Origin of the sequence: Campylobacter iguaniorum (genome assembly GCF_000736415.1) — a bacterium.
GTDB classification, from domain to species: domain Bacteria; phylum Campylobacterota; class Campylobacteria; order Campylobacterales; family Campylobacteraceae; genus Campylobacter; species Campylobacter iguaniorum.
On sequence record NZ_CP009043.1, the window covers coordinates 1,035,299 to 1,149,488 of the forward strand.

The window sequence follows — 114,190 nt, forward strand, 5'->3', positions numbered from 1 at the left end:
AAGAAAGAAGGTGTGAGTGGTAATGTAGGGATTGAGTGGAGGTTGTAATAACTGACAATCATTTAATATTTATAGATTTAGAAGATGATTTATCTTCTAAATTTGATTGCTGAAGTATTTGTGGTAATCTCTCAAATTCACGCAGTGAATTTGCATTAAATAGACAGGCGTTAGCCCCAACTGGGAAAGGGGTTGGGGGTTTAAGGGATAGGGGAAAACTGTTTGGATGCAAATTTAGAGTTTTCCCCTGTCCCTTAAGAGAAAAAGATTAAATTTATTTGTAAAAAAGTTGCTACACTTGCGTACAGGTTAATAAATCCACTATGTAAATTTGAGAGATTGATTCACTTCGTTCGCAATGACAAATAAGTTAAATTTAATTTATCAAACTTTAATCAAAAATCTTATTTATCCTAAAATAATGATCTATCGCGCCGTTTCCTTGCCCTATTTTTATATCGGTTTTTAGGGCGTTTGAGACAAACTCTTTAGCTCTAGCCACCGCTGTTTTTATATCAAGATTTGCCCCTAAACCACAAGCTATAGCGCTTGATAGCGTGCATCCTGTGCCGTGAGTGTTTTTTGTCTCGATTCTTGGCGCTTCAAAGGTGCTAAACTCGCCGTTAGAGTACAAAATATCCACTGCGTTTGTCTCTAAATGACCGCCTTTTACAAGGACTGCACCCTTGCAAATTTGAGCCAAATTTAGAGCGGCTTTTTTCATATCTTCCACGCTTTTTATACTCATATTTGCAAGAACCTCAGCTTCTGGCAAATTTGGCGTGATGATGTCTGCTAGGCTAAAAAGCTCACTAACCACGCATTTTATGGCTTCATCGCTTATGAGTTTGCCGCCACTTGTAGCTACCATGACTGGATCTACGACGATATTTTTTGCATTAAATTTCTTCAGATTTATGCCTATTTGCCCGACTATAGCTTCATTTGAGACCATTCCGATTTTTACTGCATCAGGGATAATATCGCTAAAACAAGCCTCAATCTGAGCTGCCACGAAGCCAGCCTCCACGTCGCGCACTCCATAAACGCCCATTGTGTTTTGAGCTGTAAGTGCAGTGATGACGCTCATCGCGTACATTTTGTGAGCTGTGATAGTCTTGATATCGGCTTGAATTCCAGCCCCGCCACTACAATCAGACCCAGCGATAGTCAAAATCTTTTGCATATTTATCCTTAAATTTTTGATTATTATATCAAATTAGAGTTAAACTATCCTATTTTTATTTTATTAGTTTATTGTATATTATAATGGTTTATTTTAGTTAAATATACTTATAAGATATATAAGTCTTTATGCCCTTTTTATCATAAATTTATATGATATTTTATAAAACCATATAAAACTACTTGCATTATTAAAAACTTTTTTGTATAATACGCCAATTTATATTTAAAAAGGAGATAATATGAGAAAAATACTTGTTGGTGCATTAGTGGCTTCTAGCCTTATAAGTGCGGCACTTGCTGAAGTTATAAAAGTCGGAGCTACACCAGTTCCTCACGCTGAGATTTTGGAGTTTGTCAAACCAGAGCTTAAAAAAGCTGGATATGACCTAGAAATCAAGGTATTTAACGACTATGTTATACCAAATTTAGCCGTTGAAGATGGCGATCTTGATGCAAACTACTTTCAACATATACCATATTTGAATGAGTTTAATGCAAACAAAGGAACTCATCTTATAAAAACTGTCGGCGTTCATCTTGAGCCAATGGGCGTTTATAGTAAAAAAATCAAATCACTAAACGAGCTAAAAGATGGTGCAACTGTAAGCATACCAAACGACCCTACAAACGAAAGCCGCGCGCTTGATGTTTTAGTAAGTGCAAAACTTATCGAAGTCGATCAAAATGCCAAACTTCGCACTCCACTTGACATCACTAAAAACCCTAAAAATCTTAAATTTAAAGAGCTTGAGGCTGCAACACTTCCAAGAACTTTAGATGATGTAGAAATAGCAGTTATCAACACAAACTTCGCAATGAATGCGAATCTAAATCCAGTTAAAGACGCTCTTGTGCTTGAGAGCAAAGACAGCCCTTATGTAAATATCTTGGTTGTCAAAAAAGGTAATGAAGACAAAGCTAGTATAAAAGCTCTTGACAAAGCTCTAAACGCTGAAGGCGTGAAAAAATTCATCGCTGAAAAATACAAAGGCGCAATCGTTCCTGCGTTTTAATCAGTTAAATTTGGGTGAAACTCACCCAAATTTGCTTATAATCTAAATTTGCAATCCAAATTTACTCTCACTAAATTTACTCACCAAGATATCTTTTTAGATCTGCATTCGCATCGCCACTTATAAGACCAATTCCAAATTTATCCACTAAGAAATTTAATATATCTTCATTAACAAACTCAGGCAAAGTCGGCCCGATATGGACGTTTTTCACACCAAGATATAAAAGCGCAAGTAAGATTATGATAGCCTTTTGCTCCATCCACATAAGCACTATTGAAAGTGGCAGATCATTGATCGCTATGCCAGTAGCCTCGCTTAAAGCCATAGCGATTTTGACCCCGCCATTGCTGTCATTGCACTGACCAAGATCAAGATAACGTGGAATATTTGTGCCATCAATAAACCCAAAATCAACATCATTAAATCTAAATTTACCACAACTTGAAGTCAAAATCACGCAATCTTTTGGCAAAGATAGGGCAAGCTCTCTGTAATAATTCCTACTATTTCCAGGAGCGTCACACCCAGCTATCACGAAAAATCTTCTTATCTTGCCACTTTTTATAGCTTCTAAAATCTCACCAGCCATAGGTAAAACCGCCTTATAATGATGTCCTGTGACTATCGTCTCATCACTATCAAACCCACTCACATCAGGCAAGCTCAAAGCCTTAGCAATGAGTGGGCTAAAATCATCGCCGTTTATATGTGTCACGCCCTGCGTCCCAGCGATATCATAGCCAAAAAGTCTATCGCCGTACTCGCAGTTTTTGCGAAGTGGCACGATGCAGTTTGTACTCATCAAAATCGCACCCTTAAACTCATTAAATAGCTTAGTTTGGTCAAACCACGCCTTGCCGATATTGCCTTTTAGGTGGCTAAATTTATTTAGCTCTGGATAGGCATGAGCTGGAAGCATCTCTGAGTGAGTGTAGATGTTTATCCCTTTGCCATCAGTTTGCTCAAGCAGAGCTTTTAAGGCGTGGAGATTATGACCACTTACCAAAATCGCCTTGCCACTTGCTTTGTTTTGGCTTACTCTTACTGGACTTGGGATACCAAATTTGCTCGTATGGGCGTTGCTTAGGATATCCATGACTTCCACGCCACCCTTGCCTACTTCAAGAAGCTGAGCTATATGCTCATCAAAGTTAAAGTTCATATTTGTCAGCGTAAAATACAGCGTCTTAGAGATGATATCATCGACGCTTTTTGTATCAGCTCCAAGCTCGCTAGCGTGGTGACGATAAGCGCTCATGCCCTTTAGCCCAAAAATCATCATATCTTGAAGCCTTGCAAGAGTACTATCTTTACCGCAAGTTCCCATACTTTGCCCTTTGCTACCACAACCTCCTGGTGCGCTCATTTGGCACTGATGACAAAACATTTCTAATTCTTCTTTACTCATTTTTATCCTTTTATATAAAATCATTTTGCCATTGTAGGGAAGTTTTGAGTAAAATTTATTGATATTAATCAAGATTATAGTATATAATTTAACTATTTATAAAATAAATAATATCTATTTAATATATTTTAAAATACGCCTATTTTTAGCATTTTATAAAAAATAATATACTATTTATATGAATATACTTGACATTATATATATTTTCTGCTAAAATCCCAACATCAATTTAAATATATGAAAGGCTTCACATGCAAAAAGAGACTTTAGCAACACACTTTGGTTACAACTCAAAAGAGGGATTTGGCTCTATGGCAGTTCCTATTTATCAGACAACGGCTTATGATTTTGGTAGTTGCGAAACTGCAGCAAATAGATTTGCACTAAAAGAACTTGGTCAAATTTACTCACGCCTTACGAATCCGACTTTAGACGTTTTTGAAGCAAGAGTTGCAGCTCTTGAAGCAGGACGTGCAGCCATAAGCACATCTAGCGGTCAAGCAGCTACATTTTTTGCAATAGCAAATTTAGCCGAAGCTGGCGATAATATCATCATTTCAAATAAAATTTATGGTGGTTCGACAACGCTTTTAACTCACACTATAAAAAGATTTGGCATAGAAGCAAGAGTTTTTGACTCAGATACAGCTGAGGATTTGGAGAGCTTGATAGATGCAAACACAAAAGCTATATTTTTTGAAACACTGTCAAACCCACAAATCGCCATACCCAATTTAGAAAAAATAGTAGAAGTAGCAAACAAATATAACATCGTGACTGTAGCAGACAACACTGTAGCTACTCCAGTTTTGTTTAACCCACTTCTAAAAGGCGTAGATATAGTAACTCACAGCGCGAGCAAATACATGAGCGGTCAAGGACTTAGCATCGCTGGAGTGGTAGTGAGCTCAGAGGGCTTAAACGACAAGCTTGTTGGCAACGACAGATATGAGCATTTCAACACTCCAGATGAGAGCTATCACGGCTTAGTTTATGCTGACATTGCGAGCGTATTTGATATCTTCACACTAAGAATCAGACTCACTCTTTTAAGAGACATTGGAGCTACATTGTCGCCATTTAATGCTTGGCAACTTATCCAAGGACTAGAAACTCTAAGCATAAGAGTTAAAGAGCATTCTAAAAATGCGCTAGAAGTTGCTAAATTCTTAGAAAATCATCCAAAAGTAAAAAGCGTGAACTATCCAGGGCTTGAAAGCTCACCACTTAATCAATATGTAAAAGCAAATTTCACTGGCGGTCTTGCTAGTGGTCTTTTGAGCTTTGATGTGGGCGATAAAGAGACTGCGGCAAGTATTTTAAACAAAGTAAAAATATTTAGCGTGGTTGTAAATATAGGCGATAGCAAATCTATCATCACTCATCCAGCTAGCACAACTCATCAACAACTAAGCGATGAAGAGCTAAAAGCTACTGGTATTGGTGGAGGACTTATCAGACTAAGCATAGGACTTGAAAACGCAAAAGATCTGATAAGCGATCTTGAAGAGGCGATGAAATGAGTTTATTAAGCACAAAAGGAGCATATGGGCTGATGTCCATATGCGAAATCTCAAAAGGAGATCAAAAAAACCCCGTCTCACTAAATGATATTTCAAAAAACATAGGAGTTTCAAGAAACTACCTTGAACAAGTTTTAAACACACTTAGAAATAGTGGCTTTGTAAGCAGCATAAAGGGCTTTAGAGGTGGATATTATCTTGTCAAAACACTTGATGAAATCACATTTTATGATATTTTTAACGCCTTAGAAAACGACTTTTGTCTAACATCTATAAAGATGGAAAATAGCTCATACGATATATTTTTTAAAGAGTACAACGAAAAATTAATCGAGCTATTTTCAAAACCACTTAGCAGCTTTGAAGATTATCAAAATCAAGCAAAAAAATATTTAAATTACGTTATATAAAGGATATATGATGAATATAGCAAACAATGTAACAGAGCTTATAGGTAAAACTCCGTTAGTAAAAATAAACAAATTTGGCAATGATGCAACTATACTTGCAAAGTGTGAGTTTTTAAACCCAGCTCACTCTGTAAAAGATAGAATAGCGCTAAATATGATAAACACAGCTATCAAAGAGGGCAAAATCAAAGACAATAGCGTGATAATAGAGCCAACAAGCGGAAATACAGGAGTTGGTCTAGCTATGGTTTGCGCTCATCTTGGGCTTAAAATGATACTTACTATGCCAAGCTCAATGAGTGTAGAGAGACAAAAACTGCTAAAAGCATTTGGTGCCAAACTTGTTTTAACTGACCCAAAATACGGAATGCAAGGCGCGGTAGATGAGGCAAATAGACTAGCAAATGAGACGCCAAATAGCTTTATCCCAAGCCAGTTTGACAATCCAGCAAACCCTGAAGCTCACAAAATCTCAACAGCGCTTGAAATACTAGAGGCTACTGATGGCAAAGTCGATATATTTGTAGCTGGATTTGGTACTGGTGGGACAGTGAGTGGAATCGGCGAAATCCTAAAAGCCAAAAATCCAAATGTCAAAATAATAGCAGTAGAACCTGCAAGCTCGCCACTTCTTAGCAAAGGTGAAGCTGGTCCACACGCCATACAAGGCATAGGGGCAAATTTCGTGCCAAAAAACTTAAACAAAAATATCATTGATGAGTTTTTTACTATAGTAAACGAAGATGCAACTAGAAGCGCAAAAGAATTAGCACAAAAAGAGGGACTTTTAGTAGGAATATCAAGTGGAGCAAATGTCTATGCAGCTTCACAAATCGCTCAAAGACCAGAGAACAAAGGCAAAACAATAGTAACTATACTTTGCGATACTGGCGAGAGATATTTATCTACTGGAATCTATGAATAAGTTTCTATAATCACTGCTGCGATGGCAAATCCGCCATCGTGAGTGATGCTTAGGCTTGAGCTTTTTATCCTAAATTTATCCACAATTTCTTTGCTAAATTTAATCATCGGAGCGCCTTTTTGGCTCTTGTAAATTTCAGCGTCCAAAAATCCAAACTCAGCAGATATCCCACACCCCAAAGCCTTGCTTATAGCCTCTTTTGCAGCCCAAAATCCAGCTAAACTAGCATCACTTTTAGCTAGATTTATCTCTTCTTCACAAAGAAATTTAGAAAGAAATTTATCCCCAAATTTAGCCTTCGTGGATGAAATTCTATCTATTTTTACTATATCGATTCCTATCATTGCACGATAAAATCAGTAAAATATACGTTTTTGATGTAGCCATCTCTTAGGGTTTCATTTATCTTTGTGACAACTTCATCTTTGAGCCTTTCTTTGCCTTTTATGGTGCTTACATCTTCGTAAGTTTTTGATGAAAGGGTTCTGATGATGATATCTCTAATCAGAGGCTTTTTCTTGTCTATTTCAGGAGTCAAAGTCTCTTCGCTAAGCTCTAAATTTAAAGTAGTCTTGAGAAATCTACTCCCGCTTTCGCTAAGTAAATTTACCAAAAATGGCTCCATAGGATACATTGGACCTACGTTAAAAAAGTCATTTGAGCGTTGTTTTGGGCTTGGAGCTGGCTGTCCTGCTGGGGCTGCAGTCGTAGCCGTAGGAGTCGCTGCTTGCTCATCAGAGCTCAGCATCAAAAACGCAACCAAACCACCTATAAATAACAAAAATACAAGTATAGCTATTATAGCTATTAAAAGGACGTTTCCGCCTTTTTTCTTCTCTTCTTTTACTTCTTCTGCCATAAATTTCCTTTTATAATAATCTATAATATGCCAAATTTGGATACTAATTTTAGTAAAATCGGCAAAAAATCAAATTTATTTCACTCTGTTTTTTAATTCGCCTATGCCTTGTATGTAGCAGACTATCTCATCGCCACTTTTTAGGTATTTTGGTGGAGTAAATCCCATACCAACACCACTTGGCGTCCCTAAAGATATGATTGTTCCAGCTTTTAGTGTCATTCCCTTGCTTAAATCGCTGATGATATAACTTGGATTAAAGATTAGCTTTGATGTGTTTGAGTTTTGCCTAAGTTCACCATTTATGTATGATTTGATATCTAGGCTTGAAGTATCTAGCTCATCATTTGTCACGATCCAAGGCCCCATTGGAGTGCTATTATCTAGGCTTTTACCATAATACCACTGTTTGTAGCGGTTTTGGATATCACGTGAGCTTATATCATTTATGATTGTCCAGCCAAATATATACTCATTTGCATCTTGTTCTGATACGTTTTTGGCATCTTTTTTGATGATAAGAGCTAGTTCGCACTCATAGTCTAGCGTGTCAGTTATATCGCTATGGGATGGTATTTCATCCCCATTTGCCACAGCTTCGTTTACTCTTTTGCCAAAATATACTGGATACTCTCTTTTGCCATCAAACTCGATTTTTTTAAATTTATACGACTCAATGGCATGCTCCATGTAATTAATCCCAAGACAGATTATATCTTGAGCAGGAAATGGCACTGGAGCTCTTTTTGTGATACTTTCATAGGATAAGCCACCGCTTTTAAGGCTCAAAGCTTTGATTTTAGCTAGCTCTTCATCGCCCATGCAAACCACTTCAAGCATCGATTTGGCTGGCACTTCGATGATACTACCATCAGCTCCTATCACTCCAACTTTATCAACGCCGCCCAAACTATAAGTTAGCAGTTTCAAGCTAGTTCCTTATCTTTTAATGTTTTAAGCAGCCTTTTGTAGCCTTTTTTTATCTCTTTTTTTGTGATATTTAATGGCGGCAAGAATCTTAAAGTATCTTTGCCAGATTTCAAGATAAGCACCCTATTTTCCATAGCTTTTGTAAATATTTTGCCTAAATTTTCTGGATTTTTCAGCACTAAGCCTTGCATAAGTCCAAGCCCTACTCTTTTGACAAATAAATTTGGAAATCTCTCAACCAAGCTATCAAGCATAGCCTCAAATTCGCTTATAGTTTCGTCTAATTTGCCGTCTACTTTTAGCTTTTCAAGCTCATCTAAAACACAAATTCCAGCAGTCGTAGCTAGGAAATTTCCACCAAAAGTACTTCCATGATCGCCAAATTTAAATATATCTTCTTTACTAGCACAAGCACCCATCGCAACGCCACCGCCAAGACCTTTGGCAAAGGTTATGATGTCTGGACTCACACCATAAATCTGGCTAGTGACAAACTCTCCAGTCCTATAAACTCCACATTGAACCTCATCGGTGATAAAGAGAATTTTCTTCTCTTTTAACACTTTAGCAAGTTTTTGAATATCAGCCTTATCAAGAGGATTTATGCCACCCTCACCTTGGACAAGCTCCACCATTACAGCTGCTGTTTTGTCGCTTAGATTTGCGATGATTTCATCAATACTACCAAAGAACTTAAACGCTTCAGGATATGGAGCGAAGTCGTTTGGATGAAATTTTTCTTGTCCTGTAAGCTTCAAAGTAGCGATTGTCCTGCCGTGAAATGAGTTTGCTAAAGAGAAAATCTCGTATTTTTTTTCTTTAAAAGAATTGCCATATTTTCTAGCTAGTTTTATAGCGCACTCATTTGCTTCAGCTCCAGAATTTGCGAAAAAAACATAATACGGCTCTCTTAAGAGCTCACACATTTTATCGCTTAATTTCTCTTGCGGTTTGATTTGGTATATATTTGAAGTATGCAAAAGAGTATGGGCTTGTTTTGATATAGTTTTTGCAAGTTTTTTGTGTGAATGACCTAAAGAACACACCCCTATCCCGCTTCCAAAATCTATATAATCTTTATCATCAAAGTCCCATAAAACAGCGCCTTTGCCCTTTTTAAATCCTAAATTTACCCTAGCATAATTTTGCATTAACATAACAACTACTCCTTATAGTGAATTTGTGGCAATCCCCAGTTTTTATAATACGCCACAAGTCGAAAAATGATCCCAAAAACGAATAATAACATTACCCAGTATATATTTGTAAATCCTGCCAAATCCATAAAATAATAAATAAAGCCCATCGCCATACTAATAGTTCCATAAAGCCCAGTTTTCAAAAACCAAGGAACTTCGTTTAAAAGCACATCTCTTAAAATACCACCGCCAACGCCGTTAAAAAACGCCACTAAAATCACTCCAAAGATGTTTAGCCCATACTCAATGCTGACGATAGCGCCAACTATAGAAAAGCTGATAACATCGACAGCGTCAGTCATAATGAAGATAAATTTTTTCTCCAAACCATGCCTTTTTTCGTGGTGCAGTTTGAATAAAATCGCAATCACCATCACGCACAAAACTATAAGCACAGGCATAAAATGCGTAAATGAATAAGCTGGACGACCCACGATCACATCTCTCATAAGCCCACCGCCAAGCGCAGTCAAAAATGCTGCCAAAAACACGCCCAGCCAGTCACAACCCCTCTTGATACCAAACAAAAATCCACTAAGTGCCGCTGATGCAATGCCTACGTATTCAGCTATCAAAAATGCTTCCATTTGCCTACTTTTGGTAATTTTTGCTGTATTTTACAATGAAACATATAAGATTAATATAAAAAAATTTATTTAAAGACCTAAATTTACTTGTTAAATTTTACGCTAAATTCGGTCTTATTGCTATCACTTTGACAAGAAATATCAAATCCAAGCTCATCACAGTATCTTTTCACAAGACTAAGCCCGATACCAAAACCACCGTTTTGCGTATCAAAACGTCTGAATTTATCGTAAATTTTGCTAAGATTTTCTTTTTTTATAGTTTCGCCATAGTTTGTTATCTGGAAGTTTTTTGCATTTAAACTTATATCTATAGTTTTGTCTTTAAAGCTGTATTTTACGGCATTTGAGATGAGATTATCTATGATTTTTTTGAGTTTTATTTGGTCTGAGTTTAGTTTTATATCTTCTAAATTTAGATTAAATTTGATATTTTTGTTTGTGGCACTCATTTCAAATATCTTCACACTTTCTAAAACAACATCTTTTACATTTATATTTTTAAGCTGATTTGGTTCGCTTTTAAGATTTAGCGCCAAATCGTTGTATAAATTTGACAAAGTTTTTGATGCAATTTTTATATTTTCTAGGTATTTTTGTGGATTTTTTTCAAACATTTCTACGCTCATCAGTATCACGCTTAGAGGCGTATTTATCTCATGAGTTGTGTCTGTGATGAAGTTATTTAGTGTTTTGATCTGTCTTAAAAGTGGCAAATACGATAATTTCACGATGAAATAGGCAATGACTGAAATAAAAAGCAAAACGAACAAACTTATGATAGTTATCTTTATTTTAAGCTCGTTTAGTTGCTCCATTGGATTTTGTGTCCTGATATCCAAAATCAAATTTATAGCCCTTCTTCTAGTGTGAATATCGCTGCTATAATACATAAAATTTTCATCAGAATAAAAGCGATCGTTAAATTTAGGCTTATCAAAGCTCTTAACTATAAACTCTTTAGCCCTTAAATCAAACAAATTTATCTCATATTCGCTTTGCAAATTTAATATTTCGTTTGTGCCACCATTTACTTTTAGCATAAACTCAATCTCATTTGCAAACGACCTCATATCTTTTGCAGTTTTTTTGAAAATATCTTCTTTTGCGTTATGATAATATAATGCCGCAAAAAACACCAAAAACATAGTACTCGTGATAGTGTAAAGTAAAAATATAGGTAGTATATATTTTTTATGAGACATATTCGTATCCAAGCTTTGAGTGACTTATGATCTTTTCATTTCCGATTATTTTTCTTAGATTTCTTATATAGACCCTAAGGCTTAGCTCACTTGGCATTTCGCCCATATCCCAAATTTGCGAATAAATATCATCTCTGGTTAGAATAGTGTTTTTGTTTTTCAAAAAAAGCGCTAAAAGCTCACTCTCTTTTTTAGCCAGTGGCACCATTTTATCACCCTTTAAAAGGCGTTTTTGAAGTATGTCAAATTTGAGTTCATTATTTATGGTTATAAACTCATCATTTTGATTGTGGTTGAAGTTTCTTTTTAGTATGTTTTGAACTCTTAGAAGCAGTTCAGCAAGCTCGAAAGGCTTTTTTATGTAGTCATCGCAGCCGACTTTGAAGCCGCTTGTGACATCACTCATCGCGTTTAGCGACGTGGCAAATATACAAGGAGTCCCTACTCCGCTATTTCTTAGCTCATCTAAAAGCTCAAATCCATTGCCACGGGTAATCTTGACATCAAAGATGAAAAGGTCAAATTTACTCTCATAAGCTAAGCTCAAAGCCTCTTCATAATTATCAGTTGAGACAACTTCATAACCAGAGCTTTCAAGATATGAACTCATCATATCTTGAAGCATTGGCTCATCTTCTAGGACGAGAATTTTATTCATGTATTATCTATTTGGACAGTTTGGGTTCATTCCAGCTCCCATGCCACGACCCATACCAGCGCCCATATTTGAGCCACAATTCATCATTCCTTGACCCATACCAGCACCCATATTTGAGCCACAATTTCTCATGCCTTGTTTTTTCATGATACCTCTGCAAACTCTTGGATTAAAGTATTCGTCTTTGCCTAAAGTTGCCATATTTTTTCTCATTTGCATTTGGAACTCTTTCCAAAAGTCATCTGATTGAGCTGGAGTCATATTTTTTGTAACTTCAAATATTTCATTATGCATTTTAGTGCAAACATCTCTTATTTGTAATTCTTTTGCGCTAGCATCTTTTTTTGCTGCAAACATTTTATTGCTAAGCTCTATAGCTTGATTATTTGCTCCAAACGCCAAAGTGCCAAGTACTGACGCAGCTAAAACTGCTGATAAAATCTTTTTCATTTCATATCCTTTTTCTTGAAATATGTTGGAATTATAAAACAAATTTGTTTAGTCATTGTGAATTTAAAACAAACCGTTGATTTTTTCTATGAAATCAACTGGACTTACTTGTACTCCACTAACCATCACGCCAAAATGAAGATGTGGGCCACTGACCCGTCCACTATTTCCACTAAGCCCTATTATATCGCCCTTTTTGACCTTATCGCCAACCTTTACATTTAAATTACTCAAATGATAATACTGTGTGTAAATCCCACCGCCATGATCGATAACTACGCCGTTTCCTGCGTAATACCTATCTTTTGCTATCTTTACGATTCCATCATTTGCAGCTAGCACGTTTTGACCTATAGGAGCTCTAAAATCCATACCGCTATGATAGCTTTTTACTTGATTATTAAAAACCCTAGCAGTCCCAAACTCACTTGTGACAAAGCTATTCATAGGAGCCATAAATTTGCTATCAAAATACAAATTATCCCCAAAAACTCTATATATCGCATTTGCTTCATTTTTTTCTTTGGCTATGCGTTTTAAGACTGATTTTGGCGGATTTACTTTTGCATTATCGACTGTGATTTTTTCTTTTTTGTAGTTTTTTTTAGCTATATCAAACTCGAAATTTCCGCTTACACCGTTTAAAGAGTTTGTGACGGTGATACCTTTTGTATCATAATATCCTGCTGGAATAAATGCTATTTTTTGATTTTTTTGTGTTGGATGTGGTATCCACGGCAATTTTTTGTCATTTACGCTTAAATTGCCAGCGTATTGTGATTCTATGGTTATTATCTCAATCTCTCCATTTGTGATACTTGCACCAAATGAAAATGAAAAAAATAATAAAAGAAACAGTATTTTTCTCATAAACTCCCTTTATTTTTAGAAAATCATACCATTTTTAACTTTAAATTTGCATCACACATAGTACAAAGCCACAAATCTTTTCCTGCTTATTGGCGAGTATTGACTTAGATATTCGTACGCCTCTTCAGCGTCACTTCCTGTGAGATTTTTTACATTTTCAATAAGCTCAAAAAGCTCTTCATCGTCTAAGTTTTCAAACTCCACGCACTCTTCTAAAGCTTCTTGCACCATTGCTTCTACTTCTAATTCATCATATGTCAAAACTTTTTCCTTATCTATTTTTGCGAATAATATCTAAAATACCTTAAAACTCACTTGGAAAAATAAAAAATTTTGATATCTTTTATTGATGTATAGCTATTTTTATTATTTTTGTTTAAGTTAAATTTAACTACAATTCAATATTTTATTTGATAGTGCTTATTATAATCTATAATCAAATTAAAAATAAAATTAAAGAGAAAATATGAACCCAAATTTAGAGCTTTTAGCAAATCTCATCCCACATTTCTCACTCATACACAGCAGTCCTGGACGCATAAGAGTAAGAGTTTTGCCAAGTATAAAAGAGATGAAATCTCATATAAATTTAGAAAATTTTAGCGATATTGATAGCATCATATCTAAAATAAACGGCATACAAAATGTTAAATTTAACAAGCTTATAGGCTCAGTAACGATCATTTATGATAATAGTGTATTTCCAGAAGCTCTTTGGATAAATCTACTAAATGGCGTAAATTTGGAGCTAATTTCGCAAAAAATCAATCAAATAGCAAAGGATTTTGATGCAAACAGATCTTGAAAATTACTCAAAAGAGCAGATTTTTAATCTTGCTTACAACTACGAATACAAAGGCATTTTGATATATTCAAATTTTAAAAATATATCTATTTTTGATGAAATTCTAGTCATAAAACAAAATGGAGTCCAGCTTTTAAAAACAACTAGTGAACAAAAAAACTACAAACTAGAAAACCAAATTCATCAAGTCTTAAACCCGGATTTTATAGATGAAAAGCTCATTGTAGCTATTAATTACGAGCTTGAATTAATCAAATTTTATGAATCTGCTTGCAAGCTAATAAAAGATGATGAGCAAGACTTGTTTTTTAGACTTTGGGCTACATCATCAAACGAATACATTCCAGCGCTAAAATCTGCTCTAAATTCGCTTAAATTTGACACTCAAAAAGAGCAAATAAATGGCGTCTGGCTAGAAAACAGCCAAATACAAAATTTCTTAGACCAAGCCACAAAAATAGCAAATGGCGATGCCTCAAAAGAAGATATAAACGCTCTTGTAAATCATCCAAATTTCTCATTTTTTGGTGGGGTTGTGGCTGGTGGGTTAGTCGGTATGCTTATAAATGAAATCACAAAGGAAAAAAATGATGAATAATACTCCAAATAAAGGATTTAAAATGGCAATTCCATTTATCGCAGGTGTTGCTCTTGGCGGGCTGGCTATATATGCTTTTAATAACAGAAAAATTATCAAAGACAAGCTAATATGCGGCTTTCAAAAAGGTAAAGATGTGGCTGTAAAAACGCTAAATAGCCAAAACCAAGACGCAAAAACAGAGCCAAAAAAAAGAGCAACCAGAGCCAAAAAACAACCACCAAAACCAGAGACAATAACCGATGCAAAATAGACTATTTTCGGCTTCAAGACTAGCTGGGGATAACTTTTTAAGCGGTAGCCTTATAGGATTTATAGGGACTGGAGCTCTTAACTACTCTTTGGTGCAAAATGGCAAACTAGATTCAAAAACAGCGCTTAAAAAGACTATTAAATTTAGCCTTGAAAGTGGCACGGCTGCTGGTTTTGGTATCGCAGCTTCAAATAATTTAGTTATGAAAAATTATGCAGGTGCAGCTCTAAATTTAGGAGCTGGAATATGCTCAATATGGCTTATAAACTCACTTATAAAAATAAAGGAAACAAATGACAAATCCATATTTAAACAACCAACAAAATAGTAACTCAAAAGTAGATAATACCATAAATGACTTTGCAAAAGAGATACCTTTTATACCAGAAAATTTCAACACGGCTGGCTTTTTAAAAGGCGTTTTGATAGGTGCTGGGCTGACTTATGTACTAACAAACCAAAAAGCCAGCCAAGCTCTTTTTAAAGCCATAGTAAAAGCTGGAAACCTCTTACAAAGTGGCACAGAAGAGCTAAAAGAGAGATTTGAAGATGCTAAGGCTGAGATAAATGCCCAAAAATAGCTTTAAAATCGTTAGTCACACTGGCAATAGAGTAAGGCTAACATCAAATAGCTTAAAAGATTGTGATGAAAAGCTCCTTGAAGCTCTGATTTTAAAACTAGATGAAATAAGTAGTGTCCGTGTAAATAAACTAGCAAAAAGTATAATTTTTACTTATAATTATGGCTTAAACTCTATTTTAAAAACGCTAGAAACGATAAATATCAAAGAGTTAAAAGTAGCAAATAATCTTCCTAGCAAATCTGAAATTTACAAATCAGCTGTCACGCTAGCCCTAACAAGCCTGAGTAATAACAACAAATTAAACGCACTAGCAACCCTGTATAGCTCATCAAATTTGTTTAAAGAAGGTGCTTTGGAGCTACTTCATGAAGGACTTACTAGCAAAAGTTTAGAAGCTCTAGCAGTTGGTGTGAGCCTTGCAAGAGGCGATTATCCAGCGGCAAATGGCACAAATTTGCTTTTGAGCCTTGGCGAATACATAGAAGAAAGCACAGTCCATAAAAGTGACGATCTCATAAAAGAGTTAGCCAAACCAAATGTCAAAGAGGCTTGGATCGAGATCAAAAATAGCAGTGGCGAAAAAGAGTTAAAGCTAATTAATACAAAAGATATAAAAGTCGGTGACATAGTAGTAGTGGGTGCTGGACAAAGCATAGCAATAGATGGATATATCGTAGATGGAAGTGCTAGCATAAATCAAGTAAGCATGACAGGAGAAGCCCAGCCAACCAAAAAAGAGCGTGGCGATAGAGTCATGAGTGGAACTATCGTAGAAGAAGGCAGGATTAAAATTTGGGCTGAGCTTATAGGCGATGAGACCGCAACAAGTCGCATCAAAAAATATATCCAAGCTAGTCTAAATGAAAAATCAAACATCGGACTAAAAGCCACAAAATTAGCAAACAAGCTAGTCCCTGTCACTTTAGGTCTTGCAGGTCTTAGCTACGTCTTTAACCAAAACACAATGGCAATGGCTTCAGTTTTGCAAGCTGATTATTCATGTGCTTTAAAGCTAGCAACTCCAGTTGCTTTTAAAACTAGCATTAGCAAAGCCGGAAGAGATGGGATTCTTATAAAAGGCGCAAAGGCTATAGAAGCCCTAGGGGCTGCAGATACTTTTGTTTTTGACAAAACTGGCACACTAACGCACGGCAATCTAAGCGTAGCAGATATTATTAGTTTTGATAAAAATTTGAGCAGCGATGAGCTTTTAAATTTAAGTGCAAGTGCTGAAGAACACTATTTTCACCCAGTCGCAGAAGCCATAGTAAAAGCTGCTCGCCAAAGAGGATTTAAGCATATTCACCACGAAGAAGTTGAGTTTATCGTAGCTCATGGTGTAAGAACGGTTGTAAAAAACAAAGAGCTTATCATAGGAAGTCGTCACTTTTTAGAAGATGATGAAATGATTGATTTTTCGGCTCATAAAGACAGATTAAACGAGCTTGAAAACAGTGATTTGGCGCTACTATTTATAGCTTATGATAAAAAACTCATAGGAGTTATATCTCTAAAAGATGAGATTAGAACTAATGCAAAAGAGTGCCTAATAGCGCTAAAACAAAACGGTGTCAAAGAGATCATTATGCTAACAGGAGATGTAAGTAGCAAGGCAAAAGATGTAGCTCTTAGCCTTGGCATAGATAGGGTTTTTGCCAACTGTCTTCCAACAGACAAAGCCAAAATCATAGAAGATCTTAGAGCTAGTGGGAAAAATGTCGCATTCGTAGGAGATGGAATAAATGACGCTCCAAGCCTTGTAAAGGCAAATGTAGGCATAAGTATGAGCAAGGGTGCAGATATAGCAAAAGCAAGCGCTGATATAAGCCTTTTAAAAGATGATATATGTTCAGTATCTAAAGCAAAACTCATCGCAAATAAAACAATGTCAAAAATAAATGCAAATTTTAAAGCAACAGTTGGCATAAACTCAGCCATTTTACTTGGAGCGACATTTGGAAAACTCAGTCCAATCCAAACAGCCATACTCCACAACGGAACGACAATCGCACTGCTATTAAATTCGCTAAATAGTATAAAAACAAAATAGGAAATAAAAATGCAAAAACTAAGTGGCAAACTTCTAAATTTGGATTTTCAAAGAAAAACTGCTAAAATTTGTATGGCAACAAGCCTTGGCATACTTACCATAACAGCTTTTAATACCAAAAACAAAACATCAGCAAAGCTCCATACAATAGCTGGAATTGCGATGGTTGGATTTAGCTTATGGCATGCTAATCTTTATGGCACAAAGTATGCAAATTTTTTAAAAAAACAGAGTAAAACACTCACGGAGAGTTCAAAAACATGAAGATATTTTTTGCATTTTTATTAGCTATTTTTTACGTTGGTTGTGCCAAAAATATAAATATTCAAAAAGATGAAGCACCACAAGTGCCATTTCAAGATGAAAATCAAACTTATAATATAGAAATTTCATATATGAATCCAAACGAGCAAAATGAAAAAGATATTTTGCTAGCTTATGGAAGCTATTTAGATGATGCAAAAGTCGAGTTACAAGAGGATATAGCGGTAAATTTAATAGGCAAAAAAGAGCTGCAAAAGGCTAAATTTGATGCTATGGCTAGACAAATTGCAGGATATTTAAGAGATTTTAGAGGGATTAAAAACCAAGTTTTAATCGCTTATAAATTAGACGAAAAGACGCTTTTTAAAGGTAAATTTTAGTATTTTAGACAAAAATAATGACCAATTTAATCAAATTCATTTAAAGATTTATTGTAATTTTCAAGGATTTTACTAAAGTTATCGCGCAAGCTAATTGGGCTTAAAACCACCATATCAGGAAACCAGCGCCTAAGCTGCATAATCATCATCTCATCACTTGTAATCTCATAACTGATCTTGACCCAACCATTTTTGCATTTGCCAACTATTTTTTGTGAATGAAAAAACCGCTTTTGCTCGAAATATTTTGCGACATTTGGCGAAACTGCGACAACGCATTCATAAGGCTCTTTCTTATATCCGTCCATAAAAGTTTCGCTATTTCTAACAAAATTTTCAGTATAATCATCTATATAAAATTGAGCTTTTTTAATCACGACATCTTTGATGAAACATAGCCTAAGCACCTTATATCCATTATTTTCATGAGTATCACAAAGAGTTGCTAGCTGCCAATTGCCTTTAGAATATATGATTTTTATGATTTTAACATTTTTTAGCACCGTTTCATTATAGGTCAAATCGCAATATCGTCTAAATTTAATCGCTTTTTGTATTAGCCCAAATATCTTTAAATTTGGACTTTGTTCGTGTGGGCTACCTTTGATTAAAAACACACTTGCAAGCTCTTTTTTAAGTTTGTCATCAACTTTTTTATAAGTATGAGGCATAAATTTAGAAAAGCCAGGATTGATAATATGAAGCATATCTATAAGCTTTTCACTCTCATCTTGGCGCTCATTTGGTGCGACAAAGCGTTGAAAAAGTTCTTTGTTTTTACATATATATGAGCCTTGAGAAATACTAAAAATAGTATCTTCTCCAAAAAACTCACGCAAATCTTGGATATATCTTCTGATAGTTCGCTCGCTTAAACCACTTTTTATAGCGTAGTTTTTGACTAAAACCTCACGACCAGAAGTTAGCTCATCCAAAAGCTCCAAAATCTCAAAGATCTTTTTATTTTTCATCGCTTTGCCTTAAATTTAGCCTAATTCTACCACAATCCTAAAACTTTCCACCAAACTGAACCGATTATTATCCATATAGCTAAATTTATCAAAGTAATAATAAAGCCAAGCCTCCACCACTCATTTTGCGTATTATATCCAGCACCAAAAATAATAGGAGCTGGAGCACCACCATAATGAGTGACAGGCATCATTAAATTTGATGCATATGCAAAGACAAGAGCTACAAAAACACCATTTGCTCCAGCAGCTATTGCAACTGCTCCAAATGTAGCATACATCGCTGTTATATGCGCTGTCAAACTAGCAAAAAAGTAATGAGTAAATACATAAACAATAACCAAAATTCCCATTACCAAAGTCCAGTTAAATCCACTCATAGTGCCACTCATCCAGCCAGCAAACCAAGTAACAAAGCCAAGCTTAGAAAGACCTCCAGCTAATGTTATTAAAGAGCCCATCCAAATAAGAGTATCCCAAGCGCCTTTTTCGCAAATAAAATCATTCCATTCCAATACACCAAAGACAAGCATAACACAAACTGCTATCATACCAACAGTTGTTGCATTTAGCCCTGTGATGCTTCCAGTTGCCCATAAAATCAAAGCGCCTATAAAGACAAAAATCATCACGATTTCACTTCTTTTAAGCGAACCAAGCTTGGCAAGTTCGGCTTTTGCTATCTTTTTGCCCTCAGGATAATCTTTTATTTGGGGTGGATAAATTTTATAAAGTACGTAGGGTATCACAGCCAAAGAAACAAGGGCTGGGACTATCGCACCCATCGCCCAAAGTCCCCAAGAAATCTCAACGCCAAAAGTAGTTAGTGCCAAACTAGCTATAAGTGGATTTCCTGCCATTGAGGTAAGAAACATACCGTTTGTTATCGCGTTTCCTTGCCATAATGTCTGCATAAAAAACGCACCAGCTTTTTTGCGTGTATCACCTTGTTCAGAACCCAAAGCACTTGAAAGAGATTTGACAATAGGAAAAAGTATACCACCTGCTCTTGCGCCACTACTTGGCATAGCAGGAGAGATGATAGCATCACTTATAACTATAGAATATCCAAGCTTTAATGTACTATCTCCCAATAAACTTATAATCTTATAAGCTATGCGTTTGCCAAGCCCTGTTTTGATAAAACCTCTTGCAATCATAAACGCACAAACAATTAACCAAATGGTCGTACTTGCATATCCGCTTAATGCTTGGGCTGGTTTCATAACATTTGTTAAAACTGCTATTGTAACTCCAAAAAACGCAACCGCCCCAATAGGAAGCGGTTGTAATATTAACCCCAAAATAGTGGCTAGTACAATAGCAAAAAGATGCCAGGCTTGGGTAGTCACTGCATCAGGATGAGGCAAAAACCATACCAAAACACCGATTGCTACTATTATAAAGCCTTTTATAAATTTGCTTTTCATTTTAAACCTTTATAAATTTAACCCAAAATATCTTTGCTATTTGCAACCACGCGATCGACAAATTCAGCACTCAAACCGATATATTTTTCTGGTTGCATAATCTCTTCAAGATCAGCTCTTGTAAAATATTTCGCCACCTCTTCACGCTCTAGCAAATCATCAATCACAGGTTTGCCATCAGTAAAAGCTTTCATACATACTTCATAAACTATCCCATGAGCCGATAAACGACCAAGTTTTTCACCAAGATGTAGCATGACAGCTTCACTTAACATAGCACCTTTAAGCTTATTTAAATTTTCTTTCATATGCTCTGGATAGACGATTAAATTTTCCAAAATATCATTTGTGCTTTCCAGCGCGTTTGCCAAATGGATTGAAGCTTTTGGCACACAATCCCATTCTACTAATTCGCAACTCCAATCACGCTCATTTTCGCAAAACATAGCCTCAACAGCTAGTGGAGCTTGGGAACGAACTATGCGAGATTGAGCTATTACACCTTCGCAAACTTGTGGATTTCTTTTATGTGGCATAGTGGAGCTTCCTACTTTTCCCATAAAAAATGGCTCTTCAACTTCGCAAATCTCAGTTCTTTGTAAACTTAAAATTTCTCTTGCTATTTTTCCTAAAGTTCCAGCAATAATAGCCAAAACACTTACATACTCAGCTATATGATCCCTACTAGGATGCCAAGAAATCACTGGTTGATTAAGCCCAAGATCTTCCATCATAAGACGTTGCATTTCAAGACCTTTACCCTCTTGAGAGGCCAAAGTTCCAACAGCTCCACTAAGTTGCCCTACAAATAATCTTGGTTTTATCTCTTCTAATCTATCTAAACTACGGCGAATTTCTTGTGCCCACATCGCTGTTTTAAAACCAAATGTTATAGGCAAAGCGTGTATGACGTGGGTTCTGCCAGCCATAACTGTATTTTTATACTTTTGCGAAATTTCAATACACCAAGCATAGCTTTTGGTTAAAAGTTTTGTGATGAGTGCGTGAGCTTCACGAATTTGAAGTACAAGTCCATTATCCATAATATCTTGGCTTGTAGCACCCCAATGCACAAACTCACCACTATCATCATCAAAAGCTTTTTTAAAAACTTTAAGAAGAGGAACTATAGTAATCGAACTCTTATAGCCCTCGCCTATCTCATCTAAATTCAAAAGCTCAGCTTTAGCAAATTTTGTTATTTTATCTGCTCTTTCTTGGGTGATGATTCCTAATTTTGCTTGAGCTCTAGCTAGAGCTGCTTCTGTGTCCAACCATTTTTGTGTTCTATTTTCATCGCTAAAAATTTTATTCATCTCTTCACTTGCAAAAAGCACACCAAAAACTCTACTATCTATAGTACTTGAAGCCATTTTGTTCTCCTTAAATTTAATCTGTAATGGAATTTTAATCACTCTTGCGGTCAGAATTTGACCATTTTTAATTTAATTTATATTTTGCAAATTTAATAGATAATAAAATATTGCTAAAAGCAAATGAAGTGCGTCAGATTAGATATTTGAGTGATGTATAAAAATTATTTTAATTTATTTTTTTACCATGTAGAGTTGCTCAAAAACGTGAATATTTCTAAATTTGAGATTTCTGCTACCACGATAAGCGTTGTATTTTTGCTCTTTTAAGGATACTTTGCCGATTTTGGCTAAATTGAGCAAAAACTCGTCCTTGTCTATAAAGCCTTCGTTGTTAAATGAGATTAGCAAGTATTTGGAGTTTAGCTCATTTAACAGCTCAAAAAACGCTTCACTGGCCTCTTTTTTTTTGTTATAAACGCTTCTATTCCAGTCTTTTGGAATCCCGCTAACTCTGCTTATGTCGCTTGGTTTTTCGTATTTTGCGACTAAATTTAGCATAAAATAGTTTGAGCCATAAGGGTGCTGATTGTATGGTGGATCAAGGTAAGTGATATCAACTTTTTGCATATTTTTTGCAAAATCAAAAGCATCTTTTTGGCTGACTTCGTAATCGCATTTGAAATTTGAAAAAATTGGCTTTTTTAAGCTCATATCTGATTTTATACGTTTAAGAGCATTTTCGCCACTCCCGCCAAATTTGCCAATGCCACTTTTATCTTTATAAAAACCCTTAAAAACGCCACTTGTGTTTGTATGATTGCTGACTAGATAGAGAAGTGGAGCTAGAAAATATGGTTGCAAATTTGCTGGGATTTGGTCGATATTTTGTCTTATTGTGTCTATAAATTTGGCATTTCGTTTAGTGAAAAACACTCTGTCGTTTTGCGTGATACACTCTTCATTTTTGGGCGCGTAAAGCTCGGTTATAAATCCAGATTCCAGATTAGAAATCCGATTTAGTTTATCAAAATAAAAGTTGATATTTTGGGATAAATCTTCATCTAAATTTGAAAGATAACACTCATTTATAACCTTAGAATACAGCTCCAAATCATTGGCAAAAATCACGCTAGAATGGGATTTGGCAAGCCTTGAGACGACTCCAGAACCGCTAAAAAGATCCACAAAGCTGATTTTGTCTTTGCCAAGATCACTTTTAGCAGATTTGATTCCATCTTCAATGAAGTCTAATAAAGAGCGTTTATTGCCAAGATAAGTAATAAGCTGCTCTTTTAAAAACTCTGAGTTTTCACTCATAAAGTGATTTCCTTGATGTCTGCGACCTTCAAAAACGCCTTGTAAATTTGACCTATTAGGGCGATTCTATTGGCTTTGATATTTGGATTTTCGTGGTTTATCATCACACTATCAAAGAATTTATCTATCGCATCTTTTAGCCCAAATAACTCATTTAGATATTTTGAAATGTCACTTTCATCAAGGCTTAAAGCTTTAAATTTAGCATTTAGCTCTTTTTCGCTTTCATCTTCAAACAAACTCTCATCAACGCTTAAAATTTCGCTATCTTTGATAATGTTTGCTAGACGTTTGAAAGTAGAGAAGTTTTCTTTGAAACTATCAGATTTACTTATTTCATCAAGTGCCAAAATGGCTGAATTTAGGCGTTTTAAATCGCTCTCGCCGCTATTTAAACAAGCCTTGATGACTGAAGTATTTGCATCATACATAGTATAAAGTCTGTCGTATATAAAGCTCTCAAGCGCTTTTATATCAAACTCTTTGTAACTACTTTTTATAGAGTTAAGCACATTTTTGACATCGAAATTTATATCTAAATTTAGCACAATTTTTATGATTCCAGCTGCGGCTCTGCGAAGTGCGTAAGGGTCTTTGTTGCCATTTGGGATTTTGTTTATACTAAATAATCCCATCAAGTTATCAAGCTTGCAAGAGATGGCAACTATACTAGAAAACAGCGTTCTAGGGCATAAACTACCCTCGCCACTAGGCAGATACTGCTCTTTTATCGCGTCAATCACAAATGGATTTTCCTTACGGTACGCTGCGTAATATCCGCCCATTACACCTTGAAGATTTGTAAACTCATAAACCATGCCAGTAGTAAGATCGGCCTTGCTAAGCATTACAGCGCGGTCAAGCTCATGCTCATAATCCCCATCAAACTCAAATCTAAGCTCTCTATCGTAAATTTTCGCTAAGCTTCTTGCGATATCACGCTCTCTGATTTCTTTGTCATACATACTTCCAAGCTCGGTTAGGTATGTTATGGTCTTTAGCTTTTCGCTGCTAAACTCACTAGCAAGGTCATTCTCCCAAAAGAACTTAGCATCGCTTAGCCTTGCTCTTAGTACCTTTTCGTTTCCTCTAATAATCAAAGAATAATCATCGCAAATTTGGTTGCTAACTACCACAAAATGGTTGCTTAGCTCGCCAGAGGCGTCGTGAAGCGGGAAGTAGCGTTGGTTTTCTTTCATAGAAGTTATGATGACTTCGCTTGGCACTTCTAAGAACTCTTTTTCAAACTCTCCAAGCAACGCCGTAGGATACTCAGTGATCGCTACAACTTCATCAAGAAGCTCTAAATCAAGCTCGATTTTCAAGCCACTTTTGGCCTCAATTTGTTTAAACTCGCTTAAGATTTTTTCTTTTCTAAGTGCGCTTTTTAGCGTTATTCCATTTTGCTCAAGCTTAGCAAAATACTCATCAATGCTATCAAATTTAACCAAGTCATAGCCAAATTTTCTATGTGGATAAAACGCCTTCCCACTTCTCACACCATAAATCTCAAAATCCAAACTACGCTCGCCCAAAATACAAACAAGTGAGCGAATCGGACGTATAAACTCATGCTCACCATTTCCCCATCTCATGGACTTTCCAAAGTTTAGTGAATGGATAAATTTATCCACCATAACCGGAAGCAATTCATCGGTAGCTTTGCCTTTTACCACGCTTTTGTGATACAAAACCTCTTTGCCTTTTATCTCTTTGAAGCTTAGCTCATCCTCGCTTATCCCGCATTTATTTGCAAAGCTTTTTGCAGCCGCACTCCAAGAGCCATTTTGCAAGGCTACTTGCTTTGGAGCTCCTATGTTTTCCACCTCAAGATCTGGCGCAAACTCTGGAATATCACCACTTAAAACAAGACGTCTTGGAGTATAATCAAACCCAAATTCACTCTCCAGCCCAAACTCATCTAAAAGAGATTTCCATTTTGGTTTTATGTTTTTTAGTTCCTTTAAAAAAGGAATGGCAGGTAGCTCTTCGACACCTATTTCTATTAAAAATTTCATTGTTTCTCTCCGTTTTTTATTTTATCTTTCATCTCTTTTCTTTTAGCCATTATCTCATCTCTTTTCTTGTTTTTATCCATCATTTGGCGGTTGAATCCCACTACCATGACAAAGACCAAAAGCACAGTCAAAACCCACATCAAAAAAGTTATAAAATCGCCCATATCTTCCTCATTGCTACTTTTGCATTATGATAGCTTCTAAGCTCAAATGGTCTGAACTAGATGATTTTTTGGTCTTAAATGAGTCACTTTTTACCACCAAATCAGGGCTATATATTATATGATCGATTGCCCTGCCACTCACGTGTGATTTTCTATCAAATTTAGCGACCAAATCCCAAGCGTTTTTAAACGTGCTAAAATCTTTTAGTAAAAATTTATAACCAAATTCACTGTTAAAATCGCCCAAAACTACTGTGTTTTTTTGCTGAAAAATCGCTGATTTTAAAGCATCTGCAGCCGTTTTTTGCTTTTTGATACCATTTTTCTTTGCTGGGAAATGAACGCAAAAAAGCTTCATTATTTTACCATCAAATTCCACATCTATGGATAAAATCGGTCTAGTTTTGACATCTTTGACAATAAATTTTTGGCTATCTTTGATAGCGATTTTAGACAAAAATCCGAGCCCAAAAGGCGATTTTGCATCCAATGTGGCAAATTTATAGTATTCATATCCGCTTATTTTAGCCAAATCTTTTAGCACATTTTCATTTTCTATCTCTTGCAAAGCTATTATATCGGCGTCTATTTGCTTGATTAAATTTGATGTAGATTTTAGCTTTTTTTCATACTCAAATTTGCTCCAACGGCCGTTTTTAAAGTCCTTGTATTCGCTGCCATTTTCTACGGCGTCAAAGAGATTTTCAGTATTAAAACTAGCAATTTTTAGCTCGCCAGCTAAAGCAAAAATAGCAAAAAATAGTAAAACTAAAACTCGCAAACTTCGCTCCTAAAGTCAAAATTTGATATATTTTGTCTTATGGCTTCATAGGTTATTATTCCCACGCTTGTAGCTTGATTTAGGCTTCTGCCATTGTTTGTCATCGGTATAGTTATACAATTTGGCTTATTTAATCTCATTATTTCAAGCGGCAGCCCATGACCTTCTGAGCCAAAGAATATAAAATCATTTGGCTTAAATTTAGCCTCGAAATATAGCTGATTTGTCTTAGTCGTAGCAAAGAAAAATCTATCTTGAAATTTAGCATTCTCAGCCATAAACTCATCAAAACTCTCCCAAATTTTAGGATTTAGCTTCGCCCAGTAATCAAGCCCCGCGCGCCTTAAATGCTTATCATCTATCTCAAATCCAAGAGGTTTTATAAGATGAAGTGTGCAACCAGCATTGACACACATTCTGCCGATGCTTCCAGTATTTGTGTGGATCTCAGGATAAACCAAAACTATGTTAAACATCTAAAAAATCACCGTTTTGTTACCATGTACGAAAACTCGCTCATCAAAAACAAGATCAAGCGCGTTGCTAAGGACGGTTTTTTCGACGTTTCTACCAGCTTTTTGCATATCTTTCCAGCCCATTTCGTGATTTACCCTAACGACATCTTGGGTGATGATAGGCCCCTCATCAAGGTCATTTGTCACGAAGTGCGCTGTGGCTCCGATAATCTTAACTCCACGCTCATGAGCTTGTTTATAAGGATTTGCGCCGATGAAAGCTGGAAGAAATGAGTGGTGAATATTTATGATTTTTTTTGGATAATTTGCCACAAAATTTGGGCTTAAAATCCTCATATATTTTGCTAAAACCATGTAGTCAAATTTATATTTTTTAAGCTCGTTTAAAACAGCTAATTCATGCTCTTCTCTGCTTAAATTTTCAGTACTTATCAAAGTAAAAGGTATGTCAAATTTTTCTACCAAAGGCTTTAGAGTATCGTGGTTTGCTACCACGCCTAAGATATTTGCATTTAGCTCTCCACTGCTGTGTTTGATGAGTAGATCGCCCAAGCAGTGATTTTCTTTTGTCGCAAGGACTATTATATCTTTTTTGCGAATTTCTTCACAAAAAATCCCTGCATCTCGTGGCAAAAACGCACTCAAAGTGTTTTTAAACTCGCTCACATTTATATCGCCGACCATAACTGCACGCATATAAAATCTCTCATTTTCGTGATCGACAAATTCACTTGTACTGACGTAGTTTAATCCATTTTTAAAGACTATTTCGCTAACTCTTAGGATAAGACCTTTTTCATCAAAACAGTCAATTTTTAAAATATAATTCAAAATCTCTCCAAAAATTTAAAAAAATTGGCTAGATTATAGCGTTTTTTTACTAAAATATAGATTATCTGCTAGTTGTGAGTTGCTTGAAGTGACGTTATATTTGACATAATTTTTAGCGAACTAGAAAGATAATCTTTGCTTAGTTTTGTGTGCGTGAGCGAATTAAGCTTTGAGCCAGTTTCTATGAAATTTTCAATATTTAAAAGTGATTTTTCAAGGTTTTTTAGAGTGATTTTTTGCATATTAGGACAGGTCGAGATAGTTAATGCGATAATAGTTTTATCCAGATTTTGTTTTTGTAGCTCTAAAACAAGCTCATAATCAGCTCCAATAGCCCATTTTTTATCATTTGAGCCTTTTATCATCTCATAAATATCATCGCTAGAACCGACGAAATCAGCTCGTTTTGCCACGCCCTCACTGCAGTCAAAATGAACTGCTATTTTTATATCTTTAAATTTAGCTTTAACATTTCTAATATGCTCTATTTTAAACTTTTGATGTACTCCACAACAAGCGTCATATAAAAATAGTTTTGCCTTTGACAAGTCGCCTTTGCATTTTAACGATAAATCTTTGGCAAAAATAGCTATTTCTTCTGGCTTGATACCAAGCTCGTTTGCACAGTTTAACGCTAGATAAAAATTTGGATAGCAAAAAATCGGTCTATCTTGTTTTAGATAATAATCCATAATCTGCTTTGCATTTGAGCCAGTACATGGTGATCCGTCAAATTTATCACAGATTCCTTGTTGGCTTATGAGTGAGTTTATATAGACTACTGGCGCGCATTTTTTCTCAGTAAGTGAATTTATCATCAAAATGGTGTTACTTACGGTAACAAAATCAATAGAGTCAGCCATCAAACATTTAGCATTTGGATCAGGAAGTATGACTTTTTGTCCATTTTTAGCAAACATAGATATGCTTTGAGCGATAAAAGAAACACCACATAATATTATAAATTTAGCATTGCTTTTTGCACACTGCATTATGAGATCGTATGAGCTGCCTACGATGTTTGCGTACTTTCTTATCTCTTGGCTTTGATAGTAGTGGGCTGCGATTAAAATATCGTCGCCATATTTGTCTAGAATTTGGCTTATATGCGACTCTTTCACCAGACCTCCTTTTAAAATAACTATTTTTTGGTTATCAAAATAACAGATCCAAATTTATGTATATTTTAAATTATATATAAATTTTGCACAAAATAACATCAAAAATTTACTAATCATTGATAAAATTATATTTTTTTAAGGAGAACTATGTTAGCCCAGATTGTTGATTTTTTAGTAAATTTAGTGGGTGAGTGGGGATATATTGGAATATTTTTACTTATGGCATTAGAAAGCAGCTTTTTTCCTTTTCCAAGCGAAGTCGTGATGATACCAGCTGGATACTTGGTTTTCAAAGGCGATATGAATGTTTGGATTGCATTTTTAGCAGGGGTTTTTGGTAGTCTTGCTGGAGCTATTTTTAACTACTATTTGTGTTATTTTTTTGGTAGAGGTTTCATAGAAAAATATGGTAAATACGTTGGTATAACGCCAGAAAAAATGGATAAATTTGAAAAGTTTTTTATAAAATACGGTGAGATTTCGACTTTTAATTGCCGTTTGCTTCCTGGAATTCGCCAGTATATCAGTCTTCCAGCAGGTCTTGCAAAGATGAATATGTTTAGATTTTGCTTGTTTACAAGCATTGGAGCTGGGATTTGGGTGGCTATACTTATGGCTATCGGATATGTTTTAGGCGATCAAAAAGAGCTGATAAAAGAGTATCTCCACACTATCACAATAGGACTTGTAATAGCTGTAGCCATCATAAGTGTAGCCTATATTTACATTCAAAAAAGAAAAACAAACTAAGAATTTGTTTTTCTTAATTCATTTTTTATATGCGTAAGAGAGTCCAAAAGTTCGTTGAGATTTTCGTATGGGATATGGACTTTCCAGTCAGGTTCATCTTCGCCTTTTAGACTTATTCCTATACTTACGACTGGCTTTGAGCCTCTTCCATAAGGCTCGTCTAAATTTGCAACACTTATAGTGCCTTTTCTTGTATCGTGGAGTGCAAAAGTTCTATAAATTTTAACCCTACTCATCGTTTTATCCCAAATACTTTTAGCATTTTTGCTTGGAGTTTGAACCACTCTTTTAGCTTCATTACAGGATATCCAGCGTAATCTTCTTTGCCTTCAATGTCTTTTGTGACGCCACCACGACCTGCGACTTTGGCAAAATCACCTATGCTAAGATGTCCAACTGTGGCGCTTTGTCCACCCATAACTACGTTTCTTCCTAGCTTTGAGCTTCCTGCAAGCCCTACTTGAGCCACGATGATACAACCAAATCCAAGCTCACAGTTGTGACCTATTTGGACTAGATTGTCTATCTTGCTATGAGTTTTTACGATAGTTGGCTCAAACACGCCACGATCTATCGTCGTGCAAGCACCGATTTCTACGTTATCTTCAAGCTCAACCCAGCCATTGTGATAGATCTTGATATGCTCACCCATTTTAGTATGAGCGTAACCAAATCCATCACTTCCTATGACTGCATTTGCGTTTATGTGACACTCATTTCCTATCTTGCAGTCATTATATATCACGACATTTGGGTGGATTATACACTCATCACCTATGACTACATTATCTCCCACATAAGCTCCAGCCATCACAACTGTATTTTTGCCTATTTTTACGTTGCTACCTATATGTACGTTTGGCATGATAGTCGCGCTCTCATCTATCATAGACTCTGCTACTTCATAAAAAAGCGGCTTTGAAAAAGGCTTAGAAAGAATAGCAAATGCAAGGTGCGGATTTTCTACCACGATGGCTTTGCTTTTGACTAAATTTGCCATTTGCTCTGTGACAAGCACGGCTCCAGCCTTGCTATCTTCGATAAATTTAGCATTTTTTGGGCTATCGCAATAGCTTAGCTCATTTTCGTTTGCACGTCCGAGCGAATTTAGGGCTTGGATTTCGATATCTTCGCCACTAAACTCTAAATTTAAAATACCATAAATTTCACTTAATTTCATCATACTTCCATCATTACAGATCCGCTTCTTACGATTTGAATCGGATTATATTTTTTCATAACTTTTATAAAGCAATCAATCCTACTAGCATTATCGCAAGCCATAACGATAATATAATTTTCGTTTGCGTTTGCAACGCTTCCGTTGTAAGATTTTAGTATCGCATCAAGTCCGCTAAAATCTTCATTTAAAGAAATTTTGACTAAGACCATCTCTTTTTCTACGTATTCGCCGCTATCTATGACTTTGTATGTAGGGATGAGCTTATGAAGTTGTTTTACGATTTGTTCAAAAACCCTCTCATCGCCACTAGTTACGATACTTACTCTTGAAAACTCACTATCAGGCACTGGAGCAACAGTCAAAGAATCTATGTTGTATCCACGTCCAGAAAAAAGCCCTGCAATACGGCTTAGAACGCCATGCTCATTTAAAACGATAGCTGATATAACTCTTCTCATTGCTTACTCCAATATCATATTATAAATTGCAGCTCCAGCTGGAACCATAGGTAAAACGTTTTCAAATCTATCTATTTTTACCTCTATAACGCTTACCGTGTCTAGCTCAAGAGCTTTTTTAAGTGCAGCTTTAAACTCATCTTTAGTCTTAACGCTAAATCCAACTCCGCCAAAACCTTCGCAAATTTTGACAAAATTTGGTTGAATGCTTAGATCTGTGTTTGAGTATCTCTCTTCATAGAAAAATGTCTGCCATTGGCGAACCATTCCTAAGAAGTTGTTGTTTAAAATGATATTTATCACGCGTTTTTTATTTGCTACTAGAGTCATCAGCTCTTGGATATTCATAAGAAATCCACCATCCCCACTCACAGCGATGACTGGTTTATCACTAGCCCACGCAGCTCCCACTGCACTTGGCAAGCCATATCCCATTGTTCCAAGCCCACCACTTGTAAGCAGATGTCTTGGCTCATTAAATGGATAAAATTGCGCTACCCACATTTGGTGCTGACCGACATCTGTTGCGATTATGGCGTCTTCTCCAGTGATTTTGGCTATATTTTGTACTACCCATTGAGGTTTTAAGACCTCATCGCTATCTTTGTAGCCAAGTGGATGAAGTTTTTTATAGATTTCTATTTGATCTCTCCAAGGTTTGAAAATATCATCTTTTATATCTATTTTATCATTTAGCTCTATCATTACATTTTTTAGATCGCCGACTATTGGATACTCTGCATTTACGATTTTGCCAATGCTACTTGGATCGATATCTACGTGTATGACTTTTGCATTTTTGCCAAATTCGCTTAGTTTTCCAGTAACCCTATCATCAAATCTAGCTCCAAGACAGATTATGAGATCTGACTCACTTAAAGCCATATTTGCAGCGTAGCTTCCGTGCATTCCGACCATACCTAAATTTAACTCATCATCACTTCTTAAAACACCAAGTGCCATTAAAGTAAGCACGGCTGGGATTTTAGCGGTAGCGGCAAATTTTCTTATCTCATCGCTGGCATTTGAGTTTATAGCTCCACCACCAAGATATAAGATAGGTTTTTTGGATTTGCTTATAGCTTCACAGGCTTTTTTAATCTGATTTGGATGACCTTTTGTGGTTGGCTTATAAGTTTGCATTTTTATCTCATCAGGATAGACAAAATCCCCAATAGCAGCCGTTACGTCTTTTGGCACGTCCACATGCACAGGGCCTGGACGACCACTTCTTGCTATATAAAAAGCCTCTTTTAGAATGCGAGGAAGCTCATCTATTGTTTTGACTAGAAAGTTATGTTTTACACAAGGTCTTGAGATGCCAACAGCGTCTATTTCTTGAAATGCGTCAGTACCTATGAGCGGTAGGGCGACTTGACCGCTTATGAGCACCAGTGGAATCGAATCAGCATAAGCAGTAGCAAGGCCAGTTACAGCATTCGTAAAACCAGGACCACTTGTCACAAAAGCAACTCCGACTTTGCCGCTAGCTCTAGCGTATCCATCTGCTGCATGCACTGCTGCTTGTTCGTGACGAGTAAGTATATGAGTAAAATAATTTTGTTTATAAGTCTCATCATATATGTTTAAAGCCGCTCCACCAGGATAGCCAAAAACAAACTCAACTCCTTCGTGCTTTAATGCTTCACTTATCATCTGTGAACCATTTAATCTTTTCATTCGTTCCACCTTTTGTATAAAAATGTTAAATTATACCTTGATTTTTGTTAAGCAAATTTAAAATATGAGAAATTTATATATTGAAATTTAAAAACTGTTTTGTAGATGTGTAAATTTCACACATCTACGTTAAATTTGATGGATTAAAACGGCCAAATACTCTCTAGCATTCTAGTTCCCCAAGGTTTTGTAGTAGCTCTGTCTAAATCGCCCTCGGTTTTGTAAAGTATCTTAGCATCTGCTATGTATCTAGATTCGATTTGGTTGTTTTGGCTGATGTCATAAGGTCTGATGACGCCACTTATTTGTACGATTTGTTTTTCGTTGTTTATGAGTAGCTCTTTGCTTCCTTCTATAAAATAATTTCCGTTATTTAGTATTTTGATGATTCTAGCTGAGATTGTGGTAGTAAATGCTTCATTTCTTGTATTTGATCCACTTCCGCTATATTTGTTCGCACTTCCGCCACTGAATCCTACATTTGTAAGTCTGTTTAGCTGATTTGTCACACTGCCCCATCTTGAGTCATCTCCAGCGCTAAAGGCTCCAGCATTTAATGATAGTGTTGAGTCTTTGTTTGTGGATTTATCACTTTTTGAGCTTTGATTTGTATTTTCACTAATGACAATAGTCACGATATCATTTATATTCATAGCTTTTCTATCTGAAAACAAAGGATTATCTCCACGCCCAAAAAGGCTTCCTTGATTTACTTGCCCAAGACCATTTTCTTTCGCTGGGAGCTGCTCTACGTAAGCTGGTGGCTCCATAGAAATCTTTGGATCGCTACTAGCACAACCTGTCAAAACCAGTAAAAAAACAGTAAAAATATATTTGCTCATAAACTACCTTAAAATATAAATATGATACAATTTAAGCAAAATAAGTTCCAAAATAAGGAGAAGCTGGTGTTAAGAAGTATTTATGTTTTAAATTCCGACTTTGAAAATCACGAATTTAAGCAAAATTTGTTTGAGCATTTAGGAAAAATTTATAAAAATATTGTTACATTTTTCCCTATATCTGATGATAATGTGAATATTTGTAACACTGTTCTTACCAAAACAGAGGCAATAGAGCAAATAGGTAACGGCAATAAAAATATACTTTTAAAAAATATGATAGCTAAATTTGACTCTATAAAAGCAGATTTTATCATAGTTGTTGGTGGTTTTATCGATATTTTAGATGACGAAATAGCAAAAAACCTAAACTCTCCATTTTTACTAAGCAAACAAAGCAAATTTAAAAGTAAAATATTTAAATTTGATGTTTTGAGTAGCGTAGAAAATATATTTACCAAAACTAGCACCGCTATAACTCCGCTTAGATTTGAGATGTCACTATATCAAAGAGCTGCAAAAAATATAAAAACAGTAGTTTTGCCAGAAAGCGATGATGAAAGAGTGCTAAAAGCAGCTGCAATACTTCTAAAAAGTGGCTCAGTGAAGCTGATTTTACTCGGCAACAAGGACGAGATAAATGACAAGGCAAATAGCCTTGGGCTAGATCTTGGAGGCATAAGGATTATAGATCATTCATATAATGAGTTTAGCGAGGATTTCGCAAAAACTCTGTTTGAGCTAAGAAAAGAAAAAGGAATGGAGCTGGCAACTGCAAAAGAGCTGATGAAAGACAGAACCTACTTTGGGACTATGCTAGTTTATAAAAATATAGCAAATGCTATGGTAAGTGGAGCTAGCACGACCACAGCTGAGACTATCCGCCCTGCACTTCAGTTTATCAAGATGAAACCTGGAGTTAAAAGCGTGAGCGGAAGCTTTATCATGTGTTTAGATACACAAATTCAGTTATTTGCTGATTGCGCTATCACACCAAATCCCACCACAGACCAGCTAGCTGGCGTAGCACTCAGCACTGCAAAAACAACCAAAGACTTTGGGCTAGAGCCAAAAGTAGCGATGCTTAGCTACGCAACTGGAGATAGTGCAAAAGGAGACGATATAGAGTTTGTAGCTGAGGCGACAAACAAAGTAAGGCAGCTAGATCCAAGCTTAGCAGTCGATGGTCCTATACAGTTTGACGCTGCAGTAGATCCAAAAGTAGCAGCCAAAAAACTGCCGGGCTCAAAAGTCGCTGGCCAGGCAAATACATTTGTGTTTCCAAATTTAAACTGCGGAAATATCTGCTACAAAGCAGTCCAAAGAAGTGCAGACGCTCTTGCCATTGGCCCGATTTTGCAAGGCCTAAATAAACCAGTAAATGATTTAAGTAGGGGTTGTAGCGTAGAAGACATCGTAAATACGGTTTTAATCAGCGCAATACAAGGAGAATAGATGAAAATTTTGGTTATAAACTCAGGAAGTAGCTCTATCAAATTTAAGCTTTATGATATGGAAACTAAAACCGCTCTTTGTAAAGGGCTAGTAGAGCAAATCGGCATGCCAAATGCTCACGCAAAAATCATCACAAAAAACGGAACAGTCTTAGAAAAAACAGGCTATATCGACGATCATGGACTTGGAATAGACGTGATGAATGAGCTACTTTTCGGTAGTAAAGTTTTAAGTAGTTTAGATGAGATTGATGGCGTAGGACACAGAGTAGTTCAAGGCGCAGATCTATTTGATGATGCGGTTTTGATAGATGATGAAGTTTTAGAAACTATAAGAAATCTAATACCTCTAGCTCCACTTCACAATCCAGCCCACCTAGCAGGCATGAAAGAGACTCTAAGGATTCGCCCTGACATTCCAAATGTAGCTGTTTTTGATACTGTTTTTCATCAAACAATGCCAAAAAGCTCATATATGTATCCGCTTCCTTTTGAGTTTTACGAAAAATACAAAGTCAGAAAATATGGTGCTCACGGCACAAGCCATCAGTTTGTGGCTAAGGCTGGAGCGAAGGTACTTGGCATAGATTTTGATAAGTTTAGCTGTATTACCTTGCACCTTGGAAGTGGCGCTAGTATCTCAGCGATAAAAGACGGAAAATGCATAGATACAACTATGGGTTTGACGCCACTTGAAGGACTTATGATGGGGACAAGGTGCGGAAGTATAGATCCAGCCATCGTACCATTTTTGATGAAAAATGCAAATTTAAGTGGTGAAGAAATAGACACCATAATGAATAAAAAAAGCGGTCTTTTAGCCATAGGCGGCACAAACGATATGCGTGAAATAGAAGCCAAAATGGACGCTGGAGATGAAAACGCTAAACTAGCTTTTGATATGTTTGTTTTACGTATCAAAAAATACATCGGCGCATACATCGCAATACTTGGCGAGATAAACGCTATCATTTTTACTGCTGGTATCGGCGAAAATGACGCTAGAGTGCGTGAAGCAGTCTGTAGCGGGCTTGAAATATTTGGTATCAGAATGGATAAAGATAAAAACGCAGCCCCTCACGATGAGCCACGCTGGGTTGGACTTCCTGAGACTAAAGTCCGTATCATCATCGTCCCTACAGATGAAGAGCTAGCCATAGCAGAAGATACAGTTCGCATCATCAACTCTTGCAAAAAATCATAAATGTTTAGCCAAATTTGGCTAAACAAATTTGATATAATTACACTCTGATATTTACCTTGATTTGCGCCCGCATTTCGCATAGTGCAATCTTTTATTTTCAAGCATCTTATCATCTGCACTATGTATAGCTTCACTGTATCCAGTGGTGTTTTTTAGTACTGATATTCCATAAGCAATACTGTATTTGCGAGCATTGATCGCATTATTAACTATTTCCATTTTAGCCTTGCAAGTTTCTTCGCTCATACCTTCAATAATAATAATAAATTCATCACCACCAGCTCTATAAATATCAGATATATTAAACTCTTCTTTTAGATTATCAGCTACATACGAAAGCAACTCATCTCCCTTTTCGTGACCACTTGCATTATTAATCTCGTGCAGTCCATTTACATCTATAAAAATACACGCCAACGACTCAAATTTTTTAGCTTTGTTATTAGATATAGCTGCGTCATAAGCGTTTCTATTTTGAAGTCCTGTATTTTTATCATTGAGCCCGATTTTTTTAATCGAATGATAAGAGTGTATCAACATAACAATAACTAGTACAACATATATAAAGATCGAAATTCCAACCATCAATTGCATTTGATACATGATTTTATTCACTGCCCTACTATCTGCTAATGCATAATGATCTTGGACTGTTACGACCACATTCCAGTTATTTATGCCAACTGGTTTATAGTTCATATAAAGTATATCGCCAGTCGTATCTGAGATGAAAGTCAAATTCCCATCGATACCATTTCGCATATTGATAATAGCGTCTTTAAAATCATCTTTTGAAAGCACGCTTCTATCAGAATAATCAGAGATATTCCCAAAGCTTTTATGCCAAGTATCTAAAAGAAAATCACCAGTATTTCCATCTTCTAGATAGACATACGCATTTCCATCATAAATATTTGTTTTATAGGAGTTAGCAAACTTAGTCAAATCAACCACGCCATATAGTATATAGATAGTTTTGCCATTTTTTACTACTGGTATTGCATTTCTGATAATACGTTTTTGTGGGTCTTTTGTGCTATATACTATGTCAGAAACATAAGCGCCTTTTTTACTCTCAATGTCAAAATTCAGCACCCCACTCACATCTCTTACATTTGCGTTGCTATCAAGCATCGTATTATCTGGACGAAGTAGCTCAACATAATTTATATAAGAGCCAATACTATTATACCCACCAAGCACCTTACTAAGCACATTATCATCACTCTCATTTGCGATTATAGATGCCATTGCTGTTAGTATAGTGCGATCCATATCTGTCGTTTTATACAGATCGGCTGCGAGCTGGTGCGTTGCTTCATTTAGATATTTGAAACTATTTTGCTCCATTTGTTCTTTTACCAAACTCACAGAAGCATAGACTAATACTATCAACCACACTATAAACGTTATAGTTATAACTAATAGTCCTTTTATCTTCACAACTACCCCTAATATTTAAATTGACAACAACGTGATAATAGCTCTAAATAAAGCTTGGAGCGTCATTGCTAAAGAGTATCAAATCTCCAGCTTTGGTATTCTCCGCTAAAAACTCAGTCATCTTTGACTTGTCTTTTAAGATGATGACTTCTGGTTTATTTAGAAATTTACTAAGAGATTTTTCGTTTGCCATGCTTGTTATCACGACTATATCAAAGGTCTCATTTATGATTTTTGAAAGCTCTTCATTAAGGCTATCTTCGCCCTCGACGATGCCAGGAGTAAGCAATACTTTTGTGCCTTTATAGCTTTTTACTAGCTCATAGCTCGCACTCATGCCTTTGAAATTACCATTAAAACTATCATCAATTATAAGCTTTCCACCAGCTTCAATCTTTTGTAGTCTATGCTCGACTTGGTGCAAATTTGCCACACTTTTAAGCAGTTTTTCTAAATTTACGCCTAAATTCAGAGCCATACACACGCAAGCTGCGATATTATAAGCATTGAAACTTCCAAGCAAATTTGAGCTAAACTCAGTCTGTTTTTCTAGCGACATACTAAATTTAATACCGTCTAAATTTGAGCTAATATCATGAATCAAAGTATCATAAATGCACGTGTTTTCGTCAGCTTTTTTAAGTGTTGAGCTGTGAAGAACTGCGTATTTTAGCCTATTTGAAAGAAGTGCTTCTAGCTTTGTGGCTCGTATATTTTCTATTGTTTTGAAGTATTCAAGGTGAGCCGTGCCGATCTCGCCCACGATGACAAACTGCGGGTTTAAAAACTCGCTGATCTCCTTGATATCGCCCCTTAGCCTTGCTCCAGCTTCGACTATGTAAATTTGAGTATTTGGGCTTAGATTTTCGTTTATGTCTTTGATAATTCCAGCTAGAGTATTTACGCTGCGTGGAGTTTTGATCACGTCAAACTCATCTTTTAGGAGTTCATACAAAAAGTTTTTGATACTAGTCTTTCCAAAGCTTGCAGTGATGAGAATTATTTTTAGATTTGGCAAATTTAAGATTTTGTTTTTGGCTCTCATTTTGAAACTTATAGAAACTAGCTTTTCACAAGCAAAGCTCAGCAAAAACGCACTCACAAGCGATAAAATCACGGCGTAAATTTGGCTACTCACAATCAAAAAGCAAATCGAACTAACAACCAAAATACCAAAAAATCTCTTAATTCTACTTGTAAAAACCAGCTTTTTATCAAGCTTTTTTTGCCACGCAAAAAGAATAATGGCAAAAATCACGCTCACACCAAAGACTGCGTAACCGCCTAAAAACGTGGCTAGCGCGAAAAAGGCTAAAGGCAAGATGAAAAAATACAGATGCCAAAGCGGTTTCGTGTAATGAAAAATAATGCGGTTAAATTTATACGAAAACCACTGCAAAGCCGTGATAAGATAAAATCCAAGGCAGACGCTCATAATAAAAGCTCCAAGTCTTAAAAGTACGTTTTCTAGCATGTCTCACCTACTTCGCTGCCAATGACGCCAGATATGAACTTCGCATGAAGTAAAAAGAAAAAATGATCGCCACTAAGCGGGAAAAACTGGCTACCTTTGATAAGTCTTGAAATGGTTTCGCCACTTCTTAGCGATGTAGCTCTGTCGCCTTCCCCCCAAAAAATCAGCGTCTTAGAGCTGGTATTAGCAAAAATATCTCTAAAATCTTCATCGACTACGTTTTTGAGCGTTTCATACATAATTTTACTCATTCCAGCAACGTCTTTTGTGGCAAACAGACTATAGAATTTACCAAAACCAAGCTTTTTAAGCATTTTGAATATGGCGATTTTTAGCCTTACTAAAAACGGTTTTTGCGTGACTATTCCAGCCGTGCTGAGTAAAATCAGATTTTTTGGCTCTAAAAGCGTAGCGACCTTGCCACCAAAACTATGCCCCATGATGAAGTCCGGATTTTGATTTATAGCCTGTAAAAACTCTTTTGTGATGGCTGCATAATCTTTCGTATCAAGTGGGTGATCAAGCGGGCTAGAGCCAAAGCCTGGCAAATCCACATAAATCTGCTTAAATTTAGACAAATGAGAGGCAAATGCCTTTTTCATTATCTCTTTATTCGCGCCCCAACCATGCAAGATAAGCATACAGTTTTCCAAATTTTGGTTGATTATCTCATAGTTTATTGTGTAGCTATGATGTGCTACTTGGATATGTTTGTTAGCCATTTTGACCCTCTTTTTTGCGAGTTGTGTATATGGCTTCTAGTAAAACAACAGCTTCATTTAGCCTTTCATACTCGTCCATATTTAAAAGGACTGCTTCAAAACGGTTATTTTTGACGATAAAAGCTCGTTTCATCTCAGCTTTTGCGACTTTGTTTAAGATAGTGCTGAAGTTTCGCACAACTTCAGTAGCCGTGTAGACTTCGTTTTTGCTAAAGGTAGCCATAACTAAATCCTTATGTAGAATTTTACGCAAAATTCTACATAAATTTGGCTTACAAATGCTTTAATACTAAATTTTGCCTTTGTTGCTTGTAATGGAGTTAATAAATTTATAGTCGATTTTGATATTTCTTGGCATTTTTAGTGAGTTTGCCAGTCTCGTAATAGAGCTTGTAAAGTCCTTGAATAGATAGTTTGCCATGCTTCCTGGATTTGGATTTATCTCATTTAGATAGACCTTGTTATCTAAAACAAAAAAATCGCACCTTATCAAAGCTCCATCAAACGCACCACCATTATATATCGCCATAAACGCATTTTTAAGTTCTGTTTTGATACTTTCATCTATCTTTGCTTCTTCAGAGCTTCTAGCTGAAAAGCTCATATATTTTTGCTCAAAATCCAAAAAATCCTTCTTTTGCGGCTCTTCAATGATAGAAAACTCAAACTCATCGCCTGCTTTAAATCCAGCAAGATTAAACTCTCTAATGCCCTCCATAAATGGCTCCACAAGCACGTCGCTATCAAACTCAAAAGCCACGTCTAGAGCGTAATCAAGCTCTTTTTCCTCACGCACAACGCTCACTCCAATACTACTGCCAAGACGAGCTGGTTTAAGGATAAATGGTAAGTTAGTTTGTGGCTTTTCTCCACGTTTTATGGTCTCATAAGGTAGCATTTGCACGTCACATTTTACAGCCAGAAGCTTTGTAAGCTCTTTATTGAAACTCATCACGCTAGATTCTAGTCTAGGACCTATGAAATTTAGCCCAAAAAACTCAAACATACCAGCGATTTTACCATCTTCCCCATCACTGCCGTGGATTAAATTTATATAGCATTCCACGTCTAAAAGTGTAGTACCAAAAAGTCCATGAGTAGCAAAACCACCCTTTTTTAGGTGAAGTTTTTTTGAGTTTTTATACTTGCCACTGCTGAAAAAATTCGCTCTCATATCACTTGGATCGATAAGATAAAAATCTCTAAAAGCATCAACAAAAATAAAGCTAAGATCTGCTTTTAAGACTTTTTTTACAGCGATTGCTGAGACTATGCTGATTTCGTGTTCGAAGCTATTGCCACCAAATACTATACCAAATTTCACCAAATTCTCCTTGCTAAATTACATTATTTTGGGCTTGCCTTTTAAGCGCATTTGCGGGAGTTACGCAAAAATCAATACTCACAGGCACTGAGCCTGCTCCGTTTTATTTTTACTCACAACCCACAAATTCATCTTAAAATTCTTCACCTATACCAAAGCTACTTAATTAATACTTAAAAAATGCTTTGCGATAATGACCCTTATCTTTAAATTTTATAATTTATAAATATTTTTATTAAATTTAGTTTGCCCCAAATTTAAGCCATTTTTTTAAGTGCTTCTTTGATAAGCAAAGCAGTATCTTCGCTCTTGCACTCGCTTAAAACCTTTGTTATTTTATCTCTTTTAAATCCTAAGCTCTCAAGTGCCATAAATGCTTCGTTTTGGTAGCTTGGCATTTCGCTTATCTCACCAAATTTAGCGTCACTTAGCTGAGCGATAAGAGTTCTAGCAGTCTTTGGACCGATACCTGGCACTCTTTTTATCGTCGCATCATCGCCGTTTAAAACTGCCTTGCTAAACTCATCAGGGCTTAAGCTTGAGCAAACCGCCATAGCTGTCGAAGCGCCTATTCCATTTACTTTTAAGAGCATTTCAAAGATTTTTTGCTCGCTCTCTTTGGTAAAGCCATAAAGCAAATTTGCATCTTCCCTTATGATTTGAGTTGTCATTAGCTCGATCTTATCGCCTTTGTTTAGGCTTGCACTTGTAAAAAGTGAGATAAAAATCCCATAACTAACCCCGCTAGCTGTCTTTAACCAGACAAATGCAGGTTCTTTTTTAGTGATTATTCCTTCGATTGCTTTTATCATTAATCTATCTCGTTTGATCTTTTGATTTCGTATACATCCTCTTCATCGATGACGAGATGTTTTAGCATGATAAGTCTTGCTAGCTCATTCTCTCTTGTGACGTAAGTTATATCTTTTTTAGGCTCAATTAGTCTAAATTTGATCTCATTTAGCTCTTTCCAGCGATTTTTGTTGATAATTTTGGCTTCAAAAACCATACTTTGCATTTTTTTGATATCATCTTTTAAATCATCTAATAGCAATTTTTTGGCACCATAATTTTTCACAAGCAAGTTATACTCATAGACTAAGGATTGGAAATCTTTTAGCTTAGCGATAAATGATTGCGGTGGAGTTTTGCCGCCATTTCTTAGCTCTTCTATGCGTTGTTTTATGAGAGTTACAGAGCTTTTGTTGGAGTCTATGATATTTTTTTTCTTTTCAAGCTCTTTTGGCATAGAGATTATCTCAGCTTTTAGTTTTGCCATTTTTTGCGATGCTTGCGTGATCTTATCTTCATAATCCATAATGCGTCCAGCATCTATCATTATTCTGTTGTTTGTGCCTTTTAGGTTTTCTATCTCGACTAAAGATGCTGCTGTGATGTTTGCATTTGAAAACAGAGTTCCGATATGAACTTCTGCGGCTATTATTTCACCACCTATTACTGAATTTACAGTGACCTTTTTGGCTTCTATATGACCGTTTTCTAGTCTATCTACGACAGCTTCTTCACAAACTAGTCTTCCAAGATGAACTGCTATATTTGCATTCTGGGCTTCTATAACTGATTTTGCGTGAGTTTGACCACCTATAGTGACGTTTCTTGCCTTTATGCTAGCGCCACGTGCTACGTTTCCTTCGACGTTTATAGTGTTTGTTTCTATGCTCATACCAGCACCGACGGCGTCTTTTAAAATATCACTTTCTTTGATATTTATCTTCACATCAGAATCTAAGCTTGTTTCTATAGAGCCAGTTGTTTTGAAGCTCACTTCATTGACATCTAGCTCCTCTTTGACATCGTAAGTTCCATTATCTTGGCTTACATATCCATTTTTCTTAGAAATATATTTTACGCTATTTTCATCTTCTTTTACTTCTATATTATCAGTTACCTTTATCTCTACCTGGTTTGCTTTTTTAGCACTACTCACAGGTATGAGCTGACCTTTGACATTTCTGCCAGCTTGACCATCTTTAGCTTTTATATACTCTATGATGACCTCGCCCTCAACAACGCTTTGCAAAAATCCCCTATCAGAGTAATTTACTCTATCAGATTCTTCTGCTTTATTGGATTTTGTTTTATAATAATAATTGATCTGATCATCTACTGACAATACAGGATCTAGCCAAGATGCGACTACAAAAGTCATACTTTTATCAATGATACCTTTTATGCGAAGCATGGAAGTTATTTTGTTGATTTCTTTAACCAACGTGGTATCTCTGATACCGATTAAAATTTCTGATTTTAGTAGTTTTTTACGGATAGAGCCTATAAGTTCTTTTTCAAAATTTGGTTCATATTTTACGTTTATATCTTCTTTAATAGTAGCTACTATTTTGGTCATATTTTTATTTACACCAAGTGAAATTTTAGGTAAAAGTGGCTCTTTTTTACCTCTTTTATCAAAGTATTCAACCCTATAACTTTGAGATATGGCAAGATCAGGATTACTTATAAACTCATCGTCATTAAATATATTTCGCTCACTATCGCTTAGCTCAGTAAAATCCCCATCTGATTTTATTTTGTATTTTGTCGAGATGGAAAGTATATTGAAATCTAAATATTTTGGATCGACTTTAGCAGCGTCTGCTATGACTTCTAAGTCTTGATAGGCGTTTTTTGTGTCTACGACGATTGGAGACATTAATCTTTGTTCGTTATCGGCCATACAAGTCCTTAATGCGTATATTTATTGGCAGATTATACTATAGTGGCGCTAAATTAAAGATAAAAAACTATGTTTAGGTAGTGTTTGGCATAAATTTATAATTTTATTTTTTATTTAAAAAGTGTTATAATAGCCGGCAAAAATTTAAGGTATTTAAGCTTTGAACCAAAAACTCATACTTATAGGCACATCAACAGGTGGTCCAGGACATCTAAAAAAGCTATTGCATGATATAATTTTGCCACAAAATACATCAATCGTCATAGCCCAACATATGGGAAAATCATACCTGCCAAGCTTTGTATCTCAGTTTAATGAAGAGATAAACTCACAAGTAGTCTTACTCCAAAAAAAAGAGATTTTAAAAAACAAAGTTTATATTTGCGAAAAAAATAGCGTCATCTTGCCATCAAAAATCATCACAGCTGATATTTGTGATCAAGTTACGATATTTAACCCAAATGTAAATATACTATTTAGCTCAGCAACGCAAATTTGCAAATACGCCCAAGTCCTAGCAATACTCTTAACAGGCATAGGTGATGACGGGGCTACTGCGATAAATGAACTATACAAATCAGGCGCTCAGTGCATAGCTGAGAGCGAAGAGACAGCCATAGCCTTTGGTATGCCAAAACGTGCAAAAGAGCTAAATCCAAAACTTCAAAGCGCACCTTTAAATGAGATAAAAATCAAACTTGAAAGGTTTATAAATGAGTGAATTTATATGTGATGCAAACAGCCTACAAACCATACTAGACATAACCAAAAAAATCAGTGGAAACGACCTATCTAGCAAAAAAGATATACTCAAAAATAGGATTATAAGCTTTGCGGCTGAAAACTCATTGCCAAACATAGAAGCACTGATTTCAAGGCTATCATATAATAATCCACTTAGGCAAGATTTTTTAAATTTAATAACCATAAATGAGACATATTTTTTTAGAGAGTTAAAACAGCTCAAATCAGTCATTGACTATGCAAACAGTAGCGATGGTATGGTAAAAATCCTCTGCGCGCCTTGTAGTAGCGGGGAGGAAGTTTATTCGCTTGGCATACTTGCTAAAAGCATAGGCATAGATAAATTTAAACTCCAAATCATAGGCATCGATATAAACTCAGAAGTCATAGAAAAATGCACTAGCGGGATCTACACTCAAAGAGCGTTGCAATACCTAAACGAGGCACAAAAACAAACATATTTCACAAGCGTGGAAGATAAATTTAAAATCAAAAAAGAGCTTATGCCAAGAGTTGAGTTTAAGCTTATCAATATATTTGATGATAGTATATTTAAGCTTGGAATGTTTGATATGATTTTATCAAGAAATATGCTTATATATTTTGATGAGAGCTACAGACTTAATGCAATAGAGAGATTTCACAAGCTCCTAAAACCTTATGGAAGACTATATGTCGGACATGCGGATCTAGTGCCATACACTGATATTTATAGGAAAATATCAGATTTTAACACAAGCTATTATGAGAAGTTATAGTTTATACTTCTCATAAACAAATTTATAGTAAAACGCACCGATAAAAAACATAAAACCAATGATAAATGTAATCACAGGCAGACTTATTCCTATCTCATAAGCAAATCCGATAAGCACAGAAGTCGAAGCTGAGACGATGAAATATATCATATCATTATAGGCTATGACTCTGCCATAAAATTTCTTATCGCAGTTGTTTTGAAGCATGGTAAATGTAAATGACCAAATCGTCGATGTCCAAAATCCAGCAGCGATAAGTCCGATAAACCCAACATAAAAATTAAATTGCAAAACAGCCCACAAAGCAATACCTATAAACTGCCCCCAAAACAGCCAGTAAAGTGTTTTCGCATTTGTAAATTTACTAAGCATAATTGGCCCAAGTATCAAAGAAACCGCCCTTACCATATTCATAAAACCGATGATAAGAGATATACTCATGACCTCTTTATACTTGTAATTTGCCATTAAAGCTATTAGATTGTCATATGCAGTAGCCCCAACAAAAGCATGCAGACAAATAAGGTGCATCAAAAGCGGATTTGACTTGATATATGCAAGTCCCTCTTTCATCATCGATAGAGCTTTTGAGGTGCCTGATTTTATCATAGGCGGGACTTTTATCTTGGTTAAAGCAAGTAGTCCAATGATATAAAGACCGAAATCAAACAAAAAAGCAGCCTTAATCCCAAAATAATATATAAAAACTCCTGCTAATCCCATTCCAGCAGTATATGAAACAGCCCAGATGATGGAGTGGATTTCGTTTGCCATTTTGATATTTTTCTTGCTGAGTATCTTTGGAAGCAAGCTCATCTCGACTTGGAAATACGTCACTCCCACGCCCATTCTGATAAATATTAGCACTAGAAGCAACCACAAAAAGCTAAGATTATCTATAAAAATCAGCATAAAAACAGTCACGGTCTCGACAGCCATAAGAAAAATTAGCATCGGTTTTGGGCTAAATTTATCTATTATAATTCCATTTATCGGAGCTAGCAAAACATTTGGTATAAACGCCATCGCCGCAGCTGCAGTGACCGCCCAAACTGGAGCTTTTAGCTCGATTAAAAGAGTAAAAATCCCAGTATGCGAAAACCACATACCAAAGTAGCAAATAAGCTGAATTATCGTAAGAATTCTAAAGTTTGCATTAAATCTAAGCAGTGCTAAATATTTTATCATTTTGTAAGTCTAAAGTTTTAAATTTGCCTTTTGGTAAAATCCCATTTTTAAAGCAACCGCAATTATATCTAAATTTAATTAAATTTATATCTTAAAATTTTGGCAATTTTTAAGCCCTGTTTTTGTAAATTATGATAAAATTTCGCCCAAAAAAGGATAAATTTGAACAGATTAAGCGTAGAAGAAGCACTAAATTTGATTGAAAATGCCAGCTTACAAGAGCTTGGCGAGATGGCACTAGCTAAAAAACTAGAGCTTCACCCAGACAAAATAACAACATTTATAGTAGATAGAAACATAAACTACACAAACGCTTGCTTCGTGGATTGCAAATTTTGTGCATTTTACAGACATGTCAATGAAAATGACGCTTATATACTAAGCTATGAAGAGATAGATCAAAAAATAGACGAACTAATAGCAATAAGAGGCACCCAAATCCTCTTCCAAGGCGGTGTCCATCCAAAACTCAAGATTGATTGGTATGAAGATTTGGTCGAGCATATAGCTACAAAATATCCAAATATAACTATACACGGATTTTCTGCAGTCGAGCTAGATTATATAGCCAAAATCTCGAAAATCTCAACACTAGAAGCACTTAAACGCTTGCAAGTAAAGGGGCTATATAGCATGCCAGGAGCTGGCGCTGAGATACTTAGTGACCGCGTAAGAGACATAGTCGCACCCAAAAAATGTGATAGCGATACTTGGCTAAGAATCCATAAAGAAGCCCACTGCATCGGTATGAAAACAACAGCTACAATGATGTTTGGCACGGTTGAGACAGATAGAGAAATCGTCGAGCACTGGGATAAAATCCGCAAACTCCAAGACGAAACTGGCGGATTTAGAGCTTTTATACTTTGGAGCTTCCAATCAGCAAATACAAAACTCATAGACGAGCACCCTGAAATCAAAAAACAATCACCAAATCGCTATTTAAGATTGCTTGCAGTCGCAAGACTGTTTTTGGATAATTTCAAAAATATCCAAAGTAGCTGGGTAACTCAAGGCTCATATATAGGCCAGCTTGCGCTTAAATTTGGAGCAAATGACTTAGGCTCTACAATGATGGAAGAAAACGTCGTCAAGGCAGCTGGAGCTAGCTTTAGAATGAATCAAGATGAGATGATAGCCCTCATCAAAGACATAGGTGAAAATCCAGCCAAAAGAAACACAAACTACGATATTTTAGAGAGATTTTAACTCAAATTTGGCAGATCAAACTGCCAAATTCATACACAGATCATCTTATCATGATTGCTTATAAATTATTATGCAAAAATACAAAATCAATATAATGTTAGAATTTTGTTTAAAAATTTAATAATTCTTAAACAAAATAGTGCTAGAATGATAACAAAAGTATAAGAAACTATATATAAAAATAATACCAAATTTAACACATCCACTAAAAAGTGGGGGGGGTTTAAGTGTTTGAGTATTTTAAAAAAATGTCATACGGGTATACAATCGTATTAATCTGCATTATTTCTATAATATTTGTTATCATCAGCAAGCTTTCTATGGATTTTAACAAACCATTTCAAGCCACATCTGATTATATCTACATCAATACAGTCGATACTAAGACACATTACTGCATTGCTAAATTTAAAGCTGAGGATATCAAGGATTTTTTGGAGGATAAAACAGATTCTTGCATAGGGCTAAAAGAAGCTGAATTTGCATACTTTCTAAAAAGAGCAAGAATGAAAGGTGGCAAAATCCATCATAAAGAACTAGTAAATATCCTAAAAGACTGCAAAAGAGTCACTGTGCGAGTCGCAAGCTTGGACTAATTTTACTCAAATTGGCTTTTAATCAAAAGCCAATTAAATCTTTATATAAACGCCAATTAAGCATATTTATTGGCGTAGATAAGCTTAACTACATTTGCATTATAAACAACATATTTAGACAAATAACACCAATCACTAGAGTTTCAAATATTTTATCTTTGAGGCAAATATCAAGACATCACATAGTCTTTTATATCAAATTATAATGGAAATATTTTTCAAATTTGCTTTTATTAAATACTTCAATAACGCTATTTAATACCTTTTGTATTTTATATTATCATAGTCAATGATTTTTTGATATATTTATTTTATACAATCAATTTATACTATCAAAATTTTATCTAAAAGTAGTATTATTAAATTTATTAAACAACAAAAACAGTGTAATTAACTTGTTTTACCCAATAAGAGCTTAAGTAATTATTTTAGAATTATATAAGATGTAAATTATAATCTTAGGATTAAGAGAGTTAGAAAAGCCCCGCTAAAGAGCGAGGCTTATGGATTATTCTTCTATTTTGCCGCTTTTGATACGTGCATTATAGATGTTACGAAGTTCTTTTATGTCTTGTTGTACTTCGAATACGCCATGCCAGTGAGCATAGTCAGGAGCACCCATTACAGCACCCATTCTCATACGACGACCTTCGTGATGCCATAAATGATAGTAAACTTTTTGGAATGCATCAGACCACTCATCTTTTTTGAGTAGTTTTTTAGCTTTCAAGTCATCTAACATTTTCTTAGCTTCAGTGTGATAAGTGTTGTAAAGCATTACATGTTGATCAGCACTTATAAAGAATGACTCAGTTGCTTTTGTAGAGTGGCAAGATTTACATACTTGTTTCATCTCTCCTCTTGCAGCTTCTGGGCCAGCAGGGTTACCAGCAAGTGGAACACCTACAGTTACTTTTCCTTCTTTAGCATAAACATCAGCAGCAGTCTCATAACCACCGGTTCTTAGGTTACTATGTGGAGCCCATAGATTCCATTTTAGACGTAAACTTACGTTGTGAGTAGTGTTTAGATCGCCTATTCCACTCATGTGGCAAGTAGCACAAGTTGGAGCTCTATAGTCTGGAACATCCCAAGTATCTGGAGCACTATCCCATTTCCATTTTTTCTCACCCTCAGCATTGTAAATTTTACCGTGCATTGAGTTATTGTAGATCTCGATGTTTGGATGATCTGGTCCAAGGTGGCAAGATGCACAAGCAGATGGTTTTCTAGCTTCTACCATATCAAATGTATGGCTTGAGTGGCAAGATTTACAACTACCTACGCTACCATCAGGATAAGCATTACCGATACCATAGTTTGGCCAACCTTTTCCTGGGATTGGATATCCTTCTTTGTCAAGTTTAATCTCTAAACCGTGGCATTGGATACAACCAGTTGCAGATGGAGCATCTTTAAGGTTCTCATCACCAGCGTGGAATGGAGCGTCATTTTCATAAGGTTTTCCATTTCCTTCGTAGTGGTACATAAGTTCAACCATACCTTTTTTAGCAAACATTTGAACGCCGCCTCTTGCGTGTCCACTTTGTTCAAACTCTTTAACCTCTTTAGCGTGGCATTTTCCACAAGTTTTAGGGCTTACTAAAATACTTACGTGGTTTCCACTATCTTTAGGGTGTTCTTTTTTGATTGCCATTGGGCTATCAGCTGGAACTGCGTGACAATCCATACAACTTACACCAGCGTGAGCATGGCGTGAGCTTTTCCAGTCATTTACGATACCTGGAGTCTTCTCAGCGTGACACTCCACACATTTTTTTGCCAATGGGCTTAGGCTTCTATCAACCTTCATAACTTTTGTAAGATTGACATTTCCAACGCTTTCAGCAAAGCTAAAAGCTACCAAACAGGTTAATGCTAAAACAATTTTTTTAAGCATTGCTTATCTCCTTACTTTGTAATATTTAAATCACCAAATTTTGCTTTAAGGTGAAAACCAAGATTTTTATGTCCAACGTGCTCGTGACATTCGACACAAGTTTTGTTTATGTTTTTAGCAAAATAGTCTCTATGTGGCAAGAATGACTTCATATTGTCAGACGAAATCTTTTTAAGATCTGTGTGACAATGCAAACAGCCATCATCATAAACGTATCTCTTAGCCTCTTTTCTTCTAGCTTGCCAGTCATACTTTTCTGGATTGCCAAAAAGAGTAAGAGTACCTTCGACGATACCATTTACTGATTTTTGATACACATAATGAGCTATGTTGTCATGTGGCAAGTGACAGCTTACACATTCGGCTTTAAAGCCCACCTTGTTATTTCCACCATGAACATCGTCTTTATAGGCGTTACCCATAGGCTCCATAACGTGGCACATTGTGCAGAACTTTTCTCCACCAGTCACATAAAAAAACTGTGCTATACCAAGAGCAAATACAAGACCCACTATACCACCTATAACCAAGATGATAAAAGTAAAAAGCTTTGTCTTTCTCAACTCCACTCCCTCCCTAGAAAATTTCTTTTCTACGATATGAGCCCGTATTCTAACAAGTTTTTAACGTAAATGCAATGGTTAATAATAAATTTGTAAATAATTTAATTTATATCGTAAAGAATTCTATTAATTTATTATGGTTTTTATAAGTTAAGTTCATATTTTCATCAAATTTGATAAGATCTGATTGCTTAAAATTTGTGATTGTTCGCGAGAGAGTTTCAGGCGTAATATTCAGTATAGACGCTATTTGATTGTGTTTTAAACTAGAAAAAAGATCCGAATTTTCTACTATAAATTTTGCAACCTTGGCATCGCTCTTCAAAGTTAGTTCATTTTGTAAAACATTGTTCATAATTCTTAATTTTGAAGCCATTGACTTCAAAAGTTCAAAACAAATTTTTGGATTAGATAAGAATTCAGTTTTAAATTTAGAATAGTTTAATTTTAGCACCTCAGAATCGCTCAAAAAAATTCCGCTAGCAGGATAAGGAATGTCTTCAAAATTTACAAGCTCAGCCACCAAAGATACAGGGCGAATAGTATGTAAAAATACCTCTTTGCCTTTTGGCGTGGTTTTGTAAATTTTAATCGTTCCTTTTAGCAAGATATTTAGCCACTTTGGCTCTTCACCTTCAATAAACAAAAACTCACCTTTTTTGTAGTTTTTAACTATAGAAATAGCCTCAAGACGACCTATATCTTCATTGCTCAAATCTTTAAAAAATGGAATATCTTGGATCATTTTATCTCCTTAATCAAACAAAGATAGCTCTTGAGAGGTCCTACTCAAAACAAGCTCAAATTCGCAAAATTCACATAAAACCAAAGCATATTTGAAATCATTTAAGCTTTTTAGCTCATCTAAATTTGAAAAATAAATATCTGCTTTGATGTGGGCTAGATTTTTGGGGACACAGACCAAAATATCATCAAATTTAGCACGTAGAAAACCGGCTTCTTTGATAAAAAGTTCTTCATCGCTTTCTACTATAAAAGCTCTATGACTTGCGCCAAATGGCTTGATATTAAAAAATCTATCCACAAAAATAGGCTTAAAATGCTCAAATTCTCTTAAATCCTTAAATTTAAATTCTATATTTGCAGAGTTAAGATACGCCAAAATCTCTCCAAGCTCACTGGCGTATAAATATGGAAAGCTTAAATTTTGATAGTAATTTTGCGAACTTATCATAGTGGTGTAAAAAATGGAACTATTATTGAAAATATCAATTTTTTGTGTGGTTTTTATCTCATCAAAGCTAATACCTAGCTTTTGTAAAAAATTGACATCGCAAAAAAATAGATCTCCGTCCAAAGCGTCATAAATTTGATAAAAAATCTCTCTTAAATCATCAGCAATAAGCCTAGCATTTTTTAAATTTAAGCATTTTAAAATAGAAATTTGAACTTTACTTGCTTTGACTAGTTTGATACTCTTTTGCGTTATAAAAAACCTAATAAGCCTAAGCACGGCGCTTGGTATATTTGAGACTTTTATAAGGGCTATTTCATCGTTTTTGATAGCTAAATCTCTATCATAAATAACGGCGTAAGCTCCATTTTGTATGGCTAAGCTTATCTCTTCATTTGTAGAGTTTAAAGCGATATAAGTGGAGCTATTTTTTAAATTTGTATCAAAAGAAAATCCACCAACCATGCTAATTTTTGGAGAGTTTATCAGCTCTCCACCAACAAGACTGGTTAGATTTTGGATTCGCATATCAGCCAACGATGGCGCCGTTTTTGACTGGTGCCATAGTGCTTAGAAGTGTTAGGCTTCCATCTTCCCCACTTAGTATCATACCCTCGCTTAAATGCTTAAATATTTTAGCTGGTTTTAGATTTGCTAGGACGCAAACTTGTTTGCCGACTAATGTTTGTGGGTCATAATATTTTGCGATACCGCTGATGATTTGGCGAGGATTTGCCTCTCCAAGATCTATTTTAAATTTAAGCAATTTATCGCTGCCTTCTATGTTTGAACACTCCAAGATAGTTCCTACTTTTATCACGCATTTTTTGAAGTCATCTATCTTGATTTCTGGATCTTTTGGCTCCTCTTTTATCTCTTCTTTTGTGCCAGGCACTGCCATAAGCTCACTTTCTATTTTAGTAAATAAAGGCTCAGTTGCTTGAGATTTGAAGCTTAGAAGTTTGCTTTCCAAAACGATTTTATTAAATAAATTTGTATCTATGCTAAATCCCAAAGTCCCAGCTATTTTGGCTGAAGTTTTTGGCATCGCAGGGCTTAAAATCACAGCGACTTTTGCAAGCAAATTTGCCACAAGAGCCACAAGTGCGTTTGCCTCGTCAGTTTTGCCCTCTTTTATCAAATTCCAAGGCTCATACTTTGCAATGCTAGCATTTGCTATGTTTAGCACTTTCCAAATCTCCTCTAAATAGCGGTTTGTCGCTACTTCGTTTAGAGCTTCTAGACTTGAGTTTATATGAGATTTTGCCTCTTCTAGCTCAGCACTATAGAATTTAGCCACGTTTTCTTTATTTATTTCATAATTTGAGTATTTTGAACTCATTCCAACAATACGGCTCAAAAGATTGCCAAGATCGTTGCTAAGTTCGCTATTTATGCGGTCTATCAAGGCTCTTTGAGAAAAATCCCCATCTTGACCAAAAGGCACTTCACGAAGCAAAAAGTATCTAAACGCCTCAAGCCCATACGCATCAGCTACCTCTTTTGGATTTACGACATTGCCTATGCTTTTGCTCATTTTTTTGCCATCTCTCGTCCACCAGCCATGCGCTGCTATACTAGTAGGAAGCGGTAGCTCCAAACTCATCAAAAATGCTGGCCAATACACTGCATGAAATCTCAAAATATCTTTTCCTACTAAATGCAATGTATCGTTCCAGTAGTCCATTTTAGCATTATCTCTGCTATATCCAAGTGCTGAAATATAATTTACCAAAGCATCAAGCCATACATACATCACGTGTTTTGGCTCGTTGAGCTTAGCTGGAAGCTTTATTCCCCACTCAAAGCTAGTTCTAGTGATAGATAAATCCTTTAATCCGCCTTTTACGAAGCTTACAACCTCGTTTTTCTTGCCTTTTGGAAGTATGCATTTGTCGCTTTCATACCATTTTAAAAGCTTGTCTTGGTAGCTTGAGAGTTTGAAAAAGTAGCTTTCTTCTTTGACTATTCTTGTTTTTTTACCACAATCAGGGCAAAACTCATCATCAACTAGCTGATTTTGCGGGAAAAAGCTCTCGCAACTCACGCAGTAATTGCCCTCGTATTCACCTTTGTAAATATCACCTTTTTCATACATTTTTAAAAACGCATTTTGAGCTGTGATTTTATGATAATCATCAGTCGTGCGGATAAAATGGTCGTAGCTTATCTCAAATTCATCCCAAAGGTTTTTAAATTTAGCACTCACCTCATCGGCGTACTCTTTTGGGTTTTTGCCCCTTGATTTAGCTGCTTCTTCTATCTTTTGACCATGCTCGTCAGTGCCTGTTAAAAAGTATGTATCAAAGCCTCTTAAACGGTAATATCTAGCCATGGTATCAGCTATGATAGTGGTGTAAGCGTGTCCGATATGTGGCACGTCATTTACATAATAAATTGGTGTTGTTATAAATTTTTTCATCATCTCTCCATTAAATTTAAAAGTCAAACTCGCCACCGCGACCCTCATTCATCTTCTCATAAGTGGCATCTACATACTCTTTTCTTACTTTGCACTCAAAAAACAACTCGCAATTTGTGCAGCTATTTAAGCCATTGCTAGCTTGGCACTCTTTTAGTCTAGCAATTTTGAGCTTAAACTGCGTAAGCACAAACTCCTTTATCAAATCGCAATAATAAACATTTTTGCACTTAGCACAAATTTTTTCTTCATCTCTGACGCTTCTTTCGCGGCACAACTCTACCTCTTTTTTTTGGCTGACAAACTCACTATCATCTATGCTAAATTCTTTTAACTCAGTCATTATTTAGACTCTAAAAGCTTGTTTATTTCGTATTTTGAGCCAAAAAAGCAAGGAGTTGTTTGGTGGATTTTTTCTAGTTTTATTTCAAATAAACTTTTTGAGTTTCCATCTGTCGTAAGCCCACCTGCTCTTTCATATATAAAGGCAAATGGAAGCACTTCAAAGCTCACTCTAAGCTTGCCATGAGGTGCATCGCTTGTAGCTGGGTAGCTAAAAAGCCCACCGCCTTTTAGCAAAATTTGATGCAGATCGCTCACCATAGCGCCACTATATCTTAGGCGATAACCCTCATCAAAAAGCCCTTTGATAAAGGCTCTATGCTCGTCGCTCCAGCCTTTTTGTGTGCCACCAGTCGCATTTAGTTTGCCTTTTTCTTTTAGGTTTAAATCTTTGATAAACTTAAAACTTCCTTCACGATCAAGCCTGTAAAGTTTTGGCGTCTCAGTGCAGACGACCATTTCAAGGCGTGGTCCATAAACGCAGTAAATCGCTGCAACTAAATTTGATGGTTTTAGCTCGTTTTCATATATGCCAAATATACTTCCTACGGCAAAATTTACATCCACAAGGCTACTTCCATCAAGCGGGTCATAAGCCACGATGTATTTGCCGCTATCGTGGATTTTTAGGGCTTCTTCTTTTTCTTCGCTGATAAGCAAACGCACGCTTGAAACGCCGTCAAATTCTTTTGTGATGATGTTATCGCTTTTGACATCAAGCTTTAGCTGAGTATCGCCTGTAGCGTTGGCATGATCTGTGTAGCCAAGATCGGCGTATTTTAGCTCATCGCTTATTTTGACTGCGATTTTTTCTATAGTTTTTATAATTTCTTGCATTTATTTCCTTTGCATTTTTATTTTTATGTTTTTTTAACGCACGAATAAAATCCGTGCTAAAGAACCAAACACTAAAGCCCCTGCGAGCAGGATAACCCTAAATTTATTACAAAAACAAAGTATTTCTTAGTTATTTTTGTGGTTGTGAGCTGTGAGCGAGTGAGACGCACTTTGGTGTGCGTCGCAACAAAGCAAACAACGATACTCCACAAAAAGAGCAAGAAAGAATTTGTTTTTATACCTTTTTTGCGTTATTGTCTATCCATTTTATTATATTTTCAATCTCATCAAGCCCAAATTTAGGCTTATTTGCGTCGCTAAACTCATCTAAATTTGAAGCGTAAGCATCGCTAAATGGCAGATACTTTTCATCAAACTCATCTCTAAAAACCGTGATTCGTGGCAACGGAATAAATTTAAGCCCCTCAACTATTAAATAATCAAACTCACCAAAATAAGCTATAAGCGTCTTTAAATCAGCATCGCACTCTTCAAATTTAGGCGAAAATTCCTCGCTTTTAGAGTCGTGAGAAGCTGAGCCGATACGCTCACTCCCACCAAAAAGCCCATCTCGTAGCAAGATAGTAGTGCGGTTTGGGCTGACTACTGCGACGTCTGCACCAAGTGAGCCAAAGACAAAACTATCCTTGCCCTCACGGTCAAATCTAGCTTTATCTCCTGGATCGTGCTTGGCGATAGCTACCTTAAATCCACGCTCTATCAGTGTTTTTGCGATTTTGCTTATGAGCGTTGTTTTGCCACTTCCACTTTTTCCAGATACTGCTACGGCTAATCTTTTGATAGGTTTTCCTTGATAAATTTAGGCTGTATTTTAGCCAAAGATTTCTTAAAATATAAATTTAAGGCGTTTAAATGCTCTTTAAAAACTCTACCACGTTTTTTGCGTCTTCACTTGGAGAGGCGACGAAATCAAATCTTTTTATCAAATTTCCGTCCTTAAAAATCAGCGTCTGGCGGTGATAAAATTTTTTGCCATCAAGTATGCTAAAAGTTTTTAGATTTAGCTCGTTTTCTAGCTCGAAATTTGGATCGCTTACAAACTCAAAACCAAGCCCCAAAGAGTCTTTAAACTCACTTATAGCATCGCTATTTTGCGAGCTTATAGCTATAAGCTTGAAGCCTAGATTTTCTATCAAATTTAAGCTTTTTTGATAAGCGTTACACTGGTTTGTACATCCCGTAAGCCCAGCCAAATTTTTAAGCTCATCAGGCAAAAATTCCCTACTCTTCCCCATTTTTGGATAGGTAAAGACTATACAATTTTTCGGTAAGGTTAGCATATAAATCCTTATATTTTATTTGGCTAATTCTATACTAAATTTGCTTAGAGTTTGATACAACAATGTATAAGCAATATATCTGTATAATACACTCTTAATTCAAATTTGGTGGTGCTATGCTAAGACATTTTTTTACAAATAGCTTTGGGATTTTGGTATCGCGTGTGCTTGGTTTGCTTCGTGATTTGCTTACTGCAAACGCTCTTGGAGCAAGCATTTGGAGCGATATATTTTTTGTAGCGTTCAAGCTTCCAAATCTCTTTCGCAGACTTTTTGGCGAGGGGGCTTTTACTCAAGCATTTTTGCCAAATTTCGTAAAAGTGAGCAAAAAGGGTCTATTTTTAGCCGAAATTTTCTTAAAATTTAGCGGATTTATGCTAGCTCTTAGCCTTGTTGTGATGCTCTTTGCTCCACTTGTCACAAAGCTTTTGGCTTATGGATTTAGCCCTGAGACTATCACCCTAGCAGTGCCTTTGGTGCGGATAAATTTTTGGTATTTGCTTTGCATATTTGTGGTCACGCTTTTTGCTTCAGTTTTGCAGTACAAAAACCACTTCGCCACCACTGCTTTTAGCACTGCTTTGCTAAATATCGCCATGATTACAGCTCTTCTTATAGCTTGTAACCAGCCGCCAAATTTAGCCGCATTATACCTTAGCTGGGGCGTCGTAGCTGGTGGAGTGCTGCAAGTACTAGCCCACATAATCACTCTTAAAAAATTAAATTTACTAAGGCTTCTAAGCCTTGGGCTGGCTAAATTTAGCCGTGGCAAGCGAGCTTCTAGCAAAGGCTTTTGGGGTAACTTTTGGGCTGGAGTTGTAGGAAGCAGTGCAAATCAGCTAAGTGATTTTATAAGCACATTTATAGCGAGTTTTTTGATGGTCGGAAGTATTAGTTATTTGTACTACGCAAACCGAATTTTTCAGCTTCCTTTAGCACTTTTCGCAATCGCTCTAAGCACGGCGATTTTTCCCAAAATCTCCAAACAAATCAAAGCCGCAAATTTAGCAAACGCAGCCATTTTGCTCTCAAAAGGCTTTCATGTTTTGTTTTTCTTGCTTTTGTTTTCGACTATTGGCGGCGTGATTTTGGCTAAGGAGATAATCTGGCTGATTTTTGAAAGGGGTGCTTTTGATACTAGCAACACCATTGAGACTGCAAACGTCCTAAAAATGTATATGCTAGGCCTACTTCCTTATGGGCTTTACAAGCTATTTTCGCTTTGGCTTTATGCAAATATGAAACAAAAACTAGCCGCCAAAATCTCTATTTATTCTTTAGTTTTAAACACAATTTTAAGCCTTGTTTTATTTAAGCCATTTGGCGCGATGGGACTAGCTCTAGCTGGGTCGATTTCTGGGCTGTTTTTGCTAATTTATGCCGTTTGCATTTTTGGATTTAGAAATTTTTTAGATATAATCATTTGCAAAAAAACTCTCATAACTATCTTTTTGGCAGTTATTTTTGCATTTTTACTTATTTGGATAAAGGATTTTTTCAATGATTATTTATGATAGCGTTTTAAAACAAAAAGTTAAATTTGAGCCAATACGAGGGAATGAAGCAAATATCTATGTTTGCGGGCCTACAGTCTATGATGACGCGCATTTAGGACATGCCAAAAGCTCTATAAGTTTTGATCTTTTAAGACGCACTTTAAAAGCACTTGGCTACAAGGTCAAATTTATAAAAAACTTCACTGACATCGATGATAAAATCCTAAATAAAATGGCTGCGACCAATCAAAGCTTGGAGCAAATCACAAGCCATTATATACAAAGATACAAAGACGATATGCACGCTCTAAATGTCACTGACGCCGACATCGAGCCAAAGGCGACCGGGAGCCTTGAAGCTATCATCTCATACATAAAAAATCTGCTTGAAACGGGCTTTGCATACAGACTTGAAGATGGGATTTATTTTGATACTTCAAAAGACAAAGATTATCTAGCTTTAAGTGGGCGAAAAGATGAAAATCTCCAAGCTAGAGTAAGCTCAAATGATGGCAAAAAAGATCCAAAAGATTTTGCTTTGTGGAAATTTGATGAAAACTGGTATGAAAGCCCTTTTGGCAAAGGTCGTCCAGGCTGGCACACTGAGTGCGTGGCGATGATAAAAGAGCATTTTGAAGGCGACGACAAATACGAAATCGATATCCACGCTGGCGGGGCTGACTTGCTCTTCCCTCATCACGAAAACGAAGCCGCACAATGTAGATGTGGGCAGCACAAAAGCTTAGCAAAATACTGGATGCACAATGGCTTTGTCCAAGTAAGTGGCGAAAAAATGAGTAAAAGTCTTGGCAATTCATTTTTCATCAAAGACGCTTTAAGCCTAGCTCCTGGTGAAGCGCTGAGATTTTATCTCATGAGTAGCCATTATAGGGCAAATTTCAACTACGATATTGATGATTTGATGGCGAGCAAAAAACGCCTTGATAAAATTTATCGCCTTAAAAAAAGGCTAAGTGGAGTCAAAGCCTCTGAGGTAAATGCTAAATTTAAAGATGAAATTTTAGGCTTTATGAGTGATGATTTAAATATTTCAGCAGCTCTTAGTGTGGTCGATGAAATGGTAAATAGTGCGAATTTAAGCCTTGATAATGAGCCAAAAAACAAAGCCTTAAAAGCTCAAACTGTGGCAAATTTAGAGTTTACTTCAAGTTTGCTTGGAATTGCTTTAAAAGATGAATTTGAGTGGTTTCAATGGGGCATTGATGATGAGCTAAAAGCTAAAATTAATAGCTTAATTGAGCAAAGAAACGAAGCAAAAAAACAAAAAGATTTTGCATTAAGCGATGCATTAAGAGATGAGTTAAAATCCTTAAATATCTCTATAATGGATACGCCAAATGGCACTATGTGGGAAAAACTATGAACGGATTAAAAGAAGTTTTTAGAAGATTTGCGCCGTATTTTAGGGATTATATTTCGCAATTCGGCTTAGCAATAGCTGGTATGATAATGGCAAGCGTGGGAACGGCGGTTTCAGCTTACCTAGTCAAACCAGTCCTTGATAAAATCTTTGTCGAAAAAAACGAAGATCTGCTCTATCTTTTGCCTTATGCTATCATCGCAATTTATTTTATAAAAAGCCTTGGAACATACATGCAAGCGTATTTTACAGCTTACATAGGTCAAGATATGGTAAAGAGATTTAGGCATAAATTGCTTGATAACCTGCTTTATCTTGATATAAATTTTTTTAATAAATTTAGAACAGGCGAGCTTATCAGCCGCAACACAAACGACATCGAGCGCATAAGAAGCATAGTCTCTTCTATAATCCCAGAGCTTGCAAGAGAGACTATCACTATAATCGGGCTTTTGTGCGTTGTGATTTACCAAAGCCCTACCCTAGCGCTTTTTGCGCTAATCGTCTTTCCCGCGGCAGTTTATCCGCTCTCACGCTTAGCAAAAAAGATGAAAAAAATCTCAAAAAGCTCACAAGAAAAAACAAGCGATATAACTTCGGTTTTAAGCGAAATTTTCTCAAATATCGAAATCATTCAAGCAAATAATGCCCAAACCAAAGAGTTAAACAGATTTGAAGAGCATAACCAAAAATTCTTCAAGCTAAATTTAAAAAGCGTCAAAGTAAATCAGCTAGTAAGCCCTATGATGGAGACTCTAGGCTCCATAGGAATCGCAGTAGTCATCATAATAGGCGGAAAGCAAGTCATCGATGGAGCCATAAGCGTTGGAAGTTTTTTCTCATTTTTAACAGCTCTTTTCATGCTCTACACGCCGATAAAACGCATTTCAAGCTTGTATAACCAAATGCAAGACGCAGTCGCAGCGAGCGAGCGGACATTTGAGCTACTTGATCTAAGCCCAAGCATAGTCGGTGGAAACTTGACATTTCCTAAGACAGTAAATAGCATAACACTGCAAGATTTGCACTTTGGATATGGAGATAAAAGCGTCCTAAATGGAATAAGTTTTAGAGCAAATAAAGGTCAAATGATAGCTCTAGTCGGTGGTAGCGGTGGGGGTAAAACCAGCTTAATAAACCTAATAATGAGGTTTTACGACGCAAAAACTGGAAGCATTCTTATCAATGAAAACGATATTTGCGAGTTTAGTCTAAAAGATTTGAGAGATAATATAGGGCTTGTGACTCAAAGAGTTTATATATTTAATGATACTATCGCAAATAACGTTGCTTATAGTGGGCAAATGGACGAAACAAGAGTAAAAGAGGCTTTGAGGCTAGCAAATGCCTATGATTTTGTAGATAAGCTTGATGATGGAATCCACACTACGCTTGATGAGTTTGGGGCAAATTTAAGCGGCGGGCAAAGGCAAAGAATAGCCATAGCAAGGGCTTTATACAAAAATCCAAAAATACTAATTTTTGATGAAGCCACAAGCGCACTTGATAATGAAAGCGAAAACGCAATCACAAAAGCCATTGAAAATTTAAGCAAAGATAAGATTATTTTTGTCATTGCTCACAGACTAAGCACGGTTAAAAACGCCGACCAAATCGCAGTCTTAGATGGTGGCAAAATAGTAGGCTTTGGCAATGACGAAACGCTAGAAAACGAATGTGAAATTTATAGAAAATTAAAACTTGGAAGCTTGGCTTAAAGCCAAATTTAATGGTTATTTTAAGCTAATATTAGTTAGAATTATAGATTTTAAAGGAAGACAATGGACTACAGCGATATAAAAAAAATATTTTTCAAATTTCAACCAGAAACCATTCACCATATAGCAGAATACGGTATGAGATTTGGTATAAAACTGCCATTTGTTGCTGATTATTTGGTAGATAAATTTTGCTATATAGATACAAAATTATCTCAAAATATACTTGGCATAAACTTCTTAAATCCAGTTGGCTTGGCTGGTGGTTTTGACAAAAACGCCACTATGATAAAGCCTCTCACCGCTCTTGGATTTGGATATTTGGAGTATGGCACACTTACCCCAAAACCACAAAGCGGCAACCCAAAACCAAGACTTTTTAGACTTATCGAAGAAAAAAGCATACAAAATGCCATGGGATTTAACAACGATGGCGTAACAAAAATAAAATCTCGCGTAGAAAAACTATATCCATTTAGCATTCCACTTCTTGCAAATATCGGCAAAAACAAAGTCACACCAAATGAATCAGCATTGAGCGATTATGAAACTTTGGTGCGTGAGCTTAAGGATTTATGTGACGCTTTTGTGCTAAATTTAAGCTCACCAAATACGCCAAATTTAAGAGCATTGCAAGAAACTAGCTTTATAAACGAGCTTTTAGGTGCGTTAAAACCACTCACTTCTAAGCCAATTTTCTTAAAAATAGCTCCAGATATGCCAACTAGCAAAGCCATAGAGATCTGCAACGCAGCCGTAGCAGCTGGCGTTAGCGGAATTATTTTAAACAACACAAGCATTGATTATTCTTTAAGCCCAAAAGCTAAAGATTTTGGCGGACTTAGCGGACAGATAATCAAAGAAAAAAGTAGAGAATTTTTTAAAGCCATAGCCGATGAAATATATGGCAAAACAGTGCTTATAAGCTGCGGCGGGATAGATGACGCCAAAGAAGCTTACGAACGCATAAAAATGGGCGCAAGCTTAGTTCAAATTTACACTAGTTTTATTTTTGAAGGGCCAGGAATTTGTAAGAAAATAAACAAAGAGTTGGTTGAACTTTTGACAAATGATGGATTTAGCAATATTTGCGAAGCAATTGGCGTGGACGTGAGAAAATAATGCTACCAAAATTTAGTAAAATCACGCTAGAAAACGGCTTTGAAATATATCACACTCCACTAAATTTAGGCTCAAATGTAATTAGCATCGATCTATTTTATAAAGTCGGCAGCAGAAACGAAAAAATGGGCAAAAGTGGCATCGCTCACATGCTCGAACATCTAAATTTCAAATCCACCAAAACACGCAAGGCTGGAGAATTTGATGAAATAGTAAAGGGCTTTGGTGGTATAAATAACGCAAGCACAGGATTTGACTACACTCATTATTTTATAAAATGCTCAAATGAAAATTTAGATAAATCGCTTGAACTTTACTCTGATATAATGGAAAATTTAAAGTTAGATAATGATGAGTTTTTGCCAGAGCGAAACGTGGTTTTAGAAGAGCGTCGCTGGAGGACAGACAACAATCCAATCGGTTTTTTGTATTTTAGACTTTTTAACAACGCCTTCATCTATCATCCATATCGCTGGACTCCGATTGGGTTTTTTAAAGATATTGAGAATTGGGATATAAGCGATATAAAAGAGTTTTGGCAGACTTATTATCAGCCAAAAAACGCATTTTTGATGATAACTGGCGATATCGATGAAAAATCTGCTTTTGATATAGCTTCAAAGCATTTTAGCCATATCAAAAACACAAAAGATATTCCAGAGTTTTACTTCAAAGAACCAGTCCAAAACGGAGCAAAAGAGGTCATACTTCACAAGCAAAGCGATGTAGAAATGGTAGCAATCGCTTATAAAATCCCGCCATTTAATCACGAAGATCAAGTAGCTCTAAACGCTCTTGGCGAGTATCTAAGTAGTGGCAAAAGCTCACTATTACACAAAAAACTAATAGATGAGCTAAATTTAGTCAATCAAATTTACGCCTATCCAATGGACTGCAAAGATGATGGCGTATTTATATTCATAGCTGTTTGCAATCCAAAAATAAAAGCCAAAAAGGTCAAATCTGAGCTACTAAAACTCATAAAACAGACCAAAAAAGAGCTTGCAAACGAAGATGAGATAACAAAAATCAAAAACTCACTCAAATCAGATTTTATCTACTCACTTGATAGTGCTAGCAAATTAGCAAATTTATACGGCAGCTACATAGCTAGAGGCGATATAGAGCCACTTTTCTCACTAGAAGAAAACACAGCAAAAATTACGAGCCAAAAGCTTAAAGAGTGTGCTAAAAAATATTTTACCGATGATAATTCTACAACGATAATACTAAAAGGAACAAAATGAGTAAAAAAGCCATATTTGGAGCTATGACGGCTCTCATTACGCCATTTAAAAACGGCAAACTAGACGAAGTTGGATATGAAAAGCTTATACAAAGACAGATCAAATACGGCATAGACGCAGTTGTGCCTGTAGGAACTACTGGAGAGAGTGCTACTTTGACCCACGACGAGCATAGGGTTTGTATAGAAATAGCTGTAAATGTATGCAAAAACACAAATGTCAAAGTCCTAGCAGGAGCTGGAAGCAACGCTACTCACGAAGCAGTAGGTTTGGCTGAGTTTGCCCAATCTCATGGCGCAGATGGAGTGCTATCAGTAGCGCCATATTACAATAAACCAACTCAAGAAGGCTTATATCTTCACTATAAAGCTATAGCAAATTCAGTCGAAATACCTGTGCTTTTATATAATGTACCAGGCCGCACAGGATGCGATATAGCGCCACAAACCGTGATAAGACTATTTAATGACTGTGAAAATATTTATGGCGTCAAAGAAGCCAGTGGAAGCATAGATAGATGTGTGGATCTTCTAGCTCATGAGCCAAGACTTTATGTTTTGAGTGGCGAAGATGCTATCAACTACCCTATTTTAAGCAATGGTGGCAAAGGAGTTATCTCTGTTACTTCAAATTTGCTTCCAGACCAAACAGCTGCTCTAACTCACTTTGCACTTGACAATGAGTTTTTAAAAGCAAAAGAGATAAATGACAAACTATACAACATAAACAAAGTGATGTTTTGCGAAAGCAACCCTATACCGATAAAAGCAGCGATGTTTATAGCTGGTCTTATAGACTCTTTGGAGTATAGACTACCACTTTGCAAACCAAGCACGGACAATCTTAAAAAGATTGAAGAGATTATGAAAAGTTATGATATAAAAGGATTTTAATGAATTTTACTGATGAATTTAAAGGCAAAACTCTAGTCATAAGTGGCGGAACAAGAGGTATCGGAAGAGCCATAGTTTTAGAATTTGCTCGTGTTGGCATAAATATCGCCTTTACTTATAACTCAAACAAAGAGATGGCAGAGACTCAAGCGAGTGAGCTTGAAAAAGAATACGGCATAAAAGCTAGAGCTTATCCGCTAAACATCCTTGAGCCAGAAACCTACAAAGAGCTATTTTTAGAAATAGACAAAGATTTTGATAGGGTTGATTTTTTCATCTCAAATGCTATCATCTCTGGTCGCGCAGTAGCTGGTGGGTATACTAAATTTATGAAGCTAAAACCACGCGGCATAAACAACATCTTTACAGCGACTGTAAATGCCTTTGTTTGTGGAACTCAAGAAGCAGCTAAAAGAATGGAGCTAGTTGGTGGCGGAAGCATTATCAGCCTTAGCTCAACTGGAAATTTAGTCTATATTGAGCATTACAGTGGTCATGGTACTGCTAAAGCAGCAGTTGAAGCTATGGCAAGATATGCTGCGACTGAGCTTGGAGAGAAAAATATACGCGTAAATGTCGTAAGCGGCGGACCTATCGAAACTGACGCTCTTAGAGCATTTACAAACTATGAAGAAGTTCGCGATACTACTGCGGCTCTAAGCCCACTTGGTCGCATGGGACAGCCAACTGACCTTGCTGGAGCATGTCTATTTTTATGCAGCTCAAAAGCTAGCTGGGTGACTGGACATACATTTATCATTGATGGTGGAACTACATTTAAATGAGTTTAAATTTACCAAATGCGTTGGCTTTCATACGAATTTTGCTAGCGCCATTACTGTTTTTTTTATTGCTTCAGATAGACGGAGTATCAAATTTAGCCTACATTAGTTGGCTAAATTACTTCTGTGCTCTTATCTTTGTCATAGCTAGTATTACTGATTTTTTTGATGGATACATAGCTAGAAACTGGAATCAAAAAACAAAACTTGGTGCTATCATAGATCCATTAGCTGACAAGATGCTTACTTTGGCTGCTTTTTTGGGTCTTATGATGATTGATCGTGCAAATCCTTGGGCGATATATCTTATATTAGTAAGAGAGTTTTTCATAACTGGATTTAGGGTTGTGATGGCTAGTGAAAATATAGATGTAAGCGCTGGCATAGCTGGAAAAGTAAAAACTATTTTTCAAATGATAGCAATAGGATTTTTGACTATGGGGTGGTTTGGTGGCGATATTTTGCTTTGGATCGCAGTAGCTCTTACTTTGTATTCTGGACTTGAATATATACTCATATACATAAAACATATTAAAAAATATAATAGTAGTATATATTAAGACAAAATAGCATTTAAATTATGAAATAATTGGTTTTAAAAATATATACTATTATCTAAATATTTATCTTTTTTAGATAATATTTAAAAAATTTAAAAAGGATAAATAATGACAAAAATACTTAGTTTGATTTTTGCTGCTTTTGTATTTGTAGCTTGCAGTAGTGACAACTCAAGCAAACAAAACACTCTTAGAATAGGCACGGAAGGCACTTACAATCCATTCACTTACCATGATAATAGTGGAAAACTAGTCGGATACGATGTTGAAGTGATAAGTGAAGCAGCCAAAAGAGCCGGCTTTGTTCCTGAGTTTTATGAAACCAACTGGGACGCTATATTTTCTGGTTTAAATGCAAATCGTTTTGACATGATAGCAAACCAAATCAGCAACAATAACCCAAAAAGAGCAGAGCTTTACACTCTTAGTGATCCATACACAGTGACAAGTGCTGCTGTCGCCATAAGAGCTGATAATAATACTATAAAATCTCTAAGCGATCTAAATGGCACAAAAATAGCCCAAGCAACAGGAAGCGCATACTACGAAACTGCAGTTTCAAATGGTGCTAATATCGTCTTAGTAGATGGTCTTGCTCAAGCACTAAAAGCAGTAAGCCAAGGAAGAGCTCATGGCACTATGAATGATAATCTTGCTATACTAAACTATATAACAACAACTGGCGATAAAAACGTAAAAGTTGCATTTACTACAGGCGAAGGCACTAGGAGTGTATTTTTGTTTAGAAAAGAGCTAACTGATACTAGAGATAAGATAAATATAGCTCTTAACGAGATGAAAAAAGACGGCACTTTAAAGAAAATTTCAGAGAAATATTTCGGGAAAGATATAAGTGAATAACTACCTTGAATCCTTTTTGCCGATGATAAAAGGAGCGGTGCAATTCACCATTCCTTTAAGTCTTATATCTTTTATAGCCGGCATTAGCATCGCTATTGTCGTTGCTATCATAAGAATAGACGAAAGCAAAAATGGATTCATCAAATTTACAAAACTAATATGTGCTTTTTATATCTCCATTATAAGAGGCACACCACTTTTGGTTCAACTTTTTATCATATTTTACGGACTTCCAAACATAGGCATAACGCTAAATCCATTTATAAGTTCCATAATTGCTTTTAGTCTAAATATCGGGGCGTATGCTAGCGAAACCTTGCGTGCTAGTATATTGGCTGTGCCAAAAGGACAGTGGGAAGCTGGCTGGAGCATAGGCATGAATAACTTCGATACATTTACTAAAATCATAGCCCCGCAAGCATTTAAAATAGCCCTGCCGACACTTTCAAACACATTTATAGCACTCATTAAAGATAGCTCGCTAGCTTCAGTTGTTTTAGTCACTGAGCTATTTAGAGAGGCTCAAACATTGGCCGCTCAAAACTATGAGTTTTTAAGAGTTTATTCCCAAGCAGCGCTCGTTTACTGGGTTATATGTATATTTTTAGGGTACTTGCAAACAAAACTAGAAGCCAAATTTAGCAAATATTTATAAGGTAAAATATGCTTAATGTAAAAAATTTAAATAAAACCGTAAATGATAATATAATTTTAAATGATATAAACTTTCACGTAAATAAAGGCGATGTTTTGGCTATAATCGGACCAAGTGGAAGTGGCAAAACCACGCTTTTACGCTCTTTAAATTTACTAGAAACTCCAAATAGTGGCATTATTAGCTTTTGCGATGGCTCTTTGGAACTTGATTTTGCTAAGCACATAAGCAAAAAAGAGACGCTAAGCTTAAGAAGAAAAATGGGAATGGTATTTCAAAATTACAATCTTTTCCCACACAAAACCGCTCTTGAAAATGTCACAGAAGGTCTAATAGTAGTCCAAAAAATGGATAAAAATGAAGCAAAACAAATCGCTCTAAATTTACTACAAAAAGTCGGATTGCAAGATAAAGTAGGCATGTATCCAAGCTCACTAAGTGGCGGTCAGCAACAACGCGTCGCAATAGTAAGAGCAGTCGCTCTAAAGCCAGATATATTGCTACTTGATGAGCCTACAAGCGCGCTTGACAAGGAGCTAGTGGGCGAAGTCCTAAACACTCTAAAACTACTAGCAAAAGAGAAGCAAACTATGATTTTAGTAACTCACGAGCTAAGTTTTGCAAGAGAAGTTGCCAGCAAAATTATGTTTTTGGAGGGCGGAAACATCATCACAATAGAAGATCCAAAAGAGTTTTTCACAAATCAACAAAACCCAAGAATACTAAAATTTCTTGGAAATATCGCTAATCAATGAATCAAAATGATAAAACTGGCCTATTTTTAGGCATATCCACATTTGTAATGTGGGGAATTTTTCCTATATTCTTCAAATTTATAGACGGCGTTAGTGCTACTGAGATTTTGGCTCACCGTATTATCTGGTCAGCTCTTATACTTTTTGCACTGCTAAATTTACAAGGCAAACTGTCTAATGTAAAAAGACTTTTACGCATCAAAAAAGTCGCTCTTACGCTGCTTACAACTGGAGTTTTGATAGCTCTAAACTGGGGAATTTTCATCTATGCAGTTGGCAAAAATCAGATTTTAGAAACAAGTCTTGGATATTTCATAAACCCTCTTATTTCCATACTTTTGGGTGCTATCGTTTTAAAAGAAAGGCTAAATTTAGTTCTTAAAATCTCGCTTTTTATAGTTTTTATAGCAATTGCTTTGCAAGTTTATGCATTAGGGAATTTACCGTTCATTTCGCTCATCTTGCCACTATCTTTTGGGCTTTATGGGCTTATTAGAAAAAAGGTCAGCATACCTACTTTTGAAGGTCTTTTTATAGAAACCTTGCTTATAGCTCCAATTGCTCTGGTTTATTTAGGCTATCTTTTGTATCTTGGAAAAAGCGGTTTTGGCTTTAGTCTAAATGGAATTTTACTTATTTTAAGTGGGCTTGTGACTATCGTTCCGCTGCTTACTTTTAATGCATCAACTAAATATCTTAGACTTTCTACGATAGGATTTTTGCAATACATTAGCCCTACTTTAAGCCTTTTGATTGCAGTTTTTATGTATAATGAGAGCTTAGATATTTATAAATTAACTAGCTTTATCTTGATTTGGATAAGTCTTGGGATAGCTGGAATAAATGGAATTTGGAGAAAACATGGCTGAAAAAGATATCATACTAATGCTAATTGCTGTGATGATTGTGGGAGCAGTTTTAAACGCACAGATAAAAAGAGTTACAAAACGACTTGACATAGAAGAAACAAATCCAAATTTAGGCTATTACAGCGACTTTTGCAATGCTATAGATGAGAAAATTTTGATGCTAAAAGAGCTAGTTCAAGACGCTAAAATACTAGAAACTAGCGATATGGATGGTTGCCTTGAAGCACTCAGCAACTTCTCTAAAGAGCTAGTTTTCATACAAACTATGAATACAAACAACAAAGATAAAGATCTTTGGGAAGAAAAACTTTTTGGATTTTTGAGCAAATTAGATGATTTCATCATGCAAAATATGCAAGATGCAAAGGCAATAAGCGATGAGATGAAAAGCGATTTGAAAAATAAATTTGAAAGCCTAAGCTCATAAAAGTTTTTTAACTTTTATGATTCTTTCATAGGCATCTTGTATTCTATTCTCTTTTATTTTGCCACTTTTTACAGCGTTGTAGATAATATCATTTGCTATTTTTATTGAGTTAGATTTGTTTAAAAAATACTCGCTGATAAGCACTATATCGACTCCAGCATTGATCGATTTTACTATTCTTTCTTCTAAGCTATGCTCTTTTATGGCTCCCATTAAAAGATCATCGCTTATGGCAATTCCGTCAAATCCCAAGCTGCCTTTAAGCAAATTTGTTACTATTTGCTTAGAAAATATAGCTGGATTTGCATCGTCTAAGCTTGGCACAAAAACATGAGCTATCATAACTATCTTGGCTTGTTTTCTTTTTATCAGTTCAAAATACGGTTTTAACTCATCAAAATCATAATTATTTACAACAGTTTTTTCTTTGTGAGTATCTTTGATAGCGTTGCCATGTCCTGGAAAATGCTTAAGCACGCTTAGCACTCCGACTTCATCAAATGCCCTTATAAACTCACTTGCATAGGCACTCACTTCATCTGAATTTACGCTAAAAGCTCTATTTTTTTGACCTATTATAGATGATTTTGGATTATAGACATCAACAACTGGAGCAAAATTTAAATTTATATTCAAGCTTTTTAGCTGAGTTGCCATACTTTTGTATGTTTTATGCGCTTGAGATAAATTTTGTTTTTGACCAACTTCATAAGCTGAAGCAAAATGCAAAAAATCATCAAAATTTTTAAATCTGCTTATATTTCCACCCTCTTCGTCTATGGATATAAATAGCTTATTTGGCAAATTTAGCGTGCTAAATTTAGAAGTCAGCTTCTTCAAATTCGCTTTTGAGCTTATATTTCTAGCAAGCAGCATGATGCCGCCTAATCTGCGATTTTTTGCATCGATAGCGAGTTGATCTACCCACTTATCGTTTGGATCTGATGAGCTAAAACCCACCATTACCATTTGACCAATCATAGCTTTTAGCTCATCGTCTTTGATCTCATTAGCAAAAATTTGAGTTATAAATAAAATAGTTAAAAGGATTTTTTTCATTTTTTCTTCAACAAATCTTTTAGTGATTCTTGGACATTTTTGCCATCAAGCATAGCACAAACCTCTGTGGCAATTGGCGCATAGATCGATTTTTGTTTGGCTAAATTTGTTATAGCATACGCAGTTGGGACGCCCTCAGCGACTTCTGCAAGCTCTTTTAAAATTTGCTCTAGTGGTTGATTCTTGGCTAGCCCAAGACCAACTCTATAGTTTCTCGAAAGCGAGCTTGAAGCCGTCAAAAACAGATCTCCAGCCCCACTTAGCCCCAAAAACGTTTCATTTTTAGCTCCAAAATTTGAGCCAAATCTATTCATCTCGACAAGCCCTCTTGCAATCAGACTCGCCCTTGCATTATTCCCAAGCTCAAGCCCATCACAAATCCCACTAGCTATGGCAATAACGTTTTTATAAGCTCCACAAATCTCACTACCTATGACATCGCTACTCTCGTAAGCCTTGATAAAATTTGGAAAAGCCTCAGTCCAAGTCTTGGCTAAACCGTGATCGCTACTACTTACTACAAGCGCGCATGGAAGTTTCTTTAGAACTTCAGTAGCGAAGCTTGGCCCACTTAAAAAGGCGAGATTTTCACGGCTAGTAAATTCGCAAAATATCTCATCTATAAACTTCCCGCTGCTAGTCTCGATGCCTTTTGAAGCTACCAAAATTTTCTGTCCCATGTCCACGAAATTTTGCCCAAGAAACTCTCTAATACTTTGGGTAGCTATAGAAAAGACGATATATTCGTATTCTAAAGCCTCTTTTATGCTTATAAAATTTGGTATATCTTTTTTGGTTCTTGAGCTTATAGCAACTTCATTTTTTTGACTAAATGCATGGTAAAGCGCTTGACCCCATTTGCCAGCACCGATGACTGCTATTTTCATTTTTATGACTTTTTATAATTTTGTTTTTAGTAATTCATTTACTTTGCTTGGATTAAACGCACCCTTGCCCTCTTTCATCACTTGTCCTACAAAGAAGCCAAATAGCTTGTCTTTTCCACTTTTGTATTCAGCCACTTTATCTCCGTTCGCACTCAAAACGCTATCGATGATAGAAAGTATCGCAGAGTCATCACTAACTTGTTTAAGTCCAAGTTTTTCTATGACACTATCTACGCTCTCATCGTTTTCTATAAGATAATCAAGCACATCTTTTGCGGCTTTTTGGCTGATAGTTGAGTCTTCTATCCTAGATATCAAATTTGAAAGTTTAGCACTATTTACTGGACTTGTTTCTATGGTAACGCCGTTTTTAAGACGACCCAAAAGCTCTACGCAAAGCCAAGTTACAGCTAGTTTTGGTGAGTTTTTTGCCCCTACTAAATCCTCAAAGAATCTTGCCATTTCATAGCTACTGACGATAACTTCTGCGTCGCTTTGCTTGATTCCAAGCTCACTTACATATCTAGCTTTTTTCTCATCTGGAAGCTCTGGAAGCACGCTAGCCTCGGCCATCATCTCATCAGGTATGATGACTGGGAGCAAGTCTGGATCTGGAAAATAGCGATATTCTGCGCTATCTTCTTTACTACGCATTGATTTTGTAACTAGCTTTGTAGTATCAAAAAGCCTTGTTTCTTGATAAACTTCATCATCATATTTGCCATCTTCCCAAGCAATAACTTGGCGTTCTACCTCGTATTCGATGGCTTTTTGGATAAATTTAAATGAGTTTAGATTTTTTATCTCAACCCTTGTGTAAAGCTTGGTATCACCTTTTGGACGAATACTGACATTCACATCGCAGCGAAATGATCCTTCTTGCATATTTGCGTCACTGATATTTAAAAATCTTAGTATAGAATGAAGTTTTTTGAGATATGCCACAGCTTCATCACTACTTCTTAGATCTGGTTCGCTTACTATTTCAAGTAGCGGAGTTCCTGCACGGTTTAGATCAACAAAGCTACTATTTGTGCCGTGGTTGTTTTTACCAGCGTCTTCTTCAAGGTGCGCTCTTGTGACGCCTATTCTTTTGGTCTCATCGCCGACTTTGATAAAAAGCTCTCCACCCTCAACTATTGGAATAGTGAATTGTGAAATTTGATACGCTTTTGGAAGATCTGGGTAAAAATAATTTTTTCTATCAAAAACGCTTTTTTTATTTACTATTGCATTGATCGCTTTTCCAAAGCTAATTGCTTTTTTCACAGCTTCTTTATTTAAAACTGGAAGTGCGCCAGGAAGTGCCAAACAAGTAGGGCAAACGTGTGTATTTGGCTCATCGCCAAAACTAGTGCCGCAACTACAAAAAATCTTGGTTTTTGTGTTGAGCTGACAATGCACTTCTAGGCCTATAATTGTTTCAAACATAAAATTACCTCTTATTACAAATTTCTTGCATTCTAGCACAAATTTATTTAAGATTTAATTAGCAAAATACCTTATAGAAGCAAAGCCTGCCGCACCTGAGTCTTTTATAGATAAAATCTGCTCTTTGTTTACTATCCCACCAAGTGCGATGACTGGGATTTGTGAGATTTTTACTATATCTTTTAATGTTTTTATTCCGACTGGTTCGCCTTTGTTTGGGGTAGAAAAAATGGGGCTAAAAGTGATAAAATCAGCTCCAAATTTATGAGCTATTTCTATCTCTTTTATACTGTGAGTGCTTGCAAATTTGATTAAATTTGATGGAGCAAACTTAATATTTTCAAGATTATTACTGCTAAAATGAATGCCATCAACTTTTAAGCTTAGAGCCAAATCAATATCATTATGCAAAATAAATTTAGCACTAAATTTAGATTTAAACTGAGTAAATTTAGTAGCTCTAAAAGCGTAATCGCTACAAACCTTATCTCTAAAAAGTATAAAATCAGCGCTCTTTAATCGCTCAAATTTAGCAAAAGCTTCACTTAAATTTGAGTAGTATTTAGGATCTGTTATTGCGTAGCTCAACATTGGCTTCAAAAACAAGTATCAAAAGATAAAAAAATAAGACCAAAATAGCGCCTATTAATCCGCCACAAATAAAAGAAATTAAAATCCCAAAATGGTAAAAATTATAAACAAAGAGTATGGCGCCAAGGAGCAAAATGCCCCAAGAGGCGCCAAGTAAGAAGTGAAGTAAATATCTAATAAAAGATATCAATTTTTTAGTGTTCCTCGCTTACGACAACAGCGCCAGCAAGATAAACATAAGTAAGAATCATAAATATAAATGTTTGTAAAAGCGCCATAAAAGTAAGAAGTGCAAACGCAGGAAGCGGAGCAACCCATGGAGCAAGGCTTAATACAACCATTAAGAAAAGATCATCACCTTTGATATTTCCAAAAAGACGGAAAGATAGTGAAACTATACGTGAAAGATGAGAAACTATCTCGATAGGAAACATAAGTGGAGCTAGGATTTTGTTTGGTCCCATAAAGTGCGCGAAATATTTGATAACACCTTGAGTCCTGATACCTTCAAAGTTATAGTATAAAAACACACAAAGTGCAAGACAAAGGGTCAAATTCAAGCTTGAGCTTGGAGCTTCAAATCCAGGAATTATACCTATAACGTTACTTGTAAGGACAATAAGTCCGATTGTAGCAACAAGTGGTAGATATTTTTTAGCAAGTTCATCGCTTCCCATTACGTCGCGTCCCATAGATACGATACCTTCAAGATAAGCTTCTAGCAGGTTTTGAGAGCCTCTAGGAACTAATTGCATAGATTTAGTAGCACATTTTGCGACTACCAAAACGATAATAGCAACCAAAATAAGATGGAAAAGATAAGTGAAACTATGTCCATGCACAATCATTTCAGAAAATAAAAACAGGTCTTTCATCGATTACAGCCTTGTGAAAAATTTGTTGCGATTATATCTAAGTTTAGATTAAATTTAAGTAAATTTGTTTATTTAAATAATAAATCATAAACAAGCTTTAAAATAGTTAAAGCAACGACTATCAAAAACATTGTTTTTATAAATTTAACCTCTTTTTTAATAACCATTTTTGAGCCAAGATATGCTCCAAGCATTTGACCAACGCCCATGATCAGCCCAAGTATCCACAAAATTTGCCCACCAGCAATAAACACTATCAAAGATACGACATTTGAGGCGAAATTTAGGGCTTTTGTGTTTGCTACTGCTTGTTTCATATGAACTCCAAGCAAGGCAATCATAGCAAACATCCAAAACGACCCAGTTCCTGGCCCCAAAAATCCATCATAAAAGCCTATTAAAATACCAAAAATGATATAAAATGCTTTTGAACTCATCTTCTTAGCTCTATCTTCTTCACCTATTTTTGGTCTAAAAATAGTGTATAAAAATATGGCAATCAAACAAAATGGTATGAGATATTTTATCAGTTTTGGATCTATCAAAAGCACCCCAATAGTACCCAAAATAGCGCCAATTGCAGTAAAAATGATGCCAATTATAATGCTTTTATAATCAATCATACCTTTTAAACCAAAATTTGCAGCAGCTGTGAAGCTTCCAAAAGTTGCTTGAAGCTTATTCGTAGCTAGTGCGACATGCTCTGGGATACCTACTGAAATGAGAGCTGGTATCGTTATCAGTCCGCCTCCTCCAGCGATCGCATCGACAAATCCACTAAAAACAGCTATAAAAAATAAAAGCCCATAAACCCAAAGTTCAAATTCCACATCAAATCCTTAAAACTGATAAATTTCCAACACTTTTTGATACCTGATTTCATTGTCACAAAGTATCAAAAGAAGGTCATTTTCTTCAAATTCAAACGAACCACCGGCTTTTATGTATTCATTTCCTCTTTTAGCAAGAAGTATCAAAAAGTCATCAGGCAACTCTAGCTCTGTTAAGTTTTTTCCTATTATTTTTGAGTTTTTTCCTATTGTAAATTGCTTTAAGTGATTATACGATATTGGGATGTGAGATAAGCTGATTGGATCATTTGAGCCAAGCTCTACTACTCCAAAATACCTTGCACCTTTTTTAAGCGTAGTGCCCTGGCTTAGCACAGAGATCAAAACCATAAAAAATATGGTATTGAAAATCAGCTGGGAGTTTTGCACGCCTGGAGCTGAGAGTGGATAGGTCGCAAGTATGATAGGAACAACTCCTCTAAGCCCAACCCAAGATATAAAAAACTTCTCTTTTTTTGAATATCTTGAAAAGATTAATGAGATAAAAACGCTTATTGGTCTAGCTATAAACATCACAACTACAGCCATAATAAAACTATATAAAGCAACTTCTGGTAGTTCGCTTGGGAAAACCAAAAGTCCAAGAGTCAAAAAGATAAATATCTGCATCATCCAGCCAACACCATCAAAGAAACCGACCAAATTTTTCTTATAAATAAACTCTTTTTTGTTTGCAAAAATTCCAGCCATATAAACTGCTATATATCCATTTCCACCTATTTTTTCAGTCACACCAAAAAGCACCGCAACAAGAGCTAAAAGAAGCACTGGATAAAGTCCCCAGTGGCTGAGCTTGATTCTATTTATCAGGCTTGGTATAATGACACCAAATCCATATCCCATAACCCCACCAAGTATAAACTCTAAGGCTAAATTTGAAAAAAGCGTGAAATAATCTGGCAAAACGCCAATGCCTATAAGTCCAAGAATAGTCATAGTAAGGAAAATCGCCATTGGATCATTGCTTCCACTCTCAAACTCAAGCAAAGGAGCTAGGTTGTTTTTGAGTTTTGTGGCATTTGATCTAAGCACAGAAAACACAGCCGCAGCGTCAGTTGAGCTAATAATTGCGCCAAACAAAAACGACTCTAAAACCGGCAATCGCATAACATAATAAGCAAAAAGCCCAGTTATACCAGCTGAAACCACAACGCCAAGAGTAGCTAGCACAAGACCTGGCTTGAAAACTGGCTTTACTTCTTTAAAGCTAGTATTAAATCCACCAGCAAAAAGTATGTATATAAGAGCGATTGTGCCGACATTTGCTGCGATTTGTGAGTTGTCAAACTCTAGCCCCACTATGCCATCGCTCCCTGCAAGCATCCCAACAGCCAAAAACATAAGGAGAGCTGGAACGCCGTATTTATCAGAAATCTTACTAAACATCACACTAAACAAAAACAGTAGCCCAAAGAGTATAAGCGCGTTTTCCATTAAATTTAATCCTGTATATTCTTATCAATTCTACATTGTAAGGCTTCATGTATAAGCACTCTAGCCACAGCTCTTTCTTCTCTTATTAGATGAAAATTATCTCCAAAATTTGAATAAAGTTGTTTTTCTTCAGTTCCTGTAAATCTTATGACGGTATTTACTGGATAGCCAAGATCTTTGATCGCATTTGCTATCATTTCGAGTTTTTGTTCATTACTCACAGTTAAAATAACTGCAGCGCAAGTTTGCACGCAAGCCTTTTCTAATGTCACTTTTTGAGTTGCATTCCCAAAAAATACATTCTCGCCCCTACTTCTTCCAAGCTGCACAGCAGTCAAATCGCTTTCTAAAACAAGATAAGGCATACCTTGAGTTTTTAGCCTATTTACGACTTCTTGACCAAGCCTTCCATAGCCACAAATGATAAAATGACCGTTTATCGAATCTGGTTTTATCTGCTCAAAAAGATCGACTCCAGCATCTTCTTCTAATTTGTCTGCTATTTTGCCTAAATTTTTAAGTATAAATGGAGTTATAACCATTGAGATTATGACAACTGCTGTTAAAATTTGAGATATCTCATTATTTAGCATATTATTTACATTTAAAAGTGAGAAGATAGCTAGAGCAAACTCTCCTACTTGGCAGATGCTAAGTGCGGTTTTTATCGCAACCCTTTTTTTGATAAACAAAAGCAAAAGCGCATAAACCACTGCTACTTTTACGACCATTACATCGACTAAAATAATAAGAACTACGAATAAATTTTTAAATATTATCTCAAAATTTATCTGCATGCCTACTGTGATAAAAAATAGCCCCAAAAGCAGATCTCTAAAAGGTATCAAGTCGGCTTCTATTTGGTGTTTGTACTGGGTTTCAGCGATAAGCATTCCGGCGATAAATGCCCCCAAAGAGTAGCTAAATCCAAAATAATGAGCCAAAAAGCTAGATCCAACGACAGTAAAAAGAATAGTTGTGATGAAAATCTCTTGCGAGTTTGTCTTGACCACAAAATACAAAACCAAGTTAAAAACATACTTTCCTATAAAATACAAAAGTATGATGACTATCACAGCACTTGTCATCGTGGTGACTAGCAGATCTTCTATAGAGCTAGTTTTGGAGCTAAAAATATCTATCATAAGAAGAAGTGGGATAACAGCCAAATCTTGAAATAGCAAGATTCCAAGTGCTTTTCTACCGTAAATTTGAGTTATGTCGCCATTGTCGTTTAGGGTCTTTAGGACGATTGCAGTCGAGCTAAGAGCAAGAGCAAATCCGATGATAATGGCTGTTTTTTGACCTATATCAAAAGCGTATTGAGCTAGAAGTGAAAATATCGTTCCAGTTATCACGACTTGGATTATTCCGTTTAAAAAGACTTCTCTTTTCATACTCATAAGATGCTTGAAACTAAACTCAAGTCCAATAGTAAACATCAAAAATACTATTCCAAACTCAGCAATATGCGTCAAATCCGTATCATAACTCAGCCCAAAAATTTGAGCGATAAAAACGCCAGTCACGATATAACCGATAATGGTTGGTATTTCAAATCTTTTGAAAAATACGTTTAAAACAACAGCAAAAGCTGTAGCTATCAAAAATAGCACCAAAAAATGTTCCATTTGTCCTACTTTTTGTCGTTTAAAAATATAAGGTCAAAACTATCTTTTCTTTTGACTAAAGATCTTTTTGTGTTTTCTTTATTTGCTTGTTCTAAATTTGACTTTAACTCTTCAACAAGTGCTTCATACTCATCAATTTGCTCTTTTAGTCTAAGTATGACATCGACTCCAGCCAAATTTACTCCAAGATCTCTTGTGAGGCGAAGTATCATTTTGATCCTATCAAGGTCTTTTTGACTATACAATCTCATCTTGCCGCCAGTCCTTGAAGGCTCTACAAGTCCCTCTCTTTCGTACTGGCGAAGGGTTTGAGGATGTATGCTTAAAACCTTAGCAACAACACTTATAAGATACACCGGCTCTTCATAATTTTCCATTTTAACTCCTATTTTGATTTCGCAGACAGACAAAGTCTGTCTTTACGACCAAAGAGCTTCGCCCTTTGGAAACCCCTAAAGTCCCTACTGACGCAGGGTAACCCGTAACATTTTATGTTCTTTTAACGCCATAGTGAAACTATGGCTAAAGAACCAAACACTAAAGTCCGTTGCTTCGCAACCATTTAGCTCTTATTTTGATTTCGCAGGTCAGCAGAGCCGACCTTTGCGACAATCTTTAAAAAAGCTTGACCAAACTAAAGTCCCCATAAATGGGGTACCCCAAATTCTATTTTAATTTCGCAGACGAACGCCGTTACAAAGATAGCCTTAAATAGCTATTTCGTAGGCGTGAGAGATAGATGGCTTTGCTCACATCTTTCGTCTGTCTTTGCGACCAAATTTAAAGTTTCTCTTCAAGCATTTTTGCCAAATCTTTATCCAGAGAGCCTACATCTGGCAAAATAATATTTGTCGTAAGATACAAATCGCCAAAAATCCCAGTTTTTCTATTTTGCACGCCATAACCTTTTAGGCGAATTTTTTGTCCGTTTTTTGTATTTGGAGCTATTTTCATACTCACAGTTTTTTTAAATGTCTCAACCTCGATTTTCCCACCAAATAAAGCAGTTTTAAGCGGAATATCTACATTGGCATATAAATCGTCATCTTGTCTTTTATACTTATCATCGCTAGCGATCTCAACGCTAAGTATCGCATCGCCGGTTTTGCCATTTGCGCTTTTTCCTTTGCCGCGTATTCTTAATTTTTCTCCATTATTTATACCAGCTGGGATTTTGATTTTTATACTTTGAGAGTTTAAATTTATATTGTATTCGCCGCCCACAACAGCAGCTTTAAATGGCACTGTGATTTTGCTATTTATGTCAAGATCTTGCTCGAATCCGCCAAACCCATCAAAACCGCTAAAGCCACGACTACTAAATCCTCCACTACTAAAACCACCAAAGCCGCCGCCGCCAAAGATATTTCTCAAAATATCATTTATATCAGCGCCGCCTTGAGCATTTGCGAAGTCATGGAAGCTCTGTCCTCCAAACATACTATCGCCGTAAGTGTCGTATTGGCGTCTTTTTTCATCATCACTTAGCACTTCATAAGCAGCATTTATCTCTTTAAATTTATCCTCAGCGCCAACGTCTTTGTTGATGTCTGGATGATACTTTCTAGCAAGCTTTCTATAGGCTTTTTTTATCTCATCGCTACTTGCGCTTTTTTCAACTCCAAGTGTCTCATACAAGCTATTACTCATAACACTACCTCACTTATTCTTTTTTATATACATTATAGCATAAAACTTTAGTCTAAGTCAATCAAGTTTAATCAAATATTATTTACATTTTTACAGTAATTATTAAATTTACATTTATCGCTAAATAATATAATTTCGCAAATTTAATAAAAAAGGAAATGATAATGAAAAAACTAACAATTATTTCTATAATAACTGCGACAAGTCTGCTGGGTGCAAATATAAGCTTCAATGACGCAAACACCAACTATAACAGAATAAATCCAGCAAATGACGCAAACACAGTTTTATCCTTTAATAGCTCAATAGCAAAGGCTAAAAAATCAGTTGTAAATATCTCGACTTCAAAAACGCTTAAAGTCCAACAAGGCGTAAATAGCTTAATGGATGATCCATTTTTTCAAGAATTTTTTGGTTTTCATTTTAAACTACCAAAAGAAAGAAATCAAAAATCCACATCTTTAGGCTCTGGAGTTATCATCTCAAAAGACGGTTATATCGTCACAAACTACCACGTAGTTGAAGATGCTGAAGAGATTATTGTGACACTTCTTGATAACTCAAAAGAATATAAAGCCAAAATCATCGGAAGCGACCCAAAAACAGATCTTGCTATCATAAAAGTTGATGCAAAAAACTTTGAAGCTATAAGTTTTGGCGACAGCTCAAAAGCCCTTGAGGGCGACATTGTTTTTGCTATAGGAAATCCATTTGGCGTGGGTGGAAGTATATCTCAAGGCATTATTTCAGGACTAAATAAAGACAACATAGGTCTTAATCAATACGAAGATTTTATCCAAACAGACGCTAGTATAAATCCTGGAAATAGCGGTGGAGCTTTGGTCGATAGTCGCGGTGCGTTGCTTGGAATCAACTCAGCCATACTTAGTAGAAGTGGCGGAAATAATGGAATTGGCTTTGCAATACCATCAAATATGGTAAAAACAATCGCTCAAAAGCTTATCGCCGATGGCAAAATAAGTCGTGGATATATCGGCGTTATGATTTCAAATCTCACAGACGACCAAAAAGAGATTTATAAAAGCAAAAAAGGCGCTCTTATTTCAAATGTAGAAAAAGATAAACCAGCCGATAAAGCAGGACTAAAAAGAGGCGACCTAATAATCAAAATCGATGATCAAAATGTAGAAAATGCAACCGACCTTAAAAATATCATAGGCTCACTTGCCCCAAATAAAGAGATAAAAGTCACTTACGAAAGAGCTGGTCAAAATAGCACAACTGAGCTAAAACTCATAGATATGGATAATACAAGCGCTGTTAAGAAAAACGACTATAGCTCAGACGGGCTGACATTAAAAAATTTAAGTGATGATGTAAGAGCTAAAAACCAAATTCCAAAAGATATAAAAGGTATCATCATCGCAGAAGTCGCACCCAACTCAAATGCCGCAAATGCAGGATTTGAAGTAGGAGATGTGATAATCCAAGTCAATGAAACAACAATAAATAGCATAGATGACTACGTCAAAGAGCTAAAAAATAGTAGAAAACAAGATAGAAAACTTATGATTTGGATTAACCGTTTAGGCGTTCTTATGGGACTTGTTTTAAAATAGATTAGTCCAAATTTGAAAAATTTCCAAATATTTATCCTAGTGAGTTATAATCGCTTTTTTAATAAAAGGCGATTATAATGATAAATATTTTAATGATAGAAGATGATTTAGAGCTTGCTGAGATACTCACTGAATACCTTGAGCAATTTGATATAAAAGTAACAACCTGCGATGACCCATATATCGGACTTTCTACGCTAAATACAAGCAAATTTGACCTAACCATACTTGATCTTACTTTACCAGGAATTGACGGGCTTGAAGTTTGCAAAGAGATCAGAAAAAGACACAGCATACCTATCATAATCTCAAGCGCAAGACACGATCTAAGCGACAAAGTAAATGCCTTTGAGTTTGGCGCTGATGATTATTTGCCAAAGCCATATAATCCCCAAGAGCTTCTAGCCCGCATAAAAAGCCACTTAAGAAGACGTAGCATAACCGAAGAAGAGACAAAATCAATCAAAAAAGATCTAGTTTGTGATGATTTTAAGCATATCATTACCCTAGAGGGCGTCCCATTAAATTTAACAGTCGCAGAGTATGACATACTAAGCTATCTAATCAAAAAAGAAGGCGGAGCCATAAGCAGAGAAGAGCTGATATACAACTGCGATTCTATCAATGAAGACAGCACAAACAAAAGCATCGACGTCATCATAGGACGCATTAGAGCCAAGCTTGGCGAAAATCCAAAAGATCCAAAATACATTCACGCTATAAGAGGCGTAGGATACAAGCTAGAGCAATGAAATTTTCATCTATATTTTACACTATAACCTTTATTTTTGTCATCGCAACGACTAGTATATTTCTAGCTTTTTTGTGGCTTATGGACTATGACAAACAAAACTATTCAAGAGAGCTAAACACAAAATACTCAGTCGTAGCAAGAGCGACCTTGCTTCACTTAAATGAGCTTATAAGCGATGAAGAGTACGAGAATCAGACAAAAGATCTTGATATGTCAAAGCTTAGCAATAAAGCAAAAATAGATGAAATCCTAAAAAACGCCCTTGTGCTAGAAGAGATTTCAGCAGAGATTGGATCTAGTGCGATTTTGCTCTACAAAAAGCAAAATTATCTAAAAATTTCGCACAATGACACGACTTTGCTCCTTAAAGACAATGACTATCAGCCATACAGATACGATATAATCAAAGTAATATTTGGGCTTGTATTTTTCATACTTCTTGTAACTTATGTCTTTATCATCAAAAAGATAAAACCACTAAGAAAGCTAAAAAGACAGATTGATAAATTCGCTACTGGCGATCTAAATATACAAAATATCTCCACTGGAAACGATGAGATTTCAGAGGTCGCAGACGCCTTTTACAACGCAGTGACGCAGATCAAAAACCTAAACCACTCACGCCAACTTTTCTTGCGAAATATCATGCACGAGCTAAAAACCCCAATCACAAAAGGTAGAATCACTGCCGAGATGATAGAAAAAAACAAAAATCAAGAGAGATTAATCGGTGTTTTTGAAAGACTTGAGAGCCTTATCAATGAATTTGCCGCAGTCGAAAGAGCGACTTCAGGCCTACTTATAGAAACAGCCAAACCATGCAACATAATAGACATAATTGATGAAGCAATAGATCTAGCAATGGTAGAAAAAGAGTACGTAAGCGTGCATATAATTAGCGATATTAGCATAAACGCAGACTTCAAGCTCATCTCAATCGCATTTAAAAATATGATAGATAATGGCTTAAAATATTCAAACGACAAGCATATCACAATCTCAGTAAATGAAAATAGTATCAAATTTATCACTCAAGGTCAAAAACTAGAAAACGACCTTGCATACTACATCGAGCCTTTCACCCAAGGCAGCAACGCCAAAAAAAGCTTTGGTCTTGGGCTATACATCGTCGATAATATTCTAAAAAGTCACGGTTTAAATTTGGAATACGAGTATAAAAACGGCTTAAATATATTTAAATTTTGTGGCTTAGGTGGCGAGTCCACCAAAAAACAAAATAGCTCCAGCTAGCCCAACCAAAACTGCCACTAGCTTGAATTTATAGGCTAATGGCAAGGCAAGATTGAAAGCCACAAATAGCCAAAATGGCGTTGAAATCTGAGTGCTTGTATCGGCGTATTGGATAAATTTAAGCATAAGCTCATCAAAAATCCCGCCGATTCCAAAAATATGCAAAAACACGCTCAAAGGATAAAACAACACAAAAACATAACCCAAAGGTATGACGCTAAGCTGAAACAAACCAGCTGGACTAAAGAAGTAAAATACTGGCAAATTCATCGCACTAAATACAAATATTTCAAGCATTAAGCCGTGCAAAATCATCATTTTAGGGCTTTTGAGATCCTTTTTATCCCCAAAATGATGAATGTATAAAAAGATAAAAAATACACCCAAACAAGAAAAATAAAATCCTATTGAAAACACTAAATTTGGCACAAAAATCATAGATAAAATGACGCACAAAAGTAGATTTTCTATCTTAAAAACCTTAAGCCCAAAGCTCACTAGCACAAACCCAACCACGCCCATCACATACGAGCGTAAAAAACTAGGCGTAAAATCCAAAATCCACAGATAAAATCCAAGACAAACAAATATAAAAAGCGAGATTTCAAAGTTGATATTTCTGTACGGAAAAAACCTATCGCTAAGCCTTGCGTAGGCAAATTTGATGATAAAAAACATCACCCCAAATATAATCCCAAGATGAAATCCGCTGATTGCGATGATGTGAGCTATGCCCCAGCTTGTCACGTCGCCCCTCAAATCCTTGCTAATAGGCGTGGCGAGATAAAGCGCTGAGTAAAGCTCCTTTAGCTTTGGGCTTTGGTGCTGAGAGGTGATGAAATTTTGGAGTTTGTCTTTTAGATTTGGCTCTTTTTGCAAGTTCTCTATTTTGAAATTTGGCATATAAAATACGCCTTTTATATAATCTTTAAATTTAACCTGTTTGGTTATAACGCCGATTTTTAGGTAGTTTGCTTGGATCTCTTTTTTGCTTGTTGTATAAAACTCAAAATCATCTGCACGAAGCTTTAATACAAAATAACTTTTATCGTTTTTAGTTTTTTGATAGTTTTGCAAGACTTTTGCGTCCAAAAACGCATAATCCTTGCTAGTAAATTTACTAAATTTATAATACTCAAAAGCCAAATTTAGGCTAAAAATACAAAGACAAACCGCCACAAAAATCGCAATTTGCCTTGTATTTTCAAATATTTTCATCTATTTAGCTATTGATTTATAATAGTTTAGCTCATCGTTTAAAAGTAGATATTTTTGATTTAAAAGTGAGTTTTGAGCTGAGATTAAAGCGTTTTTAGCTTCAAGCAAATCCTTTAACTCCACCCTACCAAAATCATATTTATTCTCATAAATCTCCACGATTTTTTGATTATGCTCTTTTATTTGCTCAAAATTTAGATATCTTTTTTTGTCAATATCATAAAAACCAACGTATTTTATGACTTCATTTGCTGCATTGCTTAGTGTTTTTTCATAGCCTAAAACATTTTTTCTAAACTCAAGTTCTGAGATATTTATCTGTTTTTTTAGCCTTGAATAATCCAAAAATGGCAAGTTTATATTTAAGTTTCCACCAAGTATATTAAATCCAAAACTATCACTAAATTTGCTCGCCGAATCGCTCAAACTAGCCCCTAAACTCACGCTTGGATAGAGATTTTTTTCGCTTATTTTATAATCATAAAAACTAGAATTAAGCTTAGAAATCGCAGCGTTTATATCTGGTCTTTTGCCAAGCTCTTCAAATTTAATCTCAAGCCCGATATCTGTAGTTTGCACCGCCTCAAGACTAAATTTATCAAGCAAAATCTCGCTTCTTGTTAGATTTTTTAAAATCTCATAGTTGCTCTCTTGGGCTCTTTTTTGGCTTAAAAGCTGGTTTTGCACGTTTAAGATATTTTGCTTGCTTTGTCGCACACTCAAAATCTCCTCCTTGCCAAGCTCATATTTTAATCTCACGAGTTCATCAAGGGATTTTAGATTTTCTAAATTCAGCTCCAAATTTCGCACCACGTCATTTACATAAAGTATATTAAAATACGTATCAACGACTGAATTTACGATAGTTAGCTTTAGATTTTGCAAGTCTAGCTCACTTGTTTTTGCGTCCCAAAGCCTTGCATCATAATTGTCTAAAATTTTACCAAAAATATCAAGCTCATAACTCAAAGAAAAGTTACTAGAAAAGCCATTTTTCCAATCATTTGATGTAGAAATATCTCTTTGGGTTGTCGCCTTTGCTCCAGCTTGGGCAGTCGGGAAAAGATCATCTTTTGCTACTCCAGCTTTTAAAAGAGCTTGCCTTAGGTTAAGAGCTGCTACATTTACATCTTCATTATTTTTTAGAGCCGTTTTGACAAGCGAATTTAGAGTGCTTTGGTTAAAATCTATATACCAAACTGGCTCATAAAAGCTAACTTCTTTTACTTCATAATTCAAACTCTTTGCAGCGCACCCGGCAAATAAAAATCCAAGTAAAATAACCAATATATTTTTCAAATTTACTCCCTTAAAAGTGCATCTATAGGATTTAGTCTTGATGCGTTTCTTGCTGGTATATAACCAAAAATAATTCCTATCAAACTAGAAACTCCAATAGCAATCACGATTGAAGCCGTGCTAAATATCATAGTAAATCCAGCCCCAGCTAAATTCACCAAATATCCTATCGCATACGCCAGCCCTACTCCCACAACGCCGCCAATAGCACAAAGTAAAATCGCCTCTATCAAAAACTGAAGCATTATGTCGTTTGATTTAGCGCCGATTGCCATTCTGATGCCTATCTCTTTTGTCCGCTCAAATACGCTTACAAGCATGATATTCATTACACCAATTCCACCTACCATAAGCGATATAAGTGCGATTCCAGATATCAAAAGACTCATTGTATTCATAGTGCTTTGGACTGTTTGCATTATCGTATCAGTGTTTCTAGTGAAAAAATCCTTTGCTCCACGCCTTACTTGCATGACTTCGATTATGCTTTGCTCGGCCACTTGAGCGTTTACGCCATCTTTTAATTTGACTGCTATGGATCTTATATTTCTATCGCCAGTTAGCTTATTCATCGTTGTCGTATATGGTGCAAACACAGTCAAACTATCACCGCTAAATGATGTATCTTCTCTATTTGCTACGCCTATTATAGTAAAAGGCTGACGGTTAAAAAGTATAACCTTGCCAATTGGATCAACGTCCTTGAAAAACTCTTTTTTGACAAATTGATCTATGATAATGTTTGATTTTGAGAGATAAATATCTTCAGCTACAAAATCTCTACCGCTGCTTATCTTTACATTTGAGATAGAAAGCGAGTTTTGACTACCACCTCTAAGGCTTGCATCTAGGCTTTTATTAGCATACGTTAGAAGTCCGCTTGTGTTCATTCTAGGAGTAGAATAATCCACAAAATCAAGCTGCTCTAAGAAATTTGAATCATCTATGGTTAGGCTTTTGACCTTGTTTGAGTTCCTATCGCCAAAGCCCTTTCCAGGATACAAGCTTATGGTGTTTGTGCCCATATTATTTATATCTGCTAGGATTTTTTCTTGACTACCTTTTGCAAGAGCTACCACGCATATCACTGAAGCTATGCCGATGATAATACCAAGCATAGTAAGAAATGAGCGTAACTTATGAGCTTTTATAGCACCAACTGACATTGCAAAACTCTCAAAAAACCGATCTTTTATGCTGTTAAATTTACTCTTTTTAGTATTTTTTGGCTCTTTGTACTCATAAATTTGAGCTGATTTTTTGGTATCGTTTATGATATTTCCGTCTTTTATCTCAATAACTCTATTTGCCCAAGCCGCTATTTCTTTATCATGAGTGACTACTATGATAGTATGGCCGTCTTTATGTAAATCACGCAAAATCTCCATAACCATAACGCCACTAGCACTATCCAAAGCTCCAGTTGGCTCATCGCAAAGCAAAATCTCGCCACCATTCATAAGTGCTCTTGCGATGCTAACTCGCTGCTGCTGACCGCCACTTAGATGATTTGGGTAAGCGTCGCATTTTTCTTTTAACCCAAGCTTATCGAGTAGCTCTTTTGCTATTTCAAGCCTTTTTGCTTTGCTTACGCCAGCATAAACTCCAGGCAAAGCCACGTTGCTTTTGCTATCGTTTGAGCTAAGTAGATTGTATCTTTGGAAGATAAATCCAAATTTTTTAAGCCGCAAAGCAGACAATCCGTCTCTATCAAATTTACTTATATCTTGATTTTCTAGCAAATACGTTCCAGATGTCGGGGTATCAAGACAGCCAAGAATATTCATAAGCGTGGATTTTCCACTACCTGATTGTCCTATGATAGCTACAAACTCGCCTTTATCAATGGTTAAATTTATACCCTTTAAAACCTCACTTTGCACCCCACCGATTGCAAAGCTTTTTTTGATATTTTTAAGCTCTATCATCTCATTCTCATATTTGGTTTTTTATTTAGTATCGCTTCAAGCTCTTTAGCGTCTAGTTGAGATGTGATGATAGTATCACCCTCTTTAAGCCCTGAGATTATCTGCGTATTTACGCTGTTGCTGATACCTGCTTCGACTCTTACTTTTTGGACAGCGTCACCATTTTTGACTAATACATAGCTTCCTTTTTCATCATTTTTTATAGCAAGAGTTGGAAGTATGAGCGCGTCTTTTATCTCTTTTATGATGATTTTGTTTTGTGTTGTCATACCGATTCTTAGCATATTTTCAGGGTTGTCTACTTGAAATTTAGCGTAATAATAAACCGCCGAACTGCTTGAGCTTGAGCTGCTTGATGAGCTACTTGAAGTTGTTTTGTATTTGCCATCACTTAGCGTTGTAAGGCCTGGATCAATTGAGCTTAGAGTTCCTGTGAATTTTTTATTTATATTTGATAAAATGCTATATTCGACCCTGTCGCCTACTTTTATATTTGGCACGTCGCCTTCGCTGACTTGCATTTTTATCTCCATTTTACTAAGGTCGGCTATATTTACGATTGTTGGAGTTGTTTGATTGACATTTATCGTCTGACCGACCTCGACAGGCACGGAGACTACGACACCATCAAGTGGAGATCTGATGTCTGTGTAGCCTAAATTTGTCCTAGCTGTGTTTATCTCTATTTTGGTTTGTTTGATTTGAGCTTCTATCTCTTTTAGGCTTGCATTTTTAGCGCTCAATGTATTTTTGAAATTTTCTATATTTTCTTTTGAAGTTGCGTTTTTAGCGCCCAGTTCAAGCTCTCTTTCATACTGAGTTTTAGCTATATTTGAAGCGATTTTCGCTGAGTTTAGCTTAGCATTTAGTATTTCAAGTGCTGCCATTTGCTGATCTAGAGTATTTTTTTGTTTTACTGAGTCGATTTGGGCTATTCTATCGCCTTTTTTGACCCCATCTCCGACCTTGACAAAAAGTTCTTGTATCTGTCCGCCTACTTGCGCACCGACATCTACTAAATTTAGAGCAAAAACCTCGCCCACAGCTTCCACGCTTTGAGTCAGATTGCCTTTTTTAACCTGAGTTGTTATGTACTCATTTTTAGGCTTTTGTGACTGATTATAGTACCAAAAACCACCGATCAATGCCAAAACTACGACTAAAATTCCTATTTTTTTCATTCAAACTCTTTCTGAAATTACTATATTTTGGTTATTATATAAATTTTTTGTGAATGTGATGTTAAGAATGGATTGATTTTTGCTTTATATAATGAAATATTTTACTTAATCAATCAAATTTGTTTAATAAAATTAAATATTTTTTAAAATAATATTAAATAGATTAAAAAAATATGGTAAAATATGAAAAATTCGAAAAAGGAGTTCAGATATGACACTAACAGTTAAAAGCCCAATACTTGGTTTTGAAAACATTAAAAGCGTAGAGCTTACTAGCATAGATGATTTTTTTGTTAAATTAGAAGACAAAGACGGAAACACATCTTTCCCTATGGTAAATCCATACGCTTTAAGAAATTATGAATTCGAAATACCTACATATTACCAAAGCCTAATGGATATCAATGAAAACAGCGAGCTAAAAGTCTATACAATGCTAGTAATAAGCAGCCCAGTAGAAGAATCAAGCGTAAATTTCATGGCTCCAATCGTATGCAATATGAGTAATATGACACTTTCTCAAGTCGTATTAGATCCTATTCAATACCCAAATTACGGTCAAGCCGAAAAAATCGGTAGCTTTACCAAAAAATAATCAAGTGGTCCTTTGACCACTTACTTTAACTATGAAAAAAGCATTTTCTATACTTGAGCTAGTTCTAGCCATAATCATCATAGCCATAGCAGTAGCCAGCGTCCCAGCACTCATCAGCTCTAGCCTAAAGACAAACTCGCAATCCCTACTCCAAGAAGCAGTCGTCTCATCTAGCGCGAAGCTATCAGAAGTCACAGCTAGCTATTCATGGGCGAACTCTGCTGAAACAACACCGATTGTAGATATAACCAATAATTATAAAGGGCTTGGTTATATGTATAATCCAAGAGAGTTAAAAGTAGTTACTCCACTAGACCCTGTGGGTACAAGCGGAACATTATCTGTAAATGGCGATAGCTCAAGCCACAATATACTAAATTTAAACTACGCAATATCAGCTAGCAGAACAGATAATGAAGCTATGTTTGAGATAACAACCACAGCCAACAACGGCGAAGCACAAACCATAAAGCTAACAAACTATAGCTACAACATCGGCGAACCAGTCTATGGATACAAAGAGATAAGATGAAAAAAGCATTTACACTCATCGAGCTAGTCATCGTCATAACCATACTTGCTATTTTATCATCTATCGGCACTGATATTTTCGATAGAGTTTATATGAACTACGTCCAAACAAGAAGCCTACAAAAACTAGAGCTAGAAACTGGAATTTTAATAGAACAAATCGCAAAAAGACTAGAAAACCGTATCAAACCTACGCTTGCAGTATCTACTTATAATGGGTCAAACAAAAATACAGGTCATAAAACGCTTGCAGATGCTGGAAATATAGACTGGAAAGACAATAAAACCGAAATAACGTGGTTTAACCAAATGTATGAAACACAAAGATATAACGAGACCAATAATAGAAATATAGGCTGGAGTGGGTTTATAAATTTAGAAAGCATAAAAGCCAATGGAGATACTTTAACCATAACAACGCCAGGAAGTCATCTTCAAACAGTTCTCAAAGAAAAATATGGTAAAAACAATACTCCAGTATTGATATTTAAAGGCAATGATACAGATATCGCAGATTATTACAAAGTATATGATAATTATAGTAGTAAATACGCTCATAAAATAAACATAATCTCAGATGAGACATTTACAATAGATGTGAGAGGAAAAAAGCCAGTAAAAATTTACGAACAATACTGGCTCGCAGCTTATATTATTGGATTTAGGTTTGTAGCAACAGATCCAACAACAAAATTAAAAACGCTTAATTATATAGAATTTCCTTTTAGCAGCGAAGGCGGCGGAACGCTAATGAGTAAAAACGTAAGCTCACTAAATTTCAAAAGCACAGCAGATAATGGAGTGATAGTAAAGCTCTGTTTAGCCGATCCAAATTTTAATCTAACGCCAGATGAAAAAGACACAAATAAAAAACGTTATCTTGAAGTATGCAAAACAAAGGTTGTTTTATGAAAAAAGCTTTTAGTTTGATACTTGCTATCATATTTATAGTTCTTTTAGCCACTATTGGAATGCTATCTTTTGGAGTTTCGGCTACTGGAGTCAAACAAACAGACAACCTATATCTAAGCGAACAAGCAAAACTCATAGCAAAATCCGCCACCGAACACGCAATAATACAAATCCAACAATATGATTTTGCCACAAATTGCTTATATGAAATCCCAAAAAAATATCCAAATGATAGTGATTGGCTTCTACAATCCACAGTTTATGTGACATATATAGGTAAAAATAAACCAAATGGTTGCCCCGACAAAAACTGGATAGACTCTGGAGCCACAAAAGATCGCAATGGACTGGATATAAATGGCAAAACTCTTATCCAAGCAGTTGTCCTAGACACAGTTGTCGAGTCAAACCCAGCCGCAAACACTGAAGTCATCAGATACAGCAGAACAACCACGCAAAAACCTTGATTTTATGGTATAATTACTATACTTTTAATCAAAGGAGAAAAGATGAATACAAGTATTGTAGGAAAACAATTTGAGCTAACAGAATCTATCAAAAATTACGTTGATAGTGCGTTTGAAACTCTATCAAAATACAATCTTGACATTATCTCAGGAAGAGCTATCATATCAGCAGATGAAAAACAAGGCAAAAAAGGCTTTGATGTGGATTTTGCTATAAATTTAGCACACAAAGATACTATCGTAATCAGACAAAAAGACAAAGATCTCTACGCTGCAATTGACCTTGCAGTTGAGCGTGCGAGCAAAGTTTTACGCCGTCACCATGACAAACTCACAACTCACAAAAACAAAGATGATGAAAAAGCAAGTCTAAATCAAGTCAGTGAAGAGCTAGTCGAGGGCGTCGATGAAGTCATTCCAACCGAGCTTGAACTATACAAACCATTAGAAATTGAAGAGGCTATAGAAAAACTAAAAGCTTCAGGGGCGCAATTTTACGTATTTAACGATATAGATGCAAAAATGCGTGTAATCTATAAAAGAAACGACGGCAAATTCGGACTTTATTAAGATTTGAATTTTATTAAGATTTTGGAGCGAGCTTTCGCTCCAAGCTTAACTATACTTTTTTAAGATATTTTCTACTACTTTTGATATTTTTTCTACAGATTTTATTTCGCATTTTTCATTTATGCTATGAGGTGAGTAGATATTTGGCCCGATAGAACAAGCTTGCAAGCTGTTTTTAGCCCTATTTATCAGCACTCCACACTCCAGCCCAGCATGGACTGCGACCATTTTTGCATCTTTATTTATCTTTTTCATTTCGCCTAAAATATCTTTTGCAAACTCGCTAACAACTGGCTTCCAAGCCTGTGTTTCTTCCTCAAATCTCACCCCGAATCCAGCCAAACTAGCCAAATTCAAGGTCTGAAATTTCAGCTCTTCCCTGCCCTCATCACTCATCGATCTAGCAAAAAACTCAATTTCTAGCGCGTCATTATCTTGCTTAATGATAGATAAATTTATGCTATCAAGCACCACGCCCACGCTCTCATCATAACTTCTCACGCCTTGAGAAAAAGCGTTGATAAAGGCTAAAATTTGCTTAGAATTTGCCAGAGTTTTAACTTTTTGCTCTCCAAGAGATTTGACTTTTACCATTTCATTTGAGCTTAAATTTACTCCAGCGACCACAGCTTTTGCATTTACTGGTATTGAGTTGTTTCTCTCACCACCGCTCAAACTCACAAGCTCACAGCTATTTTGAGCTAGGAATTTAGCCAAAATCTTAATCGCATTTGGTATGTTTTTTATGATTTCAATGCCACTATGTCCGCCTTGCAGACCGCTAACTTCTACTTCATAAACTTGGCAAATTTGCTCATTTTTACTCAAATTTATACTCGCAAAAATGCTAACCCCACTCGCACATCCGATAAAAACACCATTCTCATCTTCGCTATCTAAATTCAAAATATTTTTGCTTTTTAGCGTTCCATTAAAGCCATTAGCTCCTAGCAAACCAACCTCTTCATTGTTTGTTATCAGCACTTCAAGATTATCAAATTTACTCATCATCTCCATTATGATAGCCACGCCTATACCATTATCTGAGCCAAGACTTGAGCCTTTAGCACTCAAAAACTCGCCATCATTTACAAGCTCTAAATTTGGAGCAAGCCCCACGCAAACCATGTCATAATGAGCTTGCAAGCAGATTTTTGGCTCACCTTTTATGGCGTGAATATTGCCAAACTCATCGGTGGCTACCTCAAATTTATGTTCTTTAGCAAACCACACCAAATACTCTCTAAGCTCATCAGTTTCAAAACTACAATGCGGTATTTTGCAAATTTGCTCAAAATATTCAAAAACTTTCATATATGCTTTTCCTTGTTTTTTAGCCAAAATTATAGCATTTTATGATAATATTACTGCCATGAAATATCTTATAAATTTTATATTATTAGCTTTTTTGTTGCAAGGTTGCCTTTGGGTAAATGAAAGAGGCATCTCAAACCGCTACTACAACGACTGCAAAGAGTATTATGACGCGGCTGGGATCTACCACAAAACCTGCGATGAAAATCTTGTAGATTGGTAATCATGAACCTTATAAATGACTTAAATAGAGGGTTATTTGAAAAGATAAACGCCCTAAAAAATTATAAATCCAAGACTATTTTTAACGACGCTTTAGAGCTTGAAATTGAGGATTTTGATGAGAGCATAACCAATTTAGCCAAAGAGTTAAAACCATGGAGAAAAGGGCCTTTTAAGCTGGGTGAGCTTTTTATAGATAGCGAGTGGAGAAGCTTTATCAAATTTAATCTTCTAAAACCGCATTTAAATTTAGATGGCAAAAACGTCGCTGATATCGGCTGTAATAACGGATATTATATGTTTAAAATGCTTGAGTTTAAGCCAAAAAGCATAACTGGATTTGACCCAAGCGTTCTTAGTTTTTTGCAATTTAGCTTTATAAACCGTTTTGTCAAATCAAATATTAAATTTGAGCTACTTGGAGTTCAAGATTTGCCAGGTTTCGGGGTTAAATTTGATACTATTTTTTGCCTTGGAGTTTTGTATCACAGAAGCGATCCAGTCAAAATGCTAAAAGAGTTAAAAGCTGGGCTAAATAGCGATGGCGAAGTGTTTTTAGATACTATGTTTATAGATAGAGATGATGAGTTTGTCCTAAGCCCAAAAAACACCTACTCAAAGATACCAAATATCTACTTTGTTCCAAGCATAAAAGCTTTGCAAAACTGGTGCGAACGAGCCAAATTTAAGAGTTTTGAAATTTTGGCGATAAAAGATACTGATTTAAACGAACAAAGAAAAACACAGTGGATAAATGGAGAAAGCTTGGAAAATTTCTTAGATCCAAACGACCCAAAACTCACCATTGAGGGCTATCCTGCGCCAAAAAGAGTTTATGTAAGACTAAAATAAAAGAGGTTAAATGGCAGAAAATATTTACGATAATACAGATAAAGAAACGCCCAAAGAGGACAATTATCAAGCCGATTTAAAAGTAGAACAAAATCTAAATTCATCATTTTATGGAAAGATACTAGAAACCAAAAAAAACTACTCAAAAACACTGCTAAAAACTGGAAATGACCTACGATATGACGAAGAAGGGCTCGTGCATAGTGGTTTTATATTTAGCGCGGCAGATTACGCAGTGGCAGTGGCTGTAAATGAGCCATTTTTAGTGACTATTGGCTCAAAAGTTAGCTTTTACGCGCCGGCTAAAATAGGAGATGAGATCGAGTTTGAGGCGTGGGCGTACTTTGAAGAATCAAAAAAAAGAGAGGTCAAAGTAGTAGCCAAAATCAAAGATATAAAGGTATTTGAAGCAAGCTTCCAAGTAGTCGTTTTAGAAGATCATATCTTAAAAATCCAAAAGAAAAACCTAGAAGATCAAGCCACCAAAAGAGAATCAGGAGAGCTTAAAGACGCTCTATAAAGTATGATATAAACTCCCTAGCCTCGCTCATGCTGGTTTTTTCTCCATGTCCAGGATACAGCACAAACTCGCCCAAATTTAGTGCTTTTTTTAGACTATTTTTCATTTCAATTTTGCTAGAAAATGGAAAATCATATCGCCCAATGCTTCCTTTAAACAAAAAATCCCCACTAAACATAACCCCATTAGTCTCTATCATCGAACACCCTGGCGTATGTCCGGCAAAATGATGAAATTTAAGAGTGAAATCTGCAATTTGCAAGCTACCATCAGGCTCTACTAAAAAATCAGGATTAAAAGGCTCTTCTATCATGCCAAAAGGATCTTTAGAGCATAAAAAAGCATCATCTTTTGGCACGTAAATTGGCAAATTATACTCATCTTTTATCTTTTTGTCATCATAAATATGGTCAAAATGACAGTGCGTATTTAAGATAGCAAGCAGGTTTTTGCAATTTTGCCTTACAAACTCCAAAGCTCCGTCGCCAGGATCAATTATGATTTCTCCGCAATCTTTGATTAAAATGTAACAGTTTGTAGCATAAGCCCCAAAAGATTTTGATAAAATTTTCACTACACCGCCTTTATTGGTATTTAAAGTCAATTACAAGTTTCATTTTATCAAATTTAGGCTATAATTTAGATAATTTTTATAGGTAAATTTAATGGAAAATTTTAAAAAATTAGAAGAAAAATTACTAGATTTCTTAGATAGTTACTTAAAGCTAACTAAAAATGCTGGATTTAGCATAGGCGTAAGTGGCGGACTTGACTCTGCTGTGGTCGCTACGCTGTGTTCTAAAGTAGCAAAAACCTACGCTTTAATAATGCCGACAAATAGCTCAAATAAGGCAAATTTAGATGACGCCTTAGCGCTTTGTGACACGCTTAAAGTAGAGCGTACTATCATAAACATTCAGCCGATTTTAGACGAATTTCTTAAAGCCACTGGCGACACTACAAATTTAAGACGTGGAAATTTAAGCGCTAGAATTAGAATGACGCTTTTATACGACCATTCGGCAAAACTTAAAACATTAGTAGCTGGCACAAGTAACAAAAGTGAGCGAATGCTAGGATATGGAACGATCTATGGCGATTTGGCTTGTGCTCTAAATCCTATAGGCGAAATTTACAAAAGCGACCTTTTTGAATTCGCAAAATATCTTGGAATTAGCCAAAATATCATCACAAAAGCTCCAAGCGCCGATCTTTATGAAGGTCAAAGCGATGAGCTTGAAATCGGCTTTAGCTACGCGCAGTTAGACGCCGTTTTAAAAGATATAGAAAATCAAAAAACAAAGCAAGAAATAGAAGCTAAATTTGACGAAAAACTACTCCAAACCATATTTACAAGAATAGAATTAAACAAATTTAAACTATCAATGCCACCAATCGCAAATATAAACTAAAGGTTCATAATGAGAGATATACCATTTTTTAGATCACACATCACAGAAAGAGAACACGAATTAGTAAATGAATGCTTAGATAAAAACGCTATCCATATGGTAGTCGATCTTGAAAATAAGATAAAAGAATATTTCGGTGTGAAACACGCTTTAACCACAAACAACGGCACCGCTGCAAAACACTTGGCACTTTGTGCTATGGATCTAAAAAGAGGAGACAAGATAATCTGCTCAGTAAATACTTTCCCAAGTGTCGCCCAAGTCATACGTCATTTTGACGCTGAGCCGATATTTGTCGATATAAATGAAGATGATTTCAACATAAATCCAGTAGAGCTTAAAAAAGTTTTAAAAGAGCAAAATCATAAAAAACTAAAAGCCGCTTTCATCACTCACGTTGGCGGTCAATCAGCTGATATGGACGCTATTTATGAGATCGCAAAGGAATTTGACATCAAAATCATAGATGACGCAAGTAGAGCCATGGGAGCGACATACGATGGCAAGCTTATAGGAACGCTTGATTCATATATGTCTTGTTTCCAGATCAATCCACAAATCCAAAACGCCATAGCCTCAACTGGTATAATTCTCACAAACGATGATGAAATGGCAAAAAGAGCAAAACTAGTCAGAAGCCACGCTATAGTAACTGATAGCTTTGATAAAGACGGTAACTTAGGCTATGTTTATGACGTGGTTGATATAGGTCAAAAATATGATCTAAACTCACTTTGCGCCGCATTTAGCATAGCTCAATTTGAAAAGCTAGAGATGTTTATAAACCGCAGAAAAGAGATAGCAGCCATATACGATGAAGAGCTAAAAGACTGTCCTCACGTCACAACTCCAGTCATCAAAAGAGATCACATCTACACCCAGTACATTGTCAAAATAGACAAAAACAGAGATGGCTTCGCAAGAGAATTAAGAGATAGAGGCGTAAATATAGGGCTTCACTACATACCGCTTCATCTTTTAAGCTACTATAAAAGCAAATACAATCTTAGAGTAAATGACTTCCCAGCAGCACTCAAAGTCTATCAACAAGTACTATCTTTGCCAATATATGCAGCTTTAAGCAACGATGAAGTCAAATATATATGCGACACCATAAAAGCAGTAGCAAAAACACGTGTATAGCCGTAAATTTCATAGCTGGATAAACAAGTATTTTTATAGACCAAGATACTTTGAAGTGCTAGTTTCTATGCTTTTAAGCCCACTGGCACTGGTTTATACCACTATTGTTTGGATTAAATTTAAGCTAGCAAAACCACTAAAATTTTCAGTTCCTATCATAAGCGTAGGAAATTTAGTAGTCGGTGGCACTGGCAAAACTCCTCTTACAAAGGCGATATTTAATGAATTTAGCCAAGATTATAAAACATTTATAATCTTGCGTGGGTATAAAAGAAGCTCAAAAGGACTTGTCAAAGTATGTATTAATGGCAACTTGCTTTGCGACACTGCAGCAAGTGGGGACGAGGCAATGGAATATGCTCTAGGCCTAAAAAACGCCAACGTAATCGTGAGTGAAGATAGAAAATTAGCCATAAATGAAGCCATAAATTTAGGTGCAAATTTAATCATTTTAGATGATGGATTTGGCAAATTTGATATATTTAAATTTAACATTTTGCTAAAACCGTCAAAAGAGCCACCACTTCGCCTAACATTGCCAAGTGGAGCATACAGATATCCGGCAAGTTTCTATAAATTTGGCGATTTTATCCCTCAAAATGATGATATAATCAAAACAAACACTATCACAAACCAAACTTCCAAAATGGTTTTAGTAACAGCTATAGCAAATCCATTTAGGCTAAAAGATAGCTTCAAAGAGTGCATAGGGCTTGAGTTTTTCGCTGATCATCATAAATTTAGCAAACTAGAGCTTGAAAATATCATCAAAAAATATAATGCGACAAGTTTGCTTGTCACACAAAAAGATTTTGTCAAGATAAAAGATTTTGGTTTTGAGCTTTCTATTTTAGAGCTAAACACCCAAATTTCACCGAATTTCAAAGATAAACTAAATAATTTTATAAAAAATTACGGCTAAATTTGATAAAATAAATTCAAAAATCCAAGGAAAAATAGTGCTAAAAAGTATAAAAACTGCTGAAGTCATACTAAGTGCGTTGCCATATATTCAAAAATTTCGCGATGAAGTTTTCGTCATAAAATACGGTGGAGCAGCTCAGATAGATGAGAGTTTAAAAAATGATTTTGCTAGAGATGTCGTGCTTTTGCAACTTGTCGGCATCAAGGTCGTCATCGTCCATGGTGGCGGCAAAAAAATCAACTCATTTTTAGACAAACTTCATATCCAAAGCGAGTTTGTCGATGGGCTTAGAGTCACAGACAAAGACGCTATGGAAGTGGTCGAAATGACGCTAAGTGGCTTAGTAAATAAAGAGATCACAAGCCTACTAAACAAACACGGTGCAAGAGCCATAGGCATAAGTGGCAAAGATGATAATATGCTAAGAGCAAAGAGCTTAGATGGTGGAAAATACGGCTTTGTAGGCGATATAACAAGTGTAAATGACAGAGTCATAAATAGCGCTCTAGCTGGCGGTCTCATACCAGTCATCGCTCCTATCGCAGTGGGTGATGAGTATGAAACGTACAATATAAATGCCGATCTTTGCGCTAGTGCAATCGCCTCAAAGCTCAAAACCAAAAAGGTTATATTTCTAAGCGACATAAAAGGCGTTTTGGGAAGTGACGGCGAGCTTATAAGCAAGCTAAATGAAAGCTCCATAAGCGAATTAAAAGCAAGTGGAGTGATAAGTGGCGGAATGATACCAAAAATAGATGCCTGCCTTGAATGCGTCCAAAGCGGCGTCGAAGCAGCCCATATCATAGACGGCAGAGTCAAGCACTCGCTTTTGCTTGAGCTATTTACTGATGAGGGAATAGGAAGCGTCATAAGATGATTGTTTTAAACACTGCTCCAGATAAGAAAACAGCTAAAAAAATCGCCAAAAAGCTAGTAAATTCACGTGCTGCGGCTTGTGTAAATATCCTGCCAAATTTAACTAGCATTTATGCTTGGAATGGCAAAATTAGGAGCGATAAAGAAGTGCTTATGATAGCAAAAGGCAGATACAAAAAGATAAAAAAGATGATTTTAAAATTTCATCCTTATGAGCTCCCAGAAATCATCGCCTTAAAACCCAAAAAAATAGAAAAAACATATAAAAAATGGATAAAACAAAATACAAAAGGTAAAAAATGCTAGTAAATACAAGATTAAATCAAAACGACACCAACTCAAGCGTAAGCCTAAAAACAGCCCTACTAAATCCCGCTGCTGCTTATGGTGGGCTTTATGCGCCTGATTCCTTGCCAAGCTTGGATGAGAGATTTTTTGAAGAAGCCAGTGGGCTAAGTTATTCTCAAATAGCCCTAAAAATCATAGAAAAGTTTAAATTTGATATAGATATGAGCGTGTTTGAAGAGGCATTAAAAAGATATGAAAGCTTCGATAATGAGCCAGTTGAAATCAAAAAAATAGATGAAAATTTGCATATAAACGAGCTTTGGCATGGACCAACAAGAGCCTTTAAAGATATGGCATTGCAGCCTTTTGGACATATTTTGACTAGCCTAGCAAAAGAAGAAACGAAAAACTATCTTATCATGTGCGCGACAAGTGGCGATACTGGTCCAGCTACGCTAGAAACATTTAGCGACGCAAATGGTATCAAAGTAGTCTGCTTATATCCAAAAGACGGCACAAGCGACGTCCAAAGACTACAAATGACAAATGCAAGCGGCAAAAACCTAAAAGTAATAGGTATAGAAGGCAACTTCGATGATGCCCAAAGAGCCTTAAAAACATTGCTAAACGATGAAGATTTCAAAGCAAGTCTAGCAAAATTAAACCTTAGCTTAAGTGCTGCAAACTCAGTAAATTTTGGTAGGATTTTGTTCCAAATCATCTATCACATATACACTTGTATCAAAATCACAGGCAACAAAAAACCTATAAATATCATCGTTCCAAGTGGCAATTTCGGTAACGCTCTTGGTGCGTATTACGCCAAAAAAATGGGAGCAAACATCGCTAAAATCAAGATTGCTTCAAACTCAAATAATATTTTAACCCAGCTTTTCACAACTGGAGTTTATGACCTGCGTGGCAAAAGCTTGATTAAAACTATAAGCCCAGCTATGGATATTTTGATTAGCTCAAATGTCGAAAGACTTTTGTTTGACAAATTTGGCCCAGTTAGAACAAAAGAGCTTATGGATAGCCTTGCTACAAATAAATTTTACAAGCTAAGTGATAGCGAGCTAAACTCCTTAAAAGCTGAATTTGAGGCTGATTTTTGCACTGATGATGAATGCGAAAATGAGATCAAAAAATACGCAAACAAAGGCGTTTTAGTAGATCCCCACACCGCAACTTGCTTTAAACTAGCTTCAAAAGAGACGCTAAATGTGGTTACTTCTACTGCGCACTGGGTTAAATTTACTCCAAGTATGATAAAAGCTATCAAAAACAAAGAGACAAAAGATGAACTAAAAGATATGCAAGAACTTAGTAAAGAGTTTAGTTCGCCTATTCCAGAGCAGATTTTAAGCCTATTTAGCTCAGAGCAAATCCACAAAACGATCTGTAACCAAAATGAGATAAAACCAACCATAATAGAGTGGATAAACAAATGATTATTATACCAGCAAGACTAGCTTCTACTAGATTTGAGCATAAAATTTTACGCACGATTGATGGCGTGCCGATGTTTGTCAAAACTGCCTTAAACGCTTCAAAAGCTGATGATGTTTTAGTGGCTTGCGATGATGAAAAAGTCGTGCAAATAGCTGGAAAATTTGGCATAAAAGCCGTCCTAACAAGCCAAAATCACGAAAGTGGAACCGACCGTCTAAACGAAGCAGCCACTAAATTTGGCTTAAAAAATGATGAGATAATCATAAACGTCCAAGCAGATGAGCCATTTTTTGAAACCGAAAATCTACTCAAATTTAAAGAATTTGCAAATAGATGTATCAAAAACGGTGCTTTCATGGCAAGTTGCTACAAGTTAGCAAACAAAGAAGAAGCCACAAATCCAAATTTAGTAAAAGTAGTGCTTGATAACGCCCAAAATGCCATATATTTTTCACGCTCATTAATCCCTTATCCAAGAAGCCAGTGCGAGATTTATAAGGCTCACATCGGGATTTATGCTTATAGCGTAGCAAGCTTAAAAGAGTTTTGTTCTATGGACTCAAAATACCTTGAAAACATCGAAAAACTCGAACAACTAAGAGCAATCCAAAGTGGCAAAAAAATAGCGATGTGTGAGATAAAAACGAGCAGTATCGGCATCGACACGCTAGAAGATTTAGAGGCTGCAGCGGCTAAATTCGGCTTTAAGATTTAATTGATTTAGCTCAATAATTTTTGAGAGTATTTGATATAAAATACTCTCAAAGGATTGATATGACAGAGCAAAAATTCACAGAACAAATCTCAACTGTTGCGAAATTTATCCAAATTTACTGCGATAATAATCACGCCAAGGCACAAAAATCAAACGCAAATTTAGAGCTAATCTACAAAAATACAAGCCTAAATCAAAGCGTAAACTACAATCTTTGCAAAGAGTGCGAACACCTACTTTTATACGCAAATGAAAGACTCCAAAACTGCCCTCACGATGAAAAGCCAAAATGTAGAAAATGTCCGCATATTTGTTACGAAAAATCAGAGCTTAAATTTATGGTTAAAGTTATGAGAAGTAGCGGTATCAAGCTTGGATTATCAAAAATAAAATCACTTTTTCAAAGATAAATCGCTTCAATAATACTAAAATTTAAGAGTATTTTGGATAATATAAAATAAAAATTTATGAAGTGATTTATGCAAAAAGCAAAAGAAGAACTAGCAAATAGAGTTTATCGCAAAGTTATCATTTTATACATTCTTGTAACATTTTTTTACACGATTCTTTATACCTATCTTGGCATAACTCTACTACTCTTTAACAACGCGCTGTCATTTGTGGCTCTTTTGATTATTTATGACGATATACATTCTCCCAAATATGAAAAAGCCATAAGCCTTCTAGTCCAGCTAAGCGCCATTTACAACATCACTTGCGCTGTTTTGGTGTTTGGTTGGGGATATGGATTTGAGTTATTTTTACTTGCTTTTATAGCGATACACTATCTATTTATGGCAAAAAATCAGTACATAAAATTTACCATAATCTTTTTCCAAATCACATTTTATCTGACTTTATATCTAATGCTTAAAGACGCGCCAAAAGAGTATGGCGGAGAGCTGTTTAAAAATATAATTTACATTATAAATTTTTCAGCTTTAGTTTTTGGATTTTTATTTTTACATAATAACCTAAATATCATCGGCGCTATAAATATTTTAAATTTAGAAAAAGAAAAAGAGAGCTACAAAGACATAGCCAAATACGACTTTTTAACTGGACTTTACACAAGACTTCCTATGATGAATATCATAAATGAGATATTAAAAAATCTAGAAAGCAACAAAACAAACTCAGTTTGCATAGTCCTTTGCGATCTAGATAATTTTAAAAACATCAACGACACATACGGGCATGCCTTTGGCGATAAGGTTTTAAGTACGGCGTCTGCATCCTTAAAAAGCAGCTTTTCAAAATACGGAACGATTTCTAGGTGGGGCGGGGAAGAGTTTCTTGCAGTTTTAGAAAATCAAGAAATAGACCACGCAAAATCCATAATACAACAAGCAAGACAAAATATAGAAAGCTCAAAAATTGATAATATCAGAATCACAGCAACTTTCGGTGCGGTATATTTAGAAAACCCACAGACAAATTTAAGGCTAGATGAGATAATCAAAAACGTAGATGAGTTGCTATATGTAGGCAAAAATTCAGGTAAAAATAGATTGGTATTCAAAAAAATATGAAAGTAAAAAACGACAACCTAACACAAAATTTGCAAAAGATATTATTGCTGTTTTTAATATTAAGGATTGGCTATCTTTTGGTATTTTTAGTCATAAGAAATGAATGGCTTATATCTTTAAATTTAGCCAGCATAGCGATATATTTGTTTACGATTTTTCTATCAAAACGCAAACTTCTAGGTTATGCATTTTTTATCTTGCATATAGAAATCATGATACATACATCCATTTGCATACTTGTTTTAGGGTGGGATTATGGATTTGACATAGCTATCATCGCTTTACTTTCTATAATATACATAGATATATTTCAAAACAAATTTATATCTTATATACTTGTATTTATGGAGCTTATGGTCTATATAACTTTATATATCATTGCATTTGACAACACAGCTTACTATCCTAAAATTTACTCTACATATTTCTTTTTGGTAAATTTTTTATTTTTTATACTTATCTTGCTTGTAATATCAAAAATCCTAAATGTTACTGATGCCATACACTTTTTAGAGCTAAAAAAAGATAAAGAAAAATTCAAATATATGTCCGAAGTGGACTATCTAACTGGCCTGTTAAACAAAAGAGCACTCAAACTAATCACAGATGATAAAAAATACTCAAGTATGATTATAGCGATGTGCGATATAGATAATTTCAAACGCATAAACGACATCTATGGACACAATATTGGCGATAGAGTTCTAAAGAAAATATCAGAAATATTCATAAATTTAGCCGATAAAAATGATATAGTTTGCAGAGCTGGAGGCGAAGAAATCATCGTAGTATCCTTTGATATGCCAAAAAATAAATTTCTACTAAAAATTCAAAACATAAGAAACGAAATCAATAAAAGCATTATCCATGCAAGCGGCGAAAATATCAAATTTACAATGACATTTGGTATCTCAGAGTGTGGAAGCGACCAGGAAGAGCTTATCAAACAAGCAGATACAAGGCTCTACAAAGGCAAGCAATCCACAAAAAACTGCATAGTCGTCAAATAGAATTTATATGATCTAAAAAATCCTTAGCCGAGATGAAGCCGACTATTTGTCTATCTTTTAGCTCTTTTGAGTTTTTGTAAAACACCAAAGCTGGCGGTCCAAAAACGCTGAATTTTTGCATTAATTCAAGGTCGTCTTTGCTATTTTTTGTTACATCAATCTTGACTAAAGTAAAATCTTTTAGCCTATTTTTGACGCTTTCATCGCTGAAAGTTATGTTATCCAGCTCTTTACAATTCACGCACCAACTAGCCCAAAAATCTACCATAACTGGCTTTTGAGAAGAGTTTATTATTATATTTAGCTCGCTTAAATTTGAAGCACTCAAAAACTCTATTTTTTGAGATTTTTGACTTTGTAAATTTGGGCTAAAGCCAAGCTGGGCAGAAGTAAAGTTTGCAATTAATACGCAAGACACAACTAAAATAATGATAGACACGGATTTCATAAGCTTTTGAACCACTGTTTTTGCCTCATCAAAAGCTCCAAAAAACATAGCAAAAACCACTCCCAAAACACCATAAAGAAGCCAAGAAATTTCACTTCCCACAACCCTATCAAACATCCATATAGCCATACCAAGCATTAAAAAGCCAAAGAGTTGCTTAACCTTTTCCATCCAAAATCCAGGTCTAGGAAGAAGCTTTGAGCTAACGCCGATAAGCAAAAGCGGAACTCCCATACCAAAACTCATAATAAACAAAGCAAGCCCACCAAACAAAGCGTCTCCACTTTTTGCAATGTAAAGCAAAGCCCCAGCAAGAGGCGCTGCGACGCAAGGCCCTACGATTAGCGCTGATAAAAATCCCATCACAGCCACGCCGATTATTCCTTTAGCATTCTTGCCTTTTTTGTTTATATAAGCTTGCAAACTCTTAGGCAATTCTAGATTGTAAAGCCCAAACATACTAAACGCCAAAAGCACAAAAATAATGCTAAACCCTATAATAACGCTTGGGATTTGAAGCAGTCCTTGTACGCTTGCACCAAATACACTTGCCAAAACTCCAGCCAAAGCATAAGCCAAAGACATAAAAAATACATAAATAAAACTGATAAAAAATCCACTTTTAGCAGACGGTTTCGAGCCTGTTTTAGCCACTATAATGCTTGAGAGAATCGGGATCATCGGAAACACGCAAGGCGTAAGAGCCAGCATCAAACCGTACCCAAAAAACGTCAAAAGCGTAAGGAACTTCCCGTCTTTGCTAAATGAATCAGCTATCTTATCTTGATCTGAGCTTGACTTAGCTATTTTTGTTGGCTCGGCCTTTTTTAAATTTAGCTTATTTGATACGAAACTCGCCTCATACATAGCAGACATCGGCTGATAGCAAAAGCCACTATATGAGCATCCTTGATAATCCACAGCTATGCTAAATTTATCGCTTTTCACAAAATTATTCAAAAGTCCAGCTGGTATGAAAAGGTTTAAATTCCCACCATATATATCGTAAATATCGTGTTTTTTTGACTCTGGAAGATTTAAAAATGCGGTTATATCATTGTTTTCAATCTTGATTTTTAGCTTATCTTTATACAAATAAACGCTATCATTGACCTTTAAATTAACGTTTATCCCTTGAGCTTTATCTCCATTTATATCTAGCCCAAAAGCCTGATCTACGCTCAAAACCTCCCCAAAAAGAGTTGCCATAAAAAGCAAAAATATAGCTAAAAATTTACGCAATACATTTCCTTGAAAAATAAGGACAATTCTACAAAACATTTATAAATAAAACATTAAATTTAAATAATAAAATTTATAAAATAATATAAATAATCATATTTTAAACAAAATTTAAATTATTTAGTTATACAATTGTAATTTACGCAAACAAAAACGGAGGCAATATGCAAGAAGAAGACTACGAAATCATAAAAGTCAAAAAAAGTAAAATAAAATATGAAAGAGAGCTTAGAAAGCTACAAATCGAGCTTTTGAAATTTCAAAATTATGTCAAAGACACCGGCTTAAAAGTCCTAATCATCATAGAAGGAAGAGACGCTGCTGGCAAAGGTGGAGCCATAAAACGCTTAAGCGAACACCTAAATCCACGTGGCTGTAGAATAGTCGCACTCGAAAAACCAAGCGACGTAGAACGCACTCAGTGGTATTTCCAAAGATATTCAGATCACTTGCCAAGCGCTGGAGAGATCGTGATCTTTGATAGAAGCTGGTATAACCGCGCTGGCGTTGAGCCTGTTATGGGGTTTTGCAGCCAAGAAGAGCATAAAGAGTTTTTAAGACAAGTGCCTAAATTTGAAGAGATGCTAGTGAGCTCTGGGATTTTGCTATTTAAGTTTTATTTTTCAGTCTCAAAAGAAGAGCAAAAAAAACGCTTCAAAGACCGTAAAACAGATCCACTCAAACAATTTAAACTCTCTCCAGTCGATGCAAAAAGCCAAGAACTTTGGGATGAATACTCAGTAGCAAAATACTCAATGCTACTAGCCTCAAACACGCCTCACGCCCCATGGACTATCATAGTCAGCGACAACAAGAAAAAGGCAAGACTAAACGTATTTAGATATATCTTAAGCAATGTTGATTATCCTAAAAAAATAGACATAAAAGAGATGAAGCTCGATGTTGGCATCGTAAAAAGCGGTAGTGAAGAGATAAAAATCATGGAAGAAAATCTAAAAAGTGAAAATCTAAAACATATCCACGGATAGGGTTTTATATTTTTGAGTGAGCCAAATTTGATTATCTAAATTTAGCCACGTAAATTTAGCTTAAATTTGGAGTTGCGTAAAAGCAACTCCGTTTGCATTATTCTACTTCTGCGTCGATGACATCATCATCTTTTTTCTTTTGTTCGCCACCGTTTTGAGCGCCACCTTGTGCATTTTGCTCTTTATACATAGCTTCAGCTAGCTTGTGACTTGCGTCGCTTAGAGCTTTTACTTTTGCGTCGATTTGCTCTTTACTAGCGTTTTCATCTTTTAACACCTCTTTTAGATCGTTTAGAGCTGCTTCGATTTTGCTTCTATCTTCAGCTGGGATTTTTTCGCCCATTTCGCTTAGAGATTTTTCTGTTTGGTGTGCTAGACTGTCTGCTGCATTTCTTGCTTCGACTGCATCTTTGCGTTTTTTGTCCTCTTCTTTATGAGCTTCAGCGTCATTTACCATTTTGTTTATCTCTTCTTCGCTAAGACCGCTTGAACCGCTAATTGTAATATTTTGCGCTTTGCCACTAGCCTTGTCTTTAGCTGAAACAGTTAAGATACCGTTTGCATCGATGTCAAATGTAACTTCGATTTGTGGTACGCCTCTTGGAGCTGGCATAATGCCCTCAAGATTGAAATTACCAAGACTTTTATTATCTCTTGCAAACTCTCTCTCGCCTTGAAGTACGTTTATAGTAACTGCACTTTGGTTGTCTTCTGCTGTTGAGAATGTTTGAGATTTTTTAGTAGGTATTGTTGTGCCTTTTTCTATAAGCTTACTCATAACTCCACCAAGAGTCTCGATACCAAGGCTAAGAGGTGTAACATCTAGTAAAAGTACATCTTTTACATCACCTTTGATAACAGCACCTTGGATAGCAGCACCGATTGCTACGACCTCATCAGGATTTACTGATTTGTTTAGCTCTTTGCCAAATGCTTTTTTGACTTCTTCTTGCACGAGCGGCACACGAGTTGAGCCGCCTACCATTACGACTTCTTTTATATCGCTTTTACTTACTCCAGCGTCTTTTACGACTTCGTTGATTTTTGTGATTGTTTCACTTACAAGTTCATCAATCATTCCTTCAAATTTAGCTCTGCTTAGAGTTTTTGTAAGGTGTTTTGGGCCAGTCGCATCAGCTGTAATGAATGGTAAATTTATAGTTGTTTCCATCGCACTTGATAGCTCTTTTTTTGCATTTTCAGCAGCTTCTTTTAGTCTTTGAAGAGCCATTACATCGCTTTTTAGATCTATTCCTGTTTCGCTTTTAAACTCACCAACCAAAAAGTCAATTAGTCTGTTATCAAAGTCATCACCACCTAAAAATGCATTACCGCCAGTTGCCAAAACCTCAACCACGCTATCGCCAGTTTCAAGCACAGTCACATCAAATGTACCACCACCAAGGTCATAAACTACGATTTTTTCAGCTTCTTTTTTATCAAGTCCATAAGCAAGAGCTGCAGCAGTTGGCTCATTTATGATACGAAGTACATTTAGTCCAGCTATCGTGCCAGCTTCTTTTGTAGCTTTTCTTTGGCTATCGTTGAAGTATGCAGGTACAGTTATGACAGCATCTACAACGCTCTCACCAAGAAACGCTTCAGCATCTTCTTTTAGCTTCATCAAAACTTTAGCTGAGATTTCTTGTGGAGTGTAAGTCTTGCCAGCTATCTCAACAGCACAAGCACCATTTCTATCAACTATATGATATGGAAGACGGCTTTTTGCCTCGCTAGCATTTTTTTCATTCATCATAAGACCCATAATTCTTTTGATAGAAAAGATTGTTTTTTCTGGGTTTGTGACAGCTTGACGTTTTGCAGTATCGCCGACTAAAATCTCGCCTTTATCAGTGAAAGCTACGACTGAAGGAGTTGTGTTTTTGCCCTCTTTATTTGGTATAACCTTGCTCTCTCCACGCTCGTAAATGCTCACGCATGAATTTGTTGTTCCTAAATCAATTCCTATTACTTTACTCATTTTTTATCCTTTTATTAAATTTTATTTTTAAATTTACTTCGCGATTACGACCATTGCGGCACGTAAAACTCTATCATTATATAGATATCCTTTTTGGTAGACCATGGCAATTTTGCCGCTTTCTACATCTGGCGTTTCTACGTAATTAATAGCGTTATGAACTTCTGGATTAAATTCTCCGTTTGTGTTTATCTCCTTGATTCCGTATTTTTCAAAGCACTTTTTAAACTGTTCTATTGTCAAATTTATCCCGTCTTTTATCTTTGCTGCGATCTCGTCATCATCGCTTTGCAAATTTGAAGCGATTTCTAAAGCATCGATTACTGGGAGCAAATCTCTAGCAAAGCCTTCGTTTGCAAATTTGAGCGCCTCTATTTTTTCACGCTCTAAACGTTTTTTGATATTTTCAAAATCAGCAGTCGCTCTAATCAAACTCTCTTTTAAAGTAGTTAGCTCATTTTGAAGCTCATCTTCTTGCTCTTTTGCCACGTCCTCTACTATTTCATTTTCTTGCATTTCTTCGTCTTTTATATTTTCATCTTTTATTTTCTCATCTTTTATATCTTGGCTCACGCTGCCTCCTTTATGCTATTTATAAATTTTTCATAATCACTATAAACGCTACCAGCACAGATCATCACTGCACTTTTGCCTTTATACAAAATATCAGTTTTAAAGCCCATATATCCAGCATCAAACACAGGAGAAAAGGCTAAATTTGATCTAAAATAATGCTCAAAAGATGGATCCAAAACGCTTTTGATACGCTCATCGCTAAACATCTCAAAGGCTACTTTTTCATTTTCTTGAAAATAAATTCTATATCTTTTAAGCTCTTTTATCTTAGCTCTAAGCTCGCTAAGACCGACTTGGATAGAAACTCTATCAAGCTCTTCAAGACTCATTCCAATTAAATTTCTTAAAAACTTTTCAACTTTTGGATTGAATTTTAAAACTATATTCTCATCGCCAAAAACAAGTATCAAAAATCTATCTGAGACGTTTAGAATTTCACTCAAAACTAGTTTCCCTGCACCAAAAATCATACAATAAAGACCAAATTCATAAACTAAATAATTCAAAAACTCAGCATTATTAATACGCAAATCTCCGTCAAATTTAAGTCTATCTTGCCAGTACATTCTCATGGTATTTGCAGTAGGGATTCTACCGCCACTTATGTGGAGCTGGGTTATGGCGCCCTCATCACTAAGCTTTTTAAAATAAACTCTGATAGTTGATGCTGGAATACTAATGCTCATACGAGTTCCAAGCTCACTTGAGCCAATTGGTTCATTTGCTTCTAAGTAAGCTTGTATGATTGATTCTAATATCAGATCTCTTTTATCAACTTTCACTTTTAGCACTCTTCCTATTCAATTGCTAAAAGAATTATACAACATTGAGCCTTTATTTGTCAAGTCTTTTAAGTAAAAAAATTAAAACATCAAATTTAAAATAATCTTACAATACAAATTTATAGTTAAAATATACAATAAACAGTATAATTAGTATTGTTTAATTTATTAAATATAAGTTATATATTGTTTTTTATATAATAAATCATATATAATATATAAATTTATGTATATTTAATAATTATTTATGTATAATTTAGCCTATGGCAGAAATAAGCGATATTTTTAATATATTACATAACGCTGTTGAAAGTAAAAATTTAGGTAAAAAGATATCTCAATCTCAAATGGCAGATAAACTTGGAGTTCCGATGAGGACGTATCAAGACTGGAAGCTTGGAATCACAAAACCACAAGCTGCATTAGCAGTTTGCAAGATGCTTTGCCAACTAGACGAGGACGAGGTGCTTTACACGCTTAAAAAATTAAAAAAGGCACTAGGAGAATGAATTGGATAGGCTGACAAACAAAGAAAGAACAGAATTAGAAAATGTTTTTGCAGTTATTTATAATGACAATAATCCCAAATTTGCAAGCTTCTACAAGCATTTTTATAAGGATTTTTACAAAGTAGTAGCGACTTTAAAGACTAAAATCGCTAAACGTATGAAACAAAAAAATGCTATTTAAATAGCTCTTTGTAGTTTTTTTTCATATATTCTACTACTTCTATGACCTCATCTACGCCTTCGCTTTTGGAGTTTTCTAGCACGTCATCAATGTTTTCTATATACAAATCGCACGCATCAAGAAGTCTATCTTTTTTCACTCCTGCGTAATACAGCATTCCTTGCATCATAAGATCTAGCTCGTAGCTCATCTCTTCTGGTGTTATCTCGTTTTCGTAATCTTTCATTGTATTTCTCCTATTTTTTATGTTCTTTTAACACCATAGTAAAACTATGGCTAAAGAACCAAATACTAAAGTCCGTTGCTTCGCAACCATTTAGCTATTTATTTTTAATTTCGTAGCAGAGCTTCTGCTTGCAGTTGCAAGTGCAACGAAGTAAAAAGCCCTGCTTTGCGACAAACTTTAAAAAAGTTTGACCAAACTAAAGCCCCATAAATGGGGTGCCCCTATTTTTATTTTTATAAACTTTTTTTGTTTATAAGATCGACTATTTGGGCTTTTATCGGCTCATAGATATAAGCATCTTTAAATCCAGCATAAAAACCACCGCTTGCATTCACATGCCCTCCACCATCGACCAACTCTTTTGCTACTTGACTTACGTCTAAATTTCCATTTGCTCTAAAACTTAGAGTTTTTTTACTTGTAATATCCAAGAAAAAGTCATAATCTGGATTTGCCACCAAAAAGTCATTGCCGATAACTGAAGTGCTACCTATATTATGAGTTAAAATCCCTTTGTGTCCTTTGTATTGTATAGTAAATTTATCTTTATTTGAGCTTAGAAGTCTGATGAGATAGGCTGAGTTTAGGTTGCTTAATGTGTCATCATCTAATAGCTTGAAAAATTCTTTTTTGATAGAGTGCATATCTTCATCTAATCTTATATGCGAATGGCTCAAGCCGATATATTTCATAAACGTATTCATCATATAAAAAATATACTCTATATGCTCGTTTTCAAACATTACCTTATTCACCTCTTTTGCTCCAGCAATAGCGCCCATACACACCTTGCCAAGCTCGAAATGTGCGTCATCTTTAAGCCAAATATCCACAGCATTTACCACATCACAATACTCTTTTAGCTTCTCGTCTTCGCCAAACATCGCACTAAAAAAATCATAAGTTATCTTAGTAGCACACCTTGAATTATCAAGATAGTACCATTTAAATTTGTTCGCACACTCAAGCCCTGTTTGGTGGTGATCTAAAAGCATAAGCTTGATCTCTTTATCTTTTATAGCATTTTCAAAACTAGCACATTGAGCTAGGCTTAAATTTAGATCAGTTATAAGTATGATAGCCTTTTCATCACCTATTTGATTTAGAATGATGTTAAATTTGTCCTCTATCTCTTTTCCATAATTTGAGTTATAAAATTTGACATTTTTCATATAAAAACTACTAACAAATTGACACGAATATCCATCCAAATCAGTATGACTAAGATGATAAATTTTCATAATTTTTCCTTTAAATTTCTGGTATTTCGATGATACCTTGTGTTTCAAACTCTGTATTTGGCGCTATCTCAGCGAAGCTAAGCACAACTATATCTATAGCAAAGTTTTGAACGATATTTGCTATAAATTTTCTAAGACTTGGCTCAACGCAAAGCAGCATAGGACCTTGCTCACTTATACTTCTGTTTGCTCTTTTGTCCCTTAAAGCACTTACTATAGCTGAAGTTTGAGCCACGTTTATCATCAGATGATAGTTGCCGTCTTTGTAATTTAAGCTATCGACTAGCTTTTGCTGAACGCTTGCGTCAAATATATAGAAGTTTAGTTGCCCTTTTTCATTGACATAAAGCGCAGTTATGACGCGGCTAAGAGCGGCTCTGACGTGCTCGATTATCATATCAAGATTTTTACTCACCTCAGCCACGTCGCCGATAGCCTCAAGTATGCTTAGCATATCTTTGATAGGGATATTGTCTTTTAAAAGTGCTTTTAGAACTTTTTGTATTAGGCCCACGCCAGCCACTTTCAAGGTGTCTTCTACGACAACTGGATAATCAGATTTTAGCTTATCAAGTATATTTTGAACCTCTTGTCTTGTTAGAAGCTCACTTGAGTTTTGTTTGATAAGCTCACTCATGTGAGTGCTTATCACACTTGCTGGATCGACTACTGTATATCCGCTAAGTATAGCATCTTCTTTTACATTTGCATCTACCCAAAGTGCATCTAGCCCAAATGCTGGCTCTTTAGTCGCAATGCCCTCTATATCATTACTCACATATCCACTATCCATAGCTAAAAACTTATCAGCATAAATCACACCTTGACCTATCACGACGCCTTTTAGCTTAAATCTATACTCATTTGGTGGTAATTGTAAATTATCTCTTATACGAATTTTTGGCATCAAAAATCCCAAAATTCCAGCTATATTTCTTCTCATAGCACGGATTCGCTCTATAAGGTCGCTATCAGCTAGCTTTAAAAGCCCATATCCGAGGTCAAGCTCCAAAATTTCAAGTTTTAGTATATCATCTATCTTGACTTGCTCTTCTTTTGCGATCTCTTCTTCGCTTTTTTTAGCTGGTTTTGGGGCTGCTTGCTCGCCATTTGCTCCAGCTCCTTGTTTTTTGGCTGGTTTTTTACCATCTTTTGGCGAACTAAGATCCAAAACCCCCTCTTCGGTTTGCTTCATTATATATCCAATTCCCAAAAATAGCACAGCCATAAAGCCCAAAGAAAAAGTCGGAAGCCCCGGAACTAAAGCAAAAATAAACAATATAAATCCAACTATCAAAAGCGTTTTATACTCTCCAAGAAGCTGAGTTACGACGCCTTCTGCGAAATTATCTTCATCTTTGCTAGCTCTTGTGATGATTATCGCAGTTGCAGTTGATGTGATAAGACCCGGGATTTGGCTCA

124 protein-coding genes and 2 pseudogenes (2 of these 126 cut by a window edge) are annotated in these 114,190 nt (G+C 35.8%); 59 read left to right on the forward strand and 67 right to left on the reverse strand.

Features of this window, described 5'->3' with window-relative positions; all coding sequences use genetic code 11:
* Window positions 1-48, forward strand: partial view of an autotransporter outer membrane beta-barrel domain-containing protein gene (locus tag CIG1485E_RS05120; RefSeq protein ID WP_038454406.1) — the end only. Its footprint begins 2,103 nt before the window's first position; only the last 48 of its 2,151 coding nucleotides appear in the window; the start codon falls outside the window, past its left edge; the stop codon is at window positions 46-48.
* Window positions 49-391: 343 nt separating this feature from the next.
* Here CIG1485E_RS05120 and thiD read toward each other — a convergent pair whose 3' ends face one another.
* Complete coding sequence (gene thiD, locus CIG1485E_RS05125) at window positions 392-1,186, reverse strand: bifunctional hydroxymethylpyrimidine kinase/phosphomethylpyrimidine kinase (RefSeq protein ID WP_038454408.1); 795 nt, start codon at window positions 1,184-1,186, stop codon at window positions 392-394.
* Between the two features lie 241 nt (window positions 1,187-1,427).
* Here thiD and CIG1485E_RS05130 point away from each other — a divergent pair, with 241 nt between their 5' ends.
* Window positions 1,428-2,201, forward strand: coding sequence for a MetQ/NlpA family ABC transporter substrate-binding protein (locus CIG1485E_RS05130; RefSeq protein WP_038454410.1), 774 nt, complete (start codon window positions 1,428-1,430; stop codon window positions 2,199-2,201).
* Between the two features lie 76 nt (window positions 2,202-2,277).
* Here CIG1485E_RS05130 and hcp read toward each other — a convergent pair whose 3' ends face one another.
* Window positions 2,278-3,612 carry a hydroxylamine reductase gene (gene hcp / locus CIG1485E_RS05135; protein ID WP_038454412.1) on the reverse strand — a complete coding sequence of 445 codons (1,335 nt, stop codon included), beginning with the start codon at window positions 3,610-3,612 and terminating at the stop codon, window positions 2,278-2,280.
* 251 nt (window positions 3,613-3,863) lie between these two features.
* On the opposite strand from hcp, the gene CIG1485E_RS05140 reads away from it, so the two are divergent.
* The 3 genes from CIG1485E_RS05140 to cysK are packed head-to-tail and all read left to right on the forward strand — an operon-like array spanning window position 3,864 to window position 6,470.
* Window positions 3,864-5,135 carry an O-acetylhomoserine aminocarboxypropyltransferase/cysteine synthase family protein gene (locus tag CIG1485E_RS05140; protein WP_038454414.1) on the forward strand — a complete coding sequence of 424 codons (1,272 nt, stop codon included), beginning with the start codon at window positions 3,864-3,866 and terminating at the stop codon, window positions 5,133-5,135.
* Window positions 5,132-5,545 (forward strand): RrF2 family transcriptional regulator, encoded by a 414-nt coding sequence (locus tag CIG1485E_RS05145; RefSeq protein ID WP_081867140.1) that lies wholly within the window; start codon window positions 5,132-5,134, stop codon window positions 5,543-5,545. The genes CIG1485E_RS05140 and CIG1485E_RS05145 overlap by 4 nt, the downstream gene beginning before the upstream one ends.
* A gap of 10 nt (window positions 5,546-5,555) precedes the next feature.
* Window positions 5,556-6,470 carry a cysteine synthase A gene (gene cysK / locus CIG1485E_RS05150; protein WP_038454416.1) on the forward strand — a complete coding sequence of 305 codons (915 nt, stop codon included), beginning with the start codon at window positions 5,556-5,558 and terminating at the stop codon, window positions 6,468-6,470.
* On the opposite strand, the gene acpS is transcribed toward cysK, so the two are convergent.
* The 10 genes from acpS to CIG1485E_RS05200 all read right to left on the reverse strand — a co-directional run bounded on the left by acpS (window position 6,461) and on the right by CIG1485E_RS05200 (window position 13,489).
* Window positions 6,461-6,814, reverse strand: coding sequence for a holo-ACP synthase (gene acpS / locus CIG1485E_RS05155; RefSeq protein WP_038454418.1), 354 nt, complete (start codon window positions 6,812-6,814; stop codon window positions 6,461-6,463). The two genes, cysK and acpS, sit on opposite strands and share 10 nt — an antisense overlap.
* On the reverse strand, window positions 6,811-7,329 hold the full coding sequence (fliL, locus tag CIG1485E_RS05160; RefSeq protein WP_038454420.1) for a flagellar basal body-associated protein FliL: 519 nt from the start codon (window positions 7,327-7,329) through the stop codon (window positions 6,811-6,813). Before fliL ends, acpS begins: the two co-directional genes overlap by 4 nt.
* A 75-nt stretch (window positions 7,330-7,404) precedes the next feature.
* Window positions 7,405-8,259, reverse strand: a complete 855-nt coding sequence (locus CIG1485E_RS05165; protein WP_038454423.1) for a fumarylacetoacetate hydrolase family protein — start codon at window positions 8,257-8,259, stop codon at window positions 7,405-7,407.
* On the reverse strand, window positions 8,256-9,416 hold the full coding sequence (locus CIG1485E_RS05170; protein WP_038454425.1) for an aspartate aminotransferase family protein: 1,161 nt from the start codon (window positions 9,414-9,416) through the stop codon (window positions 8,256-8,258). The genes CIG1485E_RS05165 and CIG1485E_RS05170 overlap by 4 nt, the downstream gene beginning before the upstream one ends.
* A 5-nt stretch (window positions 9,417-9,421) precedes the next feature.
* Window positions 9,422-10,045 (reverse strand): trimeric intracellular cation channel family protein, encoded by a 624-nt coding sequence (locus tag CIG1485E_RS05175; protein ID WP_038454427.1) that lies wholly within the window; start codon window positions 10,043-10,045, stop codon window positions 9,422-9,424.
* A gap of 83 nt (window positions 10,046-10,128) precedes the next feature.
* Complete coding sequence (locus CIG1485E_RS05180; RefSeq protein WP_038454429.1) at window positions 10,129-11,250, reverse strand: sensor histidine kinase; 1,122 nt, start codon at window positions 11,248-11,250, stop codon at window positions 10,129-10,131.
* On the reverse strand, window positions 11,240-11,908 hold the full coding sequence (locus tag CIG1485E_RS05185; protein ID WP_038454431.1) for a response regulator transcription factor: 669 nt from the start codon (window positions 11,906-11,908) through the stop codon (window positions 11,240-11,242). The genes CIG1485E_RS05180 and CIG1485E_RS05185 overlap by 11 nt, the downstream gene beginning before the upstream one ends.
* 3 nt (window positions 11,909-11,911) lie before the next feature.
* Complete coding sequence (locus tag CIG1485E_RS05190; RefSeq protein WP_144242175.1) at window positions 11,912-12,358, reverse strand: Phr family secreted Rap phosphatase inhibitor; 447 nt, start codon at window positions 12,356-12,358, stop codon at window positions 11,912-11,914.
* Between the two features lie 63 nt (window positions 12,359-12,421).
* A complete protein-coding gene (gene pgp3, locus CIG1485E_RS05195) occupies window positions 12,422-13,228 on the reverse strand; it encodes a peptidoglycan metallopeptidase Pgp3 (RefSeq protein WP_038454433.1) in 807 nt (268 codons plus the stop codon).
* Between the two features lie 51 nt (window positions 13,229-13,279).
* Complete coding sequence (locus CIG1485E_RS05200) at window positions 13,280-13,489, reverse strand: hypothetical protein (RefSeq protein ID WP_038454435.1); 210 nt, start codon at window positions 13,487-13,489, stop codon at window positions 13,280-13,282.
* A gap of 205 nt (window positions 13,490-13,694) precedes the next feature.
* Here CIG1485E_RS05200 and CIG1485E_RS05205 point away from each other — a divergent pair, with 205 nt between their 5' ends.
* The 8 genes from CIG1485E_RS05205 to CIG1485E_RS05240 are packed head-to-tail and all read left to right on the forward strand — an operon-like array spanning window position 13,695 to window position 18,162.
* Complete coding sequence (locus CIG1485E_RS05205) at window positions 13,695-14,033, forward strand: HMA2 domain-containing protein (protein ID WP_038454437.1); 339 nt, start codon at window positions 13,695-13,697, stop codon at window positions 14,031-14,033.
* Window positions 14,017-14,631, forward strand: coding sequence for a hypothetical protein (locus CIG1485E_RS05210; RefSeq protein WP_038454439.1), 615 nt, complete (start codon window positions 14,017-14,019; stop codon window positions 14,629-14,631). Before CIG1485E_RS05205 ends, CIG1485E_RS05210 begins: the two co-directional genes overlap by 17 nt.
* Window positions 14,621-14,884 (forward strand): hypothetical protein, encoded by a 264-nt coding sequence (locus tag CIG1485E_RS05215; RefSeq protein WP_038454441.1) that lies wholly within the window; start codon window positions 14,621-14,623, stop codon window positions 14,882-14,884. Before CIG1485E_RS05210 ends, CIG1485E_RS05215 begins: the two co-directional genes overlap by 11 nt.
* Window positions 14,874-15,212, forward strand: coding sequence for a hypothetical protein (locus CIG1485E_RS05220; protein WP_051870932.1), 339 nt, complete (start codon window positions 14,874-14,876; stop codon window positions 15,210-15,212). The genes CIG1485E_RS05215 and CIG1485E_RS05220 overlap by 11 nt, the downstream gene beginning before the upstream one ends.
* Window positions 15,178-15,465 (forward strand): oxidoreductase, encoded by a 288-nt coding sequence (locus CIG1485E_RS05225; RefSeq protein ID WP_038454442.1) that lies wholly within the window; start codon window positions 15,178-15,180, stop codon window positions 15,463-15,465. Before CIG1485E_RS05220 ends, CIG1485E_RS05225 begins: the two co-directional genes overlap by 35 nt.
* Complete coding sequence (locus tag CIG1485E_RS05230) at window positions 15,452-17,518, forward strand: heavy metal translocating P-type ATPase (RefSeq protein WP_038454444.1); 2,067 nt, start codon at window positions 15,452-15,454, stop codon at window positions 17,516-17,518. The genes CIG1485E_RS05225 and CIG1485E_RS05230 overlap by 14 nt, the downstream gene beginning before the upstream one ends.
* A 9-nt stretch (window positions 17,519-17,527) precedes the next feature.
* Window positions 17,528-17,782, forward strand: coding sequence for a hypothetical protein (locus tag CIG1485E_RS05235; protein ID WP_038454446.1), 255 nt, complete (start codon window positions 17,528-17,530; stop codon window positions 17,780-17,782).
* Window positions 17,779-18,162, forward strand: a complete 384-nt coding sequence (locus tag CIG1485E_RS05240; protein ID WP_038454448.1) for a hypothetical protein — start codon at window positions 17,779-17,781, stop codon at window positions 18,160-18,162. Before CIG1485E_RS05235 ends, CIG1485E_RS05240 begins: the two co-directional genes overlap by 4 nt.
* Before the next feature lie 26 nt (window positions 18,163-18,188).
* Here the strand turns inward: CIG1485E_RS05240 and CIG1485E_RS05245 are convergent, their stop codons facing one another.
* The 10 genes from CIG1485E_RS05245 to CIG1485E_RS05285 all read right to left on the reverse strand — a co-directional run bounded on the left by CIG1485E_RS05245 (window position 18,189) and on the right by CIG1485E_RS05285 (window position 28,587).
* Complete coding sequence (locus CIG1485E_RS05245; RefSeq protein WP_038454450.1) at window positions 18,189-19,133, reverse strand: WYL domain-containing transcriptional regulator; 945 nt, start codon at window positions 19,131-19,133, stop codon at window positions 18,189-18,191.
* 26 nt (window positions 19,134-19,159) lie between these two features.
* Window positions 19,160-20,563 (reverse strand): anion permease, encoded by a 1,404-nt coding sequence (locus tag CIG1485E_RS05250; RefSeq protein WP_051870933.1) that lies wholly within the window; start codon window positions 20,561-20,563, stop codon window positions 19,160-19,162.
* 17 nt (window positions 20,564-20,580) lie between these two features.
* The gene (gene purB, locus CIG1485E_RS05255; protein WP_038454452.1) at window positions 20,581-21,936 is read right to left on the reverse strand and encodes an adenylosuccinate lyase; all 1,356 of its coding nucleotides are present in this window, start codon (window positions 21,934-21,936) and stop codon (window positions 20,581-20,583) included.
* Window positions 21,937-22,110: 174 nt separating this feature from the next.
* Complete coding sequence (locus tag CIG1485E_RS05260; protein ID WP_038454454.1) at window positions 22,111-23,196, reverse strand: DNA adenine methylase; 1,086 nt, start codon at window positions 23,194-23,196, stop codon at window positions 22,111-22,113.
* Window positions 23,193-25,214 (reverse strand): glycine--tRNA ligase subunit beta, encoded by a 2,022-nt coding sequence (glyS, locus tag CIG1485E_RS05265; RefSeq protein WP_038454456.1) that lies wholly within the window; start codon window positions 25,212-25,214, stop codon window positions 23,193-23,195. The genes CIG1485E_RS05260 and glyS overlap by 4 nt, the downstream gene beginning before the upstream one ends.
* Window positions 25,211-25,378, reverse strand: coding sequence for a hypothetical protein (locus tag CIG1485E_RS09515; protein WP_197408297.1), 168 nt, complete (start codon window positions 25,376-25,378; stop codon window positions 25,211-25,213). The genes glyS and CIG1485E_RS09515 overlap by 4 nt, the downstream gene beginning before the upstream one ends.
* Before the next feature lie 13 nt (window positions 25,379-25,391).
* Window positions 25,392-26,159 carry an endonuclease/exonuclease/phosphatase family protein gene (locus CIG1485E_RS05270; RefSeq protein WP_051870934.1) on the reverse strand — a complete coding sequence of 256 codons (768 nt, stop codon included), beginning with the start codon at window positions 26,157-26,159 and terminating at the stop codon, window positions 25,392-25,394.
* Window positions 26,147-26,635, reverse strand: coding sequence for a tRNA (cytidine(34)-2'-O)-methyltransferase (locus CIG1485E_RS05275; protein WP_038454458.1), 489 nt, complete (start codon window positions 26,633-26,635; stop codon window positions 26,147-26,149). The genes CIG1485E_RS05270 and CIG1485E_RS05275 overlap by 13 nt, the downstream gene beginning before the upstream one ends.
* Entirely contained in the window at window positions 26,636-27,466 is an 831-nt protein-coding gene (purU, locus tag CIG1485E_RS05280; RefSeq protein WP_038454460.1) for a formyltetrahydrofolate deformylase, read from the reverse strand.
* A 68-nt stretch (window positions 27,467-27,534) separates the two neighbouring features.
* On the reverse strand, window positions 27,535-28,587 hold the full coding sequence (locus CIG1485E_RS05285; protein WP_038454462.1) for a quinolinate synthase NadA: 1,053 nt from the start codon (window positions 28,585-28,587) through the stop codon (window positions 27,535-27,537).
* Between the two features lie 147 nt (window positions 28,588-28,734).
* Between CIG1485E_RS05285 and CIG1485E_RS05290 the strand changes: the two genes are divergently transcribed.
* The gene (locus tag CIG1485E_RS05290) at window positions 28,735-29,337 is read left to right on the forward strand and encodes a DedA family protein (protein WP_038454465.1); all 603 of its coding nucleotides are present in this window, start codon (window positions 28,735-28,737) and stop codon (window positions 29,335-29,337) included.
* On the opposite strand, the gene CIG1485E_RS05295 is transcribed toward CIG1485E_RS05290, so the two are convergent.
* The 5 genes from CIG1485E_RS05295 to flgH form a co-directional block, all read right to left on the reverse strand.
* On the reverse strand, window positions 29,334-29,573 hold the full coding sequence (locus CIG1485E_RS05295) for a hypothetical protein (protein WP_038454467.1): 240 nt from the start codon (window positions 29,571-29,573) through the stop codon (window positions 29,334-29,336). The two genes, CIG1485E_RS05290 and CIG1485E_RS05295, sit on opposite strands and share 4 nt — an antisense overlap.
* Window positions 29,570-30,517, reverse strand: a complete 948-nt coding sequence (gene lpxD, locus CIG1485E_RS05300; RefSeq protein ID WP_038454469.1) for a UDP-3-O-(3-hydroxymyristoyl)glucosamine N-acyltransferase — start codon at window positions 30,515-30,517, stop codon at window positions 29,570-29,572. Before lpxD ends, CIG1485E_RS05295 begins: the two co-directional genes overlap by 4 nt.
* Entirely contained in the window at window positions 30,517-30,978 is a 462-nt protein-coding gene (gene ilvN, locus CIG1485E_RS05305; RefSeq protein WP_038454471.1) for an acetolactate synthase small subunit, read from the reverse strand. The genes lpxD and ilvN overlap by 1 nt, the downstream gene beginning before the upstream one ends.
* 3 nt (window positions 30,979-30,981) lie before the next feature.
* Window positions 30,982-32,658: an acetolactate synthase large subunit gene (locus tag CIG1485E_RS05310; RefSeq protein ID WP_038454473.1), complete on the reverse strand. Its 1,677-nt coding sequence runs from the start codon at window positions 32,656-32,658 to the stop codon at window positions 30,982-30,984.
* 143 nt (window positions 32,659-32,801) lie between these two features.
* The gene (flgH, locus tag CIG1485E_RS05315) at window positions 32,802-33,500 is read right to left on the reverse strand and encodes a flagellar basal body L-ring protein FlgH (protein WP_038454475.1); all 699 of its coding nucleotides are present in this window, start codon (window positions 33,498-33,500) and stop codon (window positions 32,802-32,804) included.
* Window positions 33,501-33,521: 21 nt separating this feature from the next.
* On the opposite strand from flgH, the gene pta reads away from it, so the two are divergent.
* Window positions 33,522-34,955 carry a phosphate acetyltransferase gene (gene pta, locus CIG1485E_RS05320; RefSeq protein ID WP_200876027.1) on the forward strand — a complete coding sequence of 478 codons (1,434 nt, stop codon included), beginning with the start codon at window positions 33,522-33,524 and terminating at the stop codon, window positions 34,953-34,955.
* Window positions 34,956-36,158, forward strand: coding sequence for an acetate kinase (locus tag CIG1485E_RS05325; protein WP_038454479.1), 1,203 nt, complete (start codon window positions 34,956-34,958; stop codon window positions 36,156-36,158).
* A gap of 51 nt (window positions 36,159-36,209) precedes the next feature.
* Here CIG1485E_RS05325 and CIG1485E_RS05330 read toward each other — a convergent pair whose 3' ends face one another.
* The 7 genes from CIG1485E_RS05330 to CIG1485E_RS05360 form a co-directional block, all read right to left on the reverse strand.
* A complete protein-coding gene (locus CIG1485E_RS05330) occupies window positions 36,210-37,559 on the reverse strand; it encodes a sensor domain-containing diguanylate cyclase (RefSeq protein WP_144242176.1) in 1,350 nt (449 codons plus the stop codon).
* A gap of 85 nt (window positions 37,560-37,644) precedes the next feature.
* Complete coding sequence (locus tag CIG1485E_RS05335; RefSeq protein ID WP_038454484.1) at window positions 37,645-39,075, reverse strand: Mur ligase family protein; 1,431 nt, start codon at window positions 39,073-39,075, stop codon at window positions 37,645-37,647.
* A complete protein-coding gene (locus CIG1485E_RS05340; protein ID WP_051870935.1) occupies window positions 39,069-39,797 on the reverse strand; it encodes an alpha/beta fold hydrolase in 729 nt (242 codons plus the stop codon). The genes CIG1485E_RS05335 and CIG1485E_RS05340 overlap by 7 nt, the downstream gene beginning before the upstream one ends.
* The gene (locus CIG1485E_RS05345) at window positions 39,790-40,020 is read right to left on the reverse strand and encodes a type II toxin-antitoxin system Phd/YefM family antitoxin (RefSeq protein ID WP_038454486.1); all 231 of its coding nucleotides are present in this window, start codon (window positions 40,018-40,020) and stop codon (window positions 39,790-39,792) included. Before CIG1485E_RS05345 ends, CIG1485E_RS05340 begins: the two co-directional genes overlap by 8 nt.
* Window positions 40,021-40,086: 66 nt before the next feature.
* Complete coding sequence (locus CIG1485E_RS05350) at window positions 40,087-41,121, reverse strand: D-alanine--D-alanine ligase (RefSeq protein ID WP_038454488.1); 1,035 nt, start codon at window positions 41,119-41,121, stop codon at window positions 40,087-40,089.
* Window positions 41,122-41,378: 257 nt separating this feature from the next.
* The gene (gene ruvA, locus CIG1485E_RS05355; RefSeq protein WP_038454490.1) at window positions 41,379-41,933 is read right to left on the reverse strand and encodes a Holliday junction branch migration protein RuvA; all 555 of its coding nucleotides are present in this window, start codon (window positions 41,931-41,933) and stop codon (window positions 41,379-41,381) included.
* A complete protein-coding gene (locus tag CIG1485E_RS05360) occupies window positions 41,933-43,816 on the reverse strand; it encodes a flagellar assembly protein A (protein ID WP_038454494.1) in 1,884 nt (627 codons plus the stop codon). Before CIG1485E_RS05360 ends, ruvA begins: the two co-directional genes overlap by 1 nt.
* A 160-nt stretch (window positions 43,817-43,976) precedes the next feature.
* On the opposite strand from CIG1485E_RS05360, the gene CIG1485E_RS05365 reads away from it, so the two are divergent.
* Window positions 43,977-44,537 carry a CheB methylesterase domain-containing protein gene (locus CIG1485E_RS05365; RefSeq protein WP_038454496.1) on the forward strand — a complete coding sequence of 187 codons (561 nt, stop codon included), beginning with the start codon at window positions 43,977-43,979 and terminating at the stop codon, window positions 44,535-44,537.
* Entirely contained in the window at window positions 44,530-45,318 is a 789-nt protein-coding gene (locus CIG1485E_RS05370; protein WP_038454497.1) for a CheR family methyltransferase, read from the forward strand. Before CIG1485E_RS05365 ends, CIG1485E_RS05370 begins: the two co-directional genes overlap by 8 nt.
* Here the strand turns inward: CIG1485E_RS05370 and CIG1485E_RS05375 are convergent.
* Window positions 45,313-46,503: an MFS transporter gene (locus tag CIG1485E_RS05375; RefSeq protein WP_235183868.1), complete on the reverse strand. Its 1,191-nt coding sequence runs from the start codon at window positions 46,501-46,503 to the stop codon at window positions 45,313-45,315. The two genes, CIG1485E_RS05370 and CIG1485E_RS05375, sit on opposite strands and share 6 nt — an antisense overlap.
* Window positions 46,504-46,668: 165 nt before the next feature.
* Here CIG1485E_RS05375 and CIG1485E_RS05380 point away from each other — a divergent pair, with 165 nt between their 5' ends.
* Window positions 46,669-47,715 carry a dehypoxanthine futalosine cyclase gene (locus tag CIG1485E_RS05380; protein ID WP_038454499.1) on the forward strand — a complete coding sequence of 349 codons (1,047 nt, stop codon included), beginning with the start codon at window positions 46,669-46,671 and terminating at the stop codon, window positions 47,713-47,715.
* 227 nt (window positions 47,716-47,942) lie between these two features.
* A complete protein-coding gene (locus tag CIG1485E_RS05385; RefSeq protein WP_144242177.1) occupies window positions 47,943-48,311 on the forward strand; it encodes a hypothetical protein in 369 nt (122 codons plus the stop codon).
* 508 nt (window positions 48,312-48,819) lie between these two features.
* On the opposite strand, the gene CIG1485E_RS05390 is transcribed toward CIG1485E_RS05385, so the two are convergent.
* From CIG1485E_RS05390 to CIG1485E_RS05425, 8 genes are all read right to left on the reverse strand, one after another.
* A complete protein-coding gene (locus tag CIG1485E_RS05390) occupies window positions 48,820-50,211 on the reverse strand; it encodes a multiheme c-type cytochrome (protein WP_038454501.1) in 1,392 nt (463 codons plus the stop codon).
* Window positions 50,212-50,222: 11 nt separating this feature from the next.
* Window positions 50,223-50,774, reverse strand: coding sequence for a cytochrome c3 family protein (locus tag CIG1485E_RS05395; protein ID WP_038455627.1), 552 nt, complete (start codon window positions 50,772-50,774; stop codon window positions 50,223-50,225).
* A gap of 106 nt (window positions 50,775-50,880) precedes the next feature.
* Complete coding sequence (locus CIG1485E_RS05400) at window positions 50,881-51,519, reverse strand: Crp/Fnr family transcriptional regulator (protein ID WP_038454502.1); 639 nt, start codon at window positions 51,517-51,519, stop codon at window positions 50,881-50,883.
* Between the two features lie 9 nt (window positions 51,520-51,528).
* Entirely contained in the window at window positions 51,529-52,506 is a 978-nt protein-coding gene (locus CIG1485E_RS05405) for a hypothetical protein (RefSeq protein ID WP_051870936.1), read from the reverse strand.
* A complete protein-coding gene (metG, locus tag CIG1485E_RS05410) occupies window positions 52,499-54,391 on the reverse strand; it encodes a methionine--tRNA ligase (protein ID WP_081867142.1) in 1,893 nt (630 codons plus the stop codon). The genes CIG1485E_RS05405 and metG overlap by 8 nt, the downstream gene beginning before the upstream one ends.
* A 16-nt stretch (window positions 54,392-54,407) precedes the next feature.
* Complete coding sequence (locus CIG1485E_RS09610; protein WP_051870937.1) at window positions 54,408-54,734, reverse strand: hypothetical protein; 327 nt, start codon at window positions 54,732-54,734, stop codon at window positions 54,408-54,410.
* A complete protein-coding gene (locus CIG1485E_RS05420) occupies window positions 54,734-55,570 on the reverse strand; it encodes a class 1 fructose-bisphosphatase (protein ID WP_038454503.1) in 837 nt (278 codons plus the stop codon). The genes CIG1485E_RS09610 and CIG1485E_RS05420 overlap by 1 nt, the downstream gene beginning before the upstream one ends.
* A gap of 235 nt (window positions 55,571-55,805) precedes the next feature.
* On the reverse strand, window positions 55,806-56,315 hold the full coding sequence (locus CIG1485E_RS05425) for a molybdopterin-guanine dinucleotide biosynthesis protein B (protein ID WP_235183869.1): 510 nt from the start codon (window positions 56,313-56,315) through the stop codon (window positions 55,806-55,808).
* Between CIG1485E_RS05425 and CIG1485E_RS09650 the strand changes: the two genes are divergently transcribed.
* Window positions 56,260-56,385, forward strand: coding sequence for a hypothetical protein (locus CIG1485E_RS09650; protein ID WP_256365474.1), 126 nt, complete (start codon window positions 56,260-56,262; stop codon window positions 56,383-56,385). The two genes, CIG1485E_RS05425 and CIG1485E_RS09650, sit on opposite strands and share 56 nt — an antisense overlap.
* Window positions 56,386-56,439: 54 nt before the next feature.
* On the opposite strand, the gene CIG1485E_RS05430 is transcribed toward CIG1485E_RS09650, so the two are convergent.
* Window positions 56,440-56,871 (reverse strand): redoxin domain-containing protein, encoded by a 432-nt coding sequence (locus tag CIG1485E_RS05430; RefSeq protein WP_051870938.1) that lies wholly within the window; start codon window positions 56,869-56,871, stop codon window positions 56,440-56,442.
* A gap of 116 nt (window positions 56,872-56,987) precedes the next feature.
* Here CIG1485E_RS05430 and murJ point away from each other — a divergent pair, with 116 nt between their 5' ends.
* The 14 genes and pseudogenes from murJ (at window position 56,988) to CIG1485E_RS05495 (ending at window position 69,637) form a co-directional block, all read left to right on the forward strand.
* A complete protein-coding gene (murJ, locus tag CIG1485E_RS05435) occupies window positions 56,988-58,385 on the forward strand; it encodes a murein biosynthesis integral membrane protein MurJ (RefSeq protein WP_038454506.1) in 1,398 nt (465 codons plus the stop codon).
* Window positions 58,372-59,751 carry a cysteine--tRNA ligase gene (gene cysS, locus CIG1485E_RS05440; protein ID WP_038454507.1) on the forward strand — a complete coding sequence of 460 codons (1,380 nt, stop codon included), beginning with the start codon at window positions 58,372-58,374 and terminating at the stop codon, window positions 59,749-59,751. The genes murJ and cysS overlap by 14 nt, the downstream gene beginning before the upstream one ends.
* A gap of 86 nt (window positions 59,752-59,837) precedes the next feature.
* Window positions 59,838-60,563, forward strand: a pseudogene (locus tag CIG1485E_RS09710) (ABC transporter permease); the annotation flags it as partial.
* 273 nt (window positions 60,564-60,836) lie between these two features.
* A pseudogene (locus tag CIG1485E_RS09715) lies at window positions 60,837-61,260 on the forward strand (ATP-binding cassette domain-containing protein); the annotation flags it as partial.
* A 269-nt stretch (window positions 61,261-61,529) separates the two neighbouring features.
* A complete protein-coding gene (locus CIG1485E_RS05450) occupies window positions 61,530-62,588 on the forward strand; it encodes a quinone-dependent dihydroorotate dehydrogenase (RefSeq protein WP_038454508.1) in 1,059 nt (352 codons plus the stop codon).
* Window positions 62,588-63,835 carry a M16 family metallopeptidase gene (locus CIG1485E_RS05455; protein WP_038454509.1) on the forward strand — a complete coding sequence of 416 codons (1,248 nt, stop codon included), beginning with the start codon at window positions 62,588-62,590 and terminating at the stop codon, window positions 63,833-63,835. Before CIG1485E_RS05450 ends, CIG1485E_RS05455 begins: the two co-directional genes overlap by 1 nt.
* Window positions 63,832-64,728, forward strand: a complete 897-nt coding sequence (gene dapA / locus CIG1485E_RS05460; protein ID WP_038454510.1) for a 4-hydroxy-tetrahydrodipicolinate synthase — start codon at window positions 63,832-63,834, stop codon at window positions 64,726-64,728. The genes CIG1485E_RS05455 and dapA overlap by 4 nt, the downstream gene beginning before the upstream one ends.
* The gene (locus CIG1485E_RS05465) at window positions 64,728-65,513 is read left to right on the forward strand and encodes an enoyl-ACP reductase (RefSeq protein ID WP_038454511.1); all 786 of its coding nucleotides are present in this window, start codon (window positions 64,728-64,730) and stop codon (window positions 65,511-65,513) included. The genes dapA and CIG1485E_RS05465 overlap by 1 nt, the downstream gene beginning before the upstream one ends.
* A complete protein-coding gene (gene pgsA / locus CIG1485E_RS05470) occupies window positions 65,510-66,070 on the forward strand; it encodes a CDP-diacylglycerol--glycerol-3-phosphate 3-phosphatidyltransferase (RefSeq protein WP_038454512.1) in 561 nt (186 codons plus the stop codon). The genes CIG1485E_RS05465 and pgsA overlap by 4 nt, the downstream gene beginning before the upstream one ends.
* Before the next feature lie 108 nt (window positions 66,071-66,178).
* The gene (locus CIG1485E_RS05475) at window positions 66,179-66,931 is read left to right on the forward strand and encodes a transporter substrate-binding domain-containing protein (protein ID WP_038454513.1); all 753 of its coding nucleotides are present in this window, start codon (window positions 66,179-66,181) and stop codon (window positions 66,929-66,931) included.
* Window positions 66,932-66,953: 22 nt separating this feature from the next.
* Window positions 66,954-67,586, forward strand: a complete 633-nt coding sequence (locus tag CIG1485E_RS05480) for an amino acid ABC transporter permease (RefSeq protein WP_051870994.1) — start codon at window positions 66,954-66,956, stop codon at window positions 67,584-67,586.
* 8 nt (window positions 67,587-67,594) lie between these two features.
* Entirely contained in the window at window positions 67,595-68,341 is a 747-nt protein-coding gene (locus CIG1485E_RS05485) for an amino acid ABC transporter ATP-binding protein (RefSeq protein WP_038454515.1), read from the forward strand.
* On the forward strand, window positions 68,338-69,210 hold the full coding sequence (gene rarD, locus CIG1485E_RS05490) for an EamA family transporter RarD (protein WP_038454516.1): 873 nt from the start codon (window positions 68,338-68,340) through the stop codon (window positions 69,208-69,210). Before CIG1485E_RS05485 ends, rarD begins: the two co-directional genes overlap by 4 nt.
* Window positions 69,203-69,637 carry a hypothetical protein gene (locus tag CIG1485E_RS05495; protein WP_038454517.1) on the forward strand — a complete coding sequence of 145 codons (435 nt, stop codon included), beginning with the start codon at window positions 69,203-69,205 and terminating at the stop codon, window positions 69,635-69,637. Before rarD ends, CIG1485E_RS05495 begins: the two co-directional genes overlap by 8 nt.
* Here CIG1485E_RS05495 and CIG1485E_RS05500 read toward each other — a convergent pair.
* The 10 genes from CIG1485E_RS05500 to CIG1485E_RS05545 form a co-directional block, all read right to left on the reverse strand.
* Window positions 69,632-70,696: a glycoside hydrolase family 3 N-terminal domain-containing protein gene (locus CIG1485E_RS05500; protein ID WP_038454518.1), complete on the reverse strand. Its 1,065-nt coding sequence runs from the start codon at window positions 70,694-70,696 to the stop codon at window positions 69,632-69,634. The two genes, CIG1485E_RS05495 and CIG1485E_RS05500, sit on opposite strands and share 6 nt — an antisense overlap.
* The gene (locus CIG1485E_RS05505) at window positions 70,693-71,583 is read right to left on the reverse strand and encodes an NAD(P)H-dependent glycerol-3-phosphate dehydrogenase (RefSeq protein WP_038454519.1); all 891 of its coding nucleotides are present in this window, start codon (window positions 71,581-71,583) and stop codon (window positions 70,693-70,695) included. The genes CIG1485E_RS05500 and CIG1485E_RS05505 overlap by 4 nt, the downstream gene beginning before the upstream one ends.
* 12 nt (window positions 71,584-71,595) lie before the next feature.
* Window positions 71,596-73,014 carry an Asp-tRNA(Asn)/Glu-tRNA(Gln) amidotransferase subunit GatB gene (gene gatB, locus CIG1485E_RS05510; RefSeq protein ID WP_038454520.1) on the reverse strand — a complete coding sequence of 473 codons (1,419 nt, stop codon included), beginning with the start codon at window positions 73,012-73,014 and terminating at the stop codon, window positions 71,596-71,598.
* A gap of 54 nt (window positions 73,015-73,068) precedes the next feature.
* Window positions 73,069-73,602: a thiamine phosphate synthase gene (locus CIG1485E_RS05515; protein WP_235183841.1), complete on the reverse strand. Its 534-nt coding sequence runs from the start codon at window positions 73,600-73,602 to the stop codon at window positions 73,069-73,071.
* Between the two features lie 197 nt (window positions 73,603-73,799).
* Entirely contained in the window at window positions 73,800-74,480 is a 681-nt protein-coding gene (locus CIG1485E_RS05520) for a F0F1 ATP synthase subunit A (protein WP_038454521.1), read from the reverse strand.
* A 68-nt stretch (window positions 74,481-74,548) separates the two neighbouring features.
* Window positions 74,549-75,310 (reverse strand): TSUP family transporter, encoded by a 762-nt coding sequence (locus tag CIG1485E_RS09420; protein WP_038454522.1) that lies wholly within the window; start codon window positions 75,308-75,310, stop codon window positions 74,549-74,551.
* Window positions 75,311-75,319: 9 nt separating this feature from the next.
* Complete coding sequence (locus CIG1485E_RS05530; protein ID WP_038454523.1) at window positions 75,320-76,765, reverse strand: potassium/proton antiporter; 1,446 nt, start codon at window positions 76,763-76,765, stop codon at window positions 75,320-75,322.
* Window positions 76,766-76,770: 5 nt separating this feature from the next.
* Window positions 76,771-78,396 (reverse strand): cation:proton antiporter, encoded by a 1,626-nt coding sequence (locus CIG1485E_RS05535; RefSeq protein ID WP_038454524.1) that lies wholly within the window; start codon window positions 78,394-78,396, stop codon window positions 76,771-76,773.
* A 5-nt stretch (window positions 78,397-78,401) separates the two neighbouring features.
* The gene (locus CIG1485E_RS05540; RefSeq protein WP_038454525.1) at window positions 78,402-78,773 is read right to left on the reverse strand and encodes a heat shock protein transcriptional repressor HspR; all 372 of its coding nucleotides are present in this window, start codon (window positions 78,771-78,773) and stop codon (window positions 78,402-78,404) included.
* Between the two features lie 403 nt (window positions 78,774-79,176).
* Window positions 79,177-80,046 carry a DnaJ family protein gene (locus CIG1485E_RS05545; protein ID WP_038454526.1) on the reverse strand — a complete coding sequence of 290 codons (870 nt, stop codon included), beginning with the start codon at window positions 80,044-80,046 and terminating at the stop codon, window positions 79,177-79,179.
* Between the two features lie 164 nt (window positions 80,047-80,210).
* Between CIG1485E_RS05545 and CIG1485E_RS05550 the strand changes: the two genes are divergently transcribed.
* The 3 genes from CIG1485E_RS05550 (at window position 80,211) to CIG1485E_RS05560 (ending at window position 83,631) form a co-directional block, all read left to right on the forward strand.
* Entirely contained in the window at window positions 80,211-81,626 is a 1,416-nt protein-coding gene (locus tag CIG1485E_RS05550) for a Do family serine endopeptidase (protein WP_038454527.1), read from the forward strand.
* 77 nt (window positions 81,627-81,703) lie between these two features.
* Window positions 81,704-82,378 carry a response regulator transcription factor gene (locus CIG1485E_RS05555; RefSeq protein WP_038454528.1) on the forward strand — a complete coding sequence of 225 codons (675 nt, stop codon included), beginning with the start codon at window positions 81,704-81,706 and terminating at the stop codon, window positions 82,376-82,378.
* Window positions 82,375-83,631, forward strand: a complete 1,257-nt coding sequence (locus CIG1485E_RS05560; RefSeq protein ID WP_051870939.1) for an ArsS family sensor histidine kinase — start codon at window positions 82,375-82,377, stop codon at window positions 83,629-83,631. Before CIG1485E_RS05555 ends, CIG1485E_RS05560 begins: the two co-directional genes overlap by 4 nt.
* On the opposite strand, the gene CIG1485E_RS05565 is transcribed toward CIG1485E_RS05560, so the two are convergent.
* Genes CIG1485E_RS05565 through CIG1485E_RS05580 form a run of 4 tightly spaced genes read right to left on the reverse strand, consistent with a single transcriptional unit; the run spans window position 83,590 to window position 89,257 of the window.
* Window positions 83,590-84,849, reverse strand: a complete 1,260-nt coding sequence (locus tag CIG1485E_RS05565) for a ComEC/Rec2 family competence protein (protein ID WP_038454529.1) — start codon at window positions 84,847-84,849, stop codon at window positions 83,590-83,592. The two genes, CIG1485E_RS05560 and CIG1485E_RS05565, sit on opposite strands and share 42 nt — an antisense overlap.
* The gene (locus CIG1485E_RS05570; RefSeq protein ID WP_038454530.1) at window positions 84,850-86,148 is read right to left on the reverse strand and encodes a TolC family protein; all 1,299 of its coding nucleotides are present in this window, start codon (window positions 86,146-86,148) and stop codon (window positions 84,850-84,852) included. It abuts the gene before it with no gap.
* Window positions 86,149-86,150: 2 nt separating this feature from the next.
* Window positions 86,151-88,076 (reverse strand): MacB family efflux pump subunit, encoded by a 1,926-nt coding sequence (locus CIG1485E_RS05575; RefSeq protein WP_038454531.1) that lies wholly within the window; start codon window positions 88,074-88,076, stop codon window positions 86,151-86,153.
* On the reverse strand, window positions 88,073-89,257 hold the full coding sequence (locus CIG1485E_RS05580; RefSeq protein ID WP_038454532.1) for an efflux RND transporter periplasmic adaptor subunit: 1,185 nt from the start codon (window positions 89,255-89,257) through the stop codon (window positions 88,073-88,075). The genes CIG1485E_RS05575 and CIG1485E_RS05580 overlap by 4 nt, the downstream gene beginning before the upstream one ends.
* 211 nt (window positions 89,258-89,468) lie before the next feature.
* Between CIG1485E_RS05580 and fliW the strand changes: the two genes are divergently transcribed.
* Genes fliW through hpf form a run of 5 tightly spaced genes read left to right on the forward strand, consistent with a single transcriptional unit; the run spans window position 89,469 to window position 92,332 of the window.
* Window positions 89,469-89,852 carry a flagellar assembly protein FliW gene (gene fliW / locus CIG1485E_RS05585; protein ID WP_038454533.1) on the forward strand — a complete coding sequence of 128 codons (384 nt, stop codon included), beginning with the start codon at window positions 89,469-89,471 and terminating at the stop codon, window positions 89,850-89,852.
* 31 nt (window positions 89,853-89,883) lie between these two features.
* The gene (locus CIG1485E_RS05590; protein WP_038454534.1) at window positions 89,884-90,384 is read left to right on the forward strand and encodes a hypothetical protein; all 501 of its coding nucleotides are present in this window, start codon (window positions 89,884-89,886) and stop codon (window positions 90,382-90,384) included.
* The gene (locus CIG1485E_RS05595; protein ID WP_038454535.1) at window positions 90,381-91,295 is read left to right on the forward strand and encodes a type II secretion system protein; all 915 of its coding nucleotides are present in this window, start codon (window positions 90,381-90,383) and stop codon (window positions 91,293-91,295) included. The genes CIG1485E_RS05590 and CIG1485E_RS05595 overlap by 4 nt, the downstream gene beginning before the upstream one ends.
* Window positions 91,292-91,762, forward strand: coding sequence for a hypothetical protein (locus tag CIG1485E_RS05600; RefSeq protein ID WP_038454536.1), 471 nt, complete (start codon window positions 91,292-91,294; stop codon window positions 91,760-91,762). Before CIG1485E_RS05595 ends, CIG1485E_RS05600 begins: the two co-directional genes overlap by 4 nt.
* A 42-nt stretch (window positions 91,763-91,804) precedes the next feature.
* Window positions 91,805-92,332, forward strand: coding sequence for a ribosome hibernation-promoting factor, HPF/YfiA family (hpf, locus tag CIG1485E_RS05605; protein ID WP_038454537.1), 528 nt, complete (start codon window positions 91,805-91,807; stop codon window positions 92,330-92,332).
* A gap of 45 nt (window positions 92,333-92,377) precedes the next feature.
* Here hpf and CIG1485E_RS05610 read toward each other — a convergent pair whose 3' ends face one another.
* A complete protein-coding gene (locus tag CIG1485E_RS05610) occupies window positions 92,378-93,646 on the reverse strand; it encodes a M20/M25/M40 family metallo-hydrolase (RefSeq protein ID WP_038454538.1) in 1,269 nt (422 codons plus the stop codon).
* A gap of 58 nt (window positions 93,647-93,704) precedes the next feature.
* On the opposite strand from CIG1485E_RS05610, the gene CIG1485E_RS09615 reads away from it, so the two are divergent.
* Genes CIG1485E_RS09615 through CIG1485E_RS05620 form a run of 3 tightly spaced genes read left to right on the forward strand, consistent with a single transcriptional unit; the run spans window position 93,705 to window position 95,240 of the window.
* Complete coding sequence (locus tag CIG1485E_RS09615; RefSeq protein WP_231723670.1) at window positions 93,705-93,869, forward strand: hypothetical protein; 165 nt, start codon at window positions 93,705-93,707, stop codon at window positions 93,867-93,869.
* Between the two features lie 2 nt (window positions 93,870-93,871).
* A complete protein-coding gene (gene cmoB / locus CIG1485E_RS05615) occupies window positions 93,872-94,720 on the forward strand; it encodes a tRNA 5-methoxyuridine(34)/uridine 5-oxyacetic acid(34) synthase CmoB (RefSeq protein ID WP_038454539.1) in 849 nt (282 codons plus the stop codon).
* 10 nt (window positions 94,721-94,730) lie between these two features.
* The gene (locus CIG1485E_RS05620) at window positions 94,731-95,240 is read left to right on the forward strand and encodes a hotdog domain-containing protein (protein WP_038454540.1); all 510 of its coding nucleotides are present in this window, start codon (window positions 94,731-94,733) and stop codon (window positions 95,238-95,240) included.
* Here the strand turns inward: CIG1485E_RS05620 and CIG1485E_RS05625 are convergent.
* Window positions 95,224-95,814 carry an MBL fold metallo-hydrolase gene (locus CIG1485E_RS05625; RefSeq protein WP_038454541.1) on the reverse strand — a complete coding sequence of 197 codons (591 nt, stop codon included), beginning with the start codon at window positions 95,812-95,814 and terminating at the stop codon, window positions 95,224-95,226. The two genes, CIG1485E_RS05620 and CIG1485E_RS05625, sit on opposite strands and share 17 nt — an antisense overlap.
* A 91-nt stretch (window positions 95,815-95,905) precedes the next feature.
* Between CIG1485E_RS05625 and CIG1485E_RS05630 the strand changes: the two genes are divergently transcribed.
* The 10 genes from CIG1485E_RS05630 (at window position 95,906) to CIG1485E_RS05675 (ending at window position 104,593) form a co-directional block, all read left to right on the forward strand.
* Window positions 95,906-96,652, forward strand: coding sequence for an NAD+ synthase (locus tag CIG1485E_RS05630; RefSeq protein ID WP_038454542.1), 747 nt, complete (start codon window positions 95,906-95,908; stop codon window positions 96,650-96,652).
* 9 nt (window positions 96,653-96,661) lie between these two features.
* Window positions 96,662-97,795, forward strand: coding sequence for a DegT/DnrJ/EryC1/StrS family aminotransferase (locus CIG1485E_RS05635; RefSeq protein ID WP_038454543.1), 1,134 nt, complete (start codon window positions 96,662-96,664; stop codon window positions 97,793-97,795).
* Window positions 97,788-98,717, forward strand: coding sequence for a tetraacyldisaccharide 4'-kinase (locus CIG1485E_RS05640; protein ID WP_038454544.1), 930 nt, complete (start codon window positions 97,788-97,790; stop codon window positions 98,715-98,717). Before CIG1485E_RS05635 ends, CIG1485E_RS05640 begins: the two co-directional genes overlap by 8 nt.
* A gap of 37 nt (window positions 98,718-98,754) precedes the next feature.
* Window positions 98,755-99,597 carry an acetylglutamate kinase gene (gene argB, locus CIG1485E_RS05645; RefSeq protein ID WP_081867144.1) on the forward strand — a complete coding sequence of 281 codons (843 nt, stop codon included), beginning with the start codon at window positions 98,755-98,757 and terminating at the stop codon, window positions 99,595-99,597.
* Window positions 99,594-99,902 (forward strand): divalent-cation tolerance protein CutA, encoded by a 309-nt coding sequence (cutA, locus tag CIG1485E_RS05650; RefSeq protein ID WP_038454546.1) that lies wholly within the window; start codon window positions 99,594-99,596, stop codon window positions 99,900-99,902. Before argB ends, cutA begins: the two co-directional genes overlap by 4 nt.
* Window positions 99,896-101,335 (forward strand): threonine synthase, encoded by a 1,440-nt coding sequence (gene thrC / locus CIG1485E_RS05655; protein ID WP_038454547.1) that lies wholly within the window; start codon window positions 99,896-99,898, stop codon window positions 101,333-101,335. The genes cutA and thrC overlap by 7 nt, the downstream gene beginning before the upstream one ends.
* Window positions 101,332-102,051: a 3-deoxy-manno-octulosonate cytidylyltransferase gene (gene kdsB / locus CIG1485E_RS05660; RefSeq protein ID WP_038454548.1), complete on the forward strand. Its 720-nt coding sequence runs from the start codon at window positions 101,332-101,334 to the stop codon at window positions 102,049-102,051. Before thrC ends, kdsB begins: the two co-directional genes overlap by 4 nt.
* Before the next feature lie 59 nt (window positions 102,052-102,110).
* Entirely contained in the window at window positions 102,111-102,461 is a 351-nt protein-coding gene (locus tag CIG1485E_RS05665; RefSeq protein ID WP_038454549.1) for a nitrous oxide-stimulated promoter family protein, read from the forward strand.
* A 69-nt stretch (window positions 102,462-102,530) separates the two neighbouring features.
* Window positions 102,531-103,583 (forward strand): GGDEF domain-containing protein, encoded by a 1,053-nt coding sequence (locus CIG1485E_RS05670; protein WP_197408299.1) that lies wholly within the window; start codon window positions 102,531-102,533, stop codon window positions 103,581-103,583.
* Entirely contained in the window at window positions 103,580-104,593 is a 1,014-nt protein-coding gene (locus CIG1485E_RS05675; RefSeq protein ID WP_144242178.1) for a GGDEF domain-containing protein, read from the forward strand. The genes CIG1485E_RS05670 and CIG1485E_RS05675 overlap by 4 nt, the downstream gene beginning before the upstream one ends.
* Here the strand turns inward: CIG1485E_RS05675 and dsbD are convergent.
* Window positions 104,586-106,283: a protein-disulfide reductase DsbD gene (gene dsbD / locus CIG1485E_RS05680; RefSeq protein WP_051870940.1), complete on the reverse strand. Its 1,698-nt coding sequence runs from the start codon at window positions 106,281-106,283 to the stop codon at window positions 104,586-104,588. The genes CIG1485E_RS05675 and dsbD overlap by 8 nt on opposite strands.
* A 164-nt stretch (window positions 106,284-106,447) precedes the next feature.
* Here dsbD and ppk2 point away from each other — a divergent pair, with 164 nt between their 5' ends.
* A complete protein-coding gene (ppk2, locus tag CIG1485E_RS05685; protein WP_038454550.1) occupies window positions 106,448-107,272 on the forward strand; it encodes a polyphosphate kinase 2 in 825 nt (274 codons plus the stop codon).
* A gap of 97 nt (window positions 107,273-107,369) precedes the next feature.
* Here the strand turns inward: ppk2 and dnaK are convergent, their stop codons facing one another.
* The 3 genes from dnaK to CIG1485E_RS05700 are packed head-to-tail and all read right to left on the reverse strand — an operon-like array spanning window position 107,370 to window position 110,611.
* Window positions 107,370-109,253, reverse strand: coding sequence for a molecular chaperone DnaK (gene dnaK / locus CIG1485E_RS05690; protein ID WP_038454551.1), 1,884 nt, complete (start codon window positions 109,251-109,253; stop codon window positions 107,370-107,372).
* A gap of 33 nt (window positions 109,254-109,286) precedes the next feature.
* Complete coding sequence (locus CIG1485E_RS05695; RefSeq protein WP_081867165.1) at window positions 109,287-109,769, reverse strand: nucleotide exchange factor GrpE; 483 nt, start codon at window positions 109,767-109,769, stop codon at window positions 109,287-109,289.
* A gap of 53 nt (window positions 109,770-109,822) precedes the next feature.
* Window positions 109,823-110,611: an HrcA family transcriptional regulator gene (locus CIG1485E_RS05700; protein ID WP_038455648.1), complete on the reverse strand. Its 789-nt coding sequence runs from the start codon at window positions 110,609-110,611 to the stop codon at window positions 109,823-109,825.
* A gap of 263 nt (window positions 110,612-110,874) precedes the next feature.
* Here CIG1485E_RS05700 and CIG1485E_RS05705 point away from each other — a divergent pair, with 263 nt between their 5' ends.
* Window positions 110,875-111,120 (forward strand): helix-turn-helix domain-containing protein, encoded by a 246-nt coding sequence (locus CIG1485E_RS05705; protein WP_038454553.1) that lies wholly within the window; start codon window positions 110,875-110,877, stop codon window positions 111,118-111,120.
* Between the two features lies 1 nt (window position 111,121).
* Window positions 111,122-111,301, forward strand: coding sequence for a hypothetical protein (locus CIG1485E_RS05710; protein WP_038454554.1), 180 nt, complete (start codon window positions 111,122-111,124; stop codon window positions 111,299-111,301).
* On the opposite strand, the gene CIG1485E_RS05715 is transcribed toward CIG1485E_RS05710, so the two are convergent.
* From CIG1485E_RS05715 to flhA, 3 genes are all read right to left on the reverse strand, one after another.
* On the reverse strand, window positions 111,294-111,527 hold the full coding sequence (locus CIG1485E_RS05715; protein ID WP_038454555.1) for a hypothetical protein: 234 nt from the start codon (window positions 111,525-111,527) through the stop codon (window positions 111,294-111,296). The genes CIG1485E_RS05710 and CIG1485E_RS05715 overlap by 8 nt on opposite strands.
* A 233-nt stretch (window positions 111,528-111,760) precedes the next feature.
* Complete coding sequence (locus CIG1485E_RS05720) at window positions 111,761-112,768, reverse strand: DHH family phosphoesterase (protein ID WP_038454556.1); 1,008 nt, start codon at window positions 112,766-112,768, stop codon at window positions 111,761-111,763.
* Window positions 112,769-112,778: 10 nt separating this feature from the next.
* On the reverse strand, window positions 112,779-114,190 hold the 3' portion of the coding sequence (gene flhA, locus CIG1485E_RS05725) for a flagellar biosynthesis protein FlhA (protein ID WP_038455650.1). Its footprint extends 733 nt past the window's final position; only the last 1,412 of its 2,145 coding nucleotides appear in the window; the start codon falls outside the window, past its right edge; its stop codon occupies window positions 112,779-112,781.

What these genes read in the sequence shown, in the direction of transcription:
- CIG1485E_RS05210 (WP_038454439.1), top strand. Translation starts at nt 14,017, where the DNA reads ATGCAAACAGATCTTGAAAATTACTCAAAAGAGCAGATTTTTAATCTT.
- dnaK (WP_038454551.1), bottom strand. Translation starts at nt 109,253, where the DNA reads ATGAGTAAAGTAATAGGAATTGATTTAGGAACAACAAATTCATGCGTG.
- CIG1485E_RS05130 (WP_038454410.1), top strand. Translation starts at nt 1,428, where the DNA reads ATGAGAAAAATACTTGTTGGTGCATTAGTGGCTTCTAGCCTTATAAGT.
- ilvN (WP_038454471.1), bottom strand. Translation starts at nt 30,978, where the DNA reads ATGAGAAGAGTTATATCAGCTATCGTTTTAAATGAGCATGGCGTTCTA.
- metG (WP_081867142.1), bottom strand. Translation starts at nt 54,391, where the DNA reads ATGAAAAAATTTATAACAACACCAATTTATTATGTAAATGACGTGCCA.
- CIG1485E_RS09615 (WP_231723670.1), top strand. Translation starts at nt 93,705, where the DNA reads ATGAAATATCTTATAAATTTTATATTATTAGCTTTTTTGTTGCAAGGT.
- CIG1485E_RS05530 (WP_038454523.1), bottom strand. Translation starts at nt 76,765, where the DNA reads ATGGAAAACGCGCTTATACTCTTTGGGCTACTGTTTTTGTTTAGTGTG.
- glyS (WP_038454456.1), bottom strand. Translation starts at nt 25,214, where the DNA reads ATGAAATTTTTAATAGAAATAGGTGTCGAAGAGCTACCTGCCATTCCT.
- cysK (WP_038454416.1), top strand. Translation starts at nt 5,556, where the DNA reads ATGAATATAGCAAACAATGTAACAGAGCTTATAGGTAAAACTCCGTTA.
- CIG1485E_RS05595 (WP_038454535.1), top strand. Translation starts at nt 90,381, where the DNA reads ATGAAAAAAGCATTTACACTCATCGAGCTAGTCATCGTCATAACCATA.
- CIG1485E_RS05260 (WP_038454454.1), bottom strand. Translation starts at nt 23,196, where the DNA reads ATGAGTGAAAACTCAGAGTTTTTAAAAGAGCAGCTTATTACTTATCTT.
- CIG1485E_RS05715 (WP_038454555.1), bottom strand. Translation starts at nt 111,527, where the DNA reads ATGAAAGATTACGAAAACGAGATAACACCAGAAGAGATGAGCTACGAG.
- CIG1485E_RS05500 (WP_038454518.1), bottom strand. Translation starts at nt 70,696, where the DNA reads ATGAAAAAAATCCTTTTAACTATTTTATTTATAACTCAAATTTTTGCT.
- CIG1485E_RS05190 (WP_144242175.1), bottom strand. Translation starts at nt 12,358, where the DNA reads ATGAAAAAGATTTTATCAGCAGTTTTAGCTGCGTCAGTACTTGGCACT.
- CIG1485E_RS05720 (WP_038454556.1), bottom strand. Translation starts at nt 112,768, where the DNA reads ATGAAAATTTATCATCTTAGTCATACTGATTTGGATGGATATTCGTGT.
- CIG1485E_RS05220 (WP_051870932.1), top strand. Translation starts at nt 14,874, where the DNA reads ATGCAAAATAGACTATTTTCGGCTTCAAGACTAGCTGGGGATAACTTT.
- fliW (WP_038454533.1), top strand. Translation starts at nt 89,469, where the DNA reads ATGACACTAACAGTTAAAAGCCCAATACTTGGTTTTGAAAACATTAAA.
- CIG1485E_RS05465 (WP_038454511.1), top strand. Translation starts at nt 64,728, where the DNA reads ATGAATTTTACTGATGAATTTAAAGGCAAAACTCTAGTCATAAGTGGC.
- CIG1485E_RS05335 (WP_038454484.1), bottom strand. Translation starts at nt 39,075, where the DNA reads ATGCTAGAAAACGTACTTTTAAGACTTGGAGCTTTTATTATGAGCGTC.
- CIG1485E_RS05580 (WP_038454532.1), bottom strand. Translation starts at nt 89,257, where the DNA reads ATGAAAAAAATAGGAATTTTAGTCGTAGTTTTGGCATTGATCGGTGGT.
- kdsB (WP_038454548.1), top strand. Translation starts at nt 101,332, where the DNA reads ATGATTATTATACCAGCAAGACTAGCTTCTACTAGATTTGAGCATAAA.
- rarD (WP_038454516.1), top strand. Translation starts at nt 68,338, where the DNA reads ATGAATCAAAATGATAAAACTGGCCTATTTTTAGGCATATCCACATTT.
- CIG1485E_RS05575 (WP_038454531.1), bottom strand. Translation starts at nt 88,076, where the DNA reads ATGATAGAGCTTAAAAATATCAAAAAAAGCTTTGCAATCGGTGGGGTG.
- CIG1485E_RS05555 (WP_038454528.1), top strand. Translation starts at nt 81,704, where the DNA reads ATGATAAATATTTTAATGATAGAAGATGATTTAGAGCTTGCTGAGATA.
- CIG1485E_RS05635 (WP_038454543.1), top strand. Translation starts at nt 96,662, where the DNA reads ATGAGAGATATACCATTTTTTAGATCACACATCACAGAAAGAGAACAC.
- ppk2 (WP_038454550.1), top strand. Translation starts at nt 106,448, where the DNA reads ATGCAAGAAGAAGACTACGAAATCATAAAAGTCAAAAAAAGTAAAATA.
- pta (WP_200876027.1), top strand. Translation starts at nt 33,522, where the DNA reads ATGATACAATTTAAGCAAAATAAGTTCCAAAATAAGGAGAAGCTGGTG.
- CIG1485E_RS05295 (WP_038454467.1), bottom strand. Translation starts at nt 29,573, where the DNA reads ATGAGTAGGGTTAAAATTTATAGAACTTTTGCACTCCACGATACAAGA.
- CIG1485E_RS05370 (WP_038454497.1), top strand. Translation starts at nt 44,530, where the DNA reads ATGAGTGAATTTATATGTGATGCAAACAGCCTACAAACCATACTAGAC.
- CIG1485E_RS05250 (WP_051870933.1), bottom strand. Translation starts at nt 20,563, where the DNA reads ATGAAAAGCAAATTTATAAAAGGCTTTATAATAGTAGCAATCGGTGTT.
- CIG1485E_RS05560 (WP_051870939.1), top strand. Translation starts at nt 82,375, where the DNA reads ATGAAATTTTCATCTATATTTTACACTATAACCTTTATTTTTGTCATC.
- CIG1485E_RS05240 (WP_038454448.1), top strand. Translation starts at nt 17,779, where the DNA reads ATGAAGATATTTTTTGCATTTTTATTAGCTATTTTTTACGTTGGTTGT.
- CIG1485E_RS05630 (WP_038454542.1), top strand. Translation starts at nt 95,906, where the DNA reads ATGGAAAATTTTAAAAAATTAGAAGAAAAATTACTAGATTTCTTAGAT.
- lpxD (WP_038454469.1), bottom strand. Translation starts at nt 30,517, where the DNA reads ATGAAATTAAGTGAAATTTATGGTATTTTAAATTTAGAGTTTAGTGGC.
- cutA (WP_038454546.1), top strand. Translation starts at nt 99,594, where the DNA reads ATGATTGTTTTAAACACTGCTCCAGATAAGAAAACAGCTAAAAAAATC.
- hpf (WP_038454537.1), top strand. Translation starts at nt 91,805, where the DNA reads ATGAATACAAGTATTGTAGGAAAACAATTTGAGCTAACAGAATCTATC.
- CIG1485E_RS05705 (WP_038454553.1), top strand. Translation starts at nt 110,875, where the DNA reads ATGGCAGAAATAAGCGATATTTTTAATATATTACATAACGCTGTTGAA.
- CIG1485E_RS05495 (WP_038454517.1), top strand. Translation starts at nt 69,203, where the DNA reads ATGGCTGAAAAAGATATCATACTAATGCTAATTGCTGTGATGATTGTG.
- CIG1485E_RS05485 (WP_038454515.1), top strand. Translation starts at nt 67,595, where the DNA reads ATGCTTAATGTAAAAAATTTAAATAAAACCGTAAATGATAATATAATT.
- CIG1485E_RS05565 (WP_038454529.1), bottom strand. Translation starts at nt 84,849, where the DNA reads ATGAAAATATTTGAAAATACAAGGCAAATTGCGATTTTTGTGGCGGTT.
- CIG1485E_RS05610 (WP_038454538.1), bottom strand. Translation starts at nt 93,646, where the DNA reads ATGAAAGTTTTTGAATATTTTGAGCAAATTTGCAAAATACCGCATTGT.
- thrC (WP_038454547.1), top strand. Translation starts at nt 99,896, where the DNA reads ATGCTAGTAAATACAAGATTAAATCAAAACGACACCAACTCAAGCGTA.
- CIG1485E_RS05170 (WP_038454425.1), bottom strand. Translation starts at nt 9,416, where the DNA reads ATGTTAATGCAAAATTATGCTAGGGTAAATTTAGGATTTAAAAAGGGC.
- pgsA (WP_038454512.1), top strand. Translation starts at nt 65,510, where the DNA reads ATGAGTTTAAATTTACCAAATGCGTTGGCTTTCATACGAATTTTGCTA.
- CIG1485E_RS05535 (WP_038454524.1), bottom strand. Translation starts at nt 78,396, where the DNA reads ATGGAACATTTTTTGGTGCTATTTTTGATAGCTACAGCTTTTGCTGTT.
- CIG1485E_RS05245 (WP_038454450.1), bottom strand. Translation starts at nt 19,133, where the DNA reads ATGAAAAATAAAAAGATCTTTGAGATTTTGGAGCTTTTGGATGAGCTA.
- CIG1485E_RS05230 (WP_038454444.1), top strand. Translation starts at nt 15,452, where the DNA reads ATGCCCAAAAATAGCTTTAAAATCGTTAGTCACACTGGCAATAGAGTA.
- CIG1485E_RS05480 (WP_051870994.1), top strand. Translation starts at nt 66,954, where the DNA reads ATGATAAAAGGAGCGGTGCAATTCACCATTCCTTTAAGTCTTATATCT.
- CIG1485E_RS05675 (WP_144242178.1), top strand. Translation starts at nt 103,580, where the DNA reads ATGAAAGTAAAAAACGACAACCTAACACAAAATTTGCAAAAGATATTA.
- CIG1485E_RS05290 (WP_038454465.1), top strand. Translation starts at nt 28,735, where the DNA reads ATGTTAGCCCAGATTGTTGATTTTTTAGTAAATTTAGTGGGTGAGTGG.
- CIG1485E_RS05145 (WP_081867140.1), top strand. Translation starts at nt 5,132, where the DNA reads ATGAGTTTATTAAGCACAAAAGGAGCATATGGGCTGATGTCCATATGC.
- CIG1485E_RS05205 (WP_038454437.1), top strand. Translation starts at nt 13,695, where the DNA reads ATGAACCCAAATTTAGAGCTTTTAGCAAATCTCATCCCACATTTCTCA.
- murJ (WP_038454506.1), top strand. Translation starts at nt 56,988, where the DNA reads ATGCTAAGACATTTTTTTACAAATAGCTTTGGGATTTTGGTATCGCGT.
- CIG1485E_RS05390 (WP_038454501.1), bottom strand. Translation starts at nt 50,211, where the DNA reads ATGCTTAAAAAAATTGTTTTAGCATTAACCTGTTTGGTAGCTTTTAGC.
- purB (WP_038454452.1), bottom strand. Translation starts at nt 21,936, where the DNA reads ATGGCTTCAAGTACTATAGATAGTAGAGTTTTTGGTGTGCTTTTTGCA.
- CIG1485E_RS05360 (WP_038454494.1), bottom strand. Translation starts at nt 43,816, where the DNA reads ATGGCCGATAACGAACAAAGATTAATGTCTCCAATCGTCGTAGACACA.
- CIG1485E_RS05225 (WP_038454442.1), top strand. Translation starts at nt 15,178, where the DNA reads ATGACAAATCCATATTTAAACAACCAACAAAATAGTAACTCAAAAGTA.
- CIG1485E_RS05310 (WP_038454473.1), bottom strand. Translation starts at nt 32,658, where the DNA reads ATGAAAAGATTAAATGGTTCACAGATGATAAGTGAAGCATTAAAGCAC.
- CIG1485E_RS05695 (WP_081867165.1), bottom strand. Translation starts at nt 109,769, where the DNA reads ATGCAAGAAAATGAAATAGTAGAGGACGTGGCAAAAGAGCAAGAAGAT.
- CIG1485E_RS05620 (WP_038454540.1), top strand. Translation starts at nt 94,731, where the DNA reads ATGGCAGAAAATATTTACGATAATACAGATAAAGAAACGCCCAAAGAG.
- CIG1485E_RS05455 (WP_038454509.1), top strand. Translation starts at nt 62,588, where the DNA reads ATGCTACCAAAATTTAGTAAAATCACGCTAGAAAACGGCTTTGAAATA.
- CIG1485E_RS05185 (WP_038454431.1), bottom strand. Translation starts at nt 11,908, where the DNA reads ATGAATAAAATTCTCGTCCTAGAAGATGAGCCAATGCTTCAAGATATG.
- dapA (WP_038454510.1), top strand. Translation starts at nt 63,832, where the DNA reads ATGAGTAAAAAAGCCATATTTGGAGCTATGACGGCTCTCATTACGCCA.
- CIG1485E_RS05540 (WP_038454525.1), bottom strand. Translation starts at nt 78,773, where the DNA reads ATGGAAAATTATGAAGAGCCGGTGTATCTTATAAGTGTTGTTGCTAAG.
- CIG1485E_RS05590 (WP_038454534.1), top strand. Translation starts at nt 89,884, where the DNA reads ATGAAAAAAGCATTTTCTATACTTGAGCTAGTTCTAGCCATAATCATC.
- cysS (WP_038454507.1), top strand. Translation starts at nt 58,372, where the DNA reads ATGATTATTTATGATAGCGTTTTAAAACAAAAAGTTAAATTTGAGCCA.
- gatB (WP_038454520.1), bottom strand. Translation starts at nt 73,014, where the DNA reads ATGTTTGAAACAATTATAGGCCTAGAAGTGCATTGTCAGCTCAACACA.
- CIG1485E_RS05175 (WP_038454427.1), bottom strand. Translation starts at nt 10,045, where the DNA reads ATGGAAGCATTTTTGATAGCTGAATACGTAGGCATTGCATCAGCGGCA.
- CIG1485E_RS05215 (WP_038454441.1), top strand. Translation starts at nt 14,621, where the DNA reads ATGATGAATAATACTCCAAATAAAGGATTTAAAATGGCAATTCCATTT.
- CIG1485E_RS05325 (WP_038454479.1), top strand. Translation starts at nt 34,956, where the DNA reads ATGAAAATTTTGGTTATAAACTCAGGAAGTAGCTCTATCAAATTTAAG.
- CIG1485E_RS05450 (WP_038454508.1), top strand. Translation starts at nt 61,530, where the DNA reads ATGGACTACAGCGATATAAAAAAAATATTTTTCAAATTTCAACCAGAA.
- CIG1485E_RS05235 (WP_038454446.1), top strand. Translation starts at nt 17,528, where the DNA reads ATGCAAAAACTAAGTGGCAAACTTCTAAATTTGGATTTTCAAAGAAAA.
- CIG1485E_RS05430 (WP_051870938.1), bottom strand. Translation starts at nt 56,871, where the DNA reads ATGCTAACCTTACCGAAAAATTGTATAGTCTTTACCTATCCAAAAATG.
- CIG1485E_RS05600 (WP_038454536.1), top strand. Translation starts at nt 91,292, where the DNA reads ATGAAAAAAGCTTTTAGTTTGATACTTGCTATCATATTTATAGTTCTT.
- CIG1485E_RS05340 (WP_051870935.1), bottom strand. Translation starts at nt 39,797, where the DNA reads ATGGCTAACAAACATATCCAAGTAGCACATCATAGCTACACAATAAAC.
- CIG1485E_RS05345 (WP_038454486.1), bottom strand. Translation starts at nt 40,020, where the DNA reads ATGGCTACCTTTAGCAAAAACGAAGTCTACACGGCTACTGAAGTTGTG.
- CIG1485E_RS05545 (WP_038454526.1), bottom strand. Translation starts at nt 80,046, where the DNA reads ATGAGTAATAGCTTGTATGAGACACTTGGAGTTGAAAAAAGCGCAAGT.
- CIG1485E_RS05520 (WP_038454521.1), bottom strand. Translation starts at nt 74,480, where the DNA reads ATGAAAGACCTGTTTTTATTTTCTGAAATGATTGTGCATGGACATAGT.
- CIG1485E_RS05420 (WP_038454503.1), bottom strand. Translation starts at nt 55,570, where the DNA reads ATGCAAGAAATTATAAAAACTATAGAAAAAATCGCAGTCAAAATAAGC.
- CIG1485E_RS05505 (WP_038454519.1), bottom strand. Translation starts at nt 71,583, where the DNA reads ATGAAAATAGCAGTCATCGGTGCTGGCAAATGGGGTCAAGCGCTTTAC.
- CIG1485E_RS05275 (WP_038454458.1), bottom strand. Translation starts at nt 26,635, where the DNA reads ATGTTTAACATAGTTTTGGTTTATCCTGAGATCCACACAAATACTGGA.
- CIG1485E_RS05400 (WP_038454502.1), bottom strand. Translation starts at nt 51,519, where the DNA reads ATGATCCAAGATATTCCATTTTTTAAAGATTTGAGCAATGAAGATATA.
- hcp (WP_038454412.1), bottom strand. Translation starts at nt 3,612, where the DNA reads ATGAGTAAAGAAGAATTAGAAATGTTTTGTCATCAGTGCCAAATGAGC.
- thiD (WP_038454408.1), bottom strand. Translation starts at nt 1,186, where the DNA reads ATGCAAAAGATTTTGACTATCGCTGGGTCTGATTGTAGTGGCGGGGCT.
- CIG1485E_RS05140 (WP_038454414.1), top strand. Translation starts at nt 3,864, where the DNA reads ATGCAAAAAGAGACTTTAGCAACACACTTTGGTTACAACTCAAAAGAG.
- flgH (WP_038454475.1), bottom strand. Translation starts at nt 33,500, where the DNA reads ATGAGCAAATATATTTTTACTGTTTTTTTACTGGTTTTGACAGGTTGT.
- cmoB (WP_038454539.1), top strand. Translation starts at nt 93,872, where the DNA reads ATGAACCTTATAAATGACTTAAATAGAGGGTTATTTGAAAAGATAAAC.
- CIG1485E_RS05665 (WP_038454549.1), top strand. Translation starts at nt 102,111, where the DNA reads ATGACAGAGCAAAAATTCACAGAACAAATCTCAACTGTTGCGAAATTT.
- acpS (WP_038454418.1), bottom strand. Translation starts at nt 6,814, where the DNA reads ATGATAGGAATCGATATAGTAAAAATAGATAGAATTTCATCCACGAAG.
- ruvA (WP_038454490.1), bottom strand. Translation starts at nt 41,933, where the DNA reads ATGATAAAAGCAATCGAAGGAATAATCACTAAAAAAGAACCTGCATTT.
- CIG1485E_RS05475 (WP_038454513.1), top strand. Translation starts at nt 66,179, where the DNA reads ATGACAAAAATACTTAGTTTGATTTTTGCTGCTTTTGTATTTGTAGCT.
- CIG1485E_RS05180 (WP_038454429.1), bottom strand. Translation starts at nt 11,250, where the DNA reads ATGTCTCATAAAAAATATATACTACCTATATTTTTACTTTACACTATC.
- CIG1485E_RS05550 (WP_038454527.1), top strand. Translation starts at nt 80,211, where the DNA reads ATGAAAAAACTAACAATTATTTCTATAATAACTGCGACAAGTCTGCTG.
- CIG1485E_RS09610 (WP_051870937.1), bottom strand. Translation starts at nt 54,734, where the DNA reads ATGACTGAGTTAAAAGAATTTAGCATAGATGATAGTGAGTTTGTCAGC.
- CIG1485E_RS05670 (WP_197408299.1), top strand. Translation starts at nt 102,531, where the DNA reads ATGCAAAAAGCAAAAGAAGAACTAGCAAATAGAGTTTATCGCAAAGTT.
- pgp3 (WP_038454433.1), bottom strand. Translation starts at nt 13,228, where the DNA reads ATGAGAAAAATACTGTTTCTTTTATTATTTTTTTCATTTTCATTTGGT.
- fliL (WP_038454420.1), bottom strand. Translation starts at nt 7,329, where the DNA reads ATGGCAGAAGAAGTAAAAGAAGAGAAGAAAAAAGGCGGAAACGTCCTT.
- CIG1485E_RS09515 (WP_197408297.1), bottom strand. Translation starts at nt 25,378, where the DNA reads ATGGGCGATTTTATAACTTTTTTGATGTGGGTTTTGACTGTGCTTTTG.